The organism is Curtobacterium sp. MCLR17_044, assembly GCF_003234435.1.
Classification (GTDB): Bacteria; Actinomycetota; Actinomycetes; order Actinomycetales; family Microbacteriaceae; genus Curtobacterium; species Curtobacterium flaccumfaciens.
In genome coordinates, this window is sequence record NZ_QKTC01000012.1 from 1 (window position 1) to 111,979 (window position 111,979).

The 111,979-nt window shown below is 70.8% G+C and carries 110 protein-coding genes and 3 tRNA genes; 52 read left to right on the plus strand and 61 right to left on the minus strand.

Going from position 1 to position 111,979, the window contains the following annotated elements; translation table 11 throughout:
* The 4 genes from DEJ04_RS09885 to DEJ04_RS09900 form a co-directional block, all read left to right on the plus strand.
* Positions 1-1,445: CHAD domain-containing protein (locus DEJ04_RS09885; RefSeq protein ID WP_111046972.1), on the plus strand; the 1,445-nt coding region annotated here is incomplete at its 5' end.
* A 20-nt stretch (positions 1,446-1,465) separates the two neighbouring features.
* On the plus strand, positions 1,466-1,921 hold the full coding sequence (locus tag DEJ04_RS09890) for a MaoC/PaaZ C-terminal domain-containing protein (protein ID WP_111046973.1): 456 nt from the start codon (positions 1,466-1,468) through the stop codon (positions 1,919-1,921).
* 90 nt (positions 1,922-2,011) lie between these two features.
* Positions 2,012-3,916, plus strand: a complete 1,905-nt coding sequence (locus DEJ04_RS09895; RefSeq protein ID WP_181437787.1) for a glycoside hydrolase family 2 protein — start codon at positions 2,012-2,014, stop codon at positions 3,914-3,916.
* A 150-nt stretch (positions 3,917-4,066) separates the two neighbouring features.
* The gene (locus DEJ04_RS09900) at positions 4,067-5,287 is read left to right on the plus strand and encodes a hypothetical protein (RefSeq protein WP_181437788.1); all 1,221 of its coding nucleotides are present in this window, start codon (positions 4,067-4,069) and stop codon (positions 5,285-5,287) included.
* 104 nt (positions 5,288-5,391) lie between these two features.
* Here DEJ04_RS09900 and DEJ04_RS09905 read toward each other — a convergent pair whose 3' ends face one another.
* The gene (locus tag DEJ04_RS09905) at positions 5,392-6,450 is read right to left on the minus strand and encodes an amidase domain-containing protein (protein ID WP_258371347.1); all 1,059 of its coding nucleotides are present in this window, start codon (positions 6,448-6,450) and stop codon (positions 5,392-5,394) included.
* Positions 6,451-6,555: 105 nt separating this feature from the next.
* Here DEJ04_RS09905 and DEJ04_RS09910 point away from each other — a divergent pair, with 105 nt between their 5' ends.
* The gene (locus DEJ04_RS09910; protein WP_071405149.1) at positions 6,556-6,939 is read left to right on the plus strand and encodes a hypothetical protein; all 384 of its coding nucleotides are present in this window, start codon (positions 6,556-6,558) and stop codon (positions 6,937-6,939) included.
* A gap of 156 nt (positions 6,940-7,095) precedes the next feature.
* Here DEJ04_RS09910 and DEJ04_RS09915 read toward each other — a convergent pair whose 3' ends face one another.
* The 5 genes from DEJ04_RS09915 to galU all read right to left on the minus strand — a co-directional run bounded on the left by DEJ04_RS09915 (position 7,096) and on the right by galU (position 12,188).
* Positions 7,096-8,973: a hypothetical protein gene (locus tag DEJ04_RS09915; protein ID WP_111046974.1), complete on the minus strand. Its 1,878-nt coding sequence runs from the start codon at positions 8,971-8,973 to the stop codon at positions 7,096-7,098.
* Between the two features lie 197 nt (positions 8,974-9,170).
* Positions 9,171-9,246, minus strand: a tRNA-Ala gene (locus tag DEJ04_RS09920).
* A 73-nt stretch (positions 9,247-9,319) separates the two neighbouring features.
* Positions 9,320-10,432 (minus strand): hypothetical protein, encoded by a 1,113-nt coding sequence (locus tag DEJ04_RS09925; RefSeq protein ID WP_111046975.1) that lies wholly within the window; start codon positions 10,430-10,432, stop codon positions 9,320-9,322.
* Positions 10,433-10,550: 118 nt separating this feature from the next.
* Entirely contained in the window at positions 10,551-11,210 is a 660-nt protein-coding gene (locus DEJ04_RS09930) for a GNAT family N-acetyltransferase (protein ID WP_017887986.1), read from the minus strand.
* A gap of 87 nt (positions 11,211-11,297) precedes the next feature.
* Entirely contained in the window at positions 11,298-12,188 is an 891-nt protein-coding gene (galU, locus tag DEJ04_RS09935; RefSeq protein WP_027466560.1) for a UTP--glucose-1-phosphate uridylyltransferase GalU, read from the minus strand.
* 114 nt (positions 12,189-12,302) lie between these two features.
* On the opposite strand from galU, the gene DEJ04_RS09940 reads away from it, so the two are divergent.
* From DEJ04_RS09940 to mscL, 3 genes are all read left to right on the plus strand, one after another.
* Complete coding sequence (locus tag DEJ04_RS09940; protein WP_111024332.1) at positions 12,303-12,887, plus strand: 5-formyltetrahydrofolate cyclo-ligase; 585 nt, start codon at positions 12,303-12,305, stop codon at positions 12,885-12,887.
* A gap of 1 nt (position 12,888) precedes the next feature.
* On the plus strand, positions 12,889-13,179 hold the full coding sequence (locus DEJ04_RS09945) for an FmdB family zinc ribbon protein (RefSeq protein WP_027466562.1): 291 nt from the start codon (positions 12,889-12,891) through the stop codon (positions 13,177-13,179).
* A 77-nt stretch (positions 13,180-13,256) separates the two neighbouring features.
* Positions 13,257-13,754, plus strand: coding sequence for a large conductance mechanosensitive channel protein MscL (gene mscL / locus DEJ04_RS09950; protein WP_111046976.1), 498 nt, complete (start codon positions 13,257-13,259; stop codon positions 13,752-13,754).
* Positions 13,755-13,850: 96 nt separating this feature from the next.
* Here the strand turns inward: mscL and DEJ04_RS09955 are convergent, their stop codons facing one another.
* On the minus strand, positions 13,851-14,435 hold the full coding sequence (locus tag DEJ04_RS09955; RefSeq protein ID WP_051596961.1) for a CDP-alcohol phosphatidyltransferase family protein: 585 nt from the start codon (positions 14,433-14,435) through the stop codon (positions 13,851-13,853).
* A 355-nt stretch (positions 14,436-14,790) separates the two neighbouring features.
* On the minus strand, positions 14,791-18,618 hold the full coding sequence (locus tag DEJ04_RS09965; protein ID WP_111046978.1) for an ATP-binding protein: 3,828 nt from the start codon (positions 18,616-18,618) through the stop codon (positions 14,791-14,793).
* A 185-nt stretch (positions 18,619-18,803) separates the two neighbouring features.
* On the opposite strand from DEJ04_RS09965, the gene DEJ04_RS09970 reads away from it, so the two are divergent.
* The 3 genes from DEJ04_RS09970 (at position 18,804) to DEJ04_RS09980 (ending at position 21,214) form a co-directional block, all read left to right on the plus strand.
* Positions 18,804-19,676: a CoA ester lyase gene (locus tag DEJ04_RS09970; protein ID WP_017887994.1), complete on the plus strand. Its 873-nt coding sequence runs from the start codon at positions 18,804-18,806 to the stop codon at positions 19,674-19,676.
* Positions 19,677-19,686: 10 nt separating this feature from the next.
* A complete protein-coding gene (locus tag DEJ04_RS09975; protein ID WP_111030703.1) occupies positions 19,687-20,154 on the plus strand; it encodes a DUF6264 family protein in 468 nt (155 codons plus the stop codon).
* Between the two features lie 181 nt (positions 20,155-20,335).
* Positions 20,336-21,214, plus strand: a complete 879-nt coding sequence (locus tag DEJ04_RS09980; RefSeq protein WP_071244093.1) for an aldo/keto reductase — start codon at positions 20,336-20,338, stop codon at positions 21,212-21,214.
* A gap of 93 nt (positions 21,215-21,307) precedes the next feature.
* Here the strand turns inward: DEJ04_RS09980 and DEJ04_RS09985 are convergent, their stop codons facing one another.
* Together DEJ04_RS09985 and DEJ04_RS09990 are read right to left on the minus strand one after the other, a co-directional pair.
* A complete protein-coding gene (locus DEJ04_RS09985) occupies positions 21,308-21,796 on the minus strand; it encodes a hypothetical protein (RefSeq protein ID WP_111038989.1) in 489 nt (162 codons plus the stop codon).
* Entirely contained in the window at positions 21,796-22,203 is a 408-nt protein-coding gene (locus DEJ04_RS09990; protein WP_071404030.1) for a hypothetical protein, read from the minus strand. The genes DEJ04_RS09985 and DEJ04_RS09990 overlap by 1 nt, the downstream gene beginning before the upstream one ends.
* Before the next feature lie 148 nt (positions 22,204-22,351).
* Here DEJ04_RS09990 and DEJ04_RS09995 point away from each other — a divergent pair, with 148 nt between their 5' ends.
* The gene (locus tag DEJ04_RS09995; RefSeq protein WP_111047046.1) at positions 22,352-23,317 is read left to right on the plus strand and encodes an NAD(P)H-quinone oxidoreductase; all 966 of its coding nucleotides are present in this window, start codon (positions 22,352-22,354) and stop codon (positions 23,315-23,317) included.
* Here DEJ04_RS09995 and DEJ04_RS10000 read toward each other — a convergent pair.
* From DEJ04_RS10000 to DEJ04_RS10025, 6 genes are all read right to left on the minus strand, one after another.
* On the minus strand, positions 23,314-24,090 hold the full coding sequence (locus DEJ04_RS10000; protein ID WP_111030700.1) for an amino acid ABC transporter ATP-binding protein: 777 nt from the start codon (positions 24,088-24,090) through the stop codon (positions 23,314-23,316). The two genes, DEJ04_RS09995 and DEJ04_RS10000, sit on opposite strands and share 4 nt — an antisense overlap.
* Positions 24,087-24,965 carry an amino acid ABC transporter permease gene (locus DEJ04_RS10005; RefSeq protein WP_110862374.1) on the minus strand — a complete coding sequence of 293 codons (879 nt, stop codon included), beginning with the start codon at positions 24,963-24,965 and terminating at the stop codon, positions 24,087-24,089. Before DEJ04_RS10005 ends, DEJ04_RS10000 begins: the two co-directional genes overlap by 4 nt.
* 4 nt (positions 24,966-24,969) lie before the next feature.
* Positions 24,970-25,791 carry an ABC transporter substrate-binding protein gene (locus DEJ04_RS10010; protein WP_111046979.1) on the minus strand — a complete coding sequence of 274 codons (822 nt, stop codon included), beginning with the start codon at positions 25,789-25,791 and terminating at the stop codon, positions 24,970-24,972.
* 83 nt (positions 25,792-25,874) lie between these two features.
* Positions 25,875-26,393 carry a cupin domain-containing protein gene (locus tag DEJ04_RS10015; protein ID WP_258371348.1) on the minus strand — a complete coding sequence of 173 codons (519 nt, stop codon included), beginning with the start codon at positions 26,391-26,393 and terminating at the stop codon, positions 25,875-25,877.
* Entirely contained in the window at positions 26,390-27,775 is a 1,386-nt protein-coding gene (locus tag DEJ04_RS10020) for an amidohydrolase family protein (RefSeq protein WP_241660405.1), read from the minus strand. Before DEJ04_RS10020 ends, DEJ04_RS10015 begins: the two co-directional genes overlap by 4 nt.
* Positions 27,772-29,478: an adenosylhomocysteinase gene (locus DEJ04_RS10025; RefSeq protein ID WP_111046981.1), complete on the minus strand. Its 1,707-nt coding sequence runs from the start codon at positions 29,476-29,478 to the stop codon at positions 27,772-27,774. The genes DEJ04_RS10020 and DEJ04_RS10025 overlap by 4 nt, the downstream gene beginning before the upstream one ends.
* An 81-nt stretch (positions 29,479-29,559) precedes the next feature.
* Here DEJ04_RS10025 and DEJ04_RS10030 point away from each other — a divergent pair, with 81 nt between their 5' ends.
* The 6 genes from DEJ04_RS10030 (at position 29,560) to DEJ04_RS10055 (ending at position 33,664) form a co-directional block, all read left to right on the plus strand.
* The gene (locus tag DEJ04_RS10030; protein ID WP_017888006.1) at positions 29,560-29,829 is read left to right on the plus strand and encodes a glutaredoxin family protein; all 270 of its coding nucleotides are present in this window, start codon (positions 29,560-29,562) and stop codon (positions 29,827-29,829) included.
* A gap of 136 nt (positions 29,830-29,965) precedes the next feature.
* Complete coding sequence (locus tag DEJ04_RS10035; RefSeq protein WP_111046982.1) at positions 29,966-30,850, plus strand: amidohydrolase; 885 nt, start codon at positions 29,966-29,968, stop codon at positions 30,848-30,850.
* Between the two features lie 42 nt (positions 30,851-30,892).
* A complete protein-coding gene (locus DEJ04_RS10040) occupies positions 30,893-31,741 on the plus strand; it encodes a fumarylacetoacetate hydrolase family protein (protein ID WP_111046983.1) in 849 nt (282 codons plus the stop codon).
* Complete coding sequence (locus tag DEJ04_RS10045; protein ID WP_258371349.1) at positions 31,741-32,514, plus strand: SDR family NAD(P)-dependent oxidoreductase; 774 nt, start codon at positions 31,741-31,743, stop codon at positions 32,512-32,514. Before DEJ04_RS10040 ends, DEJ04_RS10045 begins: the two co-directional genes overlap by 1 nt.
* A 100-nt stretch (positions 32,515-32,614) precedes the next feature.
* Entirely contained in the window at positions 32,615-33,292 is a 678-nt protein-coding gene (locus DEJ04_RS10050; protein ID WP_110862381.1) for a FadR/GntR family transcriptional regulator, read from the plus strand.
* A 96-nt stretch (positions 33,293-33,388) separates the two neighbouring features.
* Positions 33,389-33,664, plus strand: coding sequence for a GlsB/YeaQ/YmgE family stress response membrane protein (locus DEJ04_RS10055; RefSeq protein WP_110865416.1), 276 nt, complete (start codon positions 33,389-33,391; stop codon positions 33,662-33,664).
* 93 nt (positions 33,665-33,757) lie between these two features.
* Here DEJ04_RS10055 and DEJ04_RS10060 read toward each other — a convergent pair whose 3' ends face one another.
* The 9 genes from DEJ04_RS10060 to DEJ04_RS10100 form a co-directional block, all read right to left on the minus strand.
* Positions 33,758-34,726, minus strand: coding sequence for an aldo/keto reductase (locus tag DEJ04_RS10060; protein WP_111046984.1), 969 nt, complete (start codon positions 34,724-34,726; stop codon positions 33,758-33,760).
* Positions 34,723-35,067 (minus strand): L-rhamnose mutarotase, encoded by a 345-nt coding sequence (locus DEJ04_RS10065; protein WP_111046985.1) that lies wholly within the window; start codon positions 35,065-35,067, stop codon positions 34,723-34,725. Before DEJ04_RS10065 ends, DEJ04_RS10060 begins: the two co-directional genes overlap by 4 nt.
* Entirely contained in the window at positions 35,067-36,392 is a 1,326-nt protein-coding gene (locus DEJ04_RS10070; RefSeq protein ID WP_111046986.1) for an alpha-L-fucosidase, read from the minus strand. The genes DEJ04_RS10065 and DEJ04_RS10070 overlap by 1 nt, the downstream gene beginning before the upstream one ends.
* 49 nt (positions 36,393-36,441) lie before the next feature.
* On the minus strand, positions 36,442-37,332 hold the full coding sequence (locus tag DEJ04_RS10075) for a carbohydrate ABC transporter permease (protein WP_111046987.1): 891 nt from the start codon (positions 37,330-37,332) through the stop codon (positions 36,442-36,444).
* A complete protein-coding gene (locus DEJ04_RS10080; protein WP_111032368.1) occupies positions 37,325-38,299 on the minus strand; it encodes a carbohydrate ABC transporter permease in 975 nt (324 codons plus the stop codon). Before DEJ04_RS10080 ends, DEJ04_RS10075 begins: the two co-directional genes overlap by 8 nt.
* Before the next feature lie 108 nt (positions 38,300-38,407).
* Entirely contained in the window at positions 38,408-39,643 is a 1,236-nt protein-coding gene (locus DEJ04_RS10085) for a sugar ABC transporter substrate-binding protein (RefSeq protein ID WP_244993259.1), read from the minus strand.
* Between the two features lie 47 nt (positions 39,644-39,690).
* The gene (locus DEJ04_RS10090) at positions 39,691-41,028 is read right to left on the minus strand and encodes an enolase C-terminal domain-like protein (protein WP_111046988.1); all 1,338 of its coding nucleotides are present in this window, start codon (positions 41,026-41,028) and stop codon (positions 39,691-39,693) included.
* Between the two features lie 240 nt (positions 41,029-41,268).
* Positions 41,269-41,862, minus strand: coding sequence for a TetR/AcrR family transcriptional regulator (locus DEJ04_RS10095; protein WP_111046989.1), 594 nt, complete (start codon positions 41,860-41,862; stop codon positions 41,269-41,271).
* A gap of 77 nt (positions 41,863-41,939) precedes the next feature.
* The gene (locus DEJ04_RS10100) at positions 41,940-44,000 is read right to left on the minus strand and encodes an MDR family MFS transporter (RefSeq protein WP_111046990.1); all 2,061 of its coding nucleotides are present in this window, start codon (positions 43,998-44,000) and stop codon (positions 41,940-41,942) included.
* Positions 44,001-44,169: 169 nt separating this feature from the next.
* Here DEJ04_RS10100 and DEJ04_RS10105 point away from each other — a divergent pair, with 169 nt between their 5' ends.
* Both DEJ04_RS10105 and DEJ04_RS10110 read left to right on the plus strand, forming a co-directional pair.
* Positions 44,170-45,120 (plus strand): phosphotransferase family protein, encoded by a 951-nt coding sequence (locus DEJ04_RS10105; protein WP_111046991.1) that lies wholly within the window; start codon positions 44,170-44,172, stop codon positions 45,118-45,120.
* A gap of 72 nt (positions 45,121-45,192) precedes the next feature.
* Positions 45,193-45,582: a hypothetical protein gene (locus tag DEJ04_RS10110; protein WP_111046992.1), complete on the plus strand. Its 390-nt coding sequence runs from the start codon at positions 45,193-45,195 to the stop codon at positions 45,580-45,582.
* Between the two features lie 34 nt (positions 45,583-45,616).
* Here DEJ04_RS10110 and DEJ04_RS10115 read toward each other — a convergent pair whose 3' ends face one another.
* Together DEJ04_RS10115 and nadE are read right to left on the minus strand one after the other, a co-directional pair.
* On the minus strand, positions 45,617-47,074 hold the full coding sequence (locus DEJ04_RS10115; RefSeq protein WP_111032363.1) for an SPFH domain-containing protein: 1,458 nt from the start codon (positions 47,072-47,074) through the stop codon (positions 45,617-45,619).
* Between the two features lie 176 nt (positions 47,075-47,250).
* The gene (nadE, locus tag DEJ04_RS10120) at positions 47,251-48,078 is read right to left on the minus strand and encodes an ammonia-dependent NAD(+) synthetase (protein WP_110863289.1); all 828 of its coding nucleotides are present in this window, start codon (positions 48,076-48,078) and stop codon (positions 47,251-47,253) included.
* Between the two features lie 454 nt (positions 48,079-48,532).
* Between nadE and DEJ04_RS10125 the strand changes: the two genes are divergently transcribed.
* A complete protein-coding gene (locus DEJ04_RS10125; protein WP_111030686.1) occupies positions 48,533-48,970 on the plus strand; it encodes a MarR family winged helix-turn-helix transcriptional regulator in 438 nt (145 codons plus the stop codon).
* Positions 48,971-49,208: 238 nt separating this feature from the next.
* Entirely contained in the window at positions 49,209-50,639 is a 1,431-nt protein-coding gene (locus DEJ04_RS10130; RefSeq protein WP_111046993.1) for an MATE family efflux transporter, read from the plus strand.
* Positions 50,640-50,888: 249 nt separating this feature from the next.
* Here the strand turns inward: DEJ04_RS10130 and DEJ04_RS10135 are convergent, their stop codons facing one another.
* Positions 50,889-51,488, minus strand: coding sequence for a copper resistance CopC family protein (locus DEJ04_RS10135; protein WP_111046994.1), 600 nt, complete (start codon positions 51,486-51,488; stop codon positions 50,889-50,891).
* Between the two features lie 41 nt (positions 51,489-51,529).
* Positions 51,530-51,697, minus strand: coding sequence for a hypothetical protein (locus DEJ04_RS18415; RefSeq protein ID WP_155896891.1), 168 nt, complete (start codon positions 51,695-51,697; stop codon positions 51,530-51,532).
* Positions 51,698-51,919: 222 nt separating this feature from the next.
* Between DEJ04_RS18415 and DEJ04_RS10140 the strand changes: the two genes are divergently transcribed.
* On the plus strand, positions 51,920-52,633 hold the full coding sequence (locus DEJ04_RS10140; protein WP_111046995.1) for an alpha/beta hydrolase: 714 nt from the start codon (positions 51,920-51,922) through the stop codon (positions 52,631-52,633).
* A gap of 91 nt (positions 52,634-52,724) precedes the next feature.
* On the opposite strand, the gene argG is transcribed toward DEJ04_RS10140, so the two are convergent.
* Entirely contained in the window at positions 52,725-54,167 is a 1,443-nt protein-coding gene (argG, locus tag DEJ04_RS10145; protein WP_042540079.1) for an argininosuccinate synthase, read from the minus strand.
* Between the two features lie 111 nt (positions 54,168-54,278).
* Here argG and DEJ04_RS10150 point away from each other — a divergent pair, with 111 nt between their 5' ends.
* From DEJ04_RS10150 to DEJ04_RS10160, 3 genes are read left to right on the plus strand one after another with little or no spacing between them, the layout of a single operon-like run.
* A complete protein-coding gene (locus DEJ04_RS10150; RefSeq protein ID WP_111032360.1) occupies positions 54,279-54,833 on the plus strand; it encodes an RNA polymerase sigma factor in 555 nt (184 codons plus the stop codon).
* A complete protein-coding gene (locus DEJ04_RS10155; RefSeq protein ID WP_146248690.1) occupies positions 54,830-55,744 on the plus strand; it encodes a hypothetical protein in 915 nt (304 codons plus the stop codon). The genes DEJ04_RS10150 and DEJ04_RS10155 overlap by 4 nt, the downstream gene beginning before the upstream one ends.
* Before the next feature lie 44 nt (positions 55,745-55,788).
* Positions 55,789-56,241, plus strand: a complete 453-nt coding sequence (locus DEJ04_RS10160) for an HTH domain-containing protein (protein WP_111046997.1) — start codon at positions 55,789-55,791, stop codon at positions 56,239-56,241.
* Positions 56,242-56,289: 48 nt separating this feature from the next.
* On the opposite strand, the gene DEJ04_RS10165 is transcribed toward DEJ04_RS10160, so the two are convergent.
* Positions 56,290-56,361: transfer RNA gene (locus tag DEJ04_RS10165), tRNA-Arg, on the minus strand.
* Between the two features lie 13 nt (positions 56,362-56,374).
* A complete protein-coding gene (locus tag DEJ04_RS10170; RefSeq protein ID WP_111046998.1) occupies positions 56,375-57,478 on the minus strand; it encodes an epoxide hydrolase family protein in 1,104 nt (367 codons plus the stop codon).
* Between the two features lie 216 nt (positions 57,479-57,694).
* Here DEJ04_RS10170 and DEJ04_RS10175 point away from each other — a divergent pair, with 216 nt between their 5' ends.
* Positions 57,695-58,384: an HAD family hydrolase gene (locus DEJ04_RS10175; protein ID WP_111046999.1), complete on the plus strand. Its 690-nt coding sequence runs from the start codon at positions 57,695-57,697 to the stop codon at positions 58,382-58,384.
* A gap of 88 nt (positions 58,385-58,472) precedes the next feature.
* Here the strand turns inward: DEJ04_RS10175 and DEJ04_RS10180 are convergent, their stop codons facing one another.
* The 4 genes from DEJ04_RS10180 to DEJ04_RS10195 form a co-directional block, all read right to left on the minus strand.
* Positions 58,473-59,618 (minus strand): TIGR03364 family FAD-dependent oxidoreductase, encoded by a 1,146-nt coding sequence (locus DEJ04_RS10180; RefSeq protein ID WP_111047000.1) that lies wholly within the window; start codon positions 59,616-59,618, stop codon positions 58,473-58,475.
* Between the two features lie 248 nt (positions 59,619-59,866).
* Complete coding sequence (locus DEJ04_RS10185; RefSeq protein WP_027466591.1) at positions 59,867-60,361, minus strand: HNH endonuclease; 495 nt, start codon at positions 60,359-60,361, stop codon at positions 59,867-59,869.
* Positions 60,362-60,714: 353 nt separating this feature from the next.
* The gene (locus DEJ04_RS18810) at positions 60,715-61,686 is read right to left on the minus strand and encodes a C40 family peptidase (RefSeq protein WP_111047001.1); all 972 of its coding nucleotides are present in this window, start codon (positions 61,684-61,686) and stop codon (positions 60,715-60,717) included.
* Between the two features lie 242 nt (positions 61,687-61,928).
* Entirely contained in the window at positions 61,929-62,624 is a 696-nt protein-coding gene (locus DEJ04_RS10195) for a metal-dependent transcriptional regulator (RefSeq protein ID WP_071404062.1), read from the minus strand.
* 184 nt (positions 62,625-62,808) lie between these two features.
* On the opposite strand from DEJ04_RS10195, the gene serC reads away from it, so the two are divergent.
* On the plus strand, positions 62,809-63,924 hold the full coding sequence (gene serC, locus DEJ04_RS10200) for a phosphoserine transaminase (RefSeq protein WP_071404063.1): 1,116 nt from the start codon (positions 62,809-62,811) through the stop codon (positions 63,922-63,924).
* Positions 63,925-64,006: 82 nt separating this feature from the next.
* Here the strand turns inward: serC and DEJ04_RS10205 are convergent, their stop codons facing one another.
* Both DEJ04_RS10205 and DEJ04_RS10210 read right to left on the minus strand, forming a co-directional pair.
* On the minus strand, positions 64,007-64,759 hold the full coding sequence (locus DEJ04_RS10205; protein WP_111047002.1) for a DUF3027 domain-containing protein: 753 nt from the start codon (positions 64,757-64,759) through the stop codon (positions 64,007-64,009).
* Positions 64,760-64,763: 4 nt separating this feature from the next.
* Positions 64,764-65,141, minus strand: a complete 378-nt coding sequence (locus DEJ04_RS10210) for a cold-shock protein (RefSeq protein WP_017888041.1) — start codon at positions 65,139-65,141, stop codon at positions 64,764-64,766.
* Between the two features lie 55 nt (positions 65,142-65,196).
* On the opposite strand from DEJ04_RS10210, the gene DEJ04_RS10215 reads away from it, so the two are divergent.
* From DEJ04_RS10215 to DEJ04_RS10235, 5 genes are all read left to right on the plus strand, one after another.
* Entirely contained in the window at positions 65,197-65,496 is a 300-nt protein-coding gene (locus tag DEJ04_RS10215; RefSeq protein ID WP_128780559.1) for a hypothetical protein, read from the plus strand.
* Positions 65,497-65,524: 28 nt separating this feature from the next.
* Entirely contained in the window at positions 65,525-67,291 is a 1,767-nt protein-coding gene (locus tag DEJ04_RS10220; protein WP_111047003.1) for a helicase-associated domain-containing protein, read from the plus strand.
* A 48-nt stretch (positions 67,292-67,339) separates the two neighbouring features.
* Positions 67,340-69,037, plus strand: coding sequence for a DNA repair helicase XPB (locus tag DEJ04_RS10225; protein ID WP_027466594.1), 1,698 nt, complete (start codon positions 67,340-67,342; stop codon positions 69,035-69,037).
* A 51-nt stretch (positions 69,038-69,088) separates the two neighbouring features.
* The gene (locus DEJ04_RS10230) at positions 69,089-69,784 is read left to right on the plus strand and encodes a response regulator transcription factor (RefSeq protein WP_017888045.1); all 696 of its coding nucleotides are present in this window, start codon (positions 69,089-69,091) and stop codon (positions 69,782-69,784) included.
* Between the two features lie 79 nt (positions 69,785-69,863).
* On the plus strand, positions 69,864-71,564 hold the full coding sequence (locus tag DEJ04_RS10235) for a cell wall metabolism sensor histidine kinase WalK (protein WP_111047004.1): 1,701 nt from the start codon (positions 69,864-69,866) through the stop codon (positions 71,562-71,564).
* Between the two features lie 152 nt (positions 71,565-71,716).
* On the opposite strand, the gene DEJ04_RS18195 is transcribed toward DEJ04_RS10235, so the two are convergent.
* The 7 genes from DEJ04_RS18195 to DEJ04_RS10270 all read right to left on the minus strand — a co-directional run bounded on the left by DEJ04_RS18195 (position 71,717) and on the right by DEJ04_RS10270 (position 77,656).
* Entirely contained in the window at positions 71,717-72,178 is a 462-nt protein-coding gene (locus DEJ04_RS18195; protein ID WP_146248691.1) for an endonuclease domain-containing protein, read from the minus strand.
* A gap of 665 nt (positions 72,179-72,843) precedes the next feature.
* The gene (gene groL, locus DEJ04_RS10245; protein WP_017888048.1) at positions 72,844-74,466 is read right to left on the minus strand and encodes a chaperonin GroEL; all 1,623 of its coding nucleotides are present in this window, start codon (positions 74,464-74,466) and stop codon (positions 72,844-72,846) included.
* 257 nt (positions 74,467-74,723) lie between these two features.
* Entirely contained in the window at positions 74,724-74,927 is a 204-nt protein-coding gene (locus DEJ04_RS10250) for a cold-shock protein (RefSeq protein WP_017888049.1), read from the minus strand.
* Positions 74,928-75,120: 193 nt separating this feature from the next.
* Entirely contained in the window at positions 75,121-75,732 is a 612-nt protein-coding gene (locus DEJ04_RS10255) for a LytR C-terminal domain-containing protein (RefSeq protein WP_071404071.1), read from the minus strand.
* On the minus strand, positions 75,729-76,085 hold the full coding sequence (locus DEJ04_RS10260; protein WP_258370754.1) for a DUF3263 domain-containing protein: 357 nt from the start codon (positions 76,083-76,085) through the stop codon (positions 75,729-75,731). Before DEJ04_RS10260 ends, DEJ04_RS10255 begins: the two co-directional genes overlap by 4 nt.
* Positions 76,086-76,181: 96 nt before the next feature.
* Complete coding sequence (locus DEJ04_RS10265) at positions 76,182-77,183, minus strand: DUF2332 family protein (protein ID WP_111047006.1); 1,002 nt, start codon at positions 77,181-77,183, stop codon at positions 76,182-76,184.
* Positions 77,183-77,656, minus strand: a complete 474-nt coding sequence (locus tag DEJ04_RS10270; protein ID WP_181437789.1) for a GNAT family N-acetyltransferase — start codon at positions 77,654-77,656, stop codon at positions 77,183-77,185. Before DEJ04_RS10270 ends, DEJ04_RS10265 begins: the two co-directional genes overlap by 1 nt.
* Positions 77,657-77,721: 65 nt before the next feature.
* On the opposite strand from DEJ04_RS10270, the gene msrB reads away from it, so the two are divergent.
* Positions 77,722-78,129 carry a peptide-methionine (R)-S-oxide reductase MsrB gene (gene msrB, locus DEJ04_RS10275; RefSeq protein ID WP_027466599.1) on the plus strand — a complete coding sequence of 136 codons (408 nt, stop codon included), beginning with the start codon at positions 77,722-77,724 and terminating at the stop codon, positions 78,127-78,129.
* Positions 78,130-78,166: 37 nt separating this feature from the next.
* Positions 78,167-78,242 (plus strand) — tRNA-Thr (locus DEJ04_RS10280).
* Positions 78,243-78,458: 216 nt separating this feature from the next.
* Here the strand turns inward: DEJ04_RS10280 and DEJ04_RS10285 are convergent.
* Positions 78,459-79,490, minus strand: coding sequence for an aldo/keto reductase (locus tag DEJ04_RS10285; protein WP_110861756.1), 1,032 nt, complete (start codon positions 79,488-79,490; stop codon positions 78,459-78,461).
* A 53-nt stretch (positions 79,491-79,543) separates the two neighbouring features.
* On the minus strand, positions 79,544-80,329 hold the full coding sequence (locus tag DEJ04_RS10290; protein WP_111047008.1) for an alpha/beta fold hydrolase: 786 nt from the start codon (positions 80,327-80,329) through the stop codon (positions 79,544-79,546).
* Positions 80,330-80,363: 34 nt separating this feature from the next.
* Here DEJ04_RS10290 and DEJ04_RS10295 point away from each other — a divergent pair, with 34 nt between their 5' ends.
* Entirely contained in the window at positions 80,364-81,131 is a 768-nt protein-coding gene (locus DEJ04_RS10295) for an NAD(P)H-hydrate epimerase (protein WP_111047009.1), read from the plus strand.
* A 45-nt stretch (positions 81,132-81,176) separates the two neighbouring features.
* On the opposite strand, the gene DEJ04_RS10300 is transcribed toward DEJ04_RS10295, so the two are convergent.
* Positions 81,177-82,319, minus strand: coding sequence for a glycerol dehydrogenase (locus DEJ04_RS10300; protein ID WP_111047010.1), 1,143 nt, complete (start codon positions 82,317-82,319; stop codon positions 81,177-81,179).
* A 114-nt stretch (positions 82,320-82,433) separates the two neighbouring features.
* On the opposite strand from DEJ04_RS10300, the gene DEJ04_RS10305 reads away from it, so the two are divergent.
* Positions 82,434-83,327, plus strand: coding sequence for a neutral zinc metallopeptidase (locus DEJ04_RS10305; protein ID WP_111047011.1), 894 nt, complete (start codon positions 82,434-82,436; stop codon positions 83,325-83,327).
* Positions 83,328-83,412: 85 nt separating this feature from the next.
* Here DEJ04_RS10305 and DEJ04_RS18815 read toward each other — a convergent pair whose 3' ends face one another.
* Complete coding sequence (locus DEJ04_RS18815) at positions 83,413-84,357, minus strand: thioredoxin domain-containing protein (RefSeq protein WP_111047012.1); 945 nt, start codon at positions 84,355-84,357, stop codon at positions 83,413-83,415.
* A gap of 243 nt (positions 84,358-84,600) precedes the next feature.
* Here DEJ04_RS18815 and DEJ04_RS10315 point away from each other — a divergent pair, with 243 nt between their 5' ends.
* Both DEJ04_RS10315 and DEJ04_RS10320 read left to right on the plus strand, forming a co-directional pair.
* The gene (locus DEJ04_RS10315; protein WP_071404078.1) at positions 84,601-85,701 is read left to right on the plus strand and encodes an ABC transporter ATP-binding protein; all 1,101 of its coding nucleotides are present in this window, start codon (positions 84,601-84,603) and stop codon (positions 85,699-85,701) included.
* Positions 85,702-85,785: 84 nt separating this feature from the next.
* A complete protein-coding gene (locus DEJ04_RS10320) occupies positions 85,786-87,102 on the plus strand; it encodes a DUF4032 domain-containing protein (protein ID WP_111024143.1) in 1,317 nt (438 codons plus the stop codon).
* 286 nt (positions 87,103-87,388) lie between these two features.
* Here DEJ04_RS10320 and rlmB read toward each other — a convergent pair whose 3' ends face one another.
* The 4 genes from rlmB to DEJ04_RS10340 are packed head-to-tail and all read right to left on the minus strand — an operon-like array spanning position 87,389 to position 91,631.
* Positions 87,389-88,399: a 23S rRNA (guanosine(2251)-2'-O)-methyltransferase RlmB gene (gene rlmB, locus DEJ04_RS10325; protein ID WP_027466607.1), complete on the minus strand. Its 1,011-nt coding sequence runs from the start codon at positions 88,397-88,399 to the stop codon at positions 87,389-87,391.
* 28 nt (positions 88,400-88,427) lie between these two features.
* Positions 88,428-89,837 carry a cysteine--tRNA ligase gene (cysS, locus tag DEJ04_RS10330; protein ID WP_111047013.1) on the minus strand — a complete coding sequence of 470 codons (1,410 nt, stop codon included), beginning with the start codon at positions 89,835-89,837 and terminating at the stop codon, positions 88,428-88,430.
* A 32-nt stretch (positions 89,838-89,869) separates the two neighbouring features.
* Positions 89,870-91,132 (minus strand): 2-C-methyl-D-erythritol 4-phosphate cytidylyltransferase, encoded by a 1,263-nt coding sequence (ispD, locus tag DEJ04_RS10335; RefSeq protein ID WP_375334731.1) that lies wholly within the window; start codon positions 91,130-91,132, stop codon positions 89,870-89,872.
* 16 nt (positions 91,133-91,148) lie between these two features.
* Positions 91,149-91,631: a CarD family transcriptional regulator gene (locus DEJ04_RS10340; RefSeq protein ID WP_017888066.1), complete on the minus strand. Its 483-nt coding sequence runs from the start codon at positions 91,629-91,631 to the stop codon at positions 91,149-91,151.
* 141 nt (positions 91,632-91,772) lie between these two features.
* Between DEJ04_RS10340 and DEJ04_RS10345 the strand changes: the two genes are divergently transcribed.
* Positions 91,773-92,429, plus strand: coding sequence for a hypothetical protein (locus DEJ04_RS10345; RefSeq protein ID WP_128780543.1), 657 nt, complete (start codon positions 91,773-91,775; stop codon positions 92,427-92,429).
* Between the two features lie 96 nt (positions 92,430-92,525).
* Here the strand turns inward: DEJ04_RS10345 and DEJ04_RS10350 are convergent, their stop codons facing one another.
* Entirely contained in the window at positions 92,526-93,206 is a 681-nt protein-coding gene (locus DEJ04_RS10350; protein WP_027466611.1) for a response regulator transcription factor, read from the minus strand.
* The gene (locus DEJ04_RS10355; RefSeq protein WP_071404724.1) at positions 93,203-94,369 is read right to left on the minus strand and encodes a cell wall metabolism sensor histidine kinase WalK; all 1,167 of its coding nucleotides are present in this window, start codon (positions 94,367-94,369) and stop codon (positions 93,203-93,205) included. Before DEJ04_RS10355 ends, DEJ04_RS10350 begins: the two co-directional genes overlap by 4 nt.
* A gap of 146 nt (positions 94,370-94,515) precedes the next feature.
* On the opposite strand from DEJ04_RS10355, the gene phoU reads away from it, so the two are divergent.
* Both phoU and DEJ04_RS10365 read left to right on the plus strand, forming a co-directional pair.
* Positions 94,516-95,184, plus strand: a complete 669-nt coding sequence (gene phoU / locus DEJ04_RS10360) for a phosphate signaling complex protein PhoU (RefSeq protein WP_027466613.1) — start codon at positions 94,516-94,518, stop codon at positions 95,182-95,184.
* A 69-nt stretch (positions 95,185-95,253) separates the two neighbouring features.
* Complete coding sequence (locus tag DEJ04_RS10365; protein WP_111047015.1) at positions 95,254-95,802, plus strand: AAA family ATPase; 549 nt, start codon at positions 95,254-95,256, stop codon at positions 95,800-95,802.
* A gap of 183 nt (positions 95,803-95,985) precedes the next feature.
* On the opposite strand, the gene DEJ04_RS10370 is transcribed toward DEJ04_RS10365, so the two are convergent.
* A complete protein-coding gene (locus DEJ04_RS10370; RefSeq protein ID WP_111029059.1) occupies positions 95,986-96,732 on the minus strand; it encodes a phosphoglyceromutase in 747 nt (248 codons plus the stop codon).
* Between the two features lie 44 nt (positions 96,733-96,776).
* Between DEJ04_RS10370 and DEJ04_RS10375 the strand changes: the two genes are divergently transcribed.
* Positions 96,777-97,550, plus strand: a complete 774-nt coding sequence (locus DEJ04_RS10375) for a class I SAM-dependent methyltransferase (RefSeq protein WP_110863119.1) — start codon at positions 96,777-96,779, stop codon at positions 97,548-97,550.
* Positions 97,551-97,645: 95 nt separating this feature from the next.
* On the opposite strand, the gene DEJ04_RS10380 is transcribed toward DEJ04_RS10375, so the two are convergent.
* The 3 genes from DEJ04_RS10380 to DEJ04_RS10390 all read right to left on the minus strand — a co-directional run bounded on the left by DEJ04_RS10380 (position 97,646) and on the right by DEJ04_RS10390 (position 99,748).
* Complete coding sequence (locus DEJ04_RS10380) at positions 97,646-98,728, minus strand: folate-binding protein YgfZ (RefSeq protein WP_111047016.1); 1,083 nt, start codon at positions 98,726-98,728, stop codon at positions 97,646-97,648.
* Positions 98,728-99,330 (minus strand): FABP family protein, encoded by a 603-nt coding sequence (locus DEJ04_RS10385; protein WP_111047017.1) that lies wholly within the window; start codon positions 99,328-99,330, stop codon positions 98,728-98,730. The genes DEJ04_RS10380 and DEJ04_RS10385 overlap by 1 nt, the downstream gene beginning before the upstream one ends.
* Before the next feature lie 136 nt (positions 99,331-99,466).
* Entirely contained in the window at positions 99,467-99,748 is a 282-nt protein-coding gene (locus tag DEJ04_RS10390; protein WP_128780538.1) for a hypothetical protein, read from the minus strand.
* 178 nt (positions 99,749-99,926) lie between these two features.
* Between DEJ04_RS10390 and DEJ04_RS10395 the strand changes: the two genes are divergently transcribed.
* From DEJ04_RS10395 to pstB, 9 genes are all read left to right on the plus strand, one after another.
* Positions 99,927-100,610: a response regulator transcription factor gene (locus tag DEJ04_RS10395; protein ID WP_017888078.1), complete on the plus strand. Its 684-nt coding sequence runs from the start codon at positions 99,927-99,929 to the stop codon at positions 100,608-100,610.
* Complete coding sequence (gene mshD / locus DEJ04_RS10400) at positions 100,610-101,452, plus strand: mycothiol synthase (protein ID WP_111047018.1); 843 nt, start codon at positions 100,610-100,612, stop codon at positions 101,450-101,452. The genes DEJ04_RS10395 and mshD overlap by 1 nt, the downstream gene beginning before the upstream one ends.
* An 83-nt stretch (positions 101,453-101,535) precedes the next feature.
* Complete coding sequence (locus tag DEJ04_RS10405) at positions 101,536-102,129, plus strand: hypothetical protein (RefSeq protein WP_111047019.1); 594 nt, start codon at positions 101,536-101,538, stop codon at positions 102,127-102,129.
* A gap of 116 nt (positions 102,130-102,245) precedes the next feature.
* The gene (locus DEJ04_RS10410; protein WP_071404719.1) at positions 102,246-104,411 is read left to right on the plus strand and encodes an RNA degradosome polyphosphate kinase; all 2,166 of its coding nucleotides are present in this window, start codon (positions 102,246-102,248) and stop codon (positions 104,409-104,411) included.
* A complete protein-coding gene (locus DEJ04_RS10415) occupies positions 104,408-105,355 on the plus strand; it encodes an NUDIX domain-containing protein (RefSeq protein WP_071404718.1) in 948 nt (315 codons plus the stop codon). The genes DEJ04_RS10410 and DEJ04_RS10415 overlap by 4 nt, the downstream gene beginning before the upstream one ends.
* A 340-nt stretch (positions 105,356-105,695) precedes the next feature.
* On the plus strand, positions 105,696-106,802 hold the full coding sequence (gene pstS / locus DEJ04_RS10420; protein ID WP_071404717.1) for a phosphate ABC transporter substrate-binding protein PstS: 1,107 nt from the start codon (positions 105,696-105,698) through the stop codon (positions 106,800-106,802).
* A gap of 195 nt (positions 106,803-106,997) precedes the next feature.
* Positions 106,998-107,948: a phosphate ABC transporter permease subunit PstC gene (pstC, locus tag DEJ04_RS10425; RefSeq protein ID WP_111039029.1), complete on the plus strand. Its 951-nt coding sequence runs from the start codon at positions 106,998-107,000 to the stop codon at positions 107,946-107,948.
* A gap of 13 nt (positions 107,949-107,961) precedes the next feature.
* On the plus strand, positions 107,962-109,047 hold the full coding sequence (gene pstA / locus DEJ04_RS10430; protein WP_111024123.1) for a phosphate ABC transporter permease PstA: 1,086 nt from the start codon (positions 107,962-107,964) through the stop codon (positions 109,045-109,047).
* Positions 109,048-109,096: 49 nt separating this feature from the next.
* Positions 109,097-109,876, plus strand: coding sequence for a phosphate ABC transporter ATP-binding protein PstB (gene pstB, locus DEJ04_RS10435; protein ID WP_027466631.1), 780 nt, complete (start codon positions 109,097-109,099; stop codon positions 109,874-109,876).
* A 274-nt stretch (positions 109,877-110,150) separates the two neighbouring features.
* Here pstB and DEJ04_RS10440 read toward each other — a convergent pair whose 3' ends face one another.
* Together DEJ04_RS10440 and sigK are read right to left on the minus strand one after the other, a co-directional pair.
* Positions 110,151-111,026, minus strand: a complete 876-nt coding sequence (locus DEJ04_RS10440) for an anti-sigma factor domain-containing protein (RefSeq protein ID WP_111047020.1) — start codon at positions 111,024-111,026, stop codon at positions 110,151-110,153.
* Complete coding sequence (gene sigK / locus DEJ04_RS10445; protein WP_027466633.1) at positions 111,023-111,622, minus strand: ECF RNA polymerase sigma factor SigK; 600 nt, start codon at positions 111,620-111,622, stop codon at positions 111,023-111,025. The genes DEJ04_RS10440 and sigK overlap by 4 nt, the downstream gene beginning before the upstream one ends.
* Between the last annotated feature and the right edge of the window lie 357 nt (positions 111,623-111,979).

Below are 111,979 nucleotides of genomic sequence, written 5' to 3' on the forward strand. Positions count from 1 at the left end.
TGTATAAGAGACAGGCACGTGCGCTCCCCGACCCCCGCCGGACCTGGCGGATCCTCGACGACCGCAGGCTCCCCGCACTCGAGCCGTTCGCCGCCGACGTCCGCCGCCACGGAGCGGTGACGGTCCGCGAGACGGTGTGGGACTCCGACGACCGGGTGCTCGCCGCAGAGGGCGTCGTGCTCACACGCTTGCCGGACGGCGACTGGACGATCGACCGGGGCGGGCACGGGACCGGCCCGGAACCGCTCGGGGGCGTGTCCGACGATCCCCCACGGGACGCCGTCGAGGTGTTCCTGCGTGGTCGTCCACTGCGGACCGTCCTGGTCCGTGACACCACCACGACGCTCGTGACCCTCCGTGGCAGGGACGGCCGGGTGCGGGCCGAGGTCGCCGACGTGCGCGTGGACGACGGCGACCCGGACACCACCGTGCTGCGATCGTCGCGGTGGTGGGCGCTGACGGACGACGGACGCGACGGTGCCACGGCACGAGCGGCCGAACGAGCGCTGCACGACGCGGCGACCGATCCGGTGGACGTTTCGTCGGTGCCGCTCCCCCGGGGCCCGGAGCCGGTGCCGGAGCGCCGACGCGGCCGGGCGAAGCGCCCCCGGCCGGACACCGCCGCGGGGTTCGTCCTGCGGGTGCTCGATGCCCTGCGGCGCGACCTGGTCGCGGCGGACCCCCGGGTACGGGCCGACGAGTCCGAGGCCGTGCACGACCTGCGGAAGGTGCTGCGCCGCCTGCGGAGCGTGCTCGCGGCGTTCCGCGGCGCGCTCGACCGCCAGGCGACCGAAGACCTCCGTGCCGCCCTTGCCGAGACCGGACGGATCGCCGGGACCGCTCGCGATGCCGAGGTGCTGCACGCCGGCCTGTCCCGGTCGGCGGCACACGCCCCCGACGGGTACGTGGACGCCGAGACCCTCGACCGCATCGCTTCGGAGACCGCGGAACGTCGCAGCGTCGCCGCGTCCGAACTCCGGCGAGCGCTGCGCTCCGACGCCTGGTTCCGGACACTCGATGCCCTCGACGACCTGCTGCTCCGGGCACCGGCCGGCCCGCACGCGGACGACGACGCGGCCACGTTCGCCGCCCGGCGCATCCGGCACGAGCGGGCACGCGTCGGTCGGCTGCTGGGTGATCCGAGCGATGACCTCGACACCCTGCACGAGGTCCGGAAGGCCGCGTGCCGGTTGCGCTATGCCCTGCAGGCGGCCGGTGACGTGCCCGACGTCGGGAAGCGCCGGCTCGGTCGACTGCGACGGGTGCAGGAGACCCTCGGCGAGACGCTCGACGCCGCACACGCAGCCGATGCGTACCGACGGCTGGCAGCCGTGGCAGCGCAGCACGGCGAGGACACGTTCGGGTACGGCGTCCTGGCGACGACCGAGCAGGCGGCCAGCACACAGGGCCTGCACCGATCGCGGAAGCTGCTCGCGCGGCTCTGACCGGGTGCGAGAATCGGGCCGTGCCGCACTACTTCGAGGACCTCGCTGCCGGACAGACCTTCACCACGCCGGGGCGCACCATCACCGAGGCGGACGTGGTGTCGTTCGCCTCGTGGACGAACGACAACAACCAGGTGCACACGGACGTCGAGTTCGCGGGGAAGACCCGGTACGGCCAGCGGATCGTGCACGGGCTGCTCGGTACCTCGCTGTGCCTCGGGCTCATCGCGCGCACGGGCGTCTTCGAGGGGTCCGCGGTGGCACTGCTCGGGATCGACCAGTGGCGGTTCACCGAGCCCGTGTTCATCGGCGACACCGTGACCTGCACCGTCGAGGTCCTCGGCACCCGGCTGACGAGCTCGGGGACGACCGGGATCGTCGAACGGGCGGTGGCCCTGCAGAACCAGCACGGCGTGGTCGTCCAGCAGGGGCGGATGGACGTCATGGTGCTCACCCGCGACGCCGCGATCGGCTGAGCGACCGCTCGACGAGCGCCCCGCGGAACCTGCTCCACGCAATCCCGGCTCCCTCTTTACAACGATGTACCCGCACGGGAGCATGGACGCATGAGCACGCTCGACGGCATCGTGGCCGCACCTGACTCCGCTTCCGCCCCCGGCCTCCCCCTCGCTTCGCGGCAGGACGGCACGTACCCCCGGCCGCAGATGCTCCGCACCGCCTGGGCCGACCTCGACGGCACGTGGTCGTTCCGGAACGACGGCGACGACGAGGCCTGGCGCACCGGCTTCAGCGACGCCCGGGACATCGTCGTCCCGTTCCCGCCGGAGTCCCCGGCCTCGGGCATCGACGAGCCCGGGTTCCACCCCGTCGTCTGGTACTCCCGGGCGATCACCCGCGCCGAGCTCGACGCCGCCGGGTTCGGCACCGGCGCGCCTCGACTCGTGCTGCACTTCGGCGCCGTCGACCACCGTGCCCGCGTCTGGATCGACGGGCAGTTCATCGGCGGGCACGAGGGCGGCCACACCCCGTTCTCCTTCGACGTCACCGAGGCGCTGACCACGGACCCCGACGCCGCGCACACCCTGGTGGTCCGCGCCGAGGACGACCCGCACGACCTGACCCAGCCGCGCGGCAAGCAGGACTGGCACGAGGACCCGCACGCGATCTGGTACCGCCGGACCACCGGGATCTGGCAGACGGTCTGGCTCGAGGCCGTGCCGACCGCCTCGATCGCGTCCCTGCGCTGGACGAACGTCGACCACGCGACCATGCGCCTGACGGTCCGGCTCGACGGTCACCGCACCGGCGGCGAGCGCCTGCGCGTCGATGCCCGCTGGGACGACCGCGACGAGCACCTCGCCACGATCGAGACCACCGTCAGCGAGACCGGGGACGAGTTCGACGTGGTCGTGCCGATCGCGCGGCAGACGAACGGTCAGGCCGAGGACGAGCTGCACTGGACGCCGGACACGCCCCGGCTGATCGACGCCACGGTCACGCTGCTGCCGGGCTCCAGCAACGGCAACGGCAACGGCAACGGCAACGGCACGACGGTGGGCACGGGCGCGCTCGACGCCGTCGCCAGCTACTTCGGGATCCGGACGGTCGGGGTCGACGGCGGCGCGTTCCTGCTCAACGGCCGACGCCATGACGTCCGCAGTGTCCTGAACCAGGGCTACTGGCCCGAGTCGCACATCGCCGCCCCGTCCCGCCAGGCACTCCGCCGCGAGGTCGAACTCATCAAGGAGCTCGGCTTCAACGCGGCCCGCAACCACCAGAAGGTCGAGGACCCCCGGTTCCTGTACTGGGCCGACCGACTCGGACTCATGGTGTGGGGCGAGGCTCCCGGCGCCTACGCGTTCTCCCCGCGCGCCGTGCAGCGTCTGATGCGTGAGTGGATGGACGCCGTCGAGCGTGACGCCTCGCACCCGTCGATCGTCACGTGGGTGCCCGCCAACGAGAGCTGGGGGGTGCAGCACATCGCCACCGACCCGGCCCAGCAGGCCTACGCCCGGGCCCTCGCCGACGTCACGCGGGCGTTGGACCCGACGCGTCCGGTGATCTCCAACGACGGGTGGGAGCACACGAACTCCGACATCGTCACGATCCACGACTACGAGGGCGACGGACCCCGGCTCGCGGCCACCTACGCGGACGAGACCGCACGGACCCGACTCCTCGGTGGCATCGGCCCGGCGGACCGGCGCATCCTCGTCGGCGGCGCCGAGGACCTCGGCCAGCCGGTCATGCTCACCGAGTTCGGCGGCGTGAACTACCAGCCGGGCGTCCAGCGCGAGGACGGCTGGGGCTACACGTCGGCCACTGACGGCGACGACTGGGTCGCCCGCATCACCGCGCTGTACGACGCGATCCGCGCGAGCTCGTTCCTCGCCGGGTCCTGCTACACGCAGCTCACCGACACCATGCAGGAGACGAACGGTCTGCTCAACGCAGACCGCTCCCCGAAGGTCCCGATCGAGCAGATCCGTCGTGCGGTCACGGGGCGCTAGCCGGGAGGCCCGCACTTCGTGAGAAGCGGTGGTCGGGTCCGGCAGACGGACCCGACCACCGCTGCTCCCGGAGCACGCAGGGCACGTCGCGGCGGACGCGGGACGGCCCGCGATGCGGGGTGCGGCCCGCGGTCTGGGAGGATCGGGCGGGTGACGAGCGTGGCGGAAGCGAGCCGGGCCTCCAGGCGGGGGTTCCGCAGCCTGCTGACCGGACGGCGCAGCGCCTGGACCGCACCGCTGCTGATCTGGGCGGGCTCGCGGGTGGTCAGCACCGTGCTGCTGGCGACCGTGTACCTGCTGGCAACCGCGAACGGCTGGCCGTTCGCCTCGTACCGGCACGATCCCTCGTTCTTCACGTTCTCGGGCTCGTGGGACGCCTCGTTCTACCGGATCATCGCGGAGCACGGGTACCCGGCGACGCTGCCGACCGATGACTCCGGGCACGTCCTGCCGAACGCGTGGGCGTTCCTGCCGGTGTTCCCCGCGGTCGTGCGGCTCCTGATGACGCTGACCGGCGCCTCGTTCTGGGTCGCCGGGGTCGTGGTGGCGTCGATCGCCGGAGCGGGCGCCTGCGTGCTGCTGTACCGGCTGGTGCTCGCCGTCGGCTGCTCGCACCGGGCCCGCTGGGCGACGGCCCTGTTCGCGTTCGCGCCGACGGGGTTCCTGCTGCAGGTCGCCTACGCGGAGAGCCTGCTGCTCGTGCTGCTGTTCGGCGCGCTGCTGGCGCTTGTGCGGCGTCGGTACTGGCTGATCGCGCCGCTCGGTGTCGTGGCAGCGTTCACGAAGCCCGGGGTCCTCGCGCTGGCGCTGGCACTGGCTGTGCACCTGGTCCTGCGGTGGGTGGCGTGGCGCCGGCAGCAGGACGCGTTCCCGTGGCGCGACCGGATCGCGATCGTGGTGACCGGCCTGGTCGTCGCGGCTGCGGGACTTGCGTGGCCCGTCATCGCGACGGCCGTGACCGGGCGACCGAACGCGTACCTGGACACCGAGCTGTCGTGGTGGGTGGGGTTCGTCGGGCGCCAGCACTTCGCGCCGCTGACGCCGTGGTTCACGATGGCGTCGACGTGGCTCGGGCCGCTCGGCATCGGACTCGTCGTGGTGGTGCTCGCCGGCGCGGTGTGGTTCTTCTCGCGCAGGAGGACCAGGGCCCTGGGCACCGACGTACTCGCGTTCACGGCGTCCTACGGGCTGTACCTGGTGGCGGTGTTCCTGCCGCAGCAGTCGTTGCCGCGGTTGCTCATGCCGATGGCGCCGTTGCTCGGGTCGGACGTCTTCGTGGGGACACGGCGGCGGACGGTGGCGTGTCTGGTCGTCGGGGTGTGCCTGCAGCCGCTCGCGATCGTACTGCTGTGGTTCCTCGGGTACCCGTGAGCGGCGCTGGTCGTCGGCTCTGCAAAACGCCGGTGTTCGCCGGTTGAACACGCGCAGACCGCGGTGCGACGCGCGAACACCGGTGTCTTGCGGCCGCGACAGCGCTACGCGTCGAACGTGTGGAACCAGGCCGATCCGCCGGGGTGCTGCACCGTGATCATCTCGTCGAGGTCGCGGTAGGGGCCGTCCTGGTTGTGGCTCGCCGACTTGATGCGGATCGTGCCGTCGGGCTCGGTGAAGACCTCGGACACGATGGTGGTGTGGTCCGGTGACCCGTTGGCGTTCCAGTCGAAGAACACGATGTCGCCGACCTGCACCTTGTCGCGCTCGTCCGACGAACGCCGGGTGAGTCCGAACTCGGCCGCGTTGGTCTCGAGCCACGGGTCCATCGTCGGGCAGTAGGTCCACGTCGCACTGTGCTCGGCACCGGCTGACCGGTTGTACCAGTCGGACCGCTGCTCCCACCCGCGGGCGATGAGCGTCTGGCTGACGTAGTTCGCGCAGTCGCCGCCGATCGGGTTCATCGTGCCGTACTCGGCGAGGTTGTAGTCCTTCCAGTACCGCATCGCGTACGCGAGCTGCCGGTCGACGTCGGTCAGTGCGGCGTAGGCCAGGGTGGTCGAAGCGACCGCGCTGCCCGCAGCGGGTGTCGTGGCGGCGGTCGGGGTCGGCGTGGTCGTCGCGGTGTCCTGGGTGGCGCCGCTCTGCCCGTCGTTCGCGGCGCTGCCGTTGCCGTCAGAGGACTGGTTCGCCGACGCGGTGGGCTCGATCACCGCGGTGAAGAGCGCGACGTCGGCGTCACCGGCGGTGTACATCGCCTGGTGTGGGGCCGTGAAGGTCACCTTCGACGCGGTCGCCGTGACGTCGCGCGCAGCGACACCGCCGACGGTGACGCCCTTGACGGCGGCGAGTCCGGTCCCCGTCACGGTGATCGTGACGCCACCGGCGAGCGGGACCTGCGCCGGAGTGACGGCCTTCGCGACGGGCTTCGCCGTCGGGGTGGACGATGCGTCCCCACCCCCGGAGCTCCCGCGCCCGCCGCCCGAACCCTTGCCCGAGTCGCCGCCCTTGTCGCTGCCGGAGGAGCACGCCGCGACGGCGAGCCCGATCCCGGCGACGCCGGCGAGGGACAGGAGTGCGCGGCGGTTCATCGAGGCAGTCATGACACGACCAGCGTAAGCGACACCTCCGTCGTTCCGACACGGCATGATCGTCTTCGGGGGCGAGCGTCCTCCGTGTCCCAGCGGACCCGTTCGGAAGGAACACACATGCCCGAGAGCCACGACTTCTTCGTCGCCACCGACCCCGAGACCGCCCGTGCCCAGGTGCGCGAGGCCCTGTCCCGCGAGGGCTACACCGTCGACGACGCCGAGCAAGGGGCACTCCGTGCGACCCGCGGCAGCCTCGGCCTGACGCTGCTCATCGGCGGCATGGCGAACGACCGCACGTTCCACACCCGCCTCGACGTGCAGATCATGATCGCCCCGGACGGCCGCACGGTCGCCCGACTGCTGCGCGGCTCGGGCAAGTCCGCGATCAAGGGTGGAGCGCTCGGCATCTCCCGCGGCAACCGTGCCTTCGAGCAGGCCGCGAACGCGATCCACACCACCTTCGCGCAGTCCGGCGTGCTGACGGAGAGCATCGCCGGCTGACACGTCGACGGCGGGGACGGGTCCGACGCGAGTCACAGACGGGCGGGAGGCCCGGTGCCAGCTGGCACCGGGCCTCCCGCCCGTCTGCGACTCGCGCTCGCCGTCATGATGCGCGCCGATCCGCTCGCGAACCGTCGCAGGTCGCGTGCCCCTGCGTCAGCTGCAGGACCAGTCGCGGTCGATCGCGGTCGAGCCGAACGGCGTGACGTACTGCGTCATCCTGATGGGTCCACCGAGCAGACGAGCGCCGGAGCAGGCCGCCTGAGCCTGGTCGAGTCGGGCTGCACCGAGCGCGATCCAGCTCGGCAGCGGCCGGAGCGGACTCGATGCCGGGACGGTCCCCATGATCTTGTTGAACTGGTACGAGGTCGAGTAGACCCCGATCTGGGTCACTCCCGCGTCCTGCAGGGCCTTCGTCATGCCCTCGAGCGCCGCACGGTTCTGCCCGGCGTCCGAGGTGACGTACGACAGCCCGGTCTCGACGTCGAGCCACCAGCGGTACTGACCAGGATTGGTGACTCCGCGGGTGTTGGCTGCTTCGTAGGCGCGGGCGTACCCGTACATGTACGAGCACGCTGCCGTCGTCTTCCAGGTCGACTGCGCACCGGACTGCGGTGTGCAGATGCCGTACGCCGTGGGCACAGCGACTGTCTGGCCGTTCGGCGCGAGGTTCGACGTCGGCCACACCGAGGCTGCCCGTGCCCCGGGGTTCGTGAAGAGCGAGTAGACCTGCGTCGTCGGCTGGGCGGTGCCGCCGGCGGAGGCCTCGGCCCAGCCGAGCTGCTGTTGCAAGCAGGGGTTCGTCGTGTTGGCGCGTTCACCGTTCACCCCGACGATCCCGAACGACTGGTCGGTGGGGACGGTCTTGCCGCACTGCGGCCAGGAGATGTCCACGCCGGTCCCCGAACCCGTCGATCCATCGAGGAAGTACCCCACGACGTCGACGTAGACCGTCGCAGTCCCGCCGGACACCTTCGCCTGCACCTGCCCTCCGGCTGCGAGCGGCGCGATCAAGGCGTTCCCGATTGTCTGCCCCTTGGCGTAGACCTGCGTCGGCACGCTCGAGGCCAGCCCCGCACCGACGACGCGGAGTGATCCCCCGGTGCTTCCCTTGCCGACCTTCGCGTTGATGACCGCAGCGGTCGCATTGCGCGGGACACCTGCGGTGCCGGCGACGGTGACCTTCTTCGCGGTGGTCCCGGCAGCGACGGTCGCAGCTCGGACCGGGTGCGCGGGGACGAAGACCGAACCGTTGGCGTTCGGCGCGTAGTACCCGACCACGTCGGCGAGCACCCGTGCGGATCCGGAGGAGACTCGCGCTTGCACGGCGCCGCCGGAGAGCCTGACCGTGGTCGTGTTGGCGACGGTGATGCCCTTCTCGTACATCAACGAGACGACCCCGGCGTTGTTGCCGGACGGGGTGATCCGCAGCCGACCACTCGTTGCGGGGCGGGAGACGTCGGTCTGGAGCACCACTGCGGTGGCGTTCGCCGGGACACCCGCCTTCCCCGCGACCACGATCTTCTTCGCCGCGGTGGACACCGTTCCGTTCAGCACGTTCGTCGGCGGCAGCGGCGTGTACGTGGAACCGGATGCACTCGTGCCGTACCACCCCGCAACGTCGAGCGAAACGGTGGCCTTGCCCGCGGACACCTTCACCTGGGCCTTGCCCGAGGTGAGGCCGACCGTGGTCGTGCCGGAGATCGGCTGCCCCCGGCGGAAGTTCTGGATCGCGGGGCTCGCCGTGCTGCCGGCAGGGGCAACACTGACGTACCCGGCGGCGCTTGGCGCGTTCACCGTCGCGGTGAGCACGACAGCCGTGGCCGAAGCGGGGATGCCGTTCCTGCCGCCGAGGGTGACCGTCGTCGCGGTGCTCGTCGCGGTGCCGGACCAGGCTCGTGCCGGTGCGACGGCGGTGAATCGGCCGGTCGTCGGGGCCGCTGCCGATGCCGGCGCGACCGGTCCGACGACAGCGAGGCCGGCGGCGACGGCGAGCACCGTGCCGATCGATGCGATGGCGGTCCTGAAGCGCACGTGTTCCCCCGTTTCCCGCGCCGGTCGGCGCACGGGGAGTCTAGGGCGGTGCGTTGGACAACACACCACCCCTGTCCGTGAACTGTGTCGAACGATCTACCTGAATCGGCCTGTGGAGGACGATCCCCTCGACACGACCGCCAACGACAGAACGGCCCGGAACCTGTGGGTTCCGGGCCGTTCTCGTGGTTGCTACCTGGTGGAGCTAAGGGGATTCGAACCCCTGACCTTCTCATTGCGAACGAGACGCGCTACCAACTGCGCCATAGCCCCAAGTGCTCGACCACACTAGCACCCTCGTTCCGCCCAGCTGAAATCGCGGGTGGCCCTTCGGGCGTGCCGCGGGTCAGACCGCGCGGCGCCGTCGCATGATCGCGTCGAGGTCGGCCTGCTGGTAGGCGTCGTCGTCGAGGACACCCATGCCGGCCCACTTGCTCGGCGGCCCGGCGGGCTCGTCGGCGGGAGCAGGAGCGCCGGGAGCAACGCCGGCCGACGCGGCAGGGGCGGCAGGGGCGGCGGGGGCCCGGAGCCCGAGCCGCTCGGCCAGACGCCCCTGGTCGTGCGCGGACAGCGACGCCGCAGCCTCTTCCAGTTCGGGTCGCATCCGCGACACCCGCGCCAGCGACGGGTCGGACTCCCCGGCCCGGATCGCGGCCGCTTCGGCCTCGGCTTCCGCCTTGGCCGCGGCGACGCGCTCCTTCAGGCGGGCAGCGAGTTCCGCCGACGACTCGGGCGACGCGGCCGGAGCGGCCGGCCGCTCCACGTAGAGGGGTTTCGGAACGTGGTTCGGGGTCCAGGAGCGGTCTGCTGCAGGCTCGGCAGGCTGCTCGGTCGACAGGGGCGGCGCCGGGTCCGTCCATGCGGTGGACGGCCGGGAGGCGCGGGTCGCGCCCGTCTCGGCGGCCGCGAGACGCTGCTTCCGCGCCGTCGCCACCTGGTGCAGCTGGGCCAGGACCGCTGCGGACCCGCCGGCGGCGACGAGGCCGGCGACACCGACGAGCCAGAGCGACGGTGCCGCGACGAAGACCACGAGGGCGATGACGACGCCGAGCGTGCCGAACAGGGTCGCCCCGAGCCGGGAACGGCGCATGCGCATCGCGGTCAGGGCCGGCACGGCGGACGCCCGCTCGAGCACCGGTGCCTGCTCGGCCAGGCGGCGGGTGATCTCACGCTGCCGTGCGGCTTCGTGGGCTCGGACGATGGCCGTGCGCTTGGCCTCTTCGGACCGGGCGACGCGCTGCGCCTGGGCGAGGGACTTCGCGTTCATCTCGATGCGGACCTCGTCCGGCAGCTCGGCGGTCTGCGCGAGGATCCGGAGGGTCTGCTGCAGCCGGATGGCGTTCCGCTCGGTGGCCAGGTACTGGCGGCGGGCGGCCCACGACGGCATCAGGTAGACGAGCCAGAGGACGGCCGCGACGAGCAGGACGATGCCGCCACCCCACGAGCCGATTCCTGCCATGCGAACACGGTAGGGGCGGCGGTTCCCGCGCCGCGTCATTGCCGGACGCGTGTTGCGCGTGTCGGGGCGGAATCCGTGGGAGGCGAGCCGCGCCTCCAGGCCCGTCAGACGTGGGACGTCAGATGCGGGGCGTCGTGTCCAGCGGCATCGCCGCCTCGTCGCGTGCGGCGAGCGGCACGGTCCCCACGCCGGGCGGCACCTGCCCCTGAACCCAGCGTTCGAGGACGCCCCCGCGGACCTCTTCGGCCACCAGCGCGAAGCAGAAGTGGTCGCGCCAGTCCCCGTTGATGTGGATGTACCGGCGACGGAGTCCCTCGTACCGGAAGCCGAGCTTCTCGACGACGCGCAGGCTCGGGGCGTTCTCCGGCCGGATGCAGATCTCGATCCGGTGCACGCCGAGCGAGCGGAAGCAGTGGTCGACGGCGAGGGCGACCGAGATCGGCGTCACGTTGTGGCCGGCGGCGTCCTCGACGACCCAGTAGCCGATGGAGGCACTCGCGAGCGAGCCGTAGGAGATGCCGGAGACGTTGAGCTGCCCGACGAAGCGGCCGTCGAGCTCCATCGCGAACGGGAGTCCGAGTCCCGCGCGGGCATTGGCCTGGAGCGCACGGATGCTGCCTCGGACGTCCGTGGAGACGTGACCGGAGGGGTTCGTGGCCTCCCATGTTCGGAGCCACGAACGGTTCGTCGCGAGGGCGGCGTCGAGGTCGCGGGTGTCGCGGAGCCGGAGGGGCCGGATGGTGACCCGCCCGTGGGACAGGGTCGGGATCGTCGTCATCGCTGGGTTCCTCCGGGGTCCCGCCCCGGTGCGGGACGGGGTGTCCCGCCCGGGTCCGTGATCACCGGACCCGAGCGGGATGGCCGACTATTCGCCCGCGTTGAACTCCTTCAGCCACGACTTGAGGTCGGGGCCGAGGTCATCGCGGTCCGAGGCGAGCTGCACGATCGCCTTGATGTAGTCGAGTTTGTCACCCGTGTCGTACCGGCGTCCACGGAACACGACGCCGTACACGCCGCCGGTCCACTCTTCGGCGCTCGCCATCTTCATGAGCGCGTCGGTCAGCTGGATCTCGCCGCCCTTGCCCGGCTCCTGCTTCTCGAGGACGTCGAAGACCTCGGGACGGATGACGTAGCGGCCGATGATGGCCAGGTTCGAGGGCGCCTCGCCCTGCGGGGGCTTCTCGACGAGGCCGGTGATCTTCACCACGTCGTCGGTGTCGGTCGGCTCGACCGTGGCGATGCCGTACAGGTGGGTCTGCGACTCGGGGACCTCGAGCAGGGCCACGATGGTGGCGTTCTTCTCGCCCTGGACCTCGATCATGCGCTGGAGCAGCGGGTCACGAGCGTCGATGATGTCGTCACCGAGGAGCACGGCGAACGGCTCGCGGCCGACGTGCATCTTCGCGCGGAGCACCGCGTGGCCGAGGCCGAGCGGGTCACCCTGTCGCACGTAGTGCATGTCGGCGAGGTCCGTCGACTGGTTCACCTTCTGCAGCTTCTCGTGGTCGCCCTTCTTGCGGAGGGTCTCCTCGAGCTCCGACACGTGGTCGAAGTGGTTCTCGAGCGCGTTCTTGTTGCGCCCGGTGATCATCAGCACGTCGGTCAGCCCGGCACCGACAGCCTCTTCCACCACGTACTGGATGGCCGGCTTGTCGACGACGGGGAGCATCTCCTTCGGCATCGCCTTGGTCGCGGGGAGGAAGCGGGTACCCAGCCCTGCGGCCGGGATCACCGCCTTCGAAATCTGGAAGCCCATGCTCAGACCGTATCCGATCCCCCTTTCGAGGGCATGTCGTCGCTCCGGGGGACACGGGACCCCGCGTGTTCCCGGCGGGAAGCCGCAACCGTGCCCCTCGGTAGACTCCTGCGCATGATCGCCGATCTCGGGAACGAGAAGCGCGCCCTGCGAGCCGAACTCCGGCAGCGGCGGCGCACCCGGACCACGACCGAACGCGACGCGGACACCGAGACCCTGACCGCGACCCTGCAGCGCTTCGTCGAGGAGCGCCAGGTGACGTCCCTCGCCCTGTACCTGTCCGCACCGGACGAGCCGAACGTCCGGCCGTTCCTGAACTGGGCGTTCGGGCAGGGCATCCGCGTGCTGCTGCCGATCACCCGCGAGGACGGCCTGCTCGACTGGGCCGTCGGCGACGGCGAGAGCGAGACCGAGAGCCTGCTCGGCCTGCCCGAGGTCGTCGGCGAGGTCCTGTCCCCGCTCGCGATCAACGACGTCGACGCGATCCTGGCCCCGGCGGCGGCGGTCGGGCACGACGGCGTCCGCATGGGCTGGGGGCGCGGCTACTACGACAAGACCCTCGGGTCCATGGCGAACCGTCCGCCCGTCTATGCTGTGATCTTCGACGCGGAGTACCTCGACGAGGTCCCGCGCGAACCCCACGACGAACCCGTTGACGGCATCATCACGCCGTCGCGCATCATCACGTTCCGGAGCTGACGTGCCCACCTACTCGTACCGTTGCACCGAGTGCGACAACGCGTTCGACATCAAGCAGTCCTTCTCCGACGCCACCCTGACGGAGTGCCCGGTCTGCGGCGGCGTCCTGCGGAAGGTGTTCTCCCCGGTCGGCGTGACCTTCAACGGCGGCGGCTTCTACCGCACCGACTCGCGCCCGGCCCCGAAGTCCGAGGGCTCGTCGAGCACCCCGGCGAAGTCCGAGCCGAAGAAGTCCGAGCCGGCGAAGAAGGCCGAGTCGAAGCCCAGCGGCTCGAAGCCCGCCGCGTCCTGACGCGGTCTGCGCTCTCCGGATAGGTTGGGGCGCGTCGCCACTCGGCGGCCGTCCTCGACCCGGAAGGAGACCCTCGCATGAAGGGCTTCAAGGAGTTCCTGCTCCGCGGCAACGTCATCGACCTGGCCGTCGCAGTCGTCATCGGTGCGGCGTTCACCGCGATCGTCACCACGATCGTCAACGCCCTGATCAACCCGCTCATCGGTGCGGTGTTCAACGCCTCGAGCCTGGACACGGCGCTCGTCTGGAGGATTCCGACGGTGTCCGGCGGCAAGCCGGCGGAGATCCTCTTCGGCGCGATCATCGGCGCGGTCATCAACTTCGTCATCGTCGCCGCGGTCGTGTACTTCGCGCTCGTCGTGCCCGTCAACCACCTGAAGAAGGTGGCGTTCGAGCGTGTCAAGAACGACGAGCAGCAGACCCCGCAGGACGTGCCCCCGACCGACGTCGAGGTGCTGCTCGAGATCCGCGACCTGCTCCGCCCGCAGAACGGCGGCGCGACCAGCACGGGCGCACACATCGCCCCGTCGAACGCTCCCGAGGGGCCCGGCATCGGCGGCACGACGAAGCTCTAGCCCCGGCGCCTTCGCAAGACACCGGTGTTCGCGCGCTGCACACCCGCAAACCGCGGTGCGCAGCGTGAACACCGGTGTTTTGCGAAGAGGGGCCCGTCAGGCGGCGGGGACCGCGCGGCGCTTCGCGAACATCGCGACGGCGTACTGCGCGCCGGCGAGCACGTGCCCCGCGGTGCCGAGGTACACGAACACCAGGGCCACGACCCGGACCCACGGCGCGTTCTCGTCGACGGTGTGCACCGCGGAGAACAGCAGCACCGGCAGCCCGACGAACAGCAGGGCCGAGCGGATCTTGCCCGTCCACGTGACGTCGAGGTCCGGGTTGCCGTGGAACAGCACGCTCGACAGGACGACGAGCACCAGGTCGACGAGCACGACGACGGCCACCACCCACCAGGGCAGTAGGCCGACGAGCACCAGGGACAGCACGATCGCGATGATCGCCAGGCGGTCGGCGACGGGGTCGATGGCCTTGCCGAGCTTGGAGCCCTGGTCGAACTTGCGGGCGATGAAGCCGTCCGCCCAGTCGCTCACGCCGATCACGACGAGGGCGACGAGCGCCCACCCCGGGTGGCCGGCGACGACGAGGCCGATGAACACCGGGATCAGCACGAGGCGGAACAGCGTGATCAGGTTCGGCCAGGTCTGCCAGTCGGGGCGCTGTCGCGCGGTGTCAGTCATCACGGGCCAGGCTACCGGTTACCAGTGCGGGGGGACGTCGCGCCGGAGCTGGTCGTCGTTCTCACCGTCGCGGTGCCGCGCCGGTTCCGGTGGCGGCGTCGGGTCGTAGCCCGCCACCGGCTGGGTGGTGACGCGTCTGCGGCGCCGCACCGGGCCTCCCGGCTGGTCCGCCGTCTCGCCTCCGTCAGCTGCGGGACGGACGGGAGGCACGGCTGACGACGCGTCGTCGACCCGCGTCCACGTGCCCACCAGCTGGTCCGACTCCGGCGTCACCGGACCGGCGGGCCGCGAGGCCCGGCGGCTCATCGGCGCGCGGGGCCGATGCCGGGCACGACGGGATGGAGATCCTGCGTGCTCATCGGCGGGCGGGGATCGGCGGTATCGAGATCTCCTGCGTGGCACCGCGGTCGACCCCGAGCACGGACGCGACGGTGTCGGCGACGCGGTCCGGGTCGGAGAACAGCTGGAACGCGTGCACGCGTACGTAGTGCCAGCCGAGTCGGCGGAGCACCTCGGGGCGCAGGCGCAGGGACTCGCGCAGCGATCCCTTGACCAGCGACGCGTCGGTCTCGATCGTGACGCAGACTCCGCCGTGCGCGGCGACGAGGCCGAGCTTGCCTCGGTGTCCGAGCGCGACCGGGATGCCACGCATCTCGAGGCGCCGGGCCAGGTCGACGAGCAGCGGGTCGGAGTCGTCCGGCACGTACTCGGCGGTGGTGCGGGCCCGCACCTCGGCCAGGATCTCGGCGAGGGCGACGGTGCCGTGGCCCATGCGCTCGGCCTCGATGTCCGACGGCTGGAAGCAGGTGACGATGACCATCGACCGACGGGCGCGGGTCATGGCGACGGCCAGCAGCCGCTCGCCGCCGGGCTTGCCGAGCGGACCGAAGTCGCGCAGCACACGGCCGTGCGGGGTCCGGCCGTAGCCGATGGAGAACACGACGCGGTCGCGGCTCTGCGCCACCGACTGCTCGAGCGTCGCCACGATGAACGGCTCGGCACGGTCGCCGATGACGAACTCGGTCAGGTCCTTGTGGCCCTGGGCGGCGGTCAGCACGGCCTGCTCGACGCGCACGGCGTGCTTCGCCGATGCGGTGATGACCATGAGCGACTCGGTCGGACGGGTGCGGGCGTGGTCGATGACGAGGCGGACCACGCGGTCGACCTCGGCATCGACGCTCTCGACGGCACCGGACTCGGGGTCCGGGACAGCCTTGCCGTCGCTGACGTAGTCGAGCGCGATCGAGCCGTGGCCGAGGAACGAGCCGGCCCACGGCAGGGACTCGATCTTGCCGCCGTAGAAGCGACGGTTCACGAGCTCGGCCAGGTCCTCGCCGCCGGCGCGGTACGACCGCGACAGTGACAGGGTCGGCAGCAGGGTGGACAGCTTCGCCAGGGCGGAGTCGGCGTGGAACGCGTCGAGCGTGCCCTCGTCGACCTGCAGCGCCCGGTGCTCCGGGTCCACGGCGATGCGGAACGGCGACGGCGTCTGGGTGACCGGGTCGCCGAACACGACGGTCTGGCGGGCACGACGGACGGCACCGACGGTCTCGGCGATCGTCACGGCGCCGGCGTCGACCAGGATCACCGTGTCGAAGGGCATCGTGTCGGCGATCTGCGGCACCTCGTACGGGCTGGCGAGCCAGACGGGTGCGATCGACCGGGACAGGTGCGGTGCGGAGTCCTGCAGCAGGCGCGAGGTGATCGCGCCGTCGCGGAGCTGGGTCTTGAGTGCGGTCGCTTCTTCGGGCCAGTCGACGAGACCGACCTTCCAGTTCTCGGCGAGCTGCCACGCCAGGCCCTGGGAGACCCCGGCCGCGTGGGCGTCGTCCACCAGGCGGAAGTCGGCCTCGACCCGGTCGAGCATGTCGGTGTTCGCGCCGAGCAGCGCCCGGTCGGACTCGAGCATGGTCTCGAGGGCGGACTGCCACCAGGCGAGCTCGAGCTCGGCCGGCACCTGCACGTCCGGCACGTGCCGGTTCGCCAGGTCGGTGATGAGCGGTTCGAGCTGCAGGTCGCGCAGGGTCTGCATGAGCTCGGTGCGCTCCTGCAGGTTGTGCAGGACGTCGGACTCGGCGGCGAGCTCGGCGATGGTCGGGACGAGCTGGTCGACCGGGATGTTCGCGAGCTGGCGGTCACGCTCGGTGCGACCCAGCGGCTCGTCGAGGCGCGCGAGGTCCTCGGCGACGTTCGAGAACAGCACCTGGACGTCGGCGATGCCCGTGGGCACCTCGGGGTTCACGCCGGCGGCGACGTAGCGCTGCCAGAGCACCCGCTGCTGCTGGACGCGGGTCAGGGCCTCGTGCAGGTCGGACACGTGCACGCCCGGACGGACGTACTCGCGGGCGAGCTTCTTGAGCCGGCGACGGTTCGTCGACGACATCGGGGCGCCCTCGCCGCGGGGGGCGGTGGCGGCCACGAGCTCGGACACCGAGCGGTCGAAGACCACCGGCAGGAAGCGGTCGAGCGTGTCACGGATCTCGGTGAGCAGGCGCAGGTAGATGCCGAGCTCGTTGATCGTCGTGAACTGGCGCATGTGCGTCGAGCTCACCAGGTCGTGGGCGCGGCGGAGCAGGGTCGGCAGACCGTCGGCGTCGAGGTCCTTCGCGATGCGGTGCGCACGCTGGGCGCCGTCGCTCGAACCGAACTTCGCGCCGTACCAGGGCGAGTCGTCGGGGCCGTAGCGGAACTCACCGAGGTTCGCGGCGCTGACCATCGTCTCGGCGACGCGCGAGCGGCCCTCGACCATCGAGGCGACGGACTGCTTCGACAGGCGCGCGGTGGTCGACGGGGCGACGGGCAGCAGCGACAGGCGCGACAGCTCCACCAGGCAGTCGAGCACCGAGACGCCGAAGTCGGGGTCCTTGCGGGTGAGCGAGCCGCGGTAGTCCTTGAGCACCTTGCGCAGCCGGACCAGGGCGTCGTCGACCTCGCGGAGGTTCGGACGCGCCGCCTTCTCGTTCCGGGCGATCGCACGGACGACGTCACGGCGCAGGGTCGACGGCGTGACCGCGACCCCGGACAGCTGGACCTCGCCGAAGCGAGCGGCGATGCCCCGCAGGGTGGCGCGGCGCGGGCTCACGACGAGCACGCGCTTGTTCGCGGCGACCAGGCCACCCAGGGCGTTCACGATCGTCTGGGTGCCACCGGTGCCGGGCAGGGTCTTCACGACGATGGAGTTGCCGGCCGTGATCTGCGCGATCACGTTCTCCTGCTCGTCGTCGGCGTCGAGCAGGAGCGTGTCGGTCTCCGGGCTGCGCTCGTCCGACGGGGTCTGCTCGACCGGGTGGTAGGACTGCTCGACCTGCCACTTCGCGCTCGGGTTACCGGCGAGGGCGTCGAGCACGGGGTGCGACAGGTCGCCGGTGTCCTCGACCATGCCGGTCGCGACCTCGGCGAAGGTGGACACCACGAGGCGTGCGTGCACCGAGAAGCCGGGGATGTGCGCGGTCAGGCCACGCAGGCGGTCGATGACGGGGTTCGGCGTGAACGAGCCGTCCTGCTGCGCGAGGGCCACGAAGGACTGCGCGTCGAGGATGACCCCGAACTGCTCGTGCAGCGCGTCGGCGAGGCCCGGGTTGAGCACCGGTTCGCCGAGCAGGCGCACCTCGAAGTCGCGTCCGTGCCGGCGGATCGCCAGGGGACGCAGGAGCACCGGGCCGCGGAACTGCTCGTCGCCGTGCTTCCAGTCGGCCATGCCGATGCCGAGCTTCACGGCGTCGATGCCGCGCACGGTGGCCAGCTCGGTGCCCTTCGCCTCGACGTGTCCGGCGGCCACGCGGGCGGCACGGAGCGCCACCTCGTCGCGGATCAGGCTGGACAGCAGGGTCGTCTTGCCGGTGATGAACTGCGCGAGACCGCCCGGGTGGGTGGTCGAGAGCTCGATGCGGGCGCGCGGGTGGTCGCTGAAGTGCGTGAGCGGGCTCGTGCCGCCGACACCGGTCAGCTGGGTGCGCCAGCCGTCCCACGTCGGTTCGGCCGCGTTGCCGGCCTGCAACCGCGGGTCGCCGAGGCTGATCGCCTGCGGGCTCGTCATCTGCAGCTCCGGGCGGAGCGTGCGGTCCGGCTCGTCGTCGGTCCGTTCCTGGTCCACGTCCTGCTGCTCGTCTCGATCGTCGTCGGGGCGCGCGCGGGCACCTTCGACGGGGACGTCGTCGTTCACGTCGTCCTCACCGTCGGTCACCCTGTCCGCTCGCCACACATCCGACACTGTAGGCGGAACCGGACGGCCTCTCTGGCAATGAACCGAGGTTTCGGGGTTTCCGCACGGACGTGACCGCCGTCCGGCCCGACGTGCGCCACCGTCCGACCCGACGTGCGGCGCGCCCGATCCGACGGCAGCCCCGTTCGGTGTGGTACCAACGGGGCATGGCCATCGACGACCGCACCGCTCCGTCCGCCCCCACGCCGAACCGGCGTCGATCGGTCCCCGCCGAGATCTCACGGTCATGGCTGCTGGTCTCCGGCACCGCCACCGACCGGTTCGACAAGTCCCAGCGCTCCCGCGCCGACCAGATCATCCTGGACATCGAGGACGCCGTCGACCCCGCCGCGAAGCCCTCGGCCCGGCAGGGCGTCGCCGCCTGGCTGGCCGGCGGTGGCGAGGCCTGGGTGCGCATCAACGACGTCACGACGGACTTCTGGGCGGACGACGTCGAGGAGCTCCGCGGCCTGCCCGGGCTGCAGGGCGTCATGCTCGCCAAGACCGAGTCCCCCGCCCAGGTCACCGACACCTGGCACCGGCTCGGCGGCCAGACGCCGGTGATCGCCCTGGTCGAGTCGGCCCTGGGCATCGAGGAGTCCGTGTCGATCGCCAAGGCGCAGGGCGCGTTCCGCCTGGCCTTCGGTTCCGGCGACTACCGCCGCGACACCGGGACCAGCGCCGACACGCTCGCGATGGCGTACCCGCGGTCGAAGCTGGTCGTCGCCTCGCGCGTCGGCGACCTGCCGGGCCCGATCGACGGCCCCACGGTCGGGTCGTCGCACCCGATCCTCCGCGAGCAGTCGCAGGTGGCGGTGTCGCTCGGCCTCACCGGCAAGCTCTGCCTGGACACCGAGCAGCTCCCCGTCATCAACGAGGTCATCTCCCCCACACCGACCGACGTCGCCTGGGCGCAGGACTTCCTCGACGACTTCGAGGCCCGCGGCCGGGTCATCCGCGACGGTTCCGACCTGCCACGGCTCGGTCGGGCGCAGAAGATCCAGCGGCTCGCACAGGCGTTCGGGGTCGAGGCGCGGTAGGACTGCACGCATGACCTGGTCCAACGTCCCCGGCCCTCCGCCGCAGTCCTCCTCCGGTCCCACGGACGCGCAGCGCGCGGCGTGGGAGCGCGGTGGCACCACGCTGTTCCCGCCGGCGAAGCTCGCCGACCGGATCTCGACGGTGCTGCTCCTGGTGTTCGGTGCCGTCATGACCGCGATCACGGCGGTCGTCGGCATCGTCGCGATCGCCTCGGCCACGGCGGAGTGCGACGCCTCGTCGGGCTGCACGCCCGGCGGGTACTTCGGTGGCGCGGCCATCGCGGTCGGTGGCGCCTTCGTCATCGGGGTCGCCACGATCGTGCTGTCGATCGGCGCGTGGATCCGACGGAAGCCGTCGTGGTGGATCGCGGCGATCGGCTTCGTGCTCGCGATCGTCGTCATCGTGTGGGGCGGGGTCGTCTTCGCGAACGCCGTCGACAGCGGTTCCGCCTCGTCGTCGGTGTCCGCCAGCGCCTGACCGACACCACGCTTCCGACAGGACACGCGTCGATCGACGCGTGTCCTGTCCGAGAACGCGTGTGCGTTCCGGCCTGGAGGCGCGAAGGCGGGGCCGCCACGCGCCTCCAGTCCGCCTGTCGGTCACGGCCACGGCGTGACCACCTGGGCGTGCGAGCGCACCCCCGGCGCATGCTGGGCCGATGAAGCAACGAGTCATCGGAGACGTGTCCGTCAGTGCCATCGGTCTGGGCGGGATGCCCATGTCGATCGAGGGCCGACCGGACGAGCGTCAGTCCATCGCCACGATCCACGCAGCGCTCGAGAACGGTGTCACGCTCATCGACACCGCCGACGCCTACCACCTGGGCGGCCACGACGAGGTGGGGCACAACGAGGAGCTCATCGCGCGGGCCGTCCGGGAGTTCCACGACGACACCTCGGACGTCCTCATCGCGACGAAGGGCGGACACCTGCGCCCCGAGGCCGGCAACTGGGCGCAGAACGGGCACCCGGAGTACCTGAAGGAGGCGGCGAAGGCCTCGGCGAAGCGGCTCGGCGTCGAGCAGATCGGCCTGTACCAGTTCCACCGCCCCGACCCGGCGGTGCCGTACGCCGACTCGATCGGGGCGCTCGCCGAGCTGCTCGACGAGGGCGTCATCCGGATGGCGGGCATCTCGAACGCCGACCCGGACCAGATCCGCACCGCGAACGAGGTCCTCGGCGGACGCCTGGCGTCGGTGCAGAACCAGTACTCGCCGAAGTTCCGGTCGAGTGAGCCGGAACTCGAGCTGTGCGACGAGCTCGGCATCGCGTTCCTGCCGTGGAGCCCCCTCGGTGGCATCGGGAGCGCGGCGGACCTCGGCACGGCGTTCGAGGACTTCGCGTACATCGCCCGCGACCGTGGGGTCACCCCGCAGGTCATCGCCCTGGCGTGGGAGCTGCAGAAGAGCGACGTCGTCGTACCGATCCCCGGTGCGTCGCGGCCGCAGTCGATCCTGAACTCGATCACGGCGCCGACCGTGCGGCTGCGGCCGGAGGACGTCGCACGCCTCGACGCCTCGCAGCCCGCGGCCGTCTGACGCCCGTTCCCCCGACGGGGGAAGCACGACGCCCCGCCGCTCCTGGTCCAGGAGCGGCGGGGCGTCGTCGTGCGTGGCCGGGCGTGTGCCCGCTCAGCTCTTGGCGGGGCAGACCGCCGAGACCTGGTCGAGCGTGGTCTGCACCTCGGACTGGGCCTTCGTGACCTCGGTGGAGTCCTCGGCCGCGCCGGAGCGGATGGCCGAGCTGTAGCCCTTGGCCGCGCCGGAGAAGTCCTCGAACGTGTCGTGCACCTGGTCGTTCGAGACCTTCGTCAGCGCCGAGTCGATGCGCTGGACGAACTCGTCGACGAGCGCCGCACGGGCCTTCGGCTCGGCCGGGGCGGAGCTCGAACCCTGCTCCTTGAGGAACGACGCGAGTTCGTTCTCGAGCAGCGAGCAGGCTTCCTGCTTGGTCTGGGCGGGTGCTGCTGCGGCGGTCTTCGAGGCCGACGGGGCGCTGGACGAACCCGAGTCGCCGCTGGAGGAGCCGCCGTCGGACGAACCGCCGTCGCCGCCCGAGCAGCCGGCGAGCAGCGTGAGTGCGAGGCCGGCGGTGGCGAGCGCGGTGAGGGTACGGCGCATCAGGAGTTGCACTCCTTCTGGAACGCGTTGCCGGCGTCCTGCACCTTGGTGCTGGACTTCGTCAGGGCCGAGACGTCGGCCGACTGCGGGTCGTCGGCGATGTCCTCGATGTCGTCGACCAGGTCGCCGTACGCCTCTTCGAAGGCGTCGCCCTTGGCCTTCAGGTCGTCGTCCGACAGGTCATCGACGCCGTCGGAGATCTTCTCGTCGAGCTCCTTGAGCTTCGTGACGGCGGCGTCCGGGTCGGACTGCAGGTTCGCGGCCTCGGACTGGACGCCCTGGGCGGCGGACTTGACGGTCTTCTCGAACTGCGTGCACTGCTCGGCCTTGGATGGCCCGGTCGAGCAACCGGCGAGCAGCGTGAGTGCGAGGCCGGCGGTGGCCAGCGCGATGAGCTTCTTGGGCATGGTGGAGAGTCCCCCTCGATCTGTCCGCACTCCCCCGGATGAGGTGCAGATCCGTCATCGAGCGTACAGGGAACATCCACAGGGAGACCGGCCGGGTTGTGGGCGACCGGCACCCGGCTGGAGGCGGGTGGCGCGTACCGTCGAGGGCATGCGAGCCATCACGTTCGACGACGCTTCCATGTCCGTCACCGACCTGCCCGACCCGGAACCCGGTACGGACGAGGTCCTGATCGAGGTCGCCGCGGCCGGTGTCAACAACGCCGACCTGCAGCAGCGCGCGGGGAACTACCCGCCGCCGCCCGGGGCCTCGGAGGTCCTCGGGCTCGAGGTCTCCGGCACGGTGCGGGCCGTCGGTGCGGGCGTCACGACCGTGGCGGTGGGCGACCGCGTGTGCGCGCTGCTCTCCGGCGGCGGGTACGCGGCACTCGTGGTCGCGCCGGTCACCCAGGTGCTGCCGGTCCCCGAGAGCGTCGACCTGGTCGAGGCGGCCGGGCTGCCCGAGGCCGCCTGCACCGTCTATTCCAACATCGGCATGCTCGCCGGGCTCCGGCCGGGGCAGACGCTCCTGGTGCACGGCGGTACGGGCGGCATGGGGTCACACGCGGTGCTGTGGGCGAAGGCCCTCGGTGCGACGGTGATCGCGACGAGCGGCGGCGACCGCAAGGTCGCCGCGTCCCGTGACCTCGGTGCCGACCTGGTGATCGACCACCGCACCGAGGACTTCGTGGAACGCGTCATGGCGTTCACCGACGGTGTCGGCGTCGACGTGGTGCTCGACGTCGTCGGACCGTCCTACCTGGAGCGGAACCTGCAGGCCCTCGCACCGAACGGGCACATCGCGGTCATCGCCTCGGGCAGCGGCCGCACCGCCGAGCTCGACTTCGGGGTGCTGATGCGGAAGCGCGCGACGATCAGCGGCACGACCCTGCGCGCACGGACACTCGCCGAGAAGGCCGCGATCGTCGAGGCGGTCCGCTACAACGTCTGGCCGCTGGTCGCCGACGGCCGGGTGCGCCCGGTCATCGACTCGGTGCTGCCCCTGGCCGAGGTCGAGGAGGCCCACCGCCGCGTGCGCGACGGCGAGGTGATCGGCAAGGTGCTGCTGACGCCCTAGGCGTGCACGCGGGCGAGGAACTCGACGAGCGCCGGGTGCTGCGGGTGGTCGAGGACGTCGGCGGGGGATCCCTGCTCGACGACCTCGCCGCGGTGCAGGAACACGATCCGGTCGGCGACGTTCCGCGCGAAGTGCATCTCGTGCGTCGTCATCAGGATCGTCGAACCCTGCCGCTTCAGCTCGGTGACCAGGTCGAGCACCTCGCCCACGAGCTGCGGGTCGAGGGCGCTCGTGACCTCGTCGAGCAGCAGGAGTTCCGGGTCCGACGCGATCGCCCGGACGATCGCGACGCGCTGCTGCTGCCCGCCGGACAGGCGGTCGGGGTAGGCATCGGCGAAGGAAGCGAGACCGATCCGGTCGAGCAGCCGGCGCGCGGTGTCCTCGGCCTGGGCCCGTCCGATGCCGTGCACCTGGCGGGAGGCGAGCGTGACGTTGTCGAGCACGCTCATGTGCGGGAACAGGTTGAACTGCTGGAACACCACACCGATGCGCGCCCGAACGGCGTCGACGGCGACGCGAGGGTCGGCGATGTCCGTGCCCTGCAGCAGGATCTCGCCGTCGTCGATGCCCTCGAGCAGATTGACCGTCTTGAGCAGCGTCGACTTGCCGGAGCCGGAGGCCCCGATGACGCAGATGACCTGGTGCCGGTGGACCGTCAGGTCGATCCCGCGCAGGACCTCGTGCTCGCCGAAGGCCTTGCGCAACCCGCGCAGTTCGAGGACCGCGGCGTCCGTACCGGACGCACCACGGGCCTCCTGGCCGGCCTCGCTCATACGGTCCCTCCGATCTGTTCGCGCCGCTGCTGGCGACGCGCGATCGCGTCCGTGACGCGGATCAGCGGCAGGCTGATCACCACGAACAGCAGCCCGGCGACGAAGTACGGCGTGAAGTTGTAGGTCTCGGCCTGCGCGATCTGGGCGGAGCGGACCGCGTCGACGGCCCCGAGGATCGACACCAGACCGACGTCCTTCTGCATCGACACGAAGTCGTTCATGAGCGCCGGGGTGACCTTGCGGATCGCCTGCGGCAGCACCACGAGCCGCAGCGTCTTGGCGTGCGAGAGTCCGAGCGACCGGGCGGCCAGGCGCTGGGAGGGGTGCACGGCCTCCATGCCGGCGCGGAGCACCTCGGCGATGTAGGACGAGTAGGTCAGGGTGATCGCGATCGTGCCCCAGACCTCGGCGGGGAGCCGCGGGAACACCCCGAGCCCGGGGATGCCGTAGCCGACCAGGTAGAGCACGATGATGAGCGGCAGGCCACGGAACAGGTCCGTGTAGCCGGTCGCGAGCATCCGCAGCGGGAAGAACACCGGGTTGCGCAGGCCGCGGACGACCGCGAGCAGCGTGCCGAACACGGCGACGCCGATGGCGCTGAAGAACAGGATCCGGACGTTCAGCCAAAGGCCCAGCAGGATGTCCGGGAACGTGTCGACCGCGGTCTCCGGGTCGAAGAACGACTGCTGCACCGCTGCCCAGCCGGGGGTGTTCACGACGCCGAAGTACACGACGGCGAGCACGACCAGGGTGGAGACGACCGACACCACGACCGAGCGACGGCCACGCTGGCGGCGGTAGAGCCGACGCTCGAGCTCGACCTGGCTCGGCGCGGGTGCGGCGACCGGGGTGCCGGCCCCTGCTGGCAGGGTCATCCGGTTACTTCAGGACCGGCGTGCCGGTCTCCGACGACAGCCACTTGGTCTGCAGGTCCCGCAGGGTGCCGTCGTCGTCGAGGGCCTTCAGGGCCTTGTCGACCTTGCTCGTCAGCTCCGAGCCCTTCGGCAGGACGAAGCCGAACTGGTCGCCCTTGCCGTCGTCGGGGAACTGCGCGGACACGGTGCCGTCGTCGACCTGGGCCGAGGCCATGTAGAACGCCGTCGGCAGGTCGGTGACGATCGCGTCGATCTGCCCGGACTTGAGCGCGAGCACGGCGTCGTCGTTGGAGTTGAACACCTGCGGCGTGACACCGAGGACGTCCTTGACGCTCGCGATGCTCGTCGAACCGGTCGCGACGCCGATCGCGTCCTGCTTGAGGGCAGCGATCGTGGTGTCGCCGGCGGCCTTCGACCCGGAGGTCGTCACGACCGCCTGGGTCGTCGTGTAGTAGGCGCTCGACATGTCGACGGCCTTCTTGCGCTTCGCGTCGATCGAGAACTGCTGGACGTTGAGGTCCCAGTCCTTCGGGCCCGGCGCGATGGCACTGTCGAAGGTGCTGCGCTTCCACACGACGTCGGACTTGCTGTAGCCCATCTCCTTCGCGACCGCGTAGGCCACGGCTGACTCGAAGCCCTTACCGGACTGCGGCTTGTTGTCCTCGACCCAGGGCGAGTACGCCGGGTCACCGGTGGCGATCGTGAGCTTGCCGTCGGTCACGGTGCCGTCGGCGTTGCTGCTGCCCCCGGCGGAGCAGGCCGACAGGGCGAGGGCGGCGACCGCGGCGGTGGCGACGGCGAGGGTGAAGCGGAGGGGACGGGTCACGGTCGGGCCTTCGTGCGAGGGGGGTGGGGGCAGGTCGAAGTGTACTTCGCAGTGGGATACCAACGCGAAACCGTGTCGCGGTGCTACTCGGCGGCAGGGTCCCCGTCGTCGGCCATCGTGAAGTCGTCGAACGAGAAGCCCGGCGACACCAGGCAGCTCAGCAGCACCTCGCCGTCGCCCGGGATCGTCCGCTGCCACACCCCGCCGCGCACGAACGCCTGCGCGTCGTTCACCCGGTCGCGCCCGGCGTCCGGGCCGAGGGTGATCGTCGCACCGGGCTCGGGGGCGTCGCCGTCGCCGCCGAGCTGCAGGTCGACGGTGTCCGGCCCGTGCCACATCCAGATCTCGTCGCTCGTGACCCGGTGCCAGGCGGAGGCCTCGCCCGGGGGCAGCAGGAAGTGGATCAGGGTGGCGGCGGGACGCTCCCCCGCGGGCGTGGTGACCGTCGCCGGCGAGGTCCAGGTGCGGACGTACCAGCCGCCCTCGGGGTGCGGTTCCATGCCGAGGGCGATCGCGCGCTTCGGCACGTCGAGCCACTCGATCAGCTCACCGGTGACGGTTCGGCGCGCGGCCATTCCGGGGTGGGGTGCGGACTCGGTCATCGTTCCTCCTGGTGCGGTGCGGGGATGTCCATGTGCGGGGAAGCCGGTTCGGTGACGACGCCCGCCGCGGCGCGGACGACGCCACGGATCACGGTGGCGGCCGCCCGCCCGGCGCCGTCCTCGACGAGCTCGGCGAGCGCGTCCGGCACGGTCCTGGCGTCGACGTCGAAGACCGCCAGGTCGGCGCGCGCCCCGACGGCGAGGTGCCCGATGCGGTCCGACCCGACGGCGAGGCCCATCGCGTGCGCACCACCGAGGGTCGCCGCCGCGAGCAGCCGCTCGTGCAGGTCACGGTGCCCGTAGCCCTGGGCGCGGGCGATCCGGTGCAGCGCGGTGACGTCGGCCATCAGGTCGAGGGACGGCGACGACGACAGGGAGTCGGTGCCGATCGCGATCGGGCTGCCCTCGCGCAGGTAGTCGGCGACGGGCGGCGGGTCGAGGCCGATGACGGCGTTGGAGCGGGGGCACAGCGCCACCGCGGTGCCACGGGCACGCAGGAGCGCCCGGTCGGCGGCGGTCATGTACACCCCGTGGGCGATGTGGCAGTCCGGCCCGAGCACGCCGAGGCGGTCGACGAACGCGGTCGCGCTGGCACCGAAGCCCAGGGCACGAAGCGCCCGGAACGACGGCACGTTCGCCAGGTGCCAGTCGTTCCCGTGGCCGACGCCGTCGACCCCGTCGAGCCCGGGGACCGGACCGAGGGCGGTGCGCTCCCCCTCGAATGCCGCTTCACCGAGGTGCAGGTGCAGTCGCAGACCGCGCTGCCGCACGATGTCGGGGAGCTCGAGCAGCGGGGCGACCTCGAGCGAGTACGGCGCGTGCGGGGACAGGCCGGCTCCGGGCGTCGTGGGGATCCGGTCGAGTTCGTCGAGCACCTGGTCGCGACCGTGCGACTGCCAGGCGTCGTTCTCCCAGTCCATCACCTCCCAGTACGCGATGCCGCCGAGGCCGGCGTCCTGCAGGGCGGTCGAGGCCTCGATGTCGGTGACGATGTCCGCGATGCTCGTGACGCCGGCCAGGATCGACGCCCGTGCACCGTCCGCGGCTTCGGCCCGCCAGTCGTGCGGTTCGGCGTAGTCGACGTTGAACGCTGCGGCCCAGTCCTCGAATCCGCTGTACTGCCGTTGGCCGACACTGGCCATGCCGGTGTACTGGAGGTGCGAGTGCGCGTTCACGAGTCCGGGCAGGAGCGCGCCACGCCACTGCCGCTCGGTGAAGGTCGCGTCGGACCCGGTGAGCTGGTCGATGACCCACGACCGGTCGCCGACGTGCAGGATCCGGCCGTCCTGCACGGCGACCGCGCCGTCCGCGATCGGTGGCGCCGTCATCGGGACGACGACGCGCGCCGAGTGCACCGTGACCGGGTGCTGTCGGGCGCTCACGCCGGGTCTCCGAAACGGTGCGTCCGGACGTCCGGCTCGCGGTCCGCCGGGTGTTCAGGGGGAAGGCTGGGAGGCCCGACGTACGTTCCGAAGGCGGCGAGCGCCGTGCGGGCGGTCACGTCGTCGACCGCGGGGTCGATCGGCACGACGGCACGCTCCAGTTCGTCGCCGCGTTCCAGGAGCATCCGGACGGCGCCGAGCTGCACGGCGAACGACAGGTCCATGATCTCGACCGGGTTGCCCTCGGCCGCGGTGATGTTGATGCAGCCACCGTCGTCGAGCACGATCGGCCCACCGTCGGACCCGGGGAACACGAACCGCTCGGCCTTCGGGCCCACGTCCTGGCGCCGGGCCCCGGCGGCGAGCGCGCCGTCGACGGCGATCTCCTGGTCGACCCCTCCGGCGACGGCGAGGACCGCACCGTCCGCGCAGGCACGGAGCACCTCGAGGTCGATGGTGTGCGACACCCCGGTGGCGCTCATCACGAGGTCGGCGTCACACACCGCCTCGACGAGCGGGGCCACGGCGTACCCGGCGAACCGCGCCTGCAGGGCGCGGACCGGGTCGGTCTCGGCGACCGTCACCCGGAACCCGAGGGCTGTGAGCACCAGGGCGACCCCTTCGCCGACGTGCCCGAACCCGGCGACGACCGCCGCGCCTCCCGGGATCACCCGGTGTGTGCCGGACGCGAGCCCGTCGACCAGGTCGAGCACCGCGAACACCGTCGACTGCCCGGTGCCGTACCGGTTGTCGAAGAACGTCTTGGTGCGGGCGTCGTTCACCGCGATCACCGGGATGCCGAGCTCGCCACGCGCCGCAAGTACACGCAGGGGTCGCAGGCCGCTCGTGGTCTCCTCGGCGGCTCCGAGCATCGTCGGCAGCAGGTCGGGGCGTTCCTGGTGGGCGAGCCGGATGACGTGCGAGCCGTCGTCGAGCAGGATGTGCGGCGCGGTGTCGAGCATCGCGAGGGCCAGCTGCTTCTGCTCGGGGAGCGTCGCCGTGCTGCTCGCGAAGACCGCCAGGCCGGCGGACCGCAGTGCCTCGGCGACGGCGTCGTCGGTCTCGTCGGCGTGGGCGTAGACGACGACCTCGGCGCCGGCGTCACGGAGGAGCAGGCTCAGCACCGCCGTCTTGGGCTCGAGGAACATCGCGACGCCGATGCGGGTGCCGCGCAGGAGTCCGCCGTCGCGGAGCTCCGCGGCGACCGAGCGGGCGACCGGCATGGAACGTCGTGCCCAGCGCAAGCGGGCGTCCGCTGCGGGGTCGTCTTCGAGGTCGCGGCCGGTGGACACCAGGAAGACGTCGTCGGAGAGCATCGGGACGGCGAGCACGCCGGGGCGGGCCGATGTGACGGGACCGAAGGCGTCCTCGTCGACGGCGGGCAGGTACCGGCCGGCGTCGATGACGACCAGCGTGGTGCCCCGCGGGCGGTCGGCGGCCTGCTCGACCGCGGGGGTCGACTCCTCGGGCGTGCCGAGGCACCAGAGCTGGTCGACGAGGTCGGACGGGTGCTGCTGGTCCGACTGATCGGCCTCGCGCGCCCCGAGTGCGGTCAGCAGGTGCCGCAGTGCCGCGGCGTCACGGGGGTCACCGCCGACGATGCGGAACCGGCGGGCGGCGACGAGCAGGTTGGTCGCGGCGGCGAAGCGCCGGACGGCCGCCGAGGCCCAGGCCAGCGTCGCGGGATCGGGTGCTGGCGGCATGTGCCAATCGTAGGGCGAGCGGGGCGCGGGTCCGGCGGCGCTCCGGGAATGCCCGGGGGCGCTCCGACGTACTCTCTGCACATGAGCGATGCGACGACTGCCCCCGACCGCGTGACCATGTTCGGTGCCGACTGGTGCCGCGACTGCCGTCGGTCCAAGGCGCTGCTCGACACCCTCGGCGTGGACTACGAGTACGTCGACGTGGAGCAGGACCTGTCCGCGGCCGACCGTGCCGAGGCGATCAGCGGCCGGAAGAACATCCCCGTCGTGGTGCTGCCCAACGGCAAGCACTTCGTCGAGCCGTCCGACGCCGAGCTGCGGGCCGAGCTGGAGGCCTCCGGCGTCGTCTGATCGCCACTGGCCGCTGCGACTTCACGCGCCCAACGACACCTCACGGGCACTGTGGCGCGTGAGGTGTCGCTGAGCGCGAGCGGTCGCCGCACCGGCACCCCGAGCGGACATCGGATGAATCAGGCATCATGAGCGCGTGATCATCGACGCTCACCACCACCTGTGGGATCCCGCCGACCGGCCGTACCCCTGGATGGACGACTCGGTCGCTCCGATCCGCCGCCGGTTCGACGTGGACGACCTCCGCGCCGCCGCCCGGAGCACCGACGTCACCCGGACGATCGTCGTGCAGGCCGTGCACGACCCCGGCGAGACCGCCTGGCTCCTCGAGCAGCCCGAGCCGGTCGCCGGGGTCGTCGGCTGGGTGGACCTGACCGCCCCGGACGTCGTCGACCGGATCGCCGCACTGATCGCGGGGTCCGGCGGGGACCGGCCGGCCAGCACCCGCCTGGTCGGCATCCGCCACCAGGCGCACGACGAACCGGACCCGGACTGGCTCGCCCGGCCCGAGGTCGTTCGCGGGGTCCGTGCGGTGGCCGCCGCCGGCCTGGTGTTCGACGTGCTCGTCCGAGCGCGTGAGCACCGCGCCGCCCTCGCGCTGCTCGACGCCGTGCCCGAGGGATCGTTCGTCCTCGACCACGCCGGCAAACCCGACATCGCGGGCGGGGACCCCGGGTGGGCGGCCCGGATCGACGACTTCGCTACGCGTCCGAACGTGGCCTGCAAGGTGTCCGGACTGTTCACCGAGGCCGGACCGGAGTGGCGACGGCAGCCCGTCGACCGGTACGTGCGTGCCGTGGTCGAGCGGTTCGGCCCCGATCGGTCGCTGTTCGGGTCGGACTGGCCCGTCTCGACGCTCGCCACGACCTACGACGACGTGGTGCGGCGGACCACCGACGCGCTGGCCGACCTGACCGCGGACGAACGGCAGTCGGTGCTGAGCGGGACGGCGGAGCGCACGTACCTGCATGGGAGGACCCTCAGCACCGGCGACCTTGTCGGCACGCCGGAGCAGACATAGGATGTCTCTGGTTGCGCCGGTGCAGCCGGAGAGCGAGGAACGATGCAGTTCGCACGACTCGGCCGCGCGGGCGCGGAGATCCCCGTCGCGGTCGACACCGACGGCGAGGTCCTCGACCTCCGCCCGATCACGACCGACATCGGCGGGGCCTTCCTGGCGTCCGACCCGGTCGCCCGCGTCCGGCACGCGCGGAGCGCCGGGGACCTCCGAGCGCTGCCCGGCGCCGAGGGCCTCCGCCGCGGTGCACCGGTGGCCCGTCCCGGCAAGGTCGTCTGCATCGGCCTGAACTACCGCGACCACGCCGCCGAGACCGGCGCCGAGATCCCGACCGAGCCGATCGTGTTCATGAAGGACCCGATGACGGTGATCGGCCCGGACGACGAGGTCCTGATCCCCCGCGGCAGCGAGAAGACCGACTGGGAGATCGAACTCGCCGTCGTCATCGGGCAGACCGCCCGCTACTGCGACTCCGACGAGGCCGCGAGCGCCTGCATCGCCGGCTACGCCATCGCCAACGACGTCTCCGAACGCGCATTCCAGCTCGAGCGCGGCGGCCAGTGGGACAAGGGGAAGTCCTGCGAGACGTTCAACCCGCTCGGCCCGTGGCTGGTCACCCCCGACCAGGTCGACCCGGCGGCGCTCGCACTCCGGCTCGCCGTCAACGGCGAGGTGCGGCAGGACGGCACCACCGCCGACATGATCTTCCGACCCGTCGAGATCGTCCGGTACCTGTCGCAGTTCATGGTGCTGTACCCGGGCGACGTCATCAGCACGGGCACACCGGCCGGGGTCGCCCTGGCCGGACACGCGCCGTACCTGCAGCCCGGCGACGTGGTCGAGCTCACCGCCGACGGGCTCGGCTCGCAGCGCCAAACAGTGGGAGCAGCCTGATGACCGACACCACCGCGACCGGAATGCTCAGCACCCACGCGGGTCTCCGCGCGATCGTCACCGGCGGCGCCTCCGGCATCGGCGCGGCCATCGCGGCCGCACTGCAGGAGCGCGGCGCAGCGGTCGCCGTGCTCGACCTGCAGCCGTCCACCGCCGAGGCACTCGTCTCCGTCACCTGCGACGTGTCGTCCGACGAGTCCGTCCGTGCCGCCGTCGCGTCGGCCGTCGACCAGCTCGGCGGTCTCGACGTGCTCGTGAACAACGCCGGCATCGGCGCCCAGGGGACGGTCGAGGACAACACCGACGACGAGTGGCGCCGCGTGTACGAGGTCAACGTCCTCGGCGCCGTGCGCCTGTCCCGCGCCGCACTCCCCCACCTCCGAGCGTCGGACAGCGCGAGCATCGTCAACACGTGCTCCGTCGCGGCCACCGCCGGGCTGCCCCGGCGGGCGCTCTACTCCGCCACGAAGGGGGCGATCTCCGCACTCACCCGCGCGATGGCCGCCGACCACGTCCGCGAGGGCATCCGCGTCAACGCCGTCAACCCCGGCACCGCCGACACCCCGTGGATCGCGCGACTCCTGTCGTCCGCGGACGACCCGGCCGCCGAACGCGCCGCGCTCGAGGCACGCCAGCCGCACGGACGTCTGGTGCAGGCGGCGGAGGTCGCCGAGGCGGTCGCCTACCTGACGAGCCCGCTCGCCCGGTCGACGACGGGCGTCGAGCTGGCGGTCGACGGCGGGATGCAGGCGCTCCGGCTGCGGCCGGCCTGATGGTCGCCCAGCGGCTCAGCCGCACCGGCCTGGAGGCCCGCCCCGGGTATCGTCGGGACGTCCCGTCGCGCACGCGGCCGGGTCCACAGGAGGTGGTGACGTGGCGTCGTTGACCGACGATGCGATCGCACGCATCCAGCAGATGATCGTGAGCGGCGAACTCCAACCCGGCCAGCGCCTCCCGCCCGAGAAGGAACTGAGCGAGTCGCTCGGGCTGTCCCGCAACAGCCTCCGTGAAGCGGTGAAGGCGCTCGAGCTGATCCGCGTGCTCGACGTCCGACGCGGCGACGGCACCTACGTGACGTCGCTCGAACCGGGCGTCCTGCTCGAGGCGGTGTCGTTCGTCGTCGACATGCACCATGACCGGTCGCTCGTCGACCTGCTCGAGGTGCGCCGCATCCTGGAGCCGGCGTCCGCCGTCCTGGCGACGGCCCGTGCCACGGAGCAGCAGATCGACGAACTCGCGACCCTGATGCAGTCCGTCGGCGAGGACACCGGCGTCGAGGACCTCGTCGCCCACGACCTGCTGTTCCACTCGACCATCGCGGGCATCGGCGGCAACCAGTACCTGTCCGGGCTGCTCGACGCCCTGTCGAGCAAGACGGTGCGGGTGCGGGTGTGGCGCGGGCTGACGCAGAACGGCTCGGTGCAGCGGACCCTCGACGAGCACGCGGCCATCGTCGACGCCATCCGGCGCCGGGATCCGCAGCTCGTGCAGGCCCTCGTCGTGTCCCACGTCGAAGGTGTCGAGCGCTGGTTGCGGCGCTCCCTCGACTGAACCCGACAATCCTCCCAGGAACCTCGGAGTTGTGTCGGTCCTCGGCCCTGACTCCGGCAACCATGCCGCGGCAACCGCACCCACGAGGAGGACACCGTGCTCGGTCTCATCATCAGCTTGATCATCATCGGACTCATCGCCGGCGCTCTCGCCCGGCTCATCATCCCCGGCAAGCAGAACATCGGCATCCTCATGACGATCGTCCTGGGCATCGTCGGCTCGTTCGTCGGCGGGTTCCTCGGCTACCTGATCTTCAACCACGACGGGAACGACGGCTTCTTCCAGCCCGCCGGCATCATCGGCTCGATCATCGGCGCCATCATCGTGCTGTTCATCTACACGCGCGTCGCCGGCCGCGGTTCGCGCCGCTAGGTACCACGTGTTGCCGGTCCGACCGGCGCACCACCGAAGTCACCCCGAACCACGCAGACGCGTGGTTCGGGGTGACTTTCGTCGTACGTGGCGTCACATCGCGAGCAGGCCCGCTGCACGCAGGTCGTCCCAGAGCGCCTCGGGCACGACGGCGGCGGCCCGGGCGACGTTCGAGCGCACCTGGTCGGCAGACTGCACCCCGAGCGCGATCGCCGCGACCGCCGGGGCCCGACGCGGGAACGCCAGCGCGGCCTCGGGCAGCGTGACCCCGTGGCGCTCGCAGACGTCGGCGATGGAATTCGCCCGCGCGAGCAGCTGCGCGGAGGCCTCGGCGTAGTCGTAGGTCGCACCCGCCGAAGGGCGCTCCTGCCCGAGCAGCCCCGAGTTGTAGACCCCGACCGCCACGACCGCGACGCCCAGCGACGCGCACCGGTCGACGAGCGCCGACGCCGGTTGCTCGAGCAGGGTGTACCGCCCGGCGAGCATGACGACGTCGCAGAGCCCGGTGTCGACGGCCGCCGACAGCGCCTCGACGGAGTTCGACCCGACGCCGACCGCCCGCACGACGCCCTCGTCGCGGAGCTCGGCGAGCGTCGGCAGCGCCTGGGTCAGACCGTCGGTGAGTGAGTACACGTCCGGGTCGTGCAGGTAGGCGACGTCGACGTGGTCAAGCCCGAGGCGGCCGAGCGACTCGTCGAGCGAGCGCCGCACGCCCGACGGCGACGGGTCCCACTGCCGCACGGTGTCGTCCGGCACCGCGAAGCCCCCGGACGCCAGGTCGTCGCCGTCACCGCGCCCGGGCACGAGCACCCGCCCGACCTTCGTCGACACGAGGAACTCCGTCCGGGGGCGTCCGGCGAGCGCCGCACCGAGCCGCCGTTCGGACAGGCCCAGGCCGTAGTGCGGGGCGGTGTCGAACCCGCGGACGCCGGCGTCCCACGCGGCGTCGACCGTGGCGCGGGCGTCGTCGTCGGACACCGGACGGAGCAGGTTGCCGATGCCGGCCCCGCCGAACCAGAACGGACCGCGGTCGAGGTCCAGGTCGAGGTCGAGGGCCGTCACGGGTCCACCTGGTCCGCGTGGTGCACCTGGTCCGCCAGCGACCAGACCCGTGGGACCCCGTCGTCGTCGCCCGAGTAGTCGTCGTCCGCCTCGAGCAGCGGGTTGATCGTCTCCTGCCACTCGGCGTTGACCGGGTCGTCGGCGAGCGCCCGGCGCATCGCCCGGTGGTCCTCGACCTCGATCAGGTGGACCAGGTCGAGCCCGTCCCGCCAGATCGTCCAGTCGTGCACGCCGGCCTCGCGCAGTCGCGCCGCGAGCGCGGGCGGGACCGAGGTGTGCACGGTGTCGTACGCCGCCTCGTTCCCGGCCCGCAGTCGCGTCCGCGTCAGGATCCGCTGCATCAGTCGCGCAGGAACAGCTCGACGACGGGCACGGCGACGTCGGGCCGCACGATCGGCAGCGTCAGGGTGAGCGTGCCGGCGGGCTGACCGCCGAGCCCGGTGTTCTGCGCCCGGGTGCCCGGCGGGATCTCGCGGAAGTGGATCTCCGAGGCGTCGTTGAGCAGCTGCGCGTACGCCACCCGGCCGGCGAGGTCGGGCAGGTGCACGTGCTCGAAGGGCCAGGCGAACAGGTGCAGGTACAGGCGGTTGCCGTTCTGCGTGTAGACGGTGTTCCGCGGGGCGACGAACCGCGACGGCCCCGCCCCGTACACCGAGCGAGCGTGCTGGTGCATCCACGTCCCGATGCCGTCGAGTGTCTGCCGCGAGACCCCGTCGAACTCACCGCGACCGGTCGGGCCGATGTTGAGCAGCATGTTCCCGTTGTTCGAGACGCCGTCGACGAGCATGCGGACGAGCAGGTCGACCGGCTTCAGGTTCAGGTTGTCGCGGTCGTAGCCCCACGAGCCGTTCAGCGTCTGGCAGGCCTCCCACGGCACCGGGACGCCGTCGACCTCCATCGGCTTGTCGGGCTGGTACTGCTCGGGGGTGACCAGGTCACCGGGGATGTCGAGCCGGTCGTTCACGATGATGCCGGGCTGCAGCCGCTTGGTCAGCGCCATGAGTTCCTCGGCCCCCCACTCGTCCCGGCCCTTGCCGCCCCAGATGTCCTCGTGGTCGTTGTCCCGGTACGAGAAGTCGTAGAACAGGTAGTCGATCTGCCCGTAGTCGGTGAGCAGCTCCTCGACCTGACCGTGGAGGTACTCGCGGTAGCGCGACATGTCGCGGCCCTCGTTGAACGCCTCGATCTCCTCCGGCGAGTCGTCGCGCCGGGGGTGCACGCCGTCGACGGTGAAGTCCGGGTGGTGCCAGTCGATGAGCGAGTGGTAGAAGCCGACCCGCAGCCCCTCGGCACGGACGGCGTCGACGAACTCGCGCACGATGTCACGGCCGAACGGGGTGTTCGTGGACTTGTAGTCGGTCAGGGCGGTGTCCCACAGGCAGAAGCCCTCGTGGTGCTTCGTGGTGAGGACGACGTACTTCATCCCCGCCTGCCGTGCCCGACGTGCCCAGTCCGCGGCGTCGAACAGGTCCGGGTCGAAGTGGTCGAAGTACTTCTGGTAGTCCTCGTCGGTGATCCGTTCGCGGTTCTTCACCCACTCGTGCCGTGCCGGCAGGGCGTACAGCCCCCAGTGGATGAACATGCCGAACCGGTCGTGGGAGAACCACGCGGGGAACCCCGCGGAGTCGGTCGCGGTCTGCGGCTCGGCAGGTGCGGTGATGGTCATGAGGCCAGTGTTCCTTTCAGTGGAGGACGAGAGGGTGACGGCGGCGGTGTCACCGGCCGCCGAGACCGCTGGTGACGATCCCCTTGACGAGGTGCTTCTGGAGCAGGATCAGCAGGACCACCGTGGGCAGCATCGAGATCACCGACGCCGCCATCACGAGGTTCCACTCGGAGCCCTGCTGCCCGAAGAACTGCTGCAGGCCGAGCGGGATGGTGCCACGGGCCTCGACGTCGTTGACGATGACGAGCGGCCAGAGGAACGAGTTCCAGTACGCGATGAACGAGAACACGGCGAGGACCGCCATCGTCGGTCGGGCCAGCGGGAGCATCACCGAGAAGAACGTCCGGATCGCTCCGGCTCCGTCCACCCGGGCGGCGTCGTCGAGCTCCTGCGGCACGGTGAGGAAGAACTGCCGCACCAGGAACGCGCCGAGTGCCGTGAACGCCCACGGGATGATGAGCGCCTGGAACGTGTCGACCCACCCGAAGCCCTGCATCATCACGTACATCGGGATGACGAGGACGTCCTGCGGGATCATCAGCGTCGCCAGGAACAGGACGAACACCGTGTTCCGGCCGCGCCACCGCAGTCGCGAGAACGCGTAGCCGGACAGCACCGCGACGGCGACGTTGATCGCCGTGCCGGCCGCGGCGACGAAGACGCCGTTCAGGATGAACCGGGCGAACGGCAGGTACGTGAACGCCTGTGCGTAGTTGCCCCACTCGATGGACGAGCCCCAGAGCGTCGGCGGGGTCGTGAACACGTCGGCCGACGGCTTCAGGCTCGTCGCCACCATGTAGATGAGCGGCGAGACGAACAGCAGGGCCACCAGGCAGAGCAGCACGTAGCCCACCGCGTCGCGCACCCGGCCGGTCTGCCGGTGCGTGCGGGGCAGCGCCCGCGGGTTGATCGTCCGGTTGGACGAGGTCAGCTCACTCATAGTGCACCCACCGCTTCTGTCCGAGGAACTGGATGGCCGTGATGCCGAGGATGATGACGAACAGCACCCACGCTCCGGCCGATGCGAGTCCGAGCTGCTGGGTCTGGAACCCCGTGTTGTAGATGTACTGCACCAGGGTCTCGGTGGCGGTGCCGGGGCCGCCCTTCGTCAGGACGAACGGCTGCACGAACACCTGGAACGAGGTGATCAGGGTCATCATCGTCGCGAAGAAGATCGACGGCGAGATGAGCGGGAACTTGATCCGCCAGAACATCTGCCAGGCGTTCGCCCCGTCGAGCTGCGCAGCCTCGATCTGGTTCTCCGGCACCGAGTCGAGCGCCGCCGAGAAGATCAGCATGTTGTAGCCGAACCCCTGCCAGACGCTCATCGCGACGACGGCGAGCATGGCCCAGTTGTCGTCGGCCAGGAAGTTCGGGGCGTTCACGCCGACGGTCGACTGCAGCGTCGCGTCGATGGCACCGCCCGGCTGGTACAGCATCCGCCAGACGACGACGTTCGCGACGATCGGCGTGATGGTCGGGATGAAGAACAGCACGCGGAAGACGTGCCGGTGGCGGATCTTCGGCGTGAGCCAGGCCGCGAGTCCGAGGGACACGACCAGGTTGAGCGGCACGTAGAGCACGACGAACAGCACGGTGTTCAGCGTCACGGTGCGGAAGATCGGGTCGGAGAACAGCTGCGCGTAGTTCGACAGGCCGGCCCACGAGCGTTCGCCGAGCATCGGCCAGTTCATGAAGCTCACGACGAGCGACGCGAGGATCGGGAACGCCGTGAACACGACGAGGCCGATCGAGTGCGGAGCGGCGAAGGCGGCGCCCCACCAGGAGCGGCGGCCGAGCTCGGCGTCGGCGCCGCTGTCCTTCCGGCGCGGGGCCGCGCCGGTCGCGACCGCGACCGCGGGGGCGGGCAGCGCCGCCTCGGCGGGTGGGTCCTGGATGGTGGTCATGCGACGACCTCCTCGTCGTTCGCGCGGTCCTGGTCAGGGGCTGAGACAGGCCGGGAGGCGCGGGGCGGGGTCCACCCGCGCCTTCCGGCCGTCAGGGGGTGACGCCCGTCACTGCGAGCCGAGCTGGCTCGCGATGGACGACATCGTCTCCTTGCCGGAGGTCTGTCCGTTCACCGCCTGCAGGGCGTACTGCGCGAAGAGCTGGTTGAGCTGGTCGCTCTGCTTGTTGCCGGGCAACGGGGTGGCGTTCTCGAGGCCGGTCTTCAGGGCGTCCTCGACCCCGTCGATGCCGGCGTTGTCGTACCAGGCCTGCTGCGCCGCGGTGCGTGCCGGGAAGGCGCGACCCTGCTCGGCGAGCGAGGTGAGCGTGGCCTCGTTCGTCATCGTGGTGATGGCCTTGAACGCCTGCTCGGGGTACTTGCACTGCTTCGAGATGCCGAAGCCCGACCCGGCGGCGAACGAGCTGGGGCCGTCCGTTCCCGAGGGGATCGTCGTGATGCCGAGGTCGAACTTGACCTTGGCCTTCTGGCTGATGATCGACCAGGGGCCGTCGCTGTACATCGCGACGTCACCGGACACGAACGCGTTGTCGTCGGTGGAACCGTCGGTGCTCGCCTGTGTGGCGTAGCCGTCCTTCACCAGACCGCCGATCCAGTCGAGCCCCTCGGCGAACTCCGCGTTCGAGGCGTCGAGCGTGCCGTCCTCGTCGATGACCCGACCGCCGTTGTAGCCGAGGACCATCGACTCGAGGGGGATGTCCTCCACGCTCGTGCCCCAGATCGGCGTGCCCGCGGCCTTGAGCTCCTTCGCAGCATCCTCGAACTCGTCGACCGTCCAGCCCGGCTTCGGCTCGTCGACGCCCGCCTTCTCGAAGATGTCCTTGTTGTAGAACATGACCATGGGGCCGGTGTCGTACGGCAGCCCGTAGAGCTTGCCGTCGACCTTCATGCCGTCGAGCCCGGTCTGGTCGTACTCACCCAGGTCGAGGTCGGCCTGCTTCGCCATGTCGTCGATCGGCACGAGCACGTCCGTGTAGTTCGCGGCGCGGAGCGACTGGATGCTCACGATGCACGGGGCGGTGCCGGTCGACAGCTGCGTGCGGAGCTTCGTCCAGTAGTCGTTGAACGGGGAGCCCTGGATCGACACGTCCACGTCGTCGTCCGTCTTGACGGTGTCGGCGACCTTCTGCCACGCGGCCTTGTCCTCCTTCCCGGCGATCCACATGGCCCAGGTGAGGGAGTCCTTCGACTGGCCGTCGCTGGCGTTGCTGCCAGCGGAACAGCCGGTGAGCACGAGCACGGCAGCTGCTGCTGCCGCCAGCCCGGCGGTACGTCGTCGTTGCATCGGTGTCTCCACTTCGTCGTGGTGATGGGGTGTGCGGGGAGGGGGAGTCAGGCGACCCGGACGGCGTCCGGGACGTGCGCTGCGTCGGACTCGGCCCAGACCGGGCCGTCCGGGAACGCGTGGGTGGTCAGGGTGTCGGCGAGCATCTCGGTGCCGGCGCCGGGCGTGGTCGGCGGCCAGTAGCGGCCGTCGTGGACGTCGACCGGTGTCACGAAGTGCTCGTGCAGGTGGTCGACGAACTCGATGCACCGGGTGTCGAGGTCGCCGGTCAGGGCGACCGCGTCGAACATCGACAGGTGCTGCACCGCCTCGCACAGGCCGACGCCGCCGGCGTGCGGGCACACACGGACGCCGTGCTTGGCGGCGAGGAGCAGGATCGCCAGGTTCTCGTTCACCCCGGCGACCCGGGTGGCGTCGATCTGCAGCACCGACATCGACCCGGCCTGGATCAGCTGCTTCGCGATCACCCGGTTCGCCATGTGCTCCCCCGTCGCGACCGGGATCGGGGCGATGCGCCGGGCGATCTCGGCGTGGGCGAGGATGTCGTCCGGGCTCGTCGGCTCCTCGACCCACGCGACGTCGAAGGGGCGGAGCCGGTCGATCCACGCCACGGCCTCGTCGACGTCCCAGCGCTGGTTCGCGTCGATCGCGATCCGGACGTCCGGGCCGACGGTGGCGCGGGCGATGCCCATCCGTCGGACGTCCTCGTCGACGTCGCCGCCGACCTTCAGCTTGATCTGGGTGAACCCGTCGTCCACGGCTTCCCGGCACAGCCGCGCGAGCTTCTCGTCGTCGTAGCCGAGCCAGCCCGGGGTCGTCGTGTAGGCACGGTAGCCCTCACGCTCCAGGCGCGCTCGACGTTCGGCACGCATCGGTTCGGCGGCGCGGAACAGTTCGAGCGCCTCGGCCGGGGTGATCGCGTCGGTCAGGTACCGGAAGTCCACCAGGTCGACGAGCTCCTCGGGTCGCAGGTCGGCGAGCAGGGCCCACAGCGGCTGCCCCGCACGCTTCGCCCGGAGGTCCCACAGGGCGTTCACCACGGCGCCGATCGCCATGTGCATGACGCCCTTCTCCGGGCCGAGCCACCGCAGCTGCGAGTCGTGCACCATCGCGCGCCAGGTGCCGCCCATGTCGGCGAGGACCGCCTCGGCATCGGCGCCGACGACGTGCCCACGGAGGGCTGCGATCGCCGACTCCTGCACCTCGTTGCCGCGGCCGATGGTGAAGACGAAGCCGGTGCCGACCAGGCCGTCGAGCGCGTCGGTGGTGAGCTCGACGTAGGCAGCGGAGTAGTCGGGTGCGGGATTCATGGCGTCGGACCCGTCGTGCTCTCGCGAGGTCGGGAACCGGATGTCGTGCACGTGCAGACCGGTGATGCGGCTCATCTGTGTCTCCTGCCGTCCGGTCTCCGTCGACCGAACGGTGCAATCAAAACATCCGATGTCTTGTGCGTCAAGAGCCTTGTTCTTGCGGTTCTGGCGAAAGTGGTCGCCCAACCGTCCGATGACTGCGCGACCGACGGTGTGGACGCGACAACGGCCTGGAGGCGCGGTGCGGGTCCGACCCGCACCGCGCCTCCAGGCCGTGGTCGCCCCGCGCCGGGGGCGACGCGATGGTCACGCTGGTCAGGCGGTGGCGAGCCGCCCCATCTCGGCGACGACCGCGCGCAGCCGCGCAGCGAGCTCGTCGCGGGAGCCGTCCGCCGACCGGTGGGCGGACTCGATCACGGCGGCCATCACGAGGGTGGTCGCGGTCCGCGCAGTGTCCTCGTCGACGCGCTCGGCGGCGACCGCCAGCACGGTCTGCCGTGCGTGCGCCATCCACTGCATCATCGCCGGGACCATCTCGGGGCGGGCTCGGACGAGCTCCTTCATGCGCCGGCGGTCCTGCGGCAGGGTGACCGTGTGCGCGACGAGGTCGCAGAGGTCGGCCACGAGCGGACCCGTGGATCCGAGGAACGCAGTGCGTGCCGCGTCCGGGACCGTCGTCGCCGGCAGTCCGAGGGCTGCCTCGGCCTTCGACGGGAAGTAGTTGAAGAACGTCCGCGGGGAGACCCCGGCGTCCGCGCAGATCTGCTCGACGGTCACCCCGGCGAGCCCGTGGTCGGTGACCAGGGCGAGTGCCGACCGGTGGATGGCGGACCGGGTCTGCTGCTTCTTGCGTTCCCGCAGGCCACAGTCGCTCGCGACGAGGTCCTCGGTGGTGGTGGGCTGGTGCACGTGCTGCGCTCCGTCCTGCTCTCGGGTCCGTGCGACGCCGGGCCTCCGCGTCGCGTGACGGGGAGGCCCGGCGTGGTTCAGACCTGCGACCGACCGCCCTGGACGGGGATCGAACCGGTGACCGGGGCGGTGGGCGAGCCCATCGTGTCCGCGGCCCGCACGGCCTGCGCCTCGAGGTCGTCGGCGGTGCCGGCGTCGTCCGCCTGTTCCTGCAGGGCCGAGCTCTTGCGGAGCGGCGGCGCCTTGAAGAAGAAGCTCAGGACGAACGCGAGCAGGATCACCGCGAAGCCGACCCAGTAGACGGTCACGGCCGAGGCGTTGAACCCGGACATGAACGGCCGGGTCAGGGCCGAGTCCGCACCGTTGAGGTACGACGTGTCGCTCGTCTCGGCATTCGAGTCGCTCGAGTCGTTCGCGCCCTTGTCGATCTGCTTCGACAGTTCCGGTGCGAGCTGGTCCACCCAGTAGGTGCGCTGCCCGGAGTCCGACCAGTCGACGACGAGCCGGCCGTCCTGCACGCTCGCGTGCGCCTTGTCGGCGGCGGCGGTGAGCGCCTGCTGCTGCACGGCATCGGGAGCCCCGGCAGTGGCCTGGGTCACCTGGTCGGTGGCGGTGTCGAGTCCGGACTGCACCTGCTGCTGGAGCGGGGTGACGATCGGGTTCCAGATCTGGTCCATGACGCCCTGGTTCGCCTTCGCGCTGGCGACCTCCGGGTCGAGCGCCGCGCTGAGGGCGGGCTTCAGGTTCGACTCGTCCGCCGTGGCGTGCAGGATGTTCGTCGGCATGAGCGAGAACAGGACGGACAGCAGGACGGCGGTACCGAGCGTGCCACCGATCTGGCGGAAGAACGTGGCGGACGACGTCGCCACACCCATGTCACGCGGCTGCACCGAGTTCTGCGATGCCAGGGTGATGCTCTGCATGAGCTGGCCGAGCCCGAGGCCGATCAGGAACATGCCGATCATCAGGAACCACAGCGGCTTGTCGATCGTCATGAACGTCAGGACGACGTAGCCGAGCGACACCAGCGCCGTGCCGATGACCGGGAAGATCCGGTACCGGCCGGTGCGGGCCACGATCTGCCCCGAAGCGATCGAGGCGATCATCAGGCCACCGATCATCGGCAGCGTCGCGAACCCGGACTCGGTCGGCGTCAGGCCGGTGACGATCTGCAGGTACAGCGGGATGGTGAGCATCGCGCCGAACATCGCGAAGCCGACCAGGAAGCCCAGGATGGTCGCCATCGAGAACGTGCTCGAGCGGAAGAGCTTGAGCGGGATGATCGCGTCGTCCTGCATGCGGGTCTCGATCGCCAGGAAGGCAACGAGGCCGAGCGCACCGATGACGTAGCAGGCGATCGCGCTGGCCGAACCCCAGCCCCACGCGCGGCCCTGCTCCGCGACGAGGAGCAGCGGGGCGAGCGTGACGATGACCGAGGTCGCACCCCACCAGTCGATGCGCGGCTTGGCCTTGGCCTCGCCGAACTTCGGCAGGTGCAGGAACGCGATCACCATGAGGAGCGCGGCGACGCCGATCGGCACGTTGATCAGGAAGACCCAGCGCCACCCGGTGATGCCGACGATCGAGCTCGCACCGGCGAACAGGCCGCCGATCAGCGGGCCGATCACGGACGAGATGCCGAAGACCGCCAGGAAGTACCCCTGGTACTTCGCACGCTCACGGGGCGCGAGGATGTCGCCCATGATCGCGAGCGGCAGCGACATCAGCGCACCGGCACCGATGCCCTGGAACGCGCGGAAGGCGGCGAGCATGGTCATCGACGTCGACAGGGTCGAGAGCAGCGACCCGAGGATGAAGACCGCGATGCCGAAGATGTAGAGCGGGCGACGGCCGAAGACATCGGAGAGCTTGCCGTAGATCGGCGTGGTGATGGTCGACGCGATCAGGTAGGCCGTCGTGACCCAGGCCTGCTGGTCGAGGCCGTGCAGGTCGTCACCGATCGTGCGGATCGCCGTGCCGACGATGGTCTGGTCGAGCGACGACAGGAACATGCCCGCCATCAGGCCGTAGATGACGAGCAGGATCTGGCGGTGCGACATGATCGGCTTGCCCGGCGTGCTCGCCGGGGAGTCCTGTCGTCCGCGCGACACCTCGACGGGTGCGGTGGCAGTGGACATGCGGAGTTCCTCACAGGGGATGTGGCGTGGTGGTCGTCGGCCTGGTCGGGACCCCGATCGGGTGTCAACCTTGCAGGCTCTGCAACTTTACACCGCCAGCACCTTTGCTGACAACGCAAAGTTGCCGAGCGTGCACGTTCGTGTACGGGTTCTCAGGTAACGTCGGCGCATGGGGCGAACCACCTGGACCGATGTACCGACGACGCTGCGGCAGCAGGTGGAGGGGGTGCTGGGCGGCCCGGTCGTGACCGCCGAGTCCCAGGCGAGCGGGTGGTCTCCCGGCAGCGCCGACCGGGTGACGACCGCGGCGGGACGACGGGCGTTCGTGAAGACCGTGTCACGCTCGCGCAACGAGGCAGCCCTCGAGCTGCACCGCCGCGAGGCCGAGGTCATGGCCCAGCTGCCGACCACCGTGCAGGCACCACGGCTGCTCGACACGCTGCACGCCACGGTCGACGGCGACGACTGGGTCGCGCTCGTGCTCGACGACGTCGCGGGCCAGCACCCGGGCCGGCACCTCGACGGATCGGACACGACGGCTGTGCTCGACGCACTCCACACGCTGCCGCCCGCGACCGGTGGGCTGGCGACGCTCCCCCGCATCGCCGAGGACCTGCGCGGTGAGTTCGGCGCCTGGGACCGGATGCTGGCCGACGACGCGGACGCCGTCCGTGTCGCCGAGGTCGTCCCGCCGCACGTCCTCGACGCCGGCCCCGCCATCGCCCGCGCAGCGTCCGGGGCAGCGGCACTCGTCGACGGCGAACACCTCGTGCACGCCGACTGCCGAGCGGACAACCTGCTCGTCGACGACGCCGGGCTCGTCTGGGTGGTCGACTGGCCCTGGGCGAGCGTGGGCGCGCACTGGCTCGATCCGCTGACCTACCTGCTCGACACGCACGTCCGCGGTGAGGACGCCGACGTCGAACACCACCTCGCCACGCACCCGGTCTTCGCCGGGGTGCCCGCCACCACGATCGACGCCGTGCTGGCCGGGCTCGCCGGACTGTTCTTCGAGCACGCCCTTCCCCCGGCTCCGCCGAACATGCCCACCATCCGCGACTTCCAACGGCGCGAGGGCGTGGCGGCGGCCGAGTGGCTGCTCCGCCGCTGGGCCGCCTGACAGCGCGTCCGCCCGAGCGGGGGACGCGTGGTGTCCAGGGAGCGCAGCGCACCGGAGCGTACGGTCCACCGCATGACTGATGAGCACCGCACCCCGCGTCCCGAAGACGACGCCGCGCGCCTCGGTCTCGTCGTCGTCGGAGAGGCAGCAGCCCTGCAGGCCGGCGACGAGGCGGCACTGGACGCGAGCGAGCAGAACATCCGCGACACGATCGACGAACTGGTCGACGAACCCCTTACCCCGCGGCAGGAGGAGGTCGTCGAGCGGCTCGCCGCGGCAGGCGGCACCCTGACCGCCGGACTCAGCGGTGCCCTCGCCGCCCAGAGCGGTCGCAGCGTCGACGACGTGCTCGAGGGTGCGGCCCGCAGTGTCGTGTGGCAGCAGCGGCTCGCGGACGAGCGTGAGGACGCCGGCACGCAGCAGCGCGACCCGCAGAACGAGAACGGGCACGACGAGGGCTGATCCCCCGTCGCGCCCGCTGCAGGCACCCGATCGGTTACTCAGTGGGCTCGACCTGTGGCACGGACTGCTCGCGCACGACGGCACGGGCAGCCGCCTGTCCCGTCGTGGTGCTCTTCACGATGTCGCTCAGGGTGAACCCGGCGGTGGCACCGAGCAGCGCATCGACCTCACTGAACTGGCTGACGACGCTCTTCGACAGTGCACCGGCACCGTCGGAGGACACCACGGTGAGCGTGTCGATGTTGCTCATCGGAGCAGCGAGTTCGCGGGCGATGCTCGGCAGTGTCTCGATGGCTTTGACCCGCAGGACGGCCTCGGAGTGCTGTGCGAGCGCGTCGGCCTGCGCCTTGGTCGCATCGGCCTCGGCCTGACCCTTCGCACGGATCGCGTCGGCGGCGGCTTCACCCTCGGCGCGTGAGGCGTCGGCGGCGAGCTTGCGGGCATCCGCCTCGGCCTTCGCCTCGGCCGCGACGGCCTCGGCGGAGATCCGGCGGGCCTCGGCCTGGGCGCGGGCGGTCTCGACCTGGGCCCCAGCAGCGGCTTCGGCCTCGACGCGGGTCTTGCGCGCCTGGGCCTCGGCGACGGCGGAGACCTCGGACTCGAGCTCGGCACGGCGCAGCTCGGCACGCTTCTGCGCGGTGATCTGCTCCTGCTCGACGACGCCCTGGGACGCACGCGCCTGGGCGAGCGGGCCGGCGGCAGCGGCTTCGGCGGACGCACGGTCGGCGTCGAGCTGCAGCGCGGCACGGCGGATGGCCAGGGTGTTCTCGGCCTCGGCGATCGCCTGGTCTGCGGTCGCGCGGGCCTCTCGCGCTTCGCGGTCGGCCTGGGCCTCGGCGTTCTCGGCCTCGAGTCGCACGCGTGCACGCTCGGCACGGCCGAGGTCGCTGATGTACTCGTTGCGGTCCGAGATGCCCTTGATCTCGAACGAGTCGACGTCGAGCCCCTGGCTGTGCAGGGCGTCCTGCGCGACGGTGAGGACCGCGACGGTGAGCTGGTCGCGGTTCCGGATGATCGTCGAGACGTCGGTCGCGCCGATCGAGGCACGGAGCGAGCCGGACAGGACCTCGCGCGCGAAGTCGTCGATCTTCTTCTCCTGGCCGAGGAACCGCTGTGCGGCCGCCCGGATGGACGCGTCGGCCTCGCCCACCTTGACGAGCGCCACGGCCTCGACGTCGATGGTGACGCCGCGGGAGTCCTGCGCGTTGACGTTGATGTCGATCGCACGCGAGCTGAGCGACAGCTTCGCGACCTTCTCGAAGAAGGGGCGGACGAGCACGCCGGCGCCGAGCACGACCTTGATGCCGGACTCGACGGTCTCGGTGCCGTCGGCGTTCTTGACCTTGCGGGAGCGCTTGCCGGTGATGATGAGCGCTTCGTCGGCACCGGCGTTGCGGTACACGACCTTGGCGTAGATCAGCGCGATCACGGCGAGGACGATGATCCCCACGATGATCAGCGGGACGGCTCCGAGCGCGAACAGGACTTCCATGACTCCCCCTCCGGACCAGGCGCCAGCCTGGATTCCGCATCTGTTGTTCCGTTGGGTCCCATCCTAGGAGCGCGAGGGGACAGCCGGAGCGCTCAGGGAAGGGTTGGGGACAACAGGCTGGAGGCGCGGTGCAGGATCACCTGCACCGCGCCTCCAGGCCGGGGTAGCGTCAGCGCCTACGCGCCCGCACGCCACCAGTCGTCGAAGGGCGTCGCCGGCACCTGGCGCTTGTGCTCCGTCGCGCGGTAGCGCGACTCGATCGCCTCGGCGACCTCGACCGGCACGTCGTGGCCCTGCAGGTAGGCGTCGATCTCGGCGTAGGTGAGTCCGAGGTTCGCCTCGTCGGTCTGTCCGGGCAGCTCGTCGAGCAGGTCGGCGGTGGGCGCCTTCTCGTACAGGCGGGCGGGTGCGCCGAGGTGCTCGAGCAGCTGCCGCCCCTGGCTCTTCGACAGCCCGGTGAGCGGGGTGAGGTCGACGCCGCCGTCGCCGTACTTGGTGAAGAAGCCCGTGACGGCCTCGGCCGCGTGGTCCGTGCCGACCACCAGCAGGCCGCGCTGCCCGGCGATCGCGTACTGGGCGACCATGCGCATGCGCGCCTTGACGTTGCCCTTGACGAAGTCGCTCAGCTCGACGCCCGAGGCCGCGGTGTCCTGCATGACCCCGTCGACCCCGTGCTCGATGTTCACGGTGACGCCCGGGTCGGCCGCGATGAACTGCAGGGCGAGCTGGGCGTCGTCCTCGTCGGCCTGCACGCGGTAGGGCATGCGCACGGTCGTGAACTCGGCGGGGTGCCCCTCGGCGCGGAGCGACTCGACCGCGAGCTGGGTCAGACGGCCGGCCAGGGTGGAGTCCTGCCCGCCGCTGATGGCGAGGAGGTACCCCTTCGCCCCGGTCGTCAGCAGGTAGTCGCGCAGGAACCCGACACGACGGGCGACCTCCTGCTCCGGGTCGATGGTCGGCTGGACGTTGAGGTCCGCTGCGATGGCGGCTTGGAGTTCACGCACCACCCCAGTATCACGCCGATCCGGCTCCGTGGACCGGCGGGTTCCCGAAGACGTCGATCGGATCGACCGGGAGGTCCCGGGGCGGCGGTGACCCGATCACCACCGCCCCGGGGATCCGCGACGACCCGAACGCGTCGCGGACCCGGTGAGGCGGACGCCGGTACCCGCCGGCGCCCGTCCTGGTCAGGCGCGACGAACCCGTCGCGCCGGGATCGCGGTGGGTGGTCCGTGGTGTGGCACGGTGCCTCCTCCCCCGACGGGGTCTCCGCCGCTGATCCGACCCCGGTGGTGAGCCAGGGGATGTGGGGCCCGTCGAACGGGCTGAGGGCGGCTGGTGAGGCCGCTTGCTGTGGAAGGTACCAGGATGCGAGCAGCACTCGACGCCCCCGTTGTGGGGTCACGACTCGGACTGCCTTCGTTGACAGTTCGATGGCTAACAGTTAGAGTCCTGATCATGCAGGCACCGGACTTCACGACACCGCTCCAGCTCATGCGGTGGATCGGATGGGCGCAGCGCAAGGGCGCCGAGGAGTGGGTCCGTGAGCGCGACCTCACCCACGAGCAGTCCTTCGTGCTCGGGTACCTGCAGGAACACCCCGGCGCCATCCAGCGGGACGTCGCCGAGGCCACCCGGACCAGCGCGGCCAGCGTCTCGAGTCTCCTGCAGGGGCTCGAGCGGCGTGGCCTGATCGAACGACGACCGGACGCCACGAACGGGCGGACGAAGACGGTGCACGCCACCCAGGCGGGCATCGACCTCATCGCCGGGTTCACCGACGCGATGGTCGCCCTCGACGACTCCCTGCTCGCACCCCTCGACGAGGACGAACGCGAAACCCTGCGGCGATTGCTGCAGAAGGTGACCGCGGAACTCGCGCCGCCGACCCGCTAGCCGAACCACCGCACCACCGGCGCCACGCGCACCAGCGCACCACCCGCGCCACCGCACCGACCCGCTCACGCACCACGCGCCTCCCGGCCGGATCCGCCGGCGCGCCTTCGCGACCCCGCGATCCCGCGCCTTCCCGACCCGCGACCCTGCGATCCCGCGACCCCACCGGTCGCGCGCTCCCCCCTGCCGTGCCGGCGTCCGTCGGCGCGCCCACCGTCATGCCCGGAAGGGAACCGTCATGTCCTCCACCACCACCACCGCTGCGGCGACGAACCGCTGGTACCTCTCGGCTGCCCCGATCGCCCGAGCCCTGGTGCACCTGTGTGTGCCGATGGCCGCCGCGATGGTCGTCAGCGCCCTGTACAACGTCATCAACGCGGGCTTCATCGGCGCCCAGCACGACACGTCCCTGCTCGCCGCGATCACCTTCGGCTCGCCGCTGCTCGGCCTCGTGATGGCCGTGGGCGGGGTGTTCGGCGTCGGCGGCAGCGCGTTGATGTCCCGGTTGCTCGGCGCCTCGGAACACGACCCCGACAAGGCGCGGGACATCAAGCACGTCGCCTCGTTCGCCCTGTGGGGAGCCGTCGTGACCGGCGCCGTGCTCGGCATCGTCGGACTCCTGCTGCTCCGCCCGCTCGTCGCCGTCCTCGGTGCCGACGCGGCAGCGGTCCCCGCCACGAGCGAGTACGTCGCCGTGATGCTCGCGTTCGTCCCCGTCCTCGCCGCGTCCTTCGCGCTCGAGCAGATCGTCCGCTCGGAGGGCGCCGCGCGGCAGGCGATGATCGGCCTGGTCCTGTCCACGGTCGGCAACCTGGTGTTCGACGTCCTGTTCATCCTGGGGCTGCACTGGGGCGTCGGCGGCGCCGCACTCGCGGTGGGCCTGGCCAACGTGGTCTCGATCGCCTACTGGGTGACCTGGCTGCAGCGGAACAGCGAGAACGTCAGCTTCGCGCCGAAGTGGTTCACCCTGCGTGCGGACATCCTGAAGCCCGTGTTCGGCATCGGCGTCGGCGAGCTGCTGCAGTCCGCGTTCCTCATCGTCACCACACTCGTCCTCAACAACCTCGCCGCCGCCTACGGTGACGACCCGCTGGCAGCGATGGGCGTCGCGGTCCGCATCGCCCAGGTGCCGGAGTTCCTGGTGATGGGCGTGACCATCGGCGTGCTGCCGCTGCTCGCCTACGCGTTCGGAGCGGGTGACGCCGATCGACTCCGCTCCGGCCTGCGCGCTGCGGCCCTGACCGTCGGCGCCATCGTGCTCGTCTTCTCCGGCACCGTGTTCGTGTTCCGCGAGCAGGTCTTCACGATCTTCTCCGGTGACCACTCGGTACTCGCGATCGGCATGACGATCCTGACGGCACAGCTCGTCGCCGCCGTCGTCAACGGGTTCACGGGGCTGCTCACCTCGCTGTTCCAGGCGACCGGGATGGTCATGCCCGCGATGGTGCTGTCGATGGCGCAGGGCGTGCTGTTCATCCCGATCGTGATCGCCGGCAACGTGTGGTTCGGGCTCGCCGGGATCATCTGGGCACTCACCGTCACCGAGGGCATCGTGTTCGTCGCCGCGGTCGTCCTCTGGCTGGCGACGCGGGGCCGCATCGCCCGAGGCCTGGCCGAGGGCAGCGCGGCACGCGCCGACGCCGCGCTGGAGGCCGCCCCGGTGGCGTGAGGCGCGTCGCCCCCGGCGTCACGCACCGGGTGCGGACGGGAGGCCCAGTGCCGGTCCGGCACCGGGCCTCCCGTCCGTCGCGTGGTCGCGTTCCGTGCGCCACGTGCGCTGCGTGCGTGCGCTTCGTGCGTGCGCTGCGTGCGTGCGTGTGTGCGCTTCGTGAGCAGGAATGGTCGGGTGCGCGCGTGCGACCCGACCATTCCTGCTCACGAAGTGGGCTGGCGCTGCGCGCGACGCGCGCGCTACGCGCTACGCGCTGCGGCCGCGCCGCAGCAGCAGCACGACGACCGCGCCGGCCACCAGGACGGCCCCGACGCCGAGGCCGATCCACACGCCCGGCGCGATGCCCGGCGACGAGGACGGAGCACCGTCCGAGGCTCCGGTGGCCGTCGCGGTGGCACTCGACGTCGGAGCGGTGCTCGCCGTCGGGGTCGGGGTGACGCTCGCGCTCGGGGTCGACACGGGCGCTGCGGCCCGGTACTCGAACGCGAGCGTGCCCTCGATCGGGTGGCCGTCCGGCGACACGTACCGCCAGAGCACCGTGTAGCGGCCCTGGTCGAGATCGACCGCGCGGCGCATGGTCGTCCCGGAGACCCTCACGTCACCCGTGGCGACGTCGGCACCGGAGGCATCCGTCACCTGGATCCGGAGTCCGGCGTCGAGGCCGGCGAGCGGCGCTTCCGAGAAGGTCAGGTCGACGGATTCGAGCGGTTCGGTGACGACCGCCCCGTCCGCCGGGGTACTGCTGGTGAGGGCCGAGTGGGCCGACGCGGGTTGGACACCGACGAGCGTCAGCAGTCCCGCCGCGACGATCGCCAGTGCCGCCGCCGTGGTTCGAGCTGTGCGCATGCGCAGACTCTACCGACGGCCGAGCGGCAACCCGCTGGGGGTCAGAGCTGCTCGCCGAGGAAGTCCGCGTACGTGGGCTCGTAGCGCGCTTCGCTGACGCTGACGAGCTGGTGGCCGGTTCCTTCGAGGCGTTCGGCGACGAGGGCGGCGAGGTCTTCGGGCGAGCGGAGGCCGTGGCGGTGCCAGGCGTTCTGGATGGTGGCGGTCATGGCGACCAGCCCTTCGTCGAGATGATGCGCATCTCGGATCCGTCCGGGTCGACCCGCTGTGCCAGACCTCACAGATCGTGAGGAGCATCGTGACGACGAGTCCCTGATGACTGACCCGGTACCGCAACGATACGGTCGCGCCCGATCGCCGTCGAGGCGGATGCGCTTCGCGGCTGACCGACGCGGCGGACCGGCGAGGCGAGTGCGCTGTAGCGTCGGCCCATGGAGATCCTCTTCGTCCACGGCGCGCTCGTCCGCGACGGCGACTGGTGGTGGCAACCCACCGCCGACCTGTTGTTCGACCGCACCGGTGTCCGCAGTCGATCGGTGGCACTGCCGTCCTGCGGCGAGGGCCCGTCCGGGCGCCCCGAAGGTGGTCTCGTCGAGGACGCGGCAGCACTCCGGGCCGCACTCGACCGCAGCGACGGCGCGATCGTCGTCGGGCACTCGTACGGCGGCACGGTCATCGCCGAGGCCGGCCAGCACGATGCCGTCGAGCACCTGGTGTACGCGTCGTCCTACCTGCCCGCCGTCGGATCGGCCCAGGCCGGGATCATGTCGGACGAGCCCGATCCGGTGGCGATCGGTGATGCCGGGGACGGAGCCCTGGCAGTGGTCGGGTACGACGCATCGTCGTTCGGCGCGCGGTTCCTGCAGGACGCCGACCCGGAGGTGCAGCGAGCTGCGTGGGACCGCGTCACCGCCCAGTCCGCCGCCGCGTTCGTCACGCCGACCACCGCGGCGGGCTGGCAGGGCGTCGACTCCACCTACCTGGTCTGCACCGAGGACCGGAGCACCACCGTCGGCCTCCAGCGAGCGCACGCGGCATGGGCGACGCGGAGCGTCGACGTCCCCACCGGGCACCATCCCTTCATCACCCGGCCCGACCTGGTCGTCGAGCAGCTCGAACTGCTGCTCGGGAGCGCCGCGGCCTGAGACGTCGCGACGACGGACGGGAGGCCCGGTGCCAGCTGGCACCGGGCCTCCCGTCATCAGGGCGTCGCGCCCAGGGCGCGGGTCCGCTCGATCAGTCGGTGCCGGAGTCGAAGGCCGCGCCCTCGGACGCGAGGTCCGTGCGACGACCCATCGCGTCCTCGGCGTCGGAGGCGACGATCGCACCGCCGAGGATCTCCTCGGCCTCGCCCGCCTCGAGCTCGCCGACGAGCTCGGCCGTCGCGCCACCGATGAGGCCCGCGGCCGCGTACTGCTCGAGCCGCGAACGGGAGTCCGCGATGTCGAGGTTGCGCATGGTGAGCTGGCCGATGCGGTCGTCCGGGCCGAAGGCGGCGTCGCCGACGCGCTCCATCGACAGCTTGTCCGGGTGGTACGACAGCGCGGGGCCCGTGGTGTCGAGGATCGTGTAGTCGTCACCACGACGCAGGCGCAGCGTGACCTCGCCGGTGACGGCGGAGGCGACCCAGCGCTGCAGCGACTCGCGGAGCATGAGGGACTGCGGGTCGAGCCAGCGGCCCTCGTACATCAGGCGACCGAGACGGCGACCCTCGTTGTGGTACGAGGCGACCGTGTCCTCGTTGTGGATCGCGTTGAGCAGGCGCTCGTAGGCGATGTGCAGCAGCGCCATGCCCGGAGCCTCGTAGATGCCACGGCTCTTGGCTTCGATGATGCGGTTCTCGATCTGGTCGGACGCACCCAGGCCGTGGCGGCCACCGATGGCGTTCGCCTCGTAGACCAGGGCGACCGCGTCGGTGTACTCGACGCCGTTGATCGCGACGGGGCGACCGGCTTCGAACCGGACGCTGACGATCTCGGTCGCGACCTCGACGTCGTCACGCCAGGCGGCGACACCCATGATCGGCTCGACGATGTCCAGGCCGCTCGACAGCTCTTCGAGGCTCTTCGCCTCGTGCGTCGCACCCCAGATGTTCGCGTCGGTCGAGTACGCCTTCTCAGTGGAGTCGCGGTACGGGAACCCGCGGGCGACGAGCCACTCGCTCATCTCCTTGCGGCCGCCGAGCTCCTCGACGAACTCGGAGTCGAGCCACGGCTTGTAGACGCGCAGGCGCGGGTTGGCCATCAGGCCGTAGCGGTAGAACCGCTCGATGTCGTTGCCCTTGTAGGTGGAGCCGTCGCCCCAGATGTCGACGCCGTCTTCCTTCATCGCGCGGACGAGCATCGTGCCCGTCACCGCGCGGCCGAGCGGCGTCGTGTTGAAGTACGTCTTGCCGCCGGAGCGGATGTGGAACGCACCGGTCTGCAGGGCGACCAGGCCTTCTTCGACCAGGGCGCTCTTCGCGTCGACCAGTCGGGCGATCTCGGCGCCGTACTCGTGGGCGCGGCTCGGGACGGCGTCGATGTCCGGCTCGTCGTACTGGCCGATGTCGGCCGTGTACGTGCAGGGGATCGCTCCCTTCTCGCGCATCCAGGCAACGGCGCAGGAGGTGTCGAGACCCCCTGAGAACGCGATGCCGACTCGTTCGCCGACGGGGAGACTGCTCAGGACCTTGGACACGGGGTCAATCGTACGGGGCCAGCGGGCTCGACTACCGTCCGGGGCGACGGTTGTGGAGAACTGACCTGCCACAACCCGGAACCGACTTAGGGCGACCGGACAATACAGGGCATGAACCAGATCACGGGGGACCGGTCCGACTGGGCCCTGGGCGTCGCCGGGGACGGCCGTGCGGTCGGTCGGCTCTTCGACCGGCACGCGGCGCGACTGCGTCGTCACGTCCGAGCACTCGTCCCGACGCCGGACGACGCCGACGACGTGGTCGCCGTGGTGTTCCTCGAGGCCTGGAGGAAGCGGGACCACGTCCGTTTCGTCGACGACTCGATGCTGCCGTGGCTCCTCGTCACGGCGACCAACACGGCGCACAACCTGACGCGGTCGTCTCGGCGCCACCGCTCGTTCCTCGGGAGGTTCCCGGTCGACGATCCGGCGCCCGACCCAGCGGACTCCTTCACCGACGCAGAGGCCGTGACCGCGCTCCGTGGTCTCCCGATCGCAGACCAGCGGGTCCTGTCCCTCTGCGTGCTCGAGGGGCTGAGCGAGCGTGAGGCCGCGACCGTCCTCGGCGTCCCGCCCGGCACCGTCAAGTCCCGGCTCCACCGTGCGAAGGCGCGGCTCCACAAGCAGTACTCGGCGACAGCGGAACCCCTCGGAGGCACACTGTGAACCACGACCAGATCTCCCCTCGTCTCGCAGCGATGCGCGACGCACTCGTCGCAAAGGTCGACGCCACCAGCGCCACCGGAGCGCCGCTCCGTCGACGTCGCCGACCGACCCGCGGCACGGTCCTCACGATCGCGGCGGCGTTCCTGGCGGGATCGGCCGTCACGGGCGGGATCACCGCGGCTGCCCTCCCGTCGAACGACCCGGACGCCGCGCTGGAGAGCACCCTTGCGACCTCGACGCGCTACATGGTCGAGGAAGCGAACCACGCCACGATCCTCGGGACTCCGGCCTTCGCGGCCACGCAGGGCGATGGTTCGTTCTCGCTCGGCACCCGCCCCGCGGACGCCGACCGGGTGACGCTCACGTGGAAGTGCCTCGACCCGGGGACCTTCACCGTGGCCATCGACGGGACGACCATCGACGGGCCCACCCGCTGCACCCCGGGCACGACCGGCGGGGTGAGCGGTGAGCATTGGAGCCTGTCCCCAGCGCCCGGTTCCGGACACTCGGCGGCGACCATCAGCGTGTCGGGCGGCGGCTCCGCTCGCTACGCCGTCTGGGCCTCGTGGGTCGAGTCCGCGCCGATCGCGGAACCCTCTGCCCAGCAGCGAGCCGAGATCCGGGACAACCGGATCACCCTCGACGAGTACCGCGCCGCCTTCAACCGGCTCGAGGCCTGTCTGACCCAGGCGGGACACCCGATGGACGACGTGCCGCTCTCGTGGTTCGCGAACGGGTCCTGGACGAGCCGACCGGTGGGCACGGCCCCCTGGTACCTGTACTCCACGCCTGTCGAGGGCCTCGAGGTGTTCGACACCCAGTGCTACCCGCGGGAGTTCGGCCAGGTCGACGCGCTCTGGCAGGCGGAACACCCGATGCCGGAGGACCCGCCGGCCCAGCCCGCTGGCTGATGCACCATGGTGCAGAGACTCATGCGACCGAGGAAGGGAACGAGATGACTGCCGAAGCCCTCGACGTCCGGGCGGAACTCCGCGCGCTGATCGAGCACCGTTCCGTCGCGCCCGACGCGATCGCGCAGATGACCGGGATCTCGGAGACCACGCTCTCCGCGTACCTGGACGGCCCAGGGATCGAGCACCAGGGTCTGACCGCCCTCGGGACCGGGCTGACTCCCGACGAATCGCAGCGGCTCGCCGTCCTCGCAGCGATGCTGGCCGCAGCTCCGAGCGTGCCCGACGACGACCGCGTCCGCGGCATCCTCGAGGGTCTCACGCAGGTCTCCGGGCTGACGGTTGCGAACATCGCGTCGCTCACCGGGATCGCGGAGTCCGACCTCGACGCGTTCTCGATCGATCCGACCGGGGTGAGCGCTGCGGTGAAGTACGCGATCGCGACCCGGACCTCGTTCCTCGTGAACGCCGTCAACCTCGCGACACCGAGGCACTGAGCGGCACCACCGCGCGGCAGGGACCCGAACCACTTCAACCTGCTGGTGTGCCCCTGGAGGGACTCGAACCCCCAACCGTTTCCTTAGGACGGAACTGCTCTTCCATTGAGCTACAGAGGCTGGCCCGTCCACTCTAGCGGCGGAAGGGCCCCAGGAACGCGTGCAGTTCGTCGACGAACAGGTCGGGCTGCTCGAACGGCGCGAAGTGCCCGCCGCGGTCGAGTTCGTGGTGGAACACGAGGTTCGTGGTGCGCTCGAGCCACTCCCGCGGCGCCCGCACGATGTCGCCGGGGAAGATCGAGAACCCGGACGGCACCTCGACCCGTCGTTCCAGCTGCTCCGCCGGGATCGCCGCGTTCGCGTGGTACATCCGCATCGCTGAGCCGATCGTGGCGGTGGCCCAGTACTCGGTGAGCAGCGCCAGGACCTCATCGCGCGTGTAGACCGACCACAGGTCCCCGGCGCAGTCGCTCCACGCCCGGAGCTTCTCGACGATCCAGGCAGCGAGACCCGCGGGTGAGTCGTTCAGCCCCACGGCGGCGGTCTGCGGCTTCGTCCGGTGCAGCATGGCGTAGGCGCCCTCGGCGGTGCGCCACCGATCGGTCGCGGCAACGAACTCCTGCTCGGCCCCGGACAGCGTCGACGGGTCGAGCCCCGGCCAGGCGAGCCCGCCGTCGATGCGGTGCACGGCGACGACCCGGTCGGGGTGGTCGAGCGCCAGGTAGCGGGCGACGTGTGTGCCGATGTCGCCACCGGACACCGCGAACCGCTCGTACCCCAGGTCCGTCATCAGCGTCGCCCACATGCCGGCCACCTGCCGGGCGTCGAGCACCTGCGGCGGCGCATCCGAGAAGCCGTACCCGGGCATGTCCGGCACGACGACGTCGTACCCGGCGGCGACGAGCATCGGCAGCACCTTGCGGTACCGCCAGCCGGAGTCCGGCCAGCCGTGCGCGAGCAGGACCGGCAGGGCGTCGGGCTGCGGAGCACGGGCGTGCAGGACGTGGATGCCGATGCCGTCGACGATGACACGGCGCGAGGGCAGCGCGGCGAGCTCGGCGCGGTGCGCGTCGAAGTCGAACCCGTCGGCCCAGTACTCGACGAGCGGGCGCAGGACGTCGAGGTCCACGCCGAGCGACCAGCCGACCCCGGCGGGTGCGTCCGGCCAGCGCGTGGCGCGCAGCCGCGCGCGCAGGTCGTCGATGGTCGCGTCGTCGATGTGCGGTGTCTCGCCCATGCGGCCGACGCTACTCAGCGCCACCGACGCAGATCGGCGAGCGCGGACCGGAGCCGCTCCCCCTGGCGGACCGACTGCATGTCCGCACAGGCCGTGACGAGCCTCCCGGCGGCGTTCACCTGGCGGACACCCGCGCATCCTCTGCCCGCAACGGGGTGCGTCGACGCTGGTCGGACCGCGCCGGTCCCGGCGTGACGGCACGTACCCAGGAGTCCCATGATCTCGCTCGTCTGCCTCGACATGGCAGGAACCACCGTCGACGACGGTGGCGTCGTCCTCGACGCCTTCCGCACCGCGCTCACCGACGTCGGCCTCGAGCGCGGGAGCACGGAGCACGACCGCGCCGTGCAGTACGCGGTCGACACCATGGGCCAGTCGAAGATCGCCGTCTTCACGGCACTGTTCGACGGTGACGGTGTCCGCGCCGAGGCCGCGAACACCGCCTTCGAGCGCGCCTACGCACGAACCCTCGACCGCGGCGTGCGGCCGGTGGACGGCGCCGTCGAGACGCTCGTCGCCCTCCGCGCAGCGGGGCGACGGATCGCGCTGACCACCGGTTTCTCGCCGGCGACGCGCGACGCGGTGCTCGACCTGCTCGGCTGGCGGCCGCTGGTCGACCTCGCGCTCTCGCCCGCCGACGCCGGGCGCGGGCGCCCGTACCCGGACATGGTGCTCACCGCCGTGCTCCGGACCGGCACGGACGACGTCCGTGACGTGGCAGTCGTCGGGGACACCGTCGCCGACCTGCTCACGGGACACCGCGCCGGCGCCTCCGTCGTGGCGGGCGTGCGGACCGGCACGCATCAGGACGCCGACTTCGCGACCGTCCAGCACACCCACGTCCTCGACTCTGTCGCCGAGCTGCCGTCGGTGCTCGCCGGGGTCGACGCAGCCGCCAAGGTGTGACGACCACGTGACGACCTCACCGGTGCCGGAGGCCGCCGGGGTCGCACCGTTCGCCGCGTGGCCGGGGCTCCGCGACTGACGGTCTCCCTCAGCCGAGGACCGCCGGCGCGATGCCGAGGCCGGTCGTCATGCCGATGCCCGTGGTGACCGTCACGACGTCGACCCCGGGGACCGGTCGGTCGATGAGGAACTCCCGCCCCGGGGCCGAGGCGTAGACGCCCTGCCACCGGTCGACGACGGAGACCGGCGCACCGAACAGCCGCTCGGTCTCGGTGACGAGCAGCCGGAAGCCGTCCTCGTCCTGGAACGGCGGCGCGTCGACCCCGCGCTCGTGGGTGTCCCCGACGATGACGCTGCCGTCCGGCGGTGACGTGTACATCTGGTTGAGGTCCCAGCGGATCCCCTCGGGCAGGTCGGCGGCGAGCCGGTCCCGCAGGGCAGCCGCTCCGGGCATCGCGGCGAACCCCGAGTAGCGCAGCAGCGACCACCCCGTCAGCAGTGGTGTGGCGAGCGGGAAGGCGAGCGGGATCGTCGCACGCAGCATGTGGAGCCGGCAGCGGACCAGACCGATCGACTCGGCGAGCGCCGGGAAGAGCTGGTCGAGGTCGTGGTTGGTGCAGACGACGATCCGGGTGCCCTCCACGACGCCGCGACCGGTGCGGACGGCGCCGGTGGTGACCTCGAGCGCGGGGGTGCGCCAGTGGAAGGTGACCCCCTGCCCGGCGAGCCAGCGCGCGATCGCGGGTGCCGCCTCCCGGGGGTCGACCTGCAGGTCGTGCGCGAGGTGCGCGCCGCCGAGGGCCGAGCCGGGGGCGACCGGCACCGCCGCTGCGATCTCGGCCGCGTCGGCCAGCCGCAGGTCCGCGCCGGAGTCGCGGTACTCCTCGAGCACCGCCAGCTCCTCGGGACGACGGGCGACGACGTGGGCACCGCGTTCGCGGGCCGTGAACCCGGCGAGCTGCGCGAGTGCGAGCCAGCGGCGGCGTGCTTCCTGGGCGTACCCGGCCGCCTCGCCGGTCTGCGGGGTGACGCAGGCGTGACCGAAGTTCCGGACGCTCGCCCCCACGACCGCGCCTGCACGATCGACCACCGCGACCCGGGCGCCCTGCAGGAGCGCCTCGTAGGCCATGCCGAGCCCGACGATGCCCGCACCGACCACGACGACGTCGTACCGTTCCGTCAGCGGCTGGTGGTCCGTCTCGGTGTCGAGTGCGGTGCGTGCGGAGCGGGACATGAAGACCTTTCGGGCGGCGCGGAGTGCCGGTCCGGTGCGGATGCCGCAACTGTCGCAGGTCAGCGGTGGGGCGGGGTTCCGTCCCGGTGCACGCCGCGTGGACGGTGGGTGAACTCGGCGGGCACCTGTCCGGACAGGCGAGGACGCCCGCGGCGGTGCCGGGAGCCGCGGTGCGACCGCCGGACTGGAGGCCCGTGGCGGCGTCGCCACGGGCCTCCAGTCCGTCTCCTGGTGCGGACCGTCGGCCGCTACGCGGCCACGAGGTACTCGTCCCACTCCGCCTGCGGACGCTCGATGCCACGCACGACCCACGAGGACCCGTGCGGCACCTTCGGCGGGAACCGGAGGCGCCACCCCATCTCCTGCGGGGTGCGGTCGCCCTTGGTGTTGTTGCAGGCCAGGCAGCAGGCGACGAGGTTCTCCCACGAGTCCTGCCCACCGCGCGACCGCGGCTGCACGTGGTCGATGGTGGTGGCGTGCCGGCCGCAGTAGGCACAGTGATTACCGTCCCGACGCAGCACACCGCGACGGGATACCGGCACGAGTCTGGAGTGCGGGATGCGCACGTAGCGGGTGAGGATGATGACGGACGGACGGTCGTAGCTCGACGTCGACCCGGTGACCGGGTGTTCGACGTCGGCGGCGACGATGGCGGCCTTCTGGTTCATGACCAGCACGAGGGCTCGTCGGAACGAGATCACCGCGAGGGGCTCGTAACCGGCGTTGAGGACGAGAGTGCGCATGGGTTCCCTTCCGACGTGCCTGGACGGCTTCCAGGCGCTGCGGGTGCGTCGGACCGACGACGCGAACGGGTGAGGACGACCTGTTCACACCCCTGGAACCACGAAGAGCACCACCCGGATGGGCAGTGCTCTCGTCATGCAGGGGCGTGCTCGTGCACGCAGGCTGTGCTCGACCATATGTCGACGCGCGCGCGCCGACCCATGGTGCGGGTCGTGCGGAACATCGACATGAGGGTCTCCTGTTCGCGCCGGTGCGGACCGGTGCAGCGTCAGGTTAACCCAGAAACCGGCCCGGCACGAGGGTGTGCGGGCCGGTTCTGGAGAAGTTCACACTCCCCCGGGGGCAGTGTTCGCTAGATGCCGAAGCGGACGATGTGGTAGTCGCTGGTCCAGATCGGACGGATCTGCACGGTGCCGCCGGGCTTCGGGGCGTCCATGATCATGCCGTTCCCCATGTAGAAGCCGTCGTGCGCCTCGTTGTTGAAGATGACGACGTCGCCGGGCTGCGCCTCGGACTCGGGGATCGTGGTGCCGGCCTGGTCCTGCAGCGGCACCGAGTGCGCGAGGTTGATGCCGTACTGGGCGTACACGAACATGATGAAGCCCGAGCAGTCGAAGCCCGACGGGTCCGCGCCACCGAAGACGTACGGGGTGCCGATGTACTGCTTGCCCGTGGCGACCACGGCCGGCAGCGAGAACGGGGTGTCTGCGGCGGACGAGCTGGCCGCGTACTCGGCGGCGGTGGGCCCGGTGTACGAGGAGTACTGCTTCGCGGTCGCGGCACGGGCGGTCTGGGTCTGCTCGGCCTGCGCGGCGGCTTCCTTGGCTGCGGCGGCCTGGTCGGCGGCGGCCTGCTTCGCGGCCTTCTCGGCGTCGAGCGTCGCGGTGGACGTCGCGCCGAAGCCGTCACGGCTCGTGTCGGCGAGCGCCACGGCGTCGGAGACCGACAGTTCCTGGCTCTGCGTGGCCCGGACCTGACGCTGGGCGTCGGCGGCGGCGGTCGAGTTGCTCGAGGTCGTCGCCGCGAAGGCCGGGGCGACCGCGACCGTGCCGAACATGCCGGCGGCCACGGTGAGGACGACCGGCGCGAGGAACTTGCGCTTGCGCGACGAGGAGCTGGCCTTCGCGGTGCTCGCGGCTGCCGCGGCCTGCGCGGCACGACGACCACCGGGCAGCGGGGCGGAGCGCACCGGCACGACCTTGCGGACCGGGCGGCCCTCGGTCTCGCGCACGGCCCGCCGGGTGAGCGGGGCGGTGGTGGCGTTCTCGGTGTTCGTCGGGTTCGCGGGCGTCTGGTCGTCCGCGGCGGTACCGGTCTGCGTCAAGAGGTGTGTCTCCAACGTCTCGTCATCACGCCGCCGTGGGTGTCCGGCGGTGTGCAACCCCATCCGTTCGTCATCGTTTCCGATCGAGGCAGGAGACGGGTTCGAGACGTCCTGCCACGGGTCTCCGGCTCAGGGGCAGCGCGGCGACTCGGACGAGTGTACGGAAGCGTCGTTACCGAGTCGAGACCAAACGCCCCGCAGGTAACGAAACGGTAAAGACTCTCAGGAACGACCAGGAACGGTCAGCCGCGTTCGATGTAGACGTGCTGGGCGACCTCGATCGGCAGCTCGATGCCCGAGTCCTCACCCTCGACGCGGACCGCGACGTAGGCGCCAGCACGCTGCACGCTCGCCACGCGCCCAGGCATGACGCCGGCGGTGCGGAGCTGGTGCAGGAGTTCCGGTTCGAACTGCACGGGCTCGCCCAGGCGTCGGACGACCCCGGTCGTGACGGCGTCGGTGCCCTCGGTCGCGGCGACGATGTTCTGGACGCCGTCGAGGAACCCGGCGGCCGCGGGGCCACCGATCTCGGCGAGCCCGGGAATGGGGTTGCCGTAGGGGGATTCCGTCGGGTTGCCGAGCATCTCGAGCAGGCGGACCTCGACCTGCTCGCTCATGACGTGCTCCCACCGGCAGGCCTCGTCGTGCACGAAGGCCCAGTCGAGTCCGATGACGTCGGCCAGCAGGCGTTCGGCCAGACGGTGCTTGCGCATCACGTGCGTGGCGCGGGAACGGCCCTCGTCGGTGAGCTCCAGGTGCCGGTCGCCGGAGACGACGACCAGGCCGTCGCGCTCCATGCGGGCGATGGTCTGCGAGACCGTCGGGCCCGAGTGTCCGAGGCGCTCGGAGATGCGCGCGCGCAGCGGCACGATCGCCTCTTCCTCGAGGTCGAGGATGGTGCGAAGGTACATCTCCGTGGTGTCGACGAGATCGGTCACGGTCCGCCTCTCATGTCTGGGCCCAGCGCCGACCACACTACTTGTTCGCACCGACGAACACCGACCGGCGCCCGGGTGCACGTGAGAAAGGGTCATCCGACGCGGTGGACGGGTGGGTCGAACCCTCCCCGTCCGGCCGGTACACGGGCTCGGGCAGGCGGATCGTCGTCGGTAGGATCGGTGCATGGCAGACATCGTCATCCCGGCCGAACTCCTCCCCACCGACGGTCGCTTCGGCTGCGGTCCGTCGAAGATCCGCGGCGCCCAGCTCGAGTCCCTCGTGACGCGCGGCGCCACGATCCTCGGCACCTCGCACCGTCAGAAGCCCGTGAAGGACCTGGTCGGCAGCGTCCGCTCCGGCCTCGCCGACCTGTTCCAGATCCCCGAGGGCTACGAGGTCGTCCTCGGCAACGGCGGCTCGACCGCGTTCTGGGACGCCGCCGCGTTCGGCCTCATCGAGCGCCGTGCCGAGAACCTGTCCTTCGGCGAGTTCGGGTCGAAGTTCGCCAAGGCCGCAGCCGCCCCGTGGCTCGAGGCGCCGCACGTCGTCGAGGCGCCGGGTGGCTCCCTCGCCGCACTCGAGCCGGTGGAGGGCGTGGACGTCTACGCCTACCCGCACAACGAGACCTCGACGGGCGTCATGGCTCCGGTCGTCCGCGCGACCGGTGACGCCGGCGCCCTCACCGTCGTCGACGCGACCAGCGCCGCCGGTGGCGCCCTGTTCGACGTCAGCGCCACCGACGTCTACTACTTCGCCCCGCAGAAGAACTTCGCCTCGGACGGCGGGCTCTGGCTCGCGCTGCTCTCCCCCGCCGCGATCGAGCGGATCGAGCGGATCGCCGCCTCCGACCGGTACATCCCGGAATTCCTGTCGCTCAAGAACGCCGTCGACAACTCGCGCCTGAACCAGACGCTGAACACGCCGGCGATCTCCACGCTGCTGCTCCTCGACGAGCAGGTGCGGTGGATGAACGAGTCCGGCGGCCTGGCGTGGGCTGACCTCCGCACGAAGACCTCGTCGTCGACGATCTACGACTGGGCCGAGGCCAGTGACTCCGCGACCCCGTTCGTCTCCGACCCCGCCGCTCGGTCGCAGGTCGTCGCCACGATCGACCTCGACGACTCGATCGACGCCAAGGCCGTGGCCGCGACCCTTCGTGCGAACGGCATCGTCGACACCGAGCCGTACCGGAAGCTCGGCCGCAACCAGCTGCGCGTCGCGACGTTCACCGCGATCGACCCGGACGACGTCGCGAAGCTCGTGCGCGCGATCGACTTCACGATCGACGCCCTGCGCTGACGTCGGGGACACCCGCCGGAACGAGGACGGGCCCGGCACCACCGGATCGGTGGTGCCGGGCCCGTTCGTCGGTCCGGGTGGGTCAGGCGCGGTGGAAGCCCGGGTCGGCCTCGCCGGCGTCGAGCTGGTCGACCTCGAGATCGGCGTCGGGCTCGAACGGCTGCACGCGGCGGGCACGGCGACGACGGGGCGGCTGCGGGGCCTCGTCCTCGGTGTCGGTGTCGCTCACATCGGCGAGCGCATCGACGTCCACACCCTCGATGTCGTCGTCGTCCGACTCGTCGAGGTCGTCCTCGTCGGCGTCGAACTCGTCGTCATCGTCGTCGTCCGACTCGTCGTCGTCCTCGTCGTCCTCGTCGTCATCCGAGTCGTCGTAGTCGTCGTCCTCGTCCGAGTCCTCGTCGTCCTCGTCCGAGTCTTCGTCGTCGTCCTCATCCGACTCGTCGTCGTAGTCCTCGTCGTCCGAGTCCTCGTCCGACGCGTCCTCGCCCTCGTGCTCCTGCGCGGCCCGGTACTCGGCCAGTCGCTCGGACCACGGCACCCACTCGGGCGCGACGAGCGAGCCGTCGCCGGGCATCAACTCGACCTCGAGCACGGTGGGTTCGTCGTCACCGATCTTCGCAACGCTGACGGTCCAGCGCCACCCGGGGTACCCGGGCAGGCGGTTGGCGAACAGGACGGACACGACGCCGTCCCCTTCGTCCACGGTGCCGACGGGTGCGCCGACGGTCGACTCCGGGGTCACCTCGAGCAGCGCCTCGCGCGCCAGGTCGGTGTAGTCGATGGACGCTGCGTCGGGAGCCGTCTCGGCCCCTGCTGTCTCGGACTCGGTCATGGGGTCACGCCTCCAACTGGTCTGCGACGTGCCGCAGGATGGCGGCGATGCGATCGCCGTTCTTCGGGTAGCGGCCGTGGCGGAGGTCTCCGCTGATCCGGTCGAGTTCCTTCACCAGGTCCTCGACGATCACGGCCATGTCGTCCGCGGAGCGACGGGTCATCCGCGACAGCGACGGCTGGGGCTCGAGCAGCCGCACGGACAACGCCTGCGACCCCTTCTTGCCCTGGACGACGCCGTACTCGAGCCGCGTGCCGGCCTTGACGGTCACGACGCCGTCGGGCAGCGAGGACGCGTGCAGGAACACCTGGTCGCCGTCGTCTCCGGTGATGAAGCCGAAGCCCTTGTCGTCGTCGTAGAACTTGACCTTGCCGGTGGGCATGCGTGGACTCCTCGAGGTCGTGGTACGGCCGTGGTGCGTCGGATATCCTGGGTCGATGGCCAAGCCGACCCGATCAACCGGGAACCCGCAGGACTCCGCAGAACCCCCGGTGACGTTCAATCGTACCGAACGCGCTCTGGCGTTCATGATCGGTGGGATCATCATCCTCGGCCTGCTCTGCTTCGTCGCGATGATCATCATGTGGCTCACCGCTCCCAGCGCCCAGGGTGCGATGCCGTGGCCGGTGGTCATGGCGATCCCGCTCTACGGCTTCCCGATCGCCATGGTGCTGGTCTTCACGCTCCTCGGCATCACCTGGACACGTCGCGCACGAGCGAACCGGACGGCTCGCTGACGTCCGCCCCGGACGCTGGCACCGGACGATGACGACCACCGCCGACCTCGCCGCCCGACTCCGGGCGATGCCGGACGATGCGCTCGAGCGCCTCGTCGCGGCGAGGCGACTCCCCACCGCTGCACTCGCCGAGACCGGCCCGCAGCGCATCACCGACTTCTTCGACCTCGCCGAGGCACTCCGCAGCGACGACGCCGTGGACGCCGCCGTCGAGCACCTGCCGCGCGCGACGATCCTCGCACTGCGTGACGGCGGCGCCGTCGACGCGCTCGGCCCCGCGATCGAGCTCGGCCTCGCCGACGAGGACGGCGCGGTCGACGACGCGGTCGCCGCACGCGTGGCCGCCCACCCCGACCTCACCTCGCTCGACGAGCAGCCGGGAGGCCCGGAGCAGGTCCGCCCCGCTGCTCCCGCCCTCGACGCTGCGGCACTCGAGCGTGCGCGCACCACCGGCGCAGAGCAGGCGTTCGCGACGATGACGGTGCTCGCCGAGCTGCTGCGGGCGGTCGACGCCGGCGCGGTCCGCGAACTCGTCAAGGGCGGGATCGGCATGCCGCTCGCCCGCACCCTGGCCGAGCGCATCGGCACCGATGCCGAGCTCGTCGCCGGTCGCCTGGCGCTGCTCGACGGCATCGGGTTCGCCGACCCCGACACCGGGCGGTGGATCGTCACCGACCCCGGGCACGCGTGGTTGCTCGCGAGCTGGCCGGAGCGCTGGGTGTCGCTGGTGGCCGCGTGGTCGGACACGCTCCCGCCCGCCGTGCACCAGGTGCTCGAGCTGGCCGACGGGGACCTGCGCGACCTCGTGCCGCTCGGTCGGTGGGCGTACCCGGCGGGGTCCCGCTGGCTCGACGCCCTGCTGCTCGACGTCGCCGGCACCGCGGCGTCGCTCGGCCTGGCGGTCGACGGCGTCGTGACGAGCACCGGCCGGGCGCTCCTCGACGGCGACGCCGAGCAGGCCGCCGACGACCTGCCGGGTACCGTCGAGCGGGTCTACCTGCAGCACGACCTCACCGTCATCGCACCGGGGCCGCTCGCGCCGGTGGACGACGACGCCCTGCGCACGGTCGCCGTGCTCGAGGCACCGGGCCTCGCGGCGCGCTACCGCATCTCCGAGGACACCCTGCGCGCGGCGTTCCGGGCCGGACACTCCCGCGACGACCTGCTGTCCCTGCTCGGACGACTGTCGGCGACCGGGATCCCGCAGCCCCTCGCCTACCTGATCGACCAGGTGGCCGGACGCGACGGCAGCATCGTCGTCGACCGGGGGCCGGGCGGCGTCGGGACCGAGGTCCGCGGCACCGCCGACCAGCTCGACCTCGTCGGAGTGGACGCCGAGCTCCGGCAACTCGCGTGGGAGCGGCCCGACCTGACGACGCTGACCACTCGCTACCCGCCGCACGTCGTGCACACCGCGCTCGAGGACCAGCGCTACCCGGCCGTCCTGACGACCGCAGCCCGCCCCGAGGCGCACCACGGGCCTCCCGGCCGGCGCAGCCCCACCGGACGCTCGCCGGAGCAGTCGGCGCACGCACTCGTCGAACGGCTCCGCCTGACGACGCAGCGCGGCGACGCGGAGCCGGAGCAGGAGTGGCTCGGTCGGCAGATCGACCTGGCCGTGCGCGGACGCACGCCGATCCGTGTGACCGTCCGGATGCCGGACGGCTCGGAGCGGCCGTTCTCGATCGTGCCGACCTCGGTCGCGGCCGGACGCGTCCGCGGGCGGGACACGGCCGTCGACGTCGAACGCACCCTGCCGCTGTCGCTCGTCGTGTCGGTCGAGAGCGACGCCTGAGCCGCGCGGTCACCCGCACGCAGGTGCCGACGGCTAGGCTGGCAGGTCATGAACGGACCGCTGATCGTGCAGAGCGACCGCACCGTGCTCCTCGAGGTCGCGCACCCCGACGCCGAGGACGCACGCCACGAGCTCGCGGCCTTCGCCGAGCTCGAACGCGCTCCCGAGCACGTGCACACCTACCGGATCACCCGCCTCGGACTCTGGAACGCGCGCGCCGCGGGCCACGACGCCGAGGCGATGATCGACACCCTGGAACGCTTCGCGAAGTTCCCCGTGCCGCAGAGCGTCACGGTCGACATCCGCGACACGGTCTCGCGCTACGGACGGCTCGTGATCCGTCGCGAGGAACGACCCGACGCGCCCGTGATCGCGAACTCCCCCACCGAGGAACTCGAGCGGCTGCCGCTCCTGCTCCTCACCGCCGAGGACCCGTCGGTGCTGGCCGAGGTCATCCGGTCGAAGCGCATCAAGCCGCTGCTCGGTGACATGCGGTCCTCGACCGAGGTCGAGCTGCAGCCGTGGGCGCGGGGGCAGATCAAGCAGGAGCTCGTGAAGCTCGGCTGGCCGGCGGAGGACCTGGCGGGCTACACCCCTGGCCAACCCCACCCGATCGACCTGGACACGGCCGAGTGGCACATGCGGCCGTACCAGGAGCAGGCCGTCGACACGTTCTTCGCCCAGGGCTCCGGCGTCGTCGTGCTGCCCTGTGGTGCGGGCAAGACGCTCGTCGGCGCGGGCGCCATGGCGACCGTCAAGGCGACCACGCTCATCCTCGTGACGAACACCGTCTCGGCCCGACAGTGGCGCACCGAGCTCCTCAAGCGCACGACCCTGACGCCGGAGGACATCGGCGAGTACTCGGGCAGCGTCAAGGAGATCCGGCCGGTCACGATCGCGACCTACCAGATCCTCACCGCCCGCCGGAAGGGCGAGTACACGCACCTGTCGCTCCTCGACGCCCTCGACTGGGGCCTCATCGTCTACGACGAGGTGCACCTGCTGCCCGCGCCGGTGTTCAAGCTGACCGCCGACCTGCAGGCCCGCCGACGCCTGGGCCTCACCGCGACGCTCGTGCGCGAGGACGGCCGCGAGGGCGACGTCTTCTCGCTCATCGGGCCGAAGCGGTACGACGCCCCGTGGAAGGAGATCGAGGCGCAGGGCTACATCTCACCGGCCTCCTGCTACGAGGTCCGCATCGACCTGCCGCACCAGGACCGCCTGGAGTACGCGGCGTCGAGCGACGACGAGCGCTACCGGCTCGCCGCGACGTCCCCGGCCAAGACCCCGGTGGTGCGGGAACTCATCGAGAAGCACCGTGGTGAGCAGATCCTGGTGATCGGCCAGTACATCGACCAGCTCGACGAACTGGCTGCGTCGCTCGACGCCGCGGAGATCACGGGGGCGACCCCGGTCGACGAACGGGAGCGGCTGTACGACGCGTTCCGGTCCGGCGAGGTCGACGTGCTCGTCGTCTCGAAGGTCGCGAACTTCTCGATCGACCTGCCCGACGCGACCGTCGCCATCCAGGTCTCCGGCTCGTTCGGGTCCCGGCAGGAAGAGGCACAGCGGCTCGGCCGGCTCCTCCGCCCGAACAAGGACGGCCTGCCCGCGTCGTTCTACACGCTCGTGGCCCGGGACACCGTCGACCAGGACTTCGCGCAGAACCGACAGCGGTTCCTGGCGGAGCAGGGGTACTCGTACACGATCCTCGACGCTGACCAGGTCCAGACGCCCGTGGGCTGACGTACGAACCGCTCTCAGGAAACCCCGAGGGAACAGTCAGAAGATAAGACCATGAGCGATGGCCCCAAGATCCTGATCGTCGACGACGAGCCGAACATCCGCGACCTCCTGACGACCTCGTTGCGCTTCGCCGGCTTCGCCGTGCGTGCGGTGGGCAACGGAGCACAGGCGATCTCCGCCGTGCTGGAAGAAGAGCCGGACCTCATCATCCTCGACGTGATGCTGCCCGACATGAACGGCTTCGGTGTCACCAAGCGCCTGCGTTCCTCGGGCTACACCTCGCCGATCCTGTTCCTGACGGCGAAGGACGACACCGAGGACAAGATCACCGGCCTCACCGTCGGCGGCGACGACTACGTCACCAAGCCGTTCTCGCTCGACGAGATCGTCGCCCGCATCAAGGCCATCCTCCGTCGCACCATGAACGACGAGGAAGACGCGATCATCCGCGCCGGCGAGCTCACGATGGACCAGGACACGCACGAGGTCACGATCGGCGACGCCCAGATCGAGCTCTCGCCCACCGAGTTCAAGCTGCTCCGCTACCTGATGCTCAACCCGAACCGCGTGCTGTCGAAGGCGCAGATCCTCGACCACGTGTGGGAGTACGACTTCAACGGCGACGCGGGCATCGTCGAGAGCTACATCTCGTACCTGCGCCGCAAGCTCGACCAGTACTCCGCCGAGCCGATCATCCAGACCAAGCGCGGCTTCGGCTACATGCTGAAGGCGTCCAAGGCTTCCTAGGAGCAGGAGTCCCTCGGGGCTCGACTTCACGGCGGTCGTCCGGTTTCACCGGGCGGCCGCTGTCTATCGTTGGGGCAGCATGCACACGCGAATGAACCACTGGTGGGACGGGATCTCCCTGCGCACCAAGATCACCGGGATCACGGTGCTGCTCGTCGCGCTCGGGTTGCTCGTCGCCGGACTCGGCACGATGACCGTGCTGTCCACCTACCTCATGCAGCAGCTCGACAACACGGTCAAGCAGACGACCGAGCAGCTCGAGGGCCAGAACATCAGCGACGGCGAGCAGTACTGCAAGCTGTCCGTGGTGGTGTCACAGAGCGCCTACGTCGCCGCGTACGACGCCGACGGCGACCGGATCTGCCAGACGAAGGCGTCGAGCCGGCCCGACGTCCGCGAAGCCACCCTGGTCGAGGCATCGCAGGCGAACCAGCGCATCTCGCTCTACGACAGCCAGCACAACCACGAGTGGCGTGCGCAGATCATCCCGGCGTCGCTGCAGAACCAGTCCGACGGCACCACCGAGACCGGCTACGTGCTCATCGCGGTCTCCAGTGCCGGTACCGACGAGACGATCGGCAAGTTCACCGCGATCTTCCTCGGGTTCGGTGCCTCGGTCATCCTGCTCGGCGCCATGCTCACCCGGCTGCTCGTCACCGCGACCTTCGACCCGCTGCGCGACGTCGAGGACACTGCCGCACGGTTCGCCGCGGGTGACTTCAACCAGCGCCTCGAGGCCGACACCCCGAACACCGAGGTCGGCCGACTCAACCGCTCCCTCAACGTCATGCTCGAGCGGATCGACTCCGCGTTCGAGGACCGCGAGCGCACCATCGCCCAGATGCGCCGGTTCGTCGGGGACGCCTCGCACGAACTCCGCACGCCGCTGGTGTCCCTGCGCGGGTACGCCGAGCTGTACCGGATGGGTGCCCTGCGCAAGGAAGAGGACGTCGCCCAGGCGATGGAGCGCATCGAGAAGGAAGCGCAGCGGATGGGCCTGCTCGTGCAGGACCTGCTGCAGCTCGCCCGCATCGACGAGTCGAAGCCGCTCGAGCTCGGCCCGGTCGACCTCGTCGCCATCGCCCGCGACTCGGCGCTCGACACGATGGCCTCCAACCCCGACCGCGAGATCCAGGTCCTCGTCGAGGACTCCCTCACCGGCGAGAGCGTGCCCCAGGCCGTCCGCCCGTCGGCGTCGGCGTCGTCGTCCATCGGCTCTCCGGACTCCGGCGAAGCACCGCCCGTGTCGCCCACCTCGGCGAACACCACCGGGCCGATCGCGTTCTCGCGCCAGACCATCGCGCGTCTGCGGGCCCGTCGGACCCGCGCCATGAACATCGACGCCGGCGCCGCACCGACCGACGAGACCACCCCGCTGCCCACGGTCGTGCTGCCGAAGCGCCCGCCGATCGTCCTGGCGGAAGAGAACAAGATCCGCCAGATCGTTACGAACCTGATGGGCAACGCCATGCGGTTCACGGCGAACGACGACCCGATCGAGATCGGCATCGGCGTGGACGACGAGCGCGGCATGGCACACCTCGACGTGATCGACCACGGTGAGGGCATCCCGCCGCAGCTGCGCGAGAAGATCTTCCAGCGCTTCTGGCGTGCGGACACCTCCCGCGCCCGTGACACCGGCGGCTCGGGCCTCGGGCTCGCCATCGTGTCCGGCATCGTCGCGGCGCACCACGGCTCCGTCGAGGTCTTCGACACCGAGGGCGGCGGCGCCACCTTCCGCGTCTGGCTCCCCCTGCTCCCCCGCGACTTCGCCGCCTGACCCGCACGCCGGCCGCTGCTCGAGGTAGCCGCTAACTGCCGCCCATCCCGCGCTCTCACGGCGCAACGTGCGACCTGGGTGACGAACGCACGGCGTGTTGTGCGACCGCCGCAAGCAAGCGTCGGACCCTTCGGAGGGACAACCCGCCGACGTCACGACGAGCGCGAGACGAAGGCCTGGCGCAGACGCTCGAACAGCACAGCAGGGCGAGCGGCATCAGCCCGCGTCGCATGCAGGACGAGCCAGCCGTTGACCGCCATACCGTTGTCACGCCGCTGGTCGTACTGGAAGACATCCTGCTCGCGGTGGTGATCGCCGTCGTACTCCAACGCGATCCGACGTTCCGGCCAGGCCATGTCCACGCGTCCGAGGAACCGGCCGTGGTGATCCGACACCTCGACCTGCAGTTCCGGCTCGGGGAAGCCCGCGTCCACCACGGCGAGCCGAAGCCAGGTCTCCATCGGTGACTCGGCACCGACGCGCACCCGCGCGATCGCGGCACGAGCGACCGCGATCCACCGAGATCCGGGCACGATGCTCTTGGCGAGCGTGTCGATCGTGCAGAGTCCGCTCTTGCCCACCAGGAAATCGCCCACCGCGACGAGTTGCTGCACGCTGAGCAGACCGGCGCACTCCCGCCACGCAAGCTCTGGAGTGCTGAGCCGCATCCCCTGCCGCTCGCAGCTGGTAGCTCCGGACCGGCGACGGTGTCCTTTGACCTGTGGACGTCGCATCACCGGGCCGGTTCCGTCGGTCGTGACGTGGACGGGGACTTCGGCACCGTGCGGGAGCGGTGCTCCCCACAGCGCGGCGGCCGTCGTGTGGCTCAGGTACTGGTCCGGACGGAGCACCAGGCCGACTGCCGCGACGATCGACATCGTGGCGTCGGTCGACCGGACGCCATGCACGGGACGGACGAGATCACGTCGACGGAGACGACCCGGATCGACGCCGAACCCGATGGCGTCACGGACCAGGAAGCCGGCGGAGTCGAGCGTCTCAGGGAGCGGACGAGGCTTCGGCATGTCCCGAGTGTCGCGACCCGGCTGCCCACGCGACCCTCTCGGGAGCGCATCTGTGGAGAACGACCGGTGCCGGGCCTCCTGTGCGCTTCACGCTGATCGCGCAACATGCCGTCTCCAGCACGCCGTGGTCGCACAAACTGCCGGGACGGCCTCCGCGAAGCGGCAGTTCGCGCGATCTCGGCCCAACCGGCCCGACCGCACACACAGAAGGGCCCCACACGCGCAGCGTGCGGGGCCCTTCTGTCAGACGGACTTTAGAAGTCCATGCCACCCGTCGGGTCGCCAGCCGGAGCAGCAGGGGTGCGCTCGGGCTTCTCGGCGACGACGACCTCGGTGGTCAGGAACAGACCGGCGATCGACGCAGCGTTCTGCAGCGCCGAACGCGTGACCTTGGCGGGGTCGATGATGCCGGCGGCGATCAGGTCGACGTACTCGCCGGTCGCGGCGTTGAGGCCCCAACCCGACTCGAGCTCGCGGACCTTGGCGGCGACGACACCCGGCTCGAGACCGGCGTTCAGCGCGATCTGCTTGAGCGGCGCGTCGATGGCCACGCGGACGATGTTCGCACCGGTCGCCTCGTCACCCTCGAGCTCGAGGGCCTCGAGTGCGACGGCACCGGCCTGGATGAGGGCGACGCCACCACCGGCGACGATGCCCTCTTCGACGGCAGCCTTCGCGTTGCGGACGGCGTCCTCGATGCGGTGCTTGCGCTCCTTGAGCTCGACCTCGGTCGCGGCACCCGCCTTGATGACGGCGACGCCACCGGCGAGCTTCGCGAGGCGCTCCTGGAGCTTCTCACGGTCGTAGTCGGAGTCGGTCGCCTCGATCTCGGCACGGATCTGGCGGACACGGCCGGCGATCTGCTCGGCGTCGCCGGCACCCTCGACGATCGTGGTCTCGTCCTTGGTGATGACGACCTTGCGGGCACGACCGAGCAGGTCGAGCGTCGCGTTCTCGAGCTTGAGGCCGACCTCTTCCGAGATGACCTGGCCACCGGTCAGGATCGCGATGTCCTGCAGCATGGCCTTGCGGCGGTCGCCGAAGCCCGGAGCCTTGACGGCGACGGACTTGAAGATGCCGCGGATCTTGTTCACGACGAGCGTGGCCAGGGCCTCGCCGTCGACGTCCTCGGCGATGATCAGGAGCTGCTTGCCCGCCTGGATCACCTTGTCGACGACCGGCAGGAGGTCCTTGATGTTCGAGATCTTCGAGTTGACGATCAGGATGTAGGCGTCCTCGAAGACGGCTTCCTGACGCTCGGGGTCGGTGACGAAGTACTGCGACAGGTAGCCCTTGTCGAAGCGCATGCCCTCGGTGAGCTCGAGCTCGGTGCCGAAGGTGTTCGACTCCTCGACGGTGACGACGCCTTCCTTGCCGACCTTGTCGATGGCCTCGGCGATGAGCGCGCCGATGGTCGGGTCAGCGGCCGAGATCGACGCGGTCGCGGCGATCTGGTCCTTGGTCTCGATGTCCTTCGCGTTGGCGAGGAGCTGGTCGGAGACGGCGGCGACGGCCTTCTCGATGCCGCGCTTGAGCGACACGGGGTCGGCACCGGCGGCGACGTTGCGCAGGCCTTCGCGGACGAGCGCCTGGGCGAGGACGGTCGCGGTGGTCGTTCCGTCACCGGCGACGTCGTCGGTCTTCTTGGCGACCTCCTTGACGAGCTCCGCACCGATCTTCTCGTACGGGTCGTCGAGCTCGATCTCCTTGGCGATGGAGACACCGTCGTTCGTGATCGTGGGGGCGCCCCACTTCTTCTCGAGGACGACGTTGCGGCCGCGCGGGCCGAGCGTCACCTTCACGGCGTCGGCCAGCTGGTTCAGGCCGCGCTCGAGGCCACGGCGGGCCTCCTCGTCGAAAGCAATGATCTTAGCCATGTGGTTTTTCGTCCCTCCCGGACGTCGTCTTGGGGGTCGTGCTGGCACTCAGCGTGAGCGAGTGCCAACGCCGATTCTGGCACTCGCCGGGTGTGAGTGCAACACAGTCGGGAGGCTCGTGACGACTTCCCAGGACACGTCGCGTCCGGTGGACCCCGCACCACCGCCGCGGTCGCGCTCCCCGCGCCGGTCACCGTCCCCGCACACGACGAACGCGCCGCCCCTGACGGGACGGCGCGTTCTGGAAGTGGTGCTGCTCAGGCGGGGCGGACGGACTCTGCCTGCGGGCCCTTCGACCCGGTGCCGACGTCGAACACGACGGCCTGGCCCTCCTCGAGGACCTTGTAACCCGACATGTCGATGGCCGAGTAGTGCACGAACACGTCCTGGCCCCCTCCATCCACGGTGATGAAGCCGAAGCCCTTTTCAGCGTTGAACCACTTCACGGTTCCGTTGGCCATGATCTCTTGCTCCCTGGTACTGCAGTGCGGAACGACGTGATCGTCGTCTGCATGGGACTCTGACCGAACCCGTCCGATCAGGCAAGAGGTGTGACGTTGTTTCACGTCGATTCCGTCAGAAATCAACGTGCTCGAAACACGGCCGTCACACAATGCGCGGAAAACGCGGCGCGACGGCCCGCAGAACGACCGATCAGCCGGTGTAGTCGGCGCCGAGGACGACGCTCACGTCGGCGTTCGGGAACGCCGCCGACTGCTGCACGGCCGTGACGCCGAGCTGCTTCGCGATGCCCTGTGCGACCGCCGCCTGCGACGCCTGCTGGTAGTAGACGATCGTCGACGTGGAGCCCGTCGTACCGGCGTCACCGGTGGAGGCGACCTGCCAGCCGGCGCCGGTCAGCGCCGCACTCGCACGGCTGGCGAGGCCCGTGGTGGTCGTGCCGTTCAGGACGACGACGGTGGTGGTGCCCTGCTGCGCCGGCGTCGCGGCCGCAGCACTGCCCGACCCCGACCCAGCCGAGCCGGAACCGGCGGACGAGGACGCGGACGGCTTGGACGTCGCCGAGGGCTTCGCGGTGGCGGACGCCGACGTGGAGGCCGAGGGGGAATCCGAGCTGTTGAACGAGTAGCTGCCGTTCAGCAGCGCGAGGACGAGCACGCCGATGCCGACGAGCACGCCGGTGGCGAGCGCCGCCCAGGCGAAGGCGATCCAGCCACGGCCGCGACGCTGGGCACCGCGGTGCGCACCGACCCGCGGGCCGTCGGCGACGTCGTCGAACCGGTCTCGGGGGAATCTCGTGCTCATCGTTCCTCTTCACGTCCTTCGGGAGCCGCACCGGGCGCGACGAAGCTGCGCGTCGCCCGGGCGCTGGTGCGCGCGTGACGGAGCCGCTGCAGCCGGCTGACGAGCTGCGGGTCGTACGCGAGTGCCGCGGGCGAGTCGATCACGCGGTTCAGCACCTGGTAGTAGCGCGCCGCCGACATCTCGAACTCGACCCGGATCTCCGCTTCCTTCGTGCGGTCGTGCCGTGCCCGGTCCTGCTCGAACGTCAGCACGTGCTTCGCGAGCTCACTGAGCTGGTCAGCACCGAGCTGGTCAGCACGCAGCTCGTCAGCACTGAGCTCGTCGACGCTGCGTTCGTCGGTGGGGCTGGTCACTGCGGTTCCGATCACGGTCGGGTAACGGGTCTCGCACATCGTAGGGGTGGAGTCGATCCGGACCCTGGCACGGCGCTGGACTGTCGCGAACACCGGTCACAGGTTCGGCGCGCGGAACCAGCGCACACGCCGACCGAACGGGTCGGAGATGGCCACCGCGACCCCGTCGAGCGAGACCGTCGCGAACGAGTCCGGATCCGCCGCGTCGACGTCGTCGGGCAGCGTCGCCGCCACCCCGCGCAGGATCCCGGAGCGTTCGAGGGCGATCCAGTGCACGCCCCGCGCACGGATCCGGTCCACGAACCGCTGCCGGTCCGCGCCCGGCACGTAGACCAGGGTCCCGGTGGTCAGGACGACCGGTTCGACGTCGTCCGGCAGGGCGTCCAGTGCACGGTCGAGGTCGCCGGGCAGCGCGCCCCGGATCCGGACTGGAGGCACGGTGAGCGTCGCGGACGCCGCCGCGCGCATCAGGGCGGTCCGGTCCGACGCCTCGGGCGGGACGGCCTCGACCAGCCGGTCGAACGCACCGGGGACCGACAGGTCGATCGGGTTCGGGTCGAGGGCCACCCGGGCGCCGATCCTGATCGGGACGGTCGCGGGTGCGGGAACGGCCCCGGTTGCGTCCGCGACCAGCCGGACCGAGGGCTCGGCGAGCGCCGTGTGCATCCGGAGGACCGCAGCCCCGGAACCGACGCGGTAGTCCAGGGTCACCCGGTCCGGGATCGAGCACAGTCCGGCGGCGGCCCCGGCGTCGACCAGGCCGAGCGGACGCGCGGACCGTTCGGCGAGCGCCGCGAACAGCGGGACGACCGGGGCGAGCCGCTGCGGGTCGTTGGCCTGCACCGTGGCGGAGGCGAGGGCCGCGACCAGCGCGGGGCGGGCCTCCAGGCCGAGCGCGCGCAGCGCACCCGGGTCCGACGGGTCCGCGCCCAGCTGCCGCGCGACCGCGAAGAACAGTTCCGGCTGCCGCTGCTGCTCGGGGACCTCGGCGAGGAGCGCGACGAGGGAGTCGTCGAGCGACCGTGCCCAGGCCGCGTACGACGGCGAGACCGCCTGGATGCGGTCGGCGTACGCGTCGTACCGGGCGCGGGTGTCCATCAGCGTCCGGGCCGGTGCATGCCGACGTGTCGGATGCCGGCCTCGTCGTACGGCTCCCCGAACCGCACGAAGCCGTACCGCTCGTACAGGGCGGCGACGTACTCCTGGGCGTGCAGGACGAACGGGTCGTGTCCGTGTTCGTCGAGGACGGCGGCGACGAGCCGGCCGGCGATCCCCTGTCCACGGTGCCCGGGGTCGGTCGCGACCCGGCCGATCACCCACGCCGGCGACGCTGCGCCGTCGGGGTGGACCTCGTCGGCTGCCGGGCGGATGAGCCGCAGGTACCCAACCGCATCGGTGTCCGTGCCGAACCACCAGTGCTCGGTGTCGGGCTCGCGGTCACGGCCGTCGAAGTCCTCGGCGGTGACCCGCTGCTCGAGCGCGAACACGCGGTTGCGCAGGACGACGATGCCGTACAGTTCGTCCGTCGTCAGACGGGTCCAGCGGGCGTGGTGCACGGAATGCTCGGACATCGTGGCGAGTTTAGTGAAGTGGTCGGGAGTGCCCGGAAGAGCCCGGCCGGAAGCAGGAGGAACCAATGGCATACAACGTCGACAAGTCCGACGCCCAGTGGCGCGAGGAGCTCTCCCCGGACCAGTACGCCGTCCTCCGCCAGGCGGGGACCGAACGACCGTGGACCGGTGAACTCCTCGACGAGGAGCGCGCCGGCGTCTACACCTGTGCGGCCTGCAACGCGGAGCTGTTCAAGAGCGGCACGAAGTTCGACTCCGGCTGCGGCTGGCCGTCGTTCTACGAGTCGGTGAACCCGGACGCCGTGCAGCTCATCGAGGACAACTCCCTCGGCATGGCCCGCACCGAGGTCCGGTGCGCGAACTGCGGTTCGCACCTGGGCCACGTGTTCCCGGACGGGTTCGGCACCCCCACGGGTGACCGGTACTGCATGAACTCGATCTCGCTGAACTTCTCGGAGAAGTCGGGCGAGTGAGCCCCGGACGCCCTCACCGGTAAGATGAGCGGCGTCAGCCGGCATGGCGCAATTGGTAGCGCACCGTACTTGTAATACGGGGGTTGCGGGTTCAAGTCCCGCTGCCGGCCCCAGATGAAGCGATGCCCCGGGCGAAGTCTCGCCCGGGGCATCGGCACACGGAACGCGGATCAGGGGGCGTTCCGGGCGCTGGACGCGGTAACCAGCCGGTCGTGCGACGAGGATGACACCTCACCGACCCGCGCGTCCACACCCTGACCCCACATCCGCGGAAATCCGCACGATGTGCACGAACGCGCCGGGGTCCTGTCCGCTCAGCGCCCGCCGGCTCAGCGCCCGCCGGTGATCTTCCGCTCCCGCTGCGCGACGCCGGCCGTGCCGTAGGGGTAGTCGTCGATGCGGGGAGCGCTGGCGTCGGTCAGTCGGGCGAGCTCGTCGTCGGTGAGCACCAGGTCCGCGGCACCGAGGTTGTCCTCGAGCTGCGACAGGGTGCGGACGCCGAGGATCACGCTCGTGACCGCGGGGCGGGCCAGCAGCCAGGCGAGTGCGACCTGCGACTTCGAGGCGTCGTGGGCGTCGGCCACCTCGGAGACGGCGTCGAGCACCTCCCACGTGCGCTCGTCACCGTTGCGGGCTTCCCAGGCCTCCATGCCGCGCTGCGGGTTCTCGCCCAGGCGGGTGGCGCCGGTCGGGGCCTCGTCGCGCTGGTACTTGCCGGAGAGCCAGCCGCCGGCCAGCGGCGACCAGGGCAGCAGGCCGATGCCGGCGTCGAGGCAGGCGGGCACGACCTCGTGCTCGATGTCGCGGACGAGCAGGTTGTACTGCGGCTGCAGGGTGACGGGCGGCGCCCAGCCGTGGGCCTTCGCCTCGTAGACGGCCTTGGTGACCTGGTAGCCGAGGTAGTTCGAGAACCCGTAGGAGCCGATCTTGCCGGCGGACACGGCGTCGTCGAGGAACCGCAGGGTCTCGTCGATGGGGGTCAGGGCGTCCCACGCGTGCATCTGGTACAGGTCGATGTGGTCGACGCCGAGCCGCTCGAGCGAGGCGTCGAGGGCCACGCGCAGGTGTCGTCGGGACAGGCCGAGGTCGTTCGGGCCGTCGCCCTGCGGGAACCGGCCCTTGGTGGCGAGGACGACCTGCGCGGCCTCGGTGGGGTGTGCTGCGAGCCAGCGGCCGATGATCCGCTCGGATTCGTTGCCGGAGTAGACGTCCGCCGTGTCGACGAGCGTGCCACCGGCGGCCACGAAGGCGTCGAGGATGGCGTGTGAGGTGGGTTCGTCGGCTTCGCTGCCGAACGTCATGGTGCCGAGGGTCAGCGTCGACACCGATGTCCCGCTGTTGCCGAGGAGTCTGTAGTCCATGGCGGGGACGGTACGCCCGGTGCCGCCCGACCGAGGGGACCCACGAGTACCCCTCAGCGCGGGGCGGACAGGAACCGCAGCGCTGCTTCGCGGAACGGCCGCGAGGTCGGGGCGTTGAAGTGGTTGCGCCCCGGGATCTCGAAGAAGGTGGCGTCCGGCGCGGCCTCGGCGAGCCGGACCGCGCTGTCGCGGATGCCGTCCTCGCTGCCCGCGGCGATCAGGAGCGGCTGCGCCGGGGCGTTCTCCGGGGTCGGCTCGATGGTGTTCCGCATCCCCTCGACCATGGCCACGAGCGCGCCGAGGTCGTTGCCCTCGACGTTGCCCGCCATCGTCAGGTAGCCGTTGGTGACGCGGTCCTCGATGGGGGTGCCGTCGGCGATGTACGCCTTCGCCTGGTCGACGCGGACGCGACGCATGGGGTCGGCGTCCGGGATCCCGCCGAACACCGCGCGCGAGATCCGGCCGGGCAGGCGTTCGGCGGTGTGCCAGCCGACGCGGGCGCCGAGCGAGTACCCGAGGTACGCGACGTCGTCGAGCAGGTACGTGTCGATGACCGTGGTGACGTCGGCGACGAGCAGGTCCATCGAGTAGGCACCCGGGTCGTGCGGCTTCGCGCTCGCGCCGTGCCCGCGCTGGTCGAGTGCCACGACCCGGTACCCGGCACGGACCAGGTGCCGCGTCCAGCCCGAGGCGTGCCAGTTGAGCACCGCACCGGAGGCGAAGCCGTGCACCGCGATGACGGCCGGGGCGTCGGGGTCGCCGAAGTCGTAGGTCGCGAGTCGCAGCCCGTCGGGCGACATCACGAACCGGGGGCGGGGCGCTTCGGGGACGAGTGACATGTCCTCTCAAGCGTATCGGGGCAGTGTGGTGGCCATGGACGGCTACGGCGGCGATCAGATCCGGGCGGCGGAACGCCCCCACCTCGACGCGGGGGAACCCCTGATGCAACGGGCCGCCGACGGGCTCGCGCGCATCGTGGGCGACCTGCTGGACGACCCGGCCGTGCGGCCGGTCGACGGGCCGGGATCCGTCCTCGTGCTCGCCGGCAGCGGCGACAACGGCGGTGACGCCCTGTTCGCGGGCGCTCGCCTGGCAGCGGCCGGGAGGCACGTGGCGGTCCTGCGCGTCGGCTCCCGTGTCCACGAGGCCGGCCTGGCAGCGGCGCTGGACGCCGGCGCGCGTCTGCTGGACGGCCCGTCCGGCGCCTCGGGACCGAACGCGGGCGGGGCGGCGGACATCCTGCGAGCCGCCGGCCGGAGCGACGGCGAACGCCTGGCGGACGTCGCGACCGAGGCCGCACTCGAGGCCGACCTGGTGCTCGACGGCATCCTCGGCATCGGGGTGCACGGCGCGAACGCACTGCGGTCCCCCGCGCGGGAGGTCGTGGACGCCATCCGTGAGCTCGCCCGCGACCAGCGTGCGCCGTTCGTGGTCGCAGTGGACGTGCCGAGCGGCATCGACGTGGACACCGGCGGCGTCGCGGACGACCACGTCCTGCACGCCGACGTCACCGTCACCTTCGGCGGTGTGAAGGCCGGCCTGTTGACCGGACCCGCCGCCACCCTCGCCGGCCGGATCGAACTCGTCGACGTCGGGATCGGTGCGGATCTGGCGACGACGGAGCCGCTGATCCGCACCTGACCCCTCGAACGTCAGTGCTGCTCGAACCCCAGTGCTGCTCGAACGTCAGTGGTGCTCGTACAGCACGGGCTCCGGCAGACCGTGCTCGGCGCGGACGCTGCGTGCGATGCCCTCGATCGCGACCAGGGCGTCGACCACGAGCTCGGGCGTCACCGGGAACGGCATGTTGTGGATGGTCTCGCCCTCCACCGTCGCGGCCTCGGCCACGGCGCGCAGCACGTCACGGTCGTCGACCGTCAGGCCGATCTCGGTCAGGGTGTTCGGCAGGCCGACCTTCGTGGTGAAGACGACGAAGTCCTCGATCTCCTCGGCCGGGGCGCCCTCGAGCACCAGCTGCGCGATCGTCCCGATGTTCACCTTCTGCCCGTGGGCCAGGCCGTGCGCCTGCGGCGCCGCAGTCAGCCCGTTGTGGATCGCGTGGGCGGCGGCGAGGCCCCCGGACTCGAAGCCCAGGCCGGACAGCAGCGTGTTCGCCTCGACGACCTTCTCGAGCGCCGGGGTGACGACCTTGGCCTTGACGGCCTCGATGGCCTGCAGGGCGTTCTCGTGCAGGAGCTTCCACGACAGCTCGGCGAGCGCGACGCCGGTCTGGGTCTGCAGGCCGCCGGCCATGGTGTCGGCGTTGGCGCGCTTCGCGGCACGGGCCTCGACCCAGGTCGCCAGCGCGTCCCCGATGCCCGCGACCAGGAACTGCACCGGCGCGTTGGCGACGAGCCGGGTGTCGATGAGCACCAGATCCGGGTTGTGCGGGAAGAAGCGGTACTCGATGAACTCGCCCTCGGCGGTGTAGATGACGGCGAGCGCCGAGGTGGGGGCGTCGGTGGACGCGGCCGTCGGCACGCTGGCCCACCGGATGCCGGCGAGGTGTCCCGCGGCCTTCGCAGCGTCGATCGCGGAGCCACCGCCGAGCCCCACGATGACGTCGGCGTCCGTCGCACGGATCTGCTCGACGAGCTCGTCGACGGCCTCGGGGGTGGCGAAGCGGCCGAACCCGACACGCTCCACGGCCAGGTCGGCGGACCGGAAGCTCTCGGAGACGGCGGTCTCGACGATGCCCCAGACCACGTCATCGGCGACGATCAGGGGCCGCTTGCCGATCGGGGCGATGAACTCGCCGACGCGGGTGATCGCGTCCTTGCCCTGGACGTAGCGGGCGGGGCTCATCACGGTGCTGATGGGAGTGGCCATCGTGCGGTTCCTTCCGGTTGTACGACAGGTGTACGACAGGTGTCGGGGTGGCCGACGCCGCCGACGGTACGCGCGGCCGCTGATCGGGAGGTGCTGATCGGTAGGTTCGGGACCATGACGTTCAACGACGACTCGCAACTCCGGGGCGGCAAGGTCAAGCGGCGGGGTCGCACCACGGCGATCGGCGGAGGCGCCGTGGGCGTCGGCGTCATCGTGGTGTTCCTGATCCTGCAGTTCACCGGCGTCGACGTGAGCGGGATCGTCGGCGGCGGCAACGGCCTGACGACGATCCAGCAGGGGGGCGAGTCCGTCGACGCCGCACCCGAGTGCCGGACCGGGCGCGACGCCAACCTGCGCGTCGAGTGCCGGATGGAGGGCGCGGCCGAGTCGCTCGACGCCTACTGGACGTCCGAGGCGCGGTCGCTCGGTGTCTCGTACACGTCACCGGAGTTCTTCCTGTTCCAGGACTCCACCGACACCTCGTGCGGGCAGGCCTCGGCCGCGACCGGCCCGTTCTACTGCCCGCCGGACCGTGCGGTCTTCCTGGACACCGCGTTCTACGACGACCTGCAGTCACAGTACGGCTCGTCCGGCGGTCCGCTCGCGCAGATGTACGTCGTCGCGCACGAGTGGGCGCACCACATCCAGCAGCTGCAGGGGTCGTTCGCGAACACCGACCGCTCCGGCACGGGGGCGTCGTCGGGCAGCGTCCGCGTCGAGCTGCAGGCTGACTGCTACGCCGGGGCCTGGGTCGGCGACGCCGCCACGACGAAGGACGCGAACGGCGAGACGTTCTTCGAACCGATCACCCGCTCCCAGATCACCGACGCCCTGTCGGCGGCGAGCGCCGTGGGCGACGACAGCATCCAGGAGCGCGCGACCGGCCGCGTCGACCCGGACTCGTTCACGCACGGGTCGAGCGAGCAGCGACAGCGCTGGTTCCTGCGCGGCTACCAACAGGGCGCGACGAGCTGCGACACCCTGAGCATCCCGGGTTCGGCCCTGTAGCCGCACCGTCGAACCACGGGAGGCTCGGTGCCAGCTGGCACCGGGCCTCCCGTCCGTGGTCAGCGCGTCAGCGCTCGTCCAGGCGTCAGCGCTTGGTCGGCGTGGGCGTGGGGGTCGCGCTCGGCGTGGGCGTCGGGGTGGGCGTCGGGGTGGCGTCGGTCGCCCCGGCGGCCGTCACCACGAAGGTGCGGAAGTCGTCGTTCGTGACCGGGGAGGTCAACTCGTAGCGCTGCCCGTTCACGAGCACGAGCGGCGTGCCGGGGAACTCCTTGAGCGTCGACCCGGGGATCGTGCCGTCGGACACCGCCGTCGTCTGCTCGTCCACCCACTTGGCGTAGTCCTGGTCGGCGATGCAGCTCCGGACGGCGCTCCGTTCCTGCAGCCCCTGCACGCCCGTGACGACGTCGGTGAGCTCCGCGTCGGTCAGACCAGGGGTGCCCTCGTCCGGCTGCTTCGCGAAGAGCGCCTGGTTCACCGCGTAGAACTGGTTCGGGGAGTGCTCGGCGACGCAGGCGGCGGCGTTCGCGGCGCGGAGAGAGTACTTCGTGCCCTGCGAGCGGTTCGACAGGACCGCGACCGGGTGGATGTCCACCGTGGCCGCACCGGAGTCGACGAGGTCCTTGATGTAGTCGCCGTTCGCCTGCTCGAACTGGCCGCAGCCCGGGCAGAGGTAGTCGACGTACAGGGTGATCCGGACGGTGCCGGCGCCGTCGGTCGCGGCGCTGCTCGGCGACGCGGAGGCCGATCCGGACGCGGACGCCGCGACGGGCTTCAGGTCCTGCCCGATGGTGATGCCGCCCTGCGACATGGTCGACGGGCCGGGGCCGGCGGGCTTCACGGAGTCGACCAGTACGAGCGTGACGATCGTCGCGGCGGCGAGGAGCACGACCCCGAGCCCGATCTGCAGGCCGAGCCGGACACCACGCTGGCGTCGCTTCTGCTGGGTCCGGGCACGCTGGGCTCGCTGGCGGGCGGCTTCACGGCGCTCGTTCCGCGCGGCGCGGGCGGCACCCTCGGGGCGGTTGTTCATCGGTGCGTCGTCCTCCTGATCGGTGTCCGCTCGGCGTTCCCCTGCTCGGCGGACGGACCCGGCGATTGTAGTGGGGCGCTCTGGGAAGCCGCCGACCAAGGGGGAAAACACTGGCGCACCCGGGTGAACTCGTGTTGTATGAACCTCGACAGTCGACGGCGACTGTCCGGGGCCCGTACGGGCACACCGCTTCACTCGGATCGTCCGGCACGTACCTGCCGGTGAAGGAAGGACCGAACGCTCATGGCGTCCGTCACCTATGACAAGGCAACCCGTCTCTACCCCGGAGGCAACCGTCCCGCGGTCGACTCCCTCGACCTGGACGTCGCCGACGGCGAGTTCCTCGTCCTCGTCGGCCCCTCGGGCTGCGGCAAGTCCACCTCGCTCCGCATGCTGGCCGGCCTCGAAGAGGTCAACTCCGGTCAGATCCGCATCGGCGACCGCGACGTCACGGACGTCCCGCCGAAGGACCGCGACATCGCGATGGTGTTCCAGAACTACGCGCTGTACCCGCACATGACCGTCGCCGAGAACATGGGTTTCGCGCTCAAGATCGCCGGCGTCGGCAAGGAAGAGCGCGCCACCCGCGTGCAGGAAGCCGCCAAGCTCCTCGACCTCGAGGACTACCTCGGCCGCAAGCCGAAGGCGCTCTCCGGTGGTCAGCGTCAGCGCGTCGCGATGGGCCGTGCGATCGTCCGTCAGCCGCAGGTGTTCCTCATGGACGAGCCGCTGTCGAACCTCGACGCCAAGCTCCGCGTCCAGACCCGCACGCAGATCGCGTCGCTGCAGCGTCGTCTCGGCGTCACCACGGTCTACGTCACGCACGACCAGACCGAGGCCCTCACCATGGGTGACCGCATCGCGGTGCTCAAGGACGGCATCCTGCAGCAGGTCGGCACCCCGCGTGACCTGTACGAGAAGCCGAACAACGTGTTCGTCGCCGGCTTCATCGGTTCGCCGGCCATGAACCTGCTGCCCGCGGACGTCATCGAGGGCGGCATCAAGTTCGGCACGCTCAACCACGCGATCGACCGCGACACCCTGTCGAACGCCCGTGCCGCACAGATCACGGTCGGCATCCGCCCCGAGGACGTCATCGTGTCGCAGACCGGCGAGGGCCTGCCCGTCACGGTCGACGTCGTCGAGGAGCTCGGCGCCGACGGCTACCTCTACGGCCACGCCGACGTGAACGGCCAGCGCGCCGACATCGTCGCCCGTGTCGACGGTCGTGCACACCCGTCGATCGGTGACACGATCGTCATCACGCCGAAGCAGGGCCACGTCCACGCCTTCGACACCGAGTCGGGCGACCGCCTCGACGACAAGGCCGTCGTCAGCGCGTAACCAGCGCACTCCCCCGAGAGCCCGCGCCCGCCTCACAAGGGCGGACGCGGGCTCTCGGCTGTCCCCGACACCAGAGGAACCACCGTGCCCGACTCGATGTCCATCACCGCCGCCACCGTCGACCCCGGCCTGCTCGACCTGCCGTGGGACCTGCCACTCGCCGACTGGCCCGACGACACGATCGTCGCGCTGCCGAAGGGCATCTCGCGGCACCTCGTGCGGTTCGTGCACCTGAGCGGCTACGTCGCCGCGGTGAAGGAGACCGGCGAAGAGGTCGCCCGGTCCGAGTACGAGATGCTCCGGACCCTGCAGCGGATGGACGTGCCGTGCGTGGACCCGGTCGCGGTCATCACGAACCGCGTCGACGCCGACGGTGAACCACTGCACCCCGTGCTCGTGACCCGCCACCTGCGGTTCTCCCTGCCCTACCGCGCGCTCTACTCGCAGACGCTGCGCCCGGAGACCGCCACCCGTCTGGTCGACGCCCTCGCGCTGCTGCTCGTCCGCCTGCACGTCATCGGGTTCTACTGGGGCGACGTGTCCCTGTCGAACACGCTGTTCCGTCGCGACGCCGGCGCCTTCGCCGCGTACCTGGTCGACGCCGAGACCGGCAAGCTCTACCCCGGCGGGCTGTCGAACGGTCAGCGCGAGAACGACCTCGAGGTCGCCCGGGTGAACATCGCCGGCGAGCTGCTCGACCTCGAGGCCGGCGGGCGACTCGACGAGAACGCCGACCCCGTGGACGTGTCGAACCGCATCGTCGCCCAGTACCGGACGCTCTGGACCGAGCTCACCGGCACCGAGCAGTTCGACATCAAGGAACGCTGGCGCATCAACGACCGCGTCGAGCGCCTGAACGAGCTCGGCTTCGACATCGAAGAACTGTCGATCCACACGACCGAGGGCGGCTCGCAGGTCCGGATCCAGCCGAAGGTCGTCGACGCCGGGCACCACCAGCGCCGACTGCTGCGGCTCACCGGGCTCGACGCCGGCGAGAACCAGGCCCGGCGCCTGCTCAACGACCTCGACTCGTACCGTGCCCGCAACGGCCGTGACGAACTCGACGAGGAGATGGTGGCGCACGAGTGGGTCTCACGGGTCTTCGAGCCCGTCGTCCGCTCGATCCCCCGTGACCTGCGCGGTCGGCTCGAACCCGCCGAGGTGTTCCACGAGCTGCTCGAGCACCGCTGGTTCATGTCCCAGCAAGAGGAGCGTTCCGTCTCGCTGCCCGAGGCCACGACCGCCTACATCAACGACGTGCTCCGACACCGTCGCGACGAGCGCCTGCTCATCAACCCGCCGACCTCGTCGATCACCGTGCCGATCCCGGTGCTGGACGACGACGACGCCGACGAGTCCGACGAGTCCGACGACGTCGACGACTGGCGCGCCACGGTCTGACGCGGTCCCCGCTCGGTCACGACACCCCGCCGAGTGGGCGGCGACCGGTCGCAGACCGTCGACTGCGGCGTCGCGCAGCGACGACTCGTGACCGCACGGCGGGCACCAGCCAACGCGTCCTGACCGTTCGGGGGTCGGCAACGCGACCGCCTGGAGGCCCGGCCCGCGTCCCGGGGACCGGCGCCGGCCCTCCAGACCGTCACACCCAGCCCCGCCTGCCACCGTGAGCAGGAATGGTCGCCTCCCGCTCGGGGAGGCGACCATTCCTGCTCACGAAGTGCTGGGGCTACGCGGTGCGACGGCGCCGCGCGACCTCCCACAGGGTGACGCTCGCGGCGATGCCGGCGTTCAGGGACTCGGTGGCGCTCGAGATCGGGATCGACACGATGGCGTCGCAGGTCTCGGTGACCAGGCGCGACAGGCCCTTGCCCTCGGAACCGACGACGATCACGATCGGGCGGTCCGCGAGCTCGAGGCCGTCGAGCTCCACGTCACCGTCGCCGTCCAGGCCGAGGACGAACAGGCCCATCGACTTGAGCGACTTCAGGGTCTGCGTGAGGTTCGGGGCCATCGCGACCGGCGTGCGTGCGGCGGCCCCGGCCGAGGTCTTCCACGCCGACGCCGTCACGCCGACCGAACGACGCTGCGGCACGATGACGCCGTGTCCGCCGAACGCCGCGGTCGAGCGGATGATCGCGCCGAGGTTGCGGGGGTCGGTGATGCCGTCGAGTGCGACGAGCAGCGGGACCTGGTCACGCGAGAAGGCCTGCTCGACGATGTCCTCGGACACGGCGTACTGGTACGCCGGCACCTTGAGGGCGACGCCCTGGTGCACGCTGTCGTGTCCGGTGATGCGGTCGAGCTCGGGACGCATGAGCTCGATGATCGGCACGCCACGGTGGTTGGCGAGCGCGAGGATCTCCTTCACGCGGTCGTCGACCTCGATGCGCGACGCGATGTAGAGCGTCGACGACGGGGTCTTCGTGCGCAGGGCCTCGAGCACGGAGTTGCGCCCGGTCACCAGCTCGGAGTCGTCGGTCTTGCGTGCCGGCGGACGGCCCGTGCGACCCTGCGGGGTGCTCGAGGAACCGTGCCGGCCCTTGGCCGCCTCGAAGCGGTCCTTCGCGGCCTTGCGCTTGCCGGCCGGGTGGTACGGGCGGTCCTCGGCCTTCGGGGTCGGCTTGCGACCCTCGAGCGCCTGGGCGCCCTGTCCGCCGGAGCCGACCTGCTTGTTGCCCTTGCGACCGGTGCGGACGGCGCCGGGCCGACCCTTCTTGCTTCCCGAGACGTTCTTCATGCGTAGCTCCTGTTCGGCACTGCCGTGTTCAGGCGATGCTCCAGCGTGTTCCGGACGGCGTGTCCTCGATCGTGATGCCCGCGGCGGCGAGGTCGTCGCGCACGCGGTCGGCCGCGGTGAAGTCCCGTGCTGCCCTGGCGTCCGCGCGCTCCTGCACGAGGCGTTCGACGAGGGCGGCGAGCGGGCCTGCCGAGGTGTCATGGCCGCCGCCCGACCAGTGGGCGGCTCGCGGGTCGATGCCGAGCACCTCCACCATCGCAGCCACCTGATGGTACGCGGTCCCGAGCGTTTCCGCATCGTCGGCGTCCAGTGCAGCGTTGCCGGTGCGCACGGTCTCGTGCAGCACGGCCAGGGCCTGGGGCACGGAGAGGTCGTCGTCCATGGCCGCGGCGAAGGCGTCGGGCACGGCCGGGGCGTCGGCAAGGTGGAAGCCCTCGAGCCGGGTCTCGGCGCGCTCGAGGAACCCGGCGATGCGGTCGTACGCCGCCTCGGCCTCGGCCAGGGAGCCCTCGTGGTGATCGATCGACGAGCGGTAGTGGGCGGCACCGAGGAAGTAGCGGACGACGGCGGGACGGGCGGATCCGAGGAAGTCCGCCGCGAAGATCGAGTTGCCGAGCGACTTCGACATCTTCTGCCCCTCGACCGTCACCAGGCCGTTGTGCAGCCAGTAGGACGCGAACGGGTCCCCGGCGGCCGTGGACTGCGCGAGCTCGTTCTCGTGGTGCGGGAAGCGCAGGTCGAGCCCGCCGCCGTGGATGTCGAACGCGGGGCCGAGGTACCGGCGCGACATCGCCGAGCACTCGATGTGCCAGCCCGGGCGGCCTGCGCCCCACGGGGAGTCCCAGTTGGCCGTCGACGGCTCGCCGGGCTTCGCACCCTTCCAGAGCGCGAAGTCACGGGCGTCGCGCTTGCCACGCGGATCGGCGTCGGCGGCCTCGACCATGTCCTCGCGCCGCTGCCGGGTGAGCACCCCGTAGTCGGCCCAGCTGCCGGTGTCGAAGTAGACGTCACCCGAGCCGTCGTCGGCGGCGTAGGCGTGCCCGCGGTCGATCAGGCGCTGGATGATCTCGTGCATCTGCGGCACGCTCGCCGTGGCGCGGGGCTCGTAGGTCGGGGGCAGGATGCCGAGGGCGTTGTACGCGGCCGTGAACTCGAGCTCGACCCGGTAGGCGCGGGCGAACCACTCCTCGTCGGTGCCTGCCGCCAGGTCGAGGACCTTGTCGTCGATGTCGGTGACGTTGCGCACCAGGGTCACCCGGTACCCACGGTGGGTGAGCCACCGACGCCAGATGTCGTAGACGAGCGCGGACCGCAGGTGCCCGATGTGCGGCGACGACTGCACCGTCGGACCACAGACGTAGACGCTCACGTGTCCGTCGACCAGGGGCACGAGGTCGACGACGGCTGCGGCGCGGGAGTCGTAGAGGCGAACGGTCACGCCTCAACCATAATCGGCGCGGGGCCGCGGTTTCAGGAGGGACGCACGAGTGCCGTGGCGATCGCCGCGAGCCCCTCGCCACGGCCGGTGAACCCGAGCCCGTCGGTCGTCGTGCCGGACACGGCGACGGGCGCACCGACGACCGCGGACAGGGCGTCCTGCATCTCGTCACGCCGGCGGCCGATGCGCGGCCGGTTGCCGATGACCTGCACGGTGACGGACACCGGCACGAGCCCGGCGTCCGCGAGCAGCGCGACCGCGCCGCGGACGAACACGTCGCCCGTGGCGCCGGCGTACTGCGGGTCGGCGGTGCCGAAGCGTCCGCCGATGTCGCCGAGGCCCCCGGCAGAGAGCAGGGCGTCGCACACCGCGTGCGCAACCGCGTCACCGTCGCTGTGCCCGGACAGGCCGGGCTCGCCGGGGAAGTCGAGCAGCCCCACGCGGCAGGGCGAGGCGTCGTCGAAGGCGTGCACGTCGACCCCGAGCCCGAGTCGGACCGCGACGACGGCGTCAGCCGGGTTGGCCCCCGCCGCACCGGCAGCCGCACCAGCACCAGCACCAGCCTCGGTCCGCGCCCGCACGATCGACTCGGCCCGGCCGAGGTCCCACGGCGTCGTGATCTTGAAGGCGTCGGCGTCACCCGGCACAAAGCGCACGGTGCCCCCGACGGCCTGGAACACCCCGGCGTCGTCCGTCTCGGACTGCGACGACACCGCGTAGGCCTGCCGCAGTGCCGCGAGCGGGAAGCCCTGCGGCGTCTGCACCCCGACGAGCGCCGCACGGTCGACGGTCTCGACGACGACGTCACCGTCGACCCGCTTGACCGTGTCCGTGACGGGGAGTGCCGGCACGACGCCCGCACCGTCACCGGCGGCGACGGCGTCGAACACCCGCGAGAACTGTGCCGCGGGCGTGAGGCACCGCGCCGCGTCGTGCACGAGCACCGTGTCGACGGAGTCCGGCAGGAGGGCCAGGCCGGCCTCGACCGACCCGTGGCGATCCGCGCCTCCGGCGACGACGTCCGTGTACGCGACCGCAGCACCCGCGACCGAACCGACCACCTGGCGGCACTCGTCCAGGTGCGACGCCGGTGCGACCACGACGACGAGCGTCGGTGACGGCAAGGCGAACAGGGGTTCGAGCGCCCGCGCGAGCATCAGCGAACCGGCCACGGGCACGAACGCCTTCGCGGTCCCGATGCCGAGCCGGGTGCCGGAGCCCGCCGCAACGACGACGACCGCCCGGTCCACCCCTTCGGGGAACCGTGCGGTCGTCGTTCGTGCTGTCGTGTTCAGTGCGCTGTCGTCAGGCTCAGGAAGCCAGGACCTCGTCGAGGACGGTCGATGCCTTGTCCTCGTCGGTCTTCTCGGCCAGCGCGAGCTCGGAGATCAGGATCTGCCGGGCCTTGGCCAGCATCCGCTTCTCACCCGCGGAGAGCCCGCGGTCCTGATCGCGCCGCCAGAGGTCGCGGACGACCTCGGACACCTTGATGACGTCACCGGAAGCGAGCTTCTCGAGGTTCGCCTTGTAGCGGCGTGACCAGTTGGTGGGCTCTTCCGTGAACGGTGCCCGGAGGACCTCGAACACCTTGTCGAGTCCTTCCTTGCCGATCACGTCGCGGACGCCGACCAGGTCGACGTTGTCCGCCGGGACCTCGATCGTCAGGTCACCCTGCGTCACCCGCAGTTTCAGGTAGACCTTTTCCTCGCCCTTGATGACGCGAGTCTTGACTTCAGAGATGGTTGCCGCCCCGTGATGGGGGTAGACGACGGTCTCGCCGACCTCGAATTGCATGTATCAGGCTCCGTTCCCAGACATCCAGTTTACCACAAGGGCCGTTCCGGTAAGGGGACCCTCAACGCTCACCCCTCCCGGTGATCGCTAGGATGGGCGCGGGGACCGCCCGGTCTCCATCGTGACTTACGGAGGAATCTCTTGCGACCTCGGGTACTCGTGTCCGTCGCCGTTGCGGCAACCATCGCGCTCGGCGCCACCGGGTGCGAGTTCATGTCGCCGGCCCACACCGTCGACATCAAGCAGATCACCGACGGCGTGGACGTCTCGACCGGCAAGGTCGACGTGCGGAACGCCCTCCTGATCTCGGACGACGGTGAGAGCGCCCGCTTCATCGGCACGCTGGTGAACAACGACGACCAGGACGACTACACCGTCTCGATCGAGATCGGCGGCGACACCCAGACCGTCGACGTGCCGGCGAACACCCACGTCGACCTCGCCATGGCCGCGGGTGCGGGCAGTGACGACGAGTCGAGCGTGCAAGAGGGCGACACCACGCAGGGCACCACCGCCGGTGACGCCGAGCCGATCGTGTTCGACAACGCGGACGCCAAGCCCGGTTCGCTCGTGAAGGTCTACTTCAGCTACCCCGACGCCGAGGGCACCTCGGCCAACGTGCCGGTGCTGACGAGCTCGCAGGAGGAGTACCAGACCCTCGCGCCGAGCCCGACCCCGACGCCCACCTCGACGTCCCCGTCCGAGAGCGGCGCACAGTCGACCGGCGAGGCCGTGCCCGGCACGCAGCCGACGGACTCGCAGACGGATTCGTCCGAGGGCGACAACGGCACCAACTGACGCCGACGGGCGCGGCTGACACCGCGCCCGGACCGTTCGCACAGGAGGCCCGGTGCGAGTCCCAGGGACTCGCACCGGGCCTCCTGTCCGTCCGTCTCAGGCCTCGATGCGGTACCCGAGACCGCGGACCGTCACCAGGATCTCGGGGGTCGACGGAACCCGCTCGATCTTCGAGCGGATGCGCTTGATGTGCACGTCGAGGGTCTTGGTGTCGCCGAAGTAGTCGGAACCCCACACGCGGTCGATGAGCTGCCCGCGGGTCAGCACACGGCCGGCGTTCCGGAGCAGCAGCTCGAGGAGCTCGAACTCCTTGAGCGGCATCGGGGTCTCGGACCCGTCGACCGACACCGTGTGCCGCTCGACGTCCATCCGGATGCCGCCGACCTGCAGGATGCCGCTGTCCGCCGGGTCGTCCTCGGTGCGGCGACGGAGCACGGCACGGATCCGGGCCAGCAGCTCCCGGGTCGAGTACGGCTTCGTCACGTAGTCGTCGGCGCCGAGCTCGAGCCCGACGACGATGTCCACCTCCGAGTCCTTCGCGGTCAGCATGATGATCGGTGCGTTCGACCGGGTCCGGATCTGCCGGCACACCTCGGTGCCGCTCAGGCCCGGCAGCATGAGGTCGAGGAGCACCAGGTCGGGGTTCTCCGCGTCGAACTTCGACAGCGCGGTCACGCCGTCGGCAGCGACGGAGGTCTCGTACCCCTCACGCTGCAGCAGGAACTCCAGGGGCTCGCTCAGGGCCGGCTCGTCGTCGACGATGAGGATCTTGGTCACGATGGCTGCTCTTCCAGTTGCTCTTCGAGTGCTGTGGTCAGTTCGGGATCTGCCTCGGGCAGACGGATGGTGAAGGTCGAGCCCTTGCCGGGCTGCGACCAGACGCGCACGTCACCACCGTGGTTGCTGACGACGTGCTTGACGATCGCGAGCCCGAGGCCGGTGCCCCCGGTGGCGCGCGACCGTGCGGGATCGACACGGTAGAACCGTTCGAAGACGCGGTCGAGGTCGGCCTCGGGGATGCCGACGCCCTGGTCGGTGATGGCGATCTCGACGAAGCCCTTCGAGGACCGGACGCCCACGCCGACGCGGGTGTTGTCCGGCGAGTACTTCACCGCGTTGGCGATGAGGTTCGACACCGCGACCTGCAGGAGCCCGCGGTCGCCCATCACCCGCAGCTTCGACTTCTTGGCACGGATGATCTCGATCGAGCGGGCGCGGGCGACGACCTCGTTCGCGTCGATGGCGGCCTGCACGATCTTGTCGATGCCGGTCTCCTCGCTGTTCTCGAGCGCGTCGACGGACTGCAGCCGGGACAGCTCGATGATGTCCTTCGTCAGCGCTCCGAGCCGCTCGGACTCGGTGATGAGCTGCGCGGCGAACTTCTTCACGTGCACGGGGTCGTCGGCGGCGAGGACGAGGGTCTCGGACAGCAGGCCGATGGCACCGATCGGCGTCTTCAGCTCGTGCGAGATGTTGGCGACGAAGTCGCGGCGGACCTCGTCGATGCGCCGGCTCTCGGTCAGGTCGTCCGCCGTGAGCAGGACGTACCGGTTGCCGAGCTGGGCGGCACGGAAGCTGAGGTAGCCGATGAGCTCCCCGTGGCGGCCACGCGGCAGCTCGAGGTCCTCCGACCCCATCTCCCCGCTCTTGCGCACCCGGTCGATGAGCTCGAGCAGTTCGTGGTGCACCAGGCGCCGGCGCACGACGAGCCCCGCCGTGAGGGCCTGGGGGGATGCCGCGACGACGGTGTTCGACGGGTCGATGACGACCGCCGGGTTGTGCATCGTCGCGATGACCGCTGCGACGCCGTCCGGCAGGGTCCGCTCCGCCACGTCGGCAGCACGTGCCGTCCGCTCGGCGGTGATGATCAGCACCACGACGCCCGCGCCGAAGACCCCGCCGAGGAGCATCGACAGTGGCACGAGCCACGCGTTGTCCATGCCGCCAGTGTAGGGATGGTCATGCGGGGTTCCGGTACCGTTCACCGTCTGCGGAAGGCCAGAACGCGAAGCGTTCAGCCCCGCGTCACCGTTCGTTCACCTGGGCTGACGACACTCGTCCGGTACGCAGAGAGAGGTACTCCCCCATGCGCGAAGTCTTCCAGCAGGAACTCCAGGACGTCCAGGAGCGACTGACCGAGATCGCCGGGCTCGTCGAGTCCGCCATCACCCGAGCCACCCAGGCCTTCAGCGACTCCGACGTCGCCCTCGCCGAAGAGGTGATCGCCGACGACGAGAAGATCGACCTCGCCGCGAACAGCCTCGATGAGATCGCGATCGACATCCTCGCCCGCCAGGCCCCGGTCGCCCGCGACCTGCGCGTCGTCGTCACCGCCCTGCGCGTCAGCTCCTCGCTCGAGCGCATGGGCGACATGGCCGAGCACATCGCGCAGCTCGCCCGCCAGCGCTTCCCCGAGAAGGTCGTGCCGAAGGGCCTGCGCAGCACCTTCAAGGAGATGGGCCGGCACGACGTCGCGATGGCGCAGAAGCTCACGCGGCTGCTCGCCACCGAGGACATCGCGCTGTCGGCCGAGATCCGCGACGAGGACGACGCCGTCGACGAGCTGCACGCCAGCGTCTTCGACTTCGTGCTCGGCGAGGCCTGGAAGGGCGGTCCGATCGACACCGTCGACGCGACCCTCGCCTCCCGCTACCACGAGCGCTTCGCCGACCACGCGGTCTCGATCGCCAAGAAGGTCGAGTACCTGGCGACCGGCGACTGGACCGGCGCGTCCACCTCGACCGCGGCGGTCTGACCCGGCCCGATCGGTCTGACCCGACCCGATCGGTCTGACCCGGCCCGATCGGTCTGCGAGGATCGTGGCATGGCCCAGGTCGCGATCATCGTCAACGGCATGCCCGGTTCCGGCAAGAGCAGCATCGGCACGGCACTCGCCGAGGTGCTCGGCTGCCCGTTCCTGTCGAAGGACCGCATCAAGGAGCCCCTCGCCGACGTCGTCGGCCCGATGATCGCCTCGCGGCCGCTCGGCGGCATCGCGATGGACACGATGTGGTCCATGGCGCGGGCCGTCGAGAACGGGGTCGTCCTCGACGCCGTCTGGCTGCCGTCCCGTGACCGCGACCTCCTGGAGGCCGGACTCGCGTCCGCCGGGTCGCCTCGCGCCGTCGAGGTGTGGTGCGACACGGACCGCGCCACCGCCGAGGAGCGGCTGCGCGACCGGTACGAGCCGGGCACCGTGCCGGTGCGGCACGAGGTGCACGGGGACCTGGCCGACGTGCTGGCCTTCTGGGACGAGCACGGCGACGACGCCCGGCCCGTCGGTCTTCCCGGCGTGCCGGTGATCCGGGTCGACACGACGAAGCCCTACGACGTCGGGGCGCTGGTGCAGGAGATCGCGTCGCACTTCGTCTGACCAGCCACGGCTCGTCGGGCCGACCACGCTGCCGAAGCGACAGGTCGTCGACGGGGCGATCCGTTCCTCCTGGCAGAGCGACAGGAGTCGGCGGAACGTTCGCGACCCACTGTCGCTTTCGCGAAGCCCCGCACACACACGAACGCCCCGCCCGGATGCCGGACGGGGCGTTCTGCGTGGGTGCTACTTCTTGGCGCCCTGGGCGGCCACGGCGGCGGCGCCGGCTGCGGCGGCCTCGGGGTCCAGGTAGTACGCGGGCTTCGTCGGCGTGAAGTCGTCGTCGAGCTCGTACACCAGCGGGATGCCCGTCGGGATGTTCAGGCCGGCGATGTCGTCGTCGGAGATGCCGTCGAGGTGCTTCACGAGCGCCCGCAGCGAGTTGCCGTGGGCCGTCACCAGCACGGTCTTGCCGGCGGCGAGGTCCTTCGTGATGTCGGACTCCCAGTAGGGCAGCAGACGGTCGATCACGAGCTTGAGTGACTCGGTGCGGGGCAGCCGGTCGCCGAGCTCGGCGTAGCGGCGGTCACCGAACTGCGACCACTCGGCGTCGTCGGCGATGGGGGGCGGCGGGACGTCGAACGAGCGGCGCCACTCCATGAACTGCTGCTCGCCGTACTCGGCCAGGGTCTGGGCCTTGTCCTTGCCCTGCAGGTCGCCGTAGTGGCGCTCGTTGAGGCGCCAGTCGCGCTTCACCGGCAGCCAGGCCAGGTCGGCCTGCAGCAGCGCGATGTCCGCCGTCTGGATCGCACGGGTCAGGAGCGAGGTGTACAGGACGTCGGGGACGATGCCGGACTCGGCGATGAGGTCGCCGGCGCGCTTCGCCTCCTTCTCGCCCAGCTCGCTGAGCCGGACGTCGACCCAACCGGTGAACAGGTTCTTCTGGTTCCAGTCACTGTTGCCGTGACGGAGCAGGACGAGCGTGGAGGTCATGCCTCCGAGTCTACCGAGCGGTACCGGCCCCGTACCCTTGACGCATGCCCATCGGGAACGTGACGCGCGGGACGACCGGGTACAACCGGCTCCGCCGCGTCGACCGGTGGATCGCGACCCTGCCGGTGCTGCGCCGGACGGACGACCCGCTCGTCGCCGACGTCGGCTACGGGGCCTCGCCGACCACCACGCTCGAACTGCGCGACCGGCTGGCCGCCGTCCGACCCGACGTCGAGGTGACCGGCATCGAGATCGAGCCCTCGCGGGTCGCGCTCGCGAACGCAGGCACCCGCGACGGCGTGACGTTCCGCCTGGGTGGCTTCGAGACCCCGACGCCCGGGCAGCGCCGGCCCGCCGTCATCCGGGCGTTCAACGTGCTGCGGCAGTACGACGAGTCCGCGGTGGTCGGGTCGTGGCGGATCATGCAGGACCGGCTGCAGCCCGGCGGTGCGCTCGTCGAGGGGACCTGCAACGAGGTCGGCCGGGTCGCATCGTGGGTGACACTCGACGACGTCGCGCCGCAGACCTTCACGGTGTCGCTCCGGCTCGCCGGGCTCGACGTACCCTCGATCGTCGCCGAGCGGCTGCCCAAGGCCCTGATCCACCGCAACGTGCCCGGCGAGCGGGTGCACGCGTTCTTGCGCGACCTCGACCTGTCGTGGGCGGTCGCGGCTCCGCTCGGCACGTACGGGCCCCGGCAGCGGTGGATCGCCACGGTGCGCGGGATGCGTGACCGCGGCTGGCCGGTGCTGCACGGGGTGACGCGCTGGCGGCTCGGCGAGCTCAGCGTCCCGTGGTCGGCCGTCGAGCCCGCCTGACCCTGCGACGCAAGACACCGGTGTTCGCGCTCCGAACACCCGCAAACCGCGGTGCGATCGGCGAACACCGGTGTTTTGCGACCGTCAACGGGGAGCTAGGAGCGCTTGACGGCTCCGAGCCGGGGCAGGCGCGGGATGTTCGCCGTCGCACCGGCCTCGGGCGGGACGATGGTCTCCTGCGCCGCGGTCACCACGACGTCGTCGGCCTCGAGCCGCAGGATCGCGGTGGGGTCGAGGGAACGCTTCACCACGGCGAGCCCGATCGGACCGAGCTCGTGGTGGATCGCGGACGCCGACAGCCGACCGACCTGCTTGTCGTCGAGCAGCACCGAGGTGCCGGGCGCCGGCAGCACGCCATCGGACCCGTCGAGGTGCAGCAGCACGGCCCGACGCGGCGGGTGCCCGAGGTTGTGGACCTTGGCGACGGTCTCCTGCCCGCGGTAGCAGCCCTTCGACAGGTGCACGGCGGAACGCAGCCAGTCGAGCTCGTGCGGGATCGTCCGCTCGTCGACGTCGGACAGGGTCGGGCGCCAGGCGGCGATCCGCAGCGCCTCGTACGCGAGCAACCCCGCGACGGGCACGTCCGACGCCGCGATCGCGGCCGCGGTGCCGGGGGTGACCACGGCGATGCGGAGGGTCCAGTCGGAGCCGGGGTGGGCCTCCTGGTCGGCGTAGCCCCATCCGCCCGGCGTGACGGCGCCCCACGGGTCGACCCACTCGGCGACGGGCGGTTCCGGCAACTCGACGGACGCGAACGGGGCGTCCGCCCCGAACCAGCCGAGGGTGACGAAGTCGTCGGAGCGGTCAGCGACCTCGACCCGGAGCATGAAGCGCATCGAGTCGAGCCACCCGGCGAGCGGCGCAGCGTCAGCGCGCTCGGTGAGCAGCCAGACCGTCGCACCGTCGTCGACGACGCGGGCCGCGTGCTCGACGCGTCCGGCCTGGTCGAGCACGAGCGTCTCGGTGCTGACGCCGGTCGGCAACCCGGTGAGCTGCTGCGAGGTGATCGAGTTGAGCCACGACAACCGGTCCGGTCCGGAGACGGTGACGACACCGAGTCCGAGCTCGACGACGGCACGCCCCCGGGTCAGCAGGCGCTGCTCCCCGATCGGGTTGCCGAAGTGCGCGGCGACGGAGTCGGCCGCGACGAAGCCGTCCCGCGCGGCGAACACCGACATCAGTCGACCTTCGCGAGCTGCCCCGAGGCGTGCGAGGTGAGTTCGCGACCGAGCGCGGCGATGTCCCACGCCCAGAAGAGCTTGCCCTCGACCAGCCCGTACAGGCGGGTCGCGGCGGAGTAGTCCTTCGCGTTCGGCGAGCGCAGCACGGCGTCGGTCGACAGGTCGATCCGGCCCTTCAGCACCCGGCCGACGTAGAGCTCGTTGACGCCCGTCGGGTGGATGATCGCGGCCTCGACGTCGAAGCCGTCCGTGGTGTTGCGGAGTGCCTCGACGCTCTCGACCGTGCTGAAGGGCGCGGGCCCGTCGCCCAGGAGCATCGCGGGGCCGCGGTCGCCCGGCTCGGTCGGACGGTCGATCCGCCAGTAGCCCATCTCGGCGGCGAGCGGGGTGTGGTCGTCGTCGAGCAGCCACGTGGTCGACGAGTAGTTGAGGTACGGCAGGCCGTCGTGGCTGAAGCTGACGCGCTGGCCGAACTCGTAGTTCCGGACCTCGTCGTCGTCACCGACCGGGTACTCGACCACACCGGTGCCTTCCCACACGCCGACCAGCCACGACAGCGGGACCAGTTCGGGGGCGAGGCCCTCGGGCAGCTCGATCAACGCTGGCCCTTGAACAGCTTCACGACGACGACCACCGAGATGAACGCGATCGCGAGCGACGCCAGGCCGAGGAGGCCGACGTAGAAGAGCTCGAGCGCAAGCAGCGAATCCATGCTCGGAGTCTACGCGGCTCGGCTCAACGCGCCAGGAGCACCACCGCGGTGACGAGGACCACGACGAACGCCCCGGACGAAGCGATGCTGATCCGTTCGACCAGACCGTCCTTCGTGGCGGTGATGAGCTGCAGCACGAAGCTGACCATGACGCAGGCGACGAAGACGAGCAGCAGCCAGGCGAAGGCGTCGCGCTCGGCCACGGTCAGCACGAGCACGGCCCCGACGACCGCCAGCACCCAGACCGGCAGGACGGACGTCAGCCGCAGGCGACGCTGGTCGGTGGGGTGCACGGGCTCGGTCACGCGCTCCATCATGGCAGGGACGTGCGGAGCGCACGCACCGTGCGGTGCGGTGCTCGCGCCGTGCGGTGCGGTGCACGCGCCGTGCGGTGCGGGATGACGCGCAATCCGTCCGGCCGGATGAGTCCTTCCCGAGCATCACTAGGATGTCTCCACGACGTCATCCACCTCCGGAGGTCCTGTGGCACAGCTCCTGGTACTCACCTCGACCGCGCCCGGAGACGTCCTGCCGAGCCTGGGCCTCCTGAGCCACCGGATCCGCCACGTGCCGGCCGAGGCCGCACAGCTGGTCAACGCCCCGCAGAGCGACCTGATGTTCGTGGACGCCCGCACCGACCTGGTCAGCGCGAAGGCCCTGTGCAAGATCCTCGCCTCGTCGGGGTCGACCACGCCGATCGTGCTCGTCGTCACCGAGGGCGGGCTGACCGCGGTGAACAGCGACTGGAACGTCGACGACGTCGTGCTCGAGAGCGCGGGACCGGCCGAGATCGACGCCCGCATCCGGCTGTCGGCCGGTCGTGCGGCGAAGGGCCAGACGAGCTCGAAGATCCAGGCGTCCGGTGTCGTCATCGACGAGGCCAGCTACTCCGCCAAGGTGCGCGGCCGGCCGCTCGACCTGACGTTCAAGGAGTTCGAGCTCCTGCGCTTCTTCGCCACCCACCCGTCACGCGTCTTCACCCGCGAGCAGCTGCTCAGCGAGGTCTGGGGCTACGACTACTTCGGTGGCACCCGCACGGTCGACGTGCACGTCCGACGACTGCGCGCGAAGCTCGGTGACCTCGAGTCGCTCATCGGCACCGTCCGCAACGTCGGGTACCGCTTCAACGTCTACGACGACGAGGCCGAGCGCCTGATGGGGCAGTAGTGCTGCCCGACCTCGACAGCTTCGTCGCCCCCGGCGAGGCTCCCCCGTTCTCCGACCAGACGCTGGTCGACGTCCGCGCGGGGCGCGCGACCGTCCTGACCGTCGACCACGGGGTCGCGGTGGTCCGTGACGGCGAGCTGGAACTCGTCGTCGCCCAGGAGGCCCGTGGCCAGGGCATCGGCACCGCCCTGGTGACGCAGGCACTCGCGCTGGGCGGCGGGGCCGCTCCCCGGCTCGCGTGGGCGCACGGGGACCACCCGGCAGCGCGTGCGCTGGCCGACCGGTTCGGCTGGCGCGCGGTCCGCACGCTGCTGCAGCTCCGGGCGCCCGTCGCCGACTCCGATGTGGACGTCGCCGCCGACGCTGACGCCGACGTGGCGCTGCCCGACGGCTACTCGCTGTCGGCGTTCCGCCCCGGCACCGACGACGAGACCGACTGGCTCGCGCTGAACGCCGCCGCCTTCGCCCACCACCCCGAGCAGGGTCGGATGACGCTCGACGACCTGCACGCCCGCGAGGCCGACGACTGGTTCTCCGGCGAGGACCTGCTGCTGCTCCGCGACGCCTCTGGGCAGCTCGCCGGCTCGTGCTGGCTCAAGGTCGAGGACGGCATCGGCGAGTTCTACGCCGTCGCCGTGCGGCCCGACCTGCAGGGGCAGCGACTCGGCGGAGTGCTCATACGTGCGGGCACCGCTCGGCTGCGCGGCCGCGGCCTGACCGCCGCCGCACTGTACGTCGAGGGGGACAACGAGCCGGCGCTGGCGCTGTACCGGCGCTCGGGGTTCACGCAGCACGCGATCGACGTGCAGTACGCGGCGCCGGAGCAAATCTCAGGTCACTGATACGCTGCGCCCATGATCCAGGGGGACCAGGGCGGATCGCCCATCGAACGACGACGTCCGGACACACGCTCGGGGGCAGGGCGGTGAACTTCAACCCGTCGCCGGTGTTCCTCGCGATGGCCGCGATGGTCGCCATCCCCGCCGTCGTCACCGCACTCGTCCGCCAGAGCGACCGGAAGCGCCCCCCGTCGGCGGTCGTCGGGGACGAGGCGTACGGCGTGCTCTTCACCGTCCGCGCTCGCCGGTGGAACTACCTGCTACTCCGGATCATCGGGATCGTCTTCATCGTGGTCGGCGGGTTCTTCCTGCTGGCCGCACTCGCCCTGCTCGACGACCCCGACGCGATCGGGATGCTCCTCGGCGGTCTCGGCATCGGGCTGTTCGGGCTGCTGTTCGTCTACCTGGGCGTCGGGCAGAAGCGGCGCCGGGTCGAGGCGTACGACTCCCAGCTGGTCGTCACGCCGATGTTCCGTGCCGCCCGGACCGTCGACCCCGCTGCCATCAAGCACATCCGGCCCACGACGAACCGCTTCGGCGGCCTGGACGTCAAGGTGCACGGCCAGCGCGGGGTGATCAGTGTCCTGTCCATCGATGCCGCCTACCCCGAGTTCTGCGCGTGGCTCGAGCAGCGGGCGCCGGCGCAGTGGGGCGCGTTCGTGCAGGTCTTCGCGCGCTGAGCGCAGCACCTCGGTCCGTCGCGGCCGTTCCTGCACAACCGAACGGTTCACCGCCGGTTTCCACAGCGTCCACCGAGGCCCCTCCGGTGGCAGGGGCCGGGTGGCAGGATGTGGGGATGGACACCGAACCGCAGCTCGACGGCGAATCCGTCGCACCCGACCTCGACGACTTCGACGAGGTCGTCGAGATCGAGCACGAGTCGCTGCCGACGGACCGCTACTTCGACCGCGAGCTGAGTTGGCTGCGGTTCAACCAGCGCGTGCTCGAGCTGGGCGAAGACCGCACGCAGCCCCTGCTGGAGCGGGCGAACTTCCTGGCGATCTTCGCGTCCAACCTCGACGAGTTCTTCATGGTCCGCGTCGCCGGCCTGAAGCGCCGCATCGACACCGGCATCGCCGTCCCGACCAACGTCGGCCGTGCTCCCAGCGACGTCCTGCGGGACATCGCGAAGAAGGCCCACGAGCTGCAGGACCGGCACGCCCAGGCCTTCATCGGGTCGCTCAAGCCCGACCTCGACGCCGCGGGCATCCACATCGAGCACTGGTCCGACCTCGACGAAGCCGACCGGCAGCGGATGCGGGAGTACTTCAACGAGCAGATATTCCCGGTGCTCATGCCCCTGGCCGTCGACCCGGCGCACCCGTTCCCCTACATCTCCGGGCTCTCGCTCAACCTGGCGGTGCGGGTCCGCAACCCGAAGTCGCAGCGCCAGGAGTTCGCGCGTCTCAAGGTGCCGCAGAACTTCTCCCGCTTCATCAAGCTCCCCGACGACAACTCCGGCCGGATGCGCTTCATCCCGCTCGAAGACCTCATCGCGAACCACCTCGACGACCTGTTCCCGGGGATGGAGGTCCTCGAGCACCACGTGTTCCGGGTCACCCGCAACGAGGACGTCGAGATCGAGGAGGACGAGGCCGAGAACCTCATCCAGGCCCTCGAGCGCGAGCTCCTGCGGCGCCGGTTCGGTCCGCCGATCCGCCTCGAGATCACCGAGGACATGGACCCGGTGACCCTCGACCTGCTCGTGCGTGAACTCGACATCACCGAGGAAGAGGTCTTCCGGCTGCCGTCGCCGCTCGACCTCGGCGGACTGTTCGAGATCTCCAAGATCAACCGTCCGGACCTGCACTACCCGAAGCACGTGCCGACCACCCCGGTGCAGTTCCAGCCGGGTGAGCCGAACACGAAGCCGGACCTGTTCCGCGCGATCAAGGCGAACGACGTCCTCGTCCACCACCCCTACGAGTCCTTCGCCACGAGCGTGCAGGCGTTCCTCGAGCAGGCCGCGGCCGATCCGAACGTGCTGGCGATCAAGCAGACCCTGTACCGCACCTCCGGCGACAGCCCCATCGTCGAAGCGCTGATCGACGCTGCGGCCGCTGGCAAGCAGGTCCTCGCCCTGGTCGAGATCAAGGCCCGCTTCGACGAGCAGAACAACATCACCTGGGCCCGGAAGCTCGAGAAGGCCGGCGTGCACGTCGTCTACGGCCTGGTGGGGCTGAAGACGCACTCCAAGCTCGTGCTCGTCATCCGGCAAGAGGGCGGGACGCTCAAGCACTACAGCCACATCGGCACGGGCAACTACAACCCGAAGACCTCGCGCATCTACGAGGACATGGGGCTCTTCACCTCGGACGACACCGTGGGCAAGGACCTCACCCGCCTGTTCAACGAGCTGTCCGGCTACGCCATCGAGAAGAAGTTCAAGCGCCTGCTCGTCGCACCGCTGCACCTGCGGAAGGGACTGCTCAAGCGCATCCAGACCGAGGCCGCCAACGCCCGGGCCGGCAAGCCCTCGGGCATCCGGATCAAGGTCAACTCGATGGTCGACGAGCAGATCATCGACGCGCTCTACCTGGCGAGCCAGGCCGGTGTGCCGATCGACGTCTGGGTGCGCGGCATCTGCTCGCTCAAGCCGGGCATGGAAGGCGTCAGCGACACGATCCGCGTGCGGAGCATCGTCGGGCGCTACCTCGAGCACTCCCGTGCGTTCGCGTTCCACAACGACGGCGACCCCGCGGTGTTCATCGGCAGCGCCGACATGATGCACCGCAACCTCGACCGACGCGTCGAGGCGCTCGTGCGGCTGGTCGCCCCGGACCACATCAACGAGGTGCAGGAGATGTTCGACCTGGCGATGGCCGACACCGCCAGCTCGTGGCACCTGGAGTCCGACGGCGAGTGGACACGGCACTCCACGGACGATGCGGGCCGTCCGCTCGAGGACGTGCAGAATGTGACCATGCGGAAGATCTCGGCCCGGAAGCGCTCGACTCGGTGAGCGGCGGTCCCTCGGGCCCCGTCGTCGCTGCGGGTGCGGTCGTCTGGCGCGAACAGGACGGCACACCCCTCGTGCTGCTCATCCACCGCGACCACCACAAGGACGTCTCCCTGCCCAAGGGCAAGGTGGACCCGGGCGAGGCCGTCCCGACGACCGCCGTGCGCGAGATCGACGAGGAGACCGGGTACCGCGTCCACCTCGGCGCACCGCTCGGCACCGCCGAGTACGTGCTGCCGAACGGCCGCGACAAGGTCGTGCACTACTGGGCGGCCCGCGTCTCGGCCAAGGAGTACGCCCGCGCCGGTGCCTTCGTGCCGAACCACGAGGTCGCGGCGCTCGAGTGGGTCACCATCGACGACGCCCGCAACCGCCTGACGTACGAGCGGGACGTCGCGATCCTCGACCGGTTCGCCGAACGCGCCGCCGCCGGACAGCACCGCACGTTCGCCCTGATCACCCTGCGCCACGCGAAGACGGTGCCCGGCTCGGACTGGGACGGCCCCGACGCCACCCGTCCACTGCTGCCCGTCGGCCGTTCGCAGGCCAAGGCCGCCGCGGCACCGGTCGCGGCGTTCGGCCCGAAGAAGATCGTGAGCAGCACGGCGGCGCGGTGCCTCGCGACCGTCGAACCGCTGTCCGCCGCGACGAAGCTCGGGGTCTCGAGCACCGCCGACATCAGCCAGGACGCCCACGACCGCGGCGCCGCCGACGTCAAGGGCGTCGTCCGGCGCCGGCTCGACAAGGGCAAGACCGCCGTCCTCTGCTCGCACGGCCCGGTGCTGCCCGACATCATCGCCCGGATCGCCACCGCGACCGCCGACGACTCCGGCCGCTTCGACCTGCGCCGCGCCGCGATGCTGTCGGTCGGGGACTTCTCCGTCATGCACATCGCGGGGGACACCCTCGTCGCGGTCGAGACGCACCGCAACACGATCCCGGCGTAACCGGCGACCGCCAGACCGCAGCGCCACCGGACCGCAGCGCAGCCGCCCGGTACCCGGCCACGCGACGGGGCCGCGCCGCGCCCGGGAACGCGATCCGGGCCTCCCGACCGCTCGTCCGCGATCATGCGTGCGCATCTTCCGAACGAGCGCACAGTGCCCCCGATCCTGCTCCCTGCGCGGGAGCGGCGCACGCCGCCCCGACGTGGACAACCCCTCGTTCACCTCCCGTTCACCAGCGGGGGTGATTGCGGTCACCTCGCGTCCCTACAGTCGCTCCCGGGTCGGCACCGGCCCAGGGACCGCAGTGGTCCCACTGCATTCCATTCCCGAAGGGACCCCTGTGAACATCAAGCGAATCGGTTCGATCGCAGCAATCGCGATCGCCGGCGCAGTCGTGCTCTCCTCGTGCGCGGCAAACGAGGACGCGGGCAGCACCGAGTCCTCCTCCACCAGCGGCAGCGACTACTCGAAGCTCTCCGGCACCCTGACCGGCTCCGGCTCGTCGGCACAGCAGACCGCGCAGGCCACCTGGGCCGCCGGTTTCCAGAACGAGGCCTCGGGCGTCACCGTGAACTACACCCCGGACGGCTCGGGCGCTGGTCGCGAGAACTTCATGTCGGGAGCCGCGGACTTCGCCGGCTCGGACGCCGCGCTGAAGGACGAGGAGCTCTCGGGCAAGTTCGAGTCCTGCAAGGCGGACACCAAGGGCATCGACATCCCCGTCTACATCTCCCCGATCGCCATCGCGTACAAGGTCGACGGCGTCAGCGACCTGACCCTCGACGCGAAGACCATCGCGGGCATCTTCTCGGGCAAGATCACCAAGTGGGACGACTCCGAGATCGCCGACCTGAACAAGGACGCGAAGCTGCCGGACGCCGACATCACGGTCGTCCACCGCTCCGACGACTCGGGCACCACGCAGAACTTCTCGGAGTACGTCTCCGCGAACGCCTCGGACGTCTGGACCGAAGAGCCCAGCCAGACCTTCCCGTACTCGGTCGGTGACAGCGCGAAGGGCACCTCCGGTGTCGCCTCCGCGATGGGCAACGCCACCAACGCCATCACCTACATCGACGACTCCGGTGCGGGTGACCTCGACCGCGCGAAGCTGATGGTCGGCGACAAGGCGACCGAGATCTCGGCCGACGGCGCCGCGCAGGTCGTCGCCGACTCGAAGATCGCGACCGGCCGTGAGGACAACGACCTCGCGATCGACATCGACCGCAAGGACACCGCTGACGGTGCCTGGCCGCTGGTCCTCGTCTCCTACGCCATCGCGTGCCAGGAGTACAAGGACGCCGACAAGGCCGAGCTCGTGAAGGGCTACCTCGACTACGTCGTCTCGAGCGCCGCTCAGGACGCCGCTGCCAAGGAGGCCAAGTCGGCCGCCCTCTCCTCCGACCTCGCGTCGAAGGCCAAGGACGCGGTCGCTTCCATCAAGTAAGGCCCCCTGAGCGCCCGGACGCCGGTCCCACCCACTCGACCGGCGTCCGGGCACTCAGCCGTCCAGGACCCCACCCGGACGCGAACCCGTCCAGGACCCACCCGGACGCGCACCCGTCCGGGCCCACGGCCCGGACGCGCACCACCACCCCAGAACCCGTCGCCTCCCCCGGCGTTCCTCCGACAGGAGTACCCCATGACGACCGCACCGGCCCAGCCAGGGGCCACCGTCACCCCGATCAAGCCGAAGCCCGTCGTCCGTGTCGGCGACCGCGTCTTCTCTGCCGCCTCGGTCATCGCCGGCGGCCTCATCCTCTTCGTGCTCGTGCTCGTCGCCGCGTTCCTCGTCTGGCAGAGCATCCCGGCCTTCTCCGCCAAGGTCGGCGAGCTGCCGGGCAAGGCCACGAACTTCTGGGACTTCGTCGGCCCCCTGGTCTTCGGCACCGTCTGGTCAGCGCTCATCGCGCTCGTGATCGCCGTGCCGCTGTCCCTCGGGATCGCCCTCTTCATCTCGCACTTCGCGCCGCGTCGACTCGCGCCGGTCCTCGGCTACGTGATCGACCTGCTGGCCGCGGTGCCGTCGGTCGTCTACGGCCTCTGGGGCATCGCCGTGCTGGCGCCCCTGGTGAAGCCGTTCTACGTGTTCCTGAACGAGTACATCGGCTGGTTCCCGCTGTTCTCCGGCCAGGTGTCCGGCACCGGTCGTACGATCCTGACCGCGTCGATCGTCCTCGCCGTCATGGCGATCCCGATCATGACCGCGGTCATGCGTGAGATCTTCCTGCAGGCCCCGACCCTCAACGAGGAAGCGGCCCTGGCCCTCGGCGCGACCCGCTGGGAGATGATCCGCCTGTCGGTCCTGCCGTTCGCGAAGTCCGGCATCGTCTCCGCGATCATGCTCGGCCTCGGTCGTGCTCTCGGCGAGACGATGGCGATCGCGCTGGTGCTGTCGGTCTCGACGAACGTCACGTTCCAGATGCTGACGTCGCAGAACCCCTCGACGATCGCCGCGAACATCGCCCTGCAGTTCGCCGAGGCATCCGGCACGGCCCTGAACGCCCTCATCGCGTCGGGTCTGATCCTCTTCGTCATCACCCTGGTCATCAACATGCTCGCGCGGTACATCGTCCGCAGCCGAGTCAGCTGAGAGGTCGCACCCGATGTCCCTCGCGCTCCGTCAGACCGGCACCGCCGGCAACGTCTACGCCAACGGCAAGCTGCACGCCTCCGTCCCGTGGCTGCTCCTCGTCGGCAGCTGGGTCGCCCTCGTCCTGGTCTTCGCCCTGCTCAACGCGGGTGGCGCCGTCAAGGACTTCAACGTCGTCGCCGCGATCTTCCTCGGCACGGTCCTGTTCGACGTCCTCATCGTCGTCATCTCGCGCATCGTCGAGGGTGGCCGCAAGGCGGTCGACCGCCTGGTCACCTCGCTCGTCATCACGGCGTTCGTCATCGCGGTCCTGCCGCTGGTGTCGCTGCTCTGGACGGTCATCGCCAAGGGCGTCGCCCGCTTCGACGCGAACTTCTTCTCGTACTCGATGCGCGGGGTCATCTCCGAGGGCGGCGGCGCAGTCCACGCCCTCATCGGCACGCTCGAGATCACGCTGTTCGCGGCGCTCATCTCGGTGCCGATCGGCCTGCTCACCTCGATCTACCTGGTCGAGTACGGGCGCGGCGCACTGGCGAAGGGCATCACGTTCTTCGTCGACGTCATGACGGGCATCCCGTCGATCGTCGCCGGCCTGTTCGCCTACGCGCTCTTCGCGCTGTTCCTCGGCCCGGGTGCCCGCTTCGGCCTGGTCGGCTCCGTCGCCCTGTCGGTGCTGATGATCCCGATCGTCGTGCGCTCCACCGAAGAGGTGCTGAAGATCGTCCCGATGGAACTCCGCGAGGCCTCGTACGCCCTCGGGGTGCCGAAGTACCTCACGATCCTCAAGGTCGTGCTCCCCACCAGCCTCGCCGGCATCACCACCGGCGTCATGCTCTCGATCGCCCGCGTCATCGGTGAGACCGCCCCGCTGCTCGTCACGGCCGGCTTCACCGCGAGCATGAACTACAACCTGTTCCGTGACCCGATGATGACCCTGCCGGTGTACGCGTACACGCAGTACTCGCAGCAGGGCGCCAACCCGGTGCCGTTCGTCGACCGGGCCTGGACCGCGGCCCTCGTGCTCATCCTGATCGTGATGCTGCTCAACCTGCTCGCCCGGTTCATCACCCGTCTCTTCGCCCCCAAGCTCAGCCGCTGACCCTCCGCCCCCGCGGAACCAGCGACACCACCCACCCAGAAGGATCAACGTGTCCAAGCGCATCGAGGTCGACGGCCTCAACGTCTACTACTCGAAGTTCAAGGCGGTCGAGGGTGTCGACATCACCATCGAGCCCCGCACCGTCACGGCCTTCATCGGCCCGTCGGGCTGCGGCAAGTCCACCTTCCTCCGCACCCTGAACCGCATGCACGAGGTCATCCCCGGCGCATGGGTCGAGGGCTCGGTCAAGATCGACGGCGACGACCTGTACGGCGCCGGCGTCGACCCCGTGCTCGTCCGTCGTCAGGTCGGCATGGTCTTCCAGCGTCCGAACCCGTTCCCCACGATGTCGATCCGCGACAACGTGCTGGCGGGCGTGAAGCTCAACAACAAGCGCGTCTCCCGCTCCGAGGCCGACGACATCGTCGAACGCTCGCTGCAGGGTGCGAACCTGTGGAACGAGGTCAAGGACCGCCTCGACAAGCCCGGCATGGGCCTGTCCGGTGGGCAGCAGCAGCGTCTCTGCATCGCCCGCGCGATCGCGGTCGAGCCGGACGTGCTCCTGATGGACGAGCCCTGCTCGGCCCTCGACCCGATCTCGACCCTCGCCATCGAGGACCTGATCGAGGAGCTCAAGAAGGAGTTCACGATCGTGATCGTGACCCACAACATGCAGCAGGCGTCGCGCGTCAGCGACAAGACGGCGTTCTTCAACATCGCCGGCACCGGCGCCCCCGGCAAGCTCATCGAGTTCGACGACACCGCGACGATGTTCTCGAACCCGTCCGTGCAGGCCACCGAGGACTACGTCTCGGGCCGCTTCGGGTGATCGGCATCCGTCCGTCGCGCTGACGGACGGCCTGGAGGCCCGGTGCACGTCCGCCACGGACGCGCACCGGGCCTTCGTGGTTGCGCCGGGTGCGACGGCGACCCGCGGGACGTGCGCATGTTCCGACGATCCACGCGTCGATCGACTCGTGGTTCGTCGCTCGATGCGCACGCAGACGTTGCGTGCGCATGTTCCGACAGTCCGCGCGTCGATCGACTCGTGGAACGACGAAAGGTGCCCGCGCATCGACTGCACGGGCACCTTCCGGAATGCGTCAGGCCGTGGTGGTGGGGACCGCCATGATCGGCGAGGTGGTCGGCTGCTCGGAACCGCCCTCGGGCTCGACCGTCATCCCGATCGTCGCGCCCTCGGACATCGCGCCCTTGAGCACGGCGGAGTGCACACCGTCAGCAGCACCGTCGACCAGGCCGGCCGACTTGATGGTGCCGCCCTGCTCCTCGGAGCCGATGTACCAGAGCTCGTACGTCTTGCCCTTCGGCGCCTGCTCGACACCGTCGAGGATCACCGCGGACTTGCCGAGGTCGTTCGACCACACGACCGTCGCCGAACCGCCGCCCGCGACCTTGGTCGTGGTGCGCTGGAAGTCTGAGGCGGCGTAGATGCGGTCGAGGCCGCTCGAGGCCTGCGTGGTGCCGGTGCCGGAGCCGTTCGGGTCGAAGATCGATCCGACGCCGAGTCCGCCGAAGAAGACCGCGGCGACGGCAGCTGCGGCCGTCAGCATGACCGCCGGACGCTGGAACCAGCGACGGCGAGCCTCGGACGATGCCCGGCCACCGGCGGTGGGGCCGTCGGCGATCGAGGCGACGTGCCTGGCGGGCTCGGGACGGGCCTCCTGGACGGAGGTGGTCTCGGCGACCGGAGTCTGGTCGACCGTCCTGTCGGCGAGGGGCGCGGCCTGGGGGGTCGTCGCGATCCGGGCCAGCAGCGACGCCTTTAGCGACGCGGGGGGCTCGATCGGTGCGACGGCGTAGGCGAGCTGCAGCGCGGTCTCGCGCAGGGAGTCGTTCTCGGCCTGCAGCTCGGGGGACGTCCGGAGGGCGTCCTCGAGGAGCGCGCGCTCGTCGTCGGACAGCGCGTCGAGTGCGTGGGAACCCGTCATCAGTGCGGGGTCGTCGTGGCGTTCGGTCATGAGGTCACCCCCATCTCGTCTCGGAGTCGGATCATCCCGTCACGGAGACGGGTCTTGACGGTGCCGATGGGGACACCGAGGTGTTCGGCCATCTCGCTGTGCGAGTAGCCGCCGTAGTACGCGAGTTGCACGGCCTGCCGCTGGAACTCGGTGAGCTTCGCCAGCGCTCGGCCGACGCGCTCGTGCTCGATGCGGATCTCCACGGACTCGGAGACCTGGTCGAAACCGGCCTCGAGGTCGCGGATGCCGATCTTGGTGTCGCGGTCGTGCGACGACTGCGAGGCACGGACCCGGTCGACCGCTCGGCGGTGGGCCATGGTGAGGACCCAGCTGGCGGCCGTCCCACGCTTCCGGTCGAAGCGGGTGGCCTGCTGCCAGACCTCCAGGAAGACCTCCTGCGTGACCTCTTCCGACTGCGCGCGGTCCCGGAGGAGGCGCGTGATCAGACCGAGGACCCGACCGGAGAGTGCGTCGTAGAGGTCCGCGAAGGCGGCTTGGTCACCGGCGGCGACCCGGGCGAGGAGGTCGTCCGGCGATGCCTGAGCTGGCTCTGACGAGCTCCAGCGTTCGGTGTCGCTATCCACGAGGGCAAGCATTGCAGGTTTCCCTCCTCTCGGTTGCTTTCGTTGACCAGGCGGGTAGCACGAAGCCCCCGCATGGGCGGTCGAGACGAGGGGCCGGCGTGACCCACAGGGAATTGACCGGCGGTGCCGGTCCGGGTCACACCGGGCCTCTCGCTTCGTGACGGGCATTCCGTCCGTCACGCAGATGATTCGGTGCGGTCCCCGCTGTGGATTGGATGGGGGTCGGGATTTCTCGACGGGATGGGCGCGGCGGGCCTGCACCGGGGTGCGCGCGGGCACGCCCGGGGCCGGTTCTGTCCACCATGAGTGAACAGGGTCGAGTGATCAGCCGACGTCTCGTAGACTTGGTCTCGCCGGGCCGCAGCAAGC

Coding starts and splice junctions, on each gene's coding strand:
- DEJ04_RS10225 (WP_027466594.1), top strand. CDS start 67,340: ATGAACGGACCGCTGATCGTGCAGAGCGACCGCACCGTGCTCCTCGAG.
- DEJ04_RS09895 (WP_181437787.1), top strand. CDS start 2,012: ATGAGCACGCTCGACGGCATCGTGGCCGCACCTGACTCCGCTTCCGCC.
- DEJ04_RS10220 (WP_111047003.1), top strand. CDS start 65,525: ATGACGACCACCGCCGACCTCGCCGCCCGACTCCGGGCGATGCCGGAC.
- DEJ04_RS10150 (WP_111032360.1), top strand. CDS start 54,279: ATGAACCAGATCACGGGGGACCGGTCCGACTGGGCCCTGGGCGTCGCC.
- DEJ04_RS10170 (WP_111046998.1), bottom strand. CDS start 57,478: ATGGGCGAGACACCGCACATCGACGACGCGACCATCGACGACCTGCGC.
- DEJ04_RS10230 (WP_017888045.1), top strand. CDS start 69,089: ATGAGCGATGGCCCCAAGATCCTGATCGTCGACGACGAGCCGAACATC.
- DEJ04_RS10115 (WP_111032363.1), bottom strand. CDS start 47,074: ATGGAAGTCCTGTTCGCGCTCGGAGCCGTCCCGCTGATCATCGTGGGG.
- pstC (WP_111039029.1), top strand. CDS start 106,998: ATGACGACCGCACCGGCCCAGCCAGGGGCCACCGTCACCCCGATCAAG.
- DEJ04_RS10000 (WP_111030700.1), bottom strand. CDS start 24,090: ATGAGCGAGGCCGGCCAGGAGGCCCGTGGTGCGTCCGGTACGGACGCC.
- DEJ04_RS09990 (WP_071404030.1), bottom strand. CDS start 22,203: ATGCCCAAGAAGCTCATCGCGCTGGCCACCGCCGGCCTCGCACTCACG.
- DEJ04_RS10210 (WP_017888041.1), bottom strand. CDS start 65,141: ATGCCCACCGGCAAGGTCAAGTTCTACGACGACGACAAGGGCTTCGGC.
- DEJ04_RS10440 (WP_111047020.1), bottom strand. CDS start 111,026: ATGACCGAACGCCACGACGACCCCGCACTGATGACGGGTTCCCACGCA.
- DEJ04_RS09955 (WP_051596961.1), bottom strand. CDS start 14,435: ATGACTGACACCGCGCGACAGCGCCCCGACTGGCAGACCTGGCCGAAC.
- DEJ04_RS10005 (WP_110862374.1), bottom strand. CDS start 24,965: ATGACCCTGCCAGCAGGGGCCGGCACCCCGGTCGCCGCACCCGCGCCG.
- DEJ04_RS10175 (WP_111046999.1), top strand. CDS start 57,695: ATGATCTCGCTCGTCTGCCTCGACATGGCAGGAACCACCGTCGACGAC.
- DEJ04_RS10215 (WP_128780559.1), top strand. CDS start 65,197: ATGGCCAAGCCGACCCGATCAACCGGGAACCCGCAGGACTCCGCAGAA.
- DEJ04_RS10295 (WP_111047009.1), top strand. CDS start 80,364: ATGGACGGCTACGGCGGCGATCAGATCCGGGCGGCGGAACGCCCCCAC.
- DEJ04_RS10235 (WP_111047004.1), top strand. CDS start 69,864: ATGCACACGCGAATGAACCACTGGTGGGACGGGATCTCCCTGCGCACC.
- DEJ04_RS09930 (WP_017887986.1), bottom strand. CDS start 11,210: ATGACGACGATCCCGACCCTGTCCCACGGGCGGGTCACCATCCGGCCC.
- mscL (WP_111046976.1), top strand. CDS start 13,257: ATGAAGGGCTTCAAGGAGTTCCTGCTCCGCGGCAACGTCATCGACCTG.
- DEJ04_RS10030 (WP_017888006.1), top strand. CDS start 29,560: ATGAGCGATGCGACGACTGCCCCCGACCGCGTGACCATGTTCGGTGCC.
- DEJ04_RS10130 (WP_111046993.1), top strand. CDS start 49,209: ATGTCCTCCACCACCACCACCGCTGCGGCGACGAACCGCTGGTACCTC.
- DEJ04_RS10140 (WP_111046995.1), top strand. CDS start 51,920: ATGGAGATCCTCTTCGTCCACGGCGCGCTCGTCCGCGACGGCGACTGG.
- DEJ04_RS10255 (WP_071404071.1), bottom strand. CDS start 75,732: ATGAGCACGAGATTCCCCCGAGACCGGTTCGACGACGTCGCCGACGGC.
- serC (WP_071404063.1), top strand. CDS start 62,809: ATGGCAGACATCGTCATCCCGGCCGAACTCCTCCCCACCGACGGTCGC.
- DEJ04_RS10285 (WP_110861756.1), bottom strand. CDS start 79,490: ATGGACTACAGACTCCTCGGCAACAGCGGGACATCGGTGTCGACGCTG.
- DEJ04_RS09905 (WP_258371347.1), bottom strand. CDS start 6,450: ATGACTGCCTCGATGAACCGCCGCGCACTCCTGTCCCTCGCCGGCGTC.
- DEJ04_RS10085 (WP_244993259.1), bottom strand. CDS start 39,643: ATGCAACGACGACGTACCGCCGGGCTGGCGGCAGCAGCAGCTGCCGTG.
- DEJ04_RS10090 (WP_111046988.1), bottom strand. CDS start 41,028: ATGAGCCGCATCACCGGTCTGCACGTGCACGACATCCGGTTCCCGACC.
- DEJ04_RS09970 (WP_017887994.1), top strand. CDS start 18,804: ATGGCCATCGACGACCGCACCGCTCCGTCCGCCCCCACGCCGAACCGG.
- DEJ04_RS09975 (WP_111030703.1), top strand. CDS start 19,687: ATGACCTGGTCCAACGTCCCCGGCCCTCCGCCGCAGTCCTCCTCCGGT.
- DEJ04_RS10040 (WP_111046983.1), top strand. CDS start 30,893: ATGCAGTTCGCACGACTCGGCCGCGCGGGCGCGGAGATCCCCGTCGCG.
- DEJ04_RS10250 (WP_017888049.1), bottom strand. CDS start 74,927: ATGGCCAACGGAACCGTGAAGTGGTTCAACGCTGAAAAGGGCTTCGGC.
- DEJ04_RS10300 (WP_111047010.1), bottom strand. CDS start 82,319: ATGGCCACTCCCATCAGCACCGTGATGAGCCCCGCCCGCTACGTCCAG.
- DEJ04_RS10205 (WP_111047002.1), bottom strand. CDS start 64,759: ATGACCGAGTCCGAGACAGCAGGGGCCGAGACGGCTCCCGACGCAGCG.
- DEJ04_RS10185 (WP_027466591.1), bottom strand. CDS start 60,361: ATGCGCACTCTCGTCCTCAACGCCGGTTACGAGCCCCTCGCGGTGATC.
- DEJ04_RS10305 (WP_111047011.1), top strand. CDS start 82,434: ATGACGTTCAACGACGACTCGCAACTCCGGGGCGGCAAGGTCAAGCGG.
- DEJ04_RS10070 (WP_111046986.1), bottom strand. CDS start 36,392: ATGACCATCACCGCACCTGCCGAGCCGCAGACCGCGACCGACTCCGCG.
- DEJ04_RS09995 (WP_111047046.1), top strand. CDS start 22,352: ATGCGAGCCATCACGTTCGACGACGCTTCCATGTCCGTCACCGACCTG.
- sigK (WP_027466633.1), bottom strand. CDS start 111,622: ATGCTTGCCCTCGTGGATAGCGACACCGAACGCTGGAGCTCGTCAGAG.
- DEJ04_RS10290 (WP_111047008.1), bottom strand. CDS start 80,329: ATGTCACTCGTCCCCGAAGCGCCCCGCCCCCGGTTCGTGATGTCGCCC.
- DEJ04_RS10025 (WP_111046981.1), bottom strand. CDS start 29,478: ATGCCGCCAGCACCCGATCCCGCGACGCTGGCCTGGGCCTCGGCGGCC.
- DEJ04_RS10105 (WP_111046991.1), top strand. CDS start 44,170: ATGGGGCGAACCACCTGGACCGATGTACCGACGACGCTGCGGCAGCAG.
- galU (WP_027466560.1), bottom strand. CDS start 12,188: ATGGGCTTCCAGATTTCGAAGGCGGTGATCCCGGCCGCAGGGCTGGGT.
- DEJ04_RS10380 (WP_111047016.1), bottom strand. CDS start 98,728: ATGTCGGTGTTCGCCGCGCGGGACGGCTTCGTCGCGGCCGACTCCGTC.
- DEJ04_RS10410 (WP_071404719.1), top strand. CDS start 102,246: ATGGACACCGAACCGCAGCTCGACGGCGAATCCGTCGCACCCGACCTC.
- DEJ04_RS10375 (WP_110863119.1), top strand. CDS start 96,777: ATGCCCATCGGGAACGTGACGCGCGGGACGACCGGGTACAACCGGCTC.
- DEJ04_RS09910 (WP_071405149.1), top strand. CDS start 6,556: ATGCCCGAGAGCCACGACTTCTTCGTCGCCACCGACCCCGAGACCGCC.
- DEJ04_RS10015 (WP_258371348.1), bottom strand. CDS start 26,393: ATGACCGAGTCCGCACCCCACCCCGGAATGGCCGCGCGCCGAACCGTC.
- pstA (WP_111024123.1), top strand. CDS start 107,962: ATGTCCCTCGCGCTCCGTCAGACCGGCACCGCCGGCAACGTCTACGCC.
- DEJ04_RS10075 (WP_111046987.1), bottom strand. CDS start 37,332: ATGAGTGAGCTGACCTCGTCCAACCGGACGATCAACCCGCGGGCGCTG.
- DEJ04_RS10045 (WP_258371349.1), top strand. CDS start 31,741: ATGACCGACACCACCGCGACCGGAATGCTCAGCACCCACGCGGGTCTC.
- DEJ04_RS09925 (WP_111046975.1), bottom strand. CDS start 10,432: ATGGCAGGAATCGGCTCGTGGGGTGGCGGCATCGTCCTGCTCGTCGCG.
- DEJ04_RS10100 (WP_111046990.1), bottom strand. CDS start 44,000: ATGTCCACTGCCACCGCACCCGTCGAGGTGTCGCGCGGACGACAGGAC.
- msrB (WP_027466599.1), top strand. CDS start 77,722: ATGGCATACAACGTCGACAAGTCCGACGCCCAGTGGCGCGAGGAGCTC.
- DEJ04_RS10125 (WP_111030686.1), top strand. CDS start 48,533: ATGCAGGCACCGGACTTCACGACACCGCTCCAGCTCATGCGGTGGATC.
- DEJ04_RS10265 (WP_111047006.1), bottom strand. CDS start 77,183: ATGGACACCCGCGCCCGGTACGACGCGTACGCCGACCGCATCCAGGCG.
- DEJ04_RS10365 (WP_111047015.1), top strand. CDS start 95,254: ATGGCCCAGGTCGCGATCATCGTCAACGGCATGCCCGGTTCCGGCAAG.
- groL (WP_017888048.1), bottom strand. CDS start 74,466: ATGGCTAAGATCATTGCTTTCGACGAGGAGGCCCGCCGTGGCCTCGAG.
- DEJ04_RS09940 (WP_111024332.1), top strand. CDS start 12,303: ATGATCGCCGATCTCGGGAACGAGAAGCGCGCCCTGCGAGCCGAACTC.
- DEJ04_RS10080 (WP_111032368.1), bottom strand. CDS start 38,299: ATGACCACCATCCAGGACCCACCCGCCGAGGCGGCGCTGCCCGCCCCC.
- DEJ04_RS10370 (WP_111029059.1), bottom strand. CDS start 96,732: ATGACCTCCACGCTCGTCCTGCTCCGTCACGGCAACAGTGACTGGAAC.
- DEJ04_RS10065 (WP_111046985.1), bottom strand. CDS start 35,067: ATGCAGCGGATCCTGACGCGGACGCGACTGCGGGCCGGGAACGAGGCG.
- DEJ04_RS10135 (WP_111046994.1), bottom strand. CDS start 51,488: ATGCGCACAGCTCGAACCACGGCGGCGGCACTGGCGATCGTCGCGGCG.
- DEJ04_RS18815 (WP_111047012.1), bottom strand. CDS start 84,357: ATGAACAACCGCCCCGAGGGTGCCGCCCGCGCCGCGCGGAACGAGCGC.
- DEJ04_RS10110 (WP_111046992.1), top strand. CDS start 45,193: ATGACTGATGAGCACCGCACCCCGCGTCCCGAAGACGACGCCGCGCGC.
- DEJ04_RS09985 (WP_111038989.1), bottom strand. CDS start 21,796: ATGCGCCGTACCCTCACCGCGCTCGCCACCGCCGGCCTCGCACTCACG.
- DEJ04_RS10180 (WP_111047000.1), bottom strand. CDS start 59,618: ATGTCCCGCTCCGCACGCACCGCACTCGACACCGAGACGGACCACCAG.
- DEJ04_RS10270 (WP_181437789.1), bottom strand. CDS start 77,656: ATGTCCGAGCATTCCGTGCACCACGCCCGCTGGACCCGTCTGACGACG.
- DEJ04_RS10160 (WP_111046997.1), top strand. CDS start 55,789: ATGACTGCCGAAGCCCTCGACGTCCGGGCGGAACTCCGCGCGCTGATC.
- DEJ04_RS10315 (WP_071404078.1), top strand. CDS start 84,601: ATGGCGTCCGTCACCTATGACAAGGCAACCCGTCTCTACCCCGGAGGC.
- DEJ04_RS18415 (WP_155896891.1), bottom strand. CDS start 51,697: ATGACCGCCACCATCCAGAACGCCTGGCACCGCCACGGCCTCCGCTCG.
- rlmB (WP_027466607.1), bottom strand. CDS start 88,399: ATGAAGAACGTCTCGGGAAGCAAGAAGGGTCGGCCCGGCGCCGTCCGC.
- DEJ04_RS09980 (WP_071244093.1), top strand. CDS start 20,336: ATGAAGCAACGAGTCATCGGAGACGTGTCCGTCAGTGCCATCGGTCTG.
- DEJ04_RS10340 (WP_017888066.1), bottom strand. CDS start 91,631: ATGCAATTCGAGGTCGGCGAGACCGTCGTCTACCCCCATCACGGGGCG.
- phoU (WP_027466613.1), top strand. CDS start 94,516: ATGCGCGAAGTCTTCCAGCAGGAACTCCAGGACGTCCAGGAGCGACTG.
- DEJ04_RS10355 (WP_071404724.1), bottom strand. CDS start 94,369: ATGGACAACGCGTGGCTCGTGCCACTGTCGATGCTCCTCGGCGGGGTC.